The organism is Pseudoalteromonas sp. S3260 (genome assembly GCF_005886925.1).
GTDB lineage: Bacteria > Pseudomonadota > Gammaproteobacteria > Enterobacterales > Alteromonadaceae > Pseudoalteromonas > Pseudoalteromonas tetraodonis.
The window spans coordinates 1-98,911 of the sequence record NZ_PNCV01000036.1 but is presented as its reverse complement, the minus strand read 5'-3'; the positions used below and the strand labels follow the sequence as shown (position 1 = coordinate 98,911).

The window sequence follows — 98,911 nt, the reverse complement described above, 5'->3', positions numbered from 1 at the left end:
TAGTTTGAACAAATTTTAATCTACAAAGGTCATCAGACCCTTGTTAATGCACTTTTTATTACTAATTTAAAGACGATCGGTCTAAAAGGAAATCTAATGAGCAATTCTATCAAAGCTATTGTTATAGATAAGCAAGACGACAACTACACTGCAGTCCTAAGCACCATAAACAGTGACGATCTACCAAACGAAAATGTATTAATTGATGTGCTTTACAGTACCTTAAATTATAAAGATGGCTTAGCCATCACGGGTAAAGGGCCTGTTGTACGTAGCTTTCCTATGGTGCCGGGGATTGATTTAGTGGGTACAGTGACTAGCAGCGACAGTGCTGAATTTAAAAGTGGCGACCACGTTATTTTAAATGGTTTTGGTGTTGGCGAAAAGCACTGGGGTGGCTTATCTCAAAAAGCGGCACTGAGCAGTGATTGGTTAATTCCCCTACCCGCTAACTTATCACCTAAACAAGCTATGCAAATTGGTACTGCCGGTTATACGGCAATGCTCAGTGTTATTGCACTAGAAAAGCAAGGCGTTACTCCCGAGTCAGGTGAAATTTTAGTGACCGGTGCTAATGGTGGCGTAGGCAGTTTTGCTATTTATTTACTAAGCCAGCTAGGTTATCAAGTAACCGCAGCAACAGGTCGCATGGAACAAGCTGACTATTTAAAATCATTAGGTGCAACTAATGTAATTGATAGGAACGAGTTTTCAAACCCAGGTAAACCACTGCAAAAAGAACGCTTTGCTGCAGCAATTGATTCGGTAGGTAGTCACACACTTGCTAATATTTGTGCCTCACTTAAATACGGTGGCGTAGTAACAGCTTGTGGGCTTGCACAAGGTATGGATTTGCCAGCGTCTGTTGCGCCATTTATTTTACGTGGTATTTCTTTAATGGGTATTGATAGCGTTATGCGCCCTAAAGCGGACCGTGTTGGAGCATGGGATCGTTTAGCATCCCTAGTTAGTAGCGATTACTTAGATAAAATTTCGACCGAAATCACACTTGATCAGGTTATTGAAAATGCTGAACAGCTCATGCAGGGCCAAATTCGTGGTCGTGTTGTGGTTAATTGTCAAAGTTAAGCATTTTTGCTATTAAACTCTCGTTATTAAATTTATAATACTAGCCGTATTTTTAATAACGAGAGAACACCTATGAGCAACCAAGAACTTTTCAGTAATAACCCACTGCAAGGCGTTAAATTAGAGCAAGTGGTTGAAGAACTGGTTGAGCAATATGGGTGGGAACTCCTGCATGCCTACTTACAACTCAACTGCTTTAAAAATAATCCTGACATTAAGTCAGCAGTTAAATTTTTACGTAAAACCGAGTGGGCACAACAAAAAGTAGATAATTTCTATTTGTACCGCCTTAAAAACTTACCACGCCCAGATGACGTGCAATACGAATTGCCACCCCGCGACCGTATTATCCCTGAAGGTGATAAACCAGGTGAACCATGCGAGTTAAGCTTTTCTGATGCTAAGCGTATTCAAGAGAAAAAAGCAGCCAAGCAACGTGCCCGTACTCGTAAACAACGTTCAAATTCAAGTAACCCTTGGGGTAACTAAGCTAATTTCATAAAAGAGCTAACTTTATTGTTAGCTTTTTTTGTTTATTGAGGAAATTAATAGCCTCGGTGTTTCCAAAAATCATCTTCTGTTTTGGTCTGTTCATTAGTTAGATTAAATGTTTTATCCGCAATGACTTTTCCTGCTAATGATAAGGTCATACGCCAGTTACCTATTTTATCTTCTATAGGCTCCCACACGGTGTCGCCTAAATAAAACGACCAATCGTTATCTTTAACATATACATTCCCCTCAAAAGGCTGCATCACTTCGCCATCGGCATCTATAATACCGGGGTGATAAATACAATAATGTAGCTTTTCGCCTTTGGCTTTTTTGATATTTACTATAAGGCCAAATTCCACATCAATACACGCGGTTACCTTTGTGGTGAATTGCGTGATTTGTGGTAACGCTTTGTCAGCTTTGTCCCAGTTGGAATATATACCGTAACTTTCTAATGTAATTTGTGGTTTAGATTTTTGCCATTTAACTTTCTATTTTTTCTTTCTATTGTTAAGCCACCAGCCTCAGCGAGCGGTTTATTAATTAAGTAGTTGTTTTGGATTTTTAGGATAATAATTGCTGGGTTGCTGCTCGCATAAACTAAACTCGCGAGTATTTTTATACGGCAACTTCATAAAACCAGCGACCCCAACATCAGTAATATTAACCGCGTACTGCATGAGTTTATTTAGCAATCGTTTAAATTCAACTTCTTTACTAGCATCGAGTAATCGATAGTAATGGTGAATCTTCATCCTATCTGGTAGTGCTTCAAAAATAATACAACCCGTATGATGTATCTGGTTTAGCTCAAATACACATTTAATCACCTTTTTAGGCAGTTGCAGTTGCTCATCGGGATCTTTACCATCTTCAAAATATGAGTGCGGACGGGTTACATCGCTGGCTTTTACATTAACCACTTCATAGTCAAGCTCAGGTAACTGGTTAAATTTAAACGCACCGGTGCCATCGCGTTCTAGCTGAATCGTTTTACGGGCATCAAATAAACAACACTTAAATAAGCCTTTTTGACTAATCGCTTGTGCCAGCATTACAGTATTATTTACCGCATCAGTAAACGCGGTGGCTGAAGCTTCATCGTGCATAATAAGTGATGACTCAACATACAAAGAATCATCTTTCCAATGAAAACTCAGCCCCCCTACTACAGGGTATTTCGCTAAGCGACTAATTGAGGCTAAAAACGCTTTTTCGGTATCCCCAGTATCAAACAAAAATTCTTTGTAATACCTATCTAACTGAGCATCGTTTACATCGAGTAGTTGTTGTTTATGATCAGCTTGGCGTAAAAACTGTTTTCTAGAGCTATAAACTACGGTTTCTGGTTCGGGGTCTTGGCTAAACCAAAACGGAATTGCCGCTTTAGTTTCTGTTTTTGGTAGTTGTGGTAAATACGCTTTTGCCATGGTTTCTATGTTACGCATAAAATAGTCACCCGCTTTGTCCCTTACACTACGCTCTTTTGAAAGCATGCCATCAATAACGTTTGCCAGCTCCTTAGGTAACATTAAACTACTGGCCGGTATAGCCTGAGCACCAAATCGGCAAGACTGCGCTGAGGCAAGTGCATATAGCGTTGATGCAACCCCCTGCTCATCAAAACGAGGGGATGACTTTTCACCCGACATTTGCGCATCACCTATAAAATAAACATCACCCATTCGTGCGTTAGTGGTACTTAAATCGCCGGACATTAAATCCATAAAATTACTGGCAATTGGGTTCCCTTGTTCATCTACTTGGGCATATACCGAACTCCCCCAGTCAACCAATGAAAGCTGCTTTTCATTTTCATCCCACACCAAGTTAGAGGGTTTAATATCACCATGTACAATAGGCTGCGGGCTTAAACCATTTTTATGACGACGTAAATCAAGCAACACATTTCTTAATTTAACCGCTAAGCTCATTATTTTGGCGGCCGGTAAGCGCCCTTGCTTTAGTGATACTTTTTCAAGGTCTTCACCAATGGCGCGCGCCATCATCAAAATACCTTGTTTTTTTATTCGCTCAAAGCCATAAAATGTTGGCACTAAGGGATTTTTGATTTGCGAAAGCATATACGCTTCATCTTCAAGACGATCACGTACACTTTGCGCGAGCGTAATTCTAGAAAACTTAAACACCCAAGGCAGGCCATGTTCATCATCCCCTGCAAATACAAACCCAAATGCCCCTGAGCCAATCATTTCTACCTTTTTATACCCAAGCAAAGTGAGCTGTTTAATACAAATATTAAGCCACTGACGATGTTTTTTTGCATCACGGTGTGACAGCAAATAAACCGACTGTTCTTCGTTAATATAAAAGTTGCGAATTTCTTTTGCTTTCAATGCAGAATCTCTAGGTTGGTGGTTAAAAGCTGCGTAATGCCTTTATGTTTGATAGTAACGCGGCCGTTATTTTTATTAAACCTTTAAGGTCACTTCCATTAGTCAAAGTTATATTATTTACTAATGATTTTGACGTATATCGCTGATATTTGCGGTTTCACCGTATCCTACTTACCCATAACAGCCTAAATAGGGTAAAACACCCCTTTAAATTATTCTTGGGTTAAAAAATGAAACGTATTATAAAAGCCTCTTCAATCGCGCTTGCACTGAGTATGTGTATTAATGCACAAGCTGCAGACTTTAACTTTTCTACAAAAGTAGACAGCGACGCAAATACGCTGGTTGTATTTTATAGCCAAGATGGCAGCAACAGCCAATTTAAAACACTTGATAAACAATTTGATGGCCAATTACAACGTGTTATCGATATAGAAAACTTCACTGGCGATTACGCAAAAGTCGCGCAACTTGTCGCGCCTAGTAAAAGTAACTACAGCCGTATTTTGGTTGTAGGTACAGGTAAAGCAGACGAATTAAATAAAGCAAAAGCGGCTAAGTTAGGCGGTAATATTCATGCTCGCCTAGTTAAAGCTAAAGTAGGCACTGCCAGCGTTATTTTTGATGATGTAACTGGCGCAAACGATAATGCTGCACTTGCTGCTAATTTTGCCCACGGTGCAAACCTACGCGATCACCGTTTTGAAAACTACAAAAAAGAACCAAGCACTGAAACAGTTAGCTATACGTTTGATGTTGATAACACCAAGCAAACTCGCAAGCTTTACAGCCAATTAGAGAGTATTCAAGCCGGTGTATTTTTAGCACGCGATTTAACCTCAGAAGTGGCTACAGAAATGACACCGGTTGATTTTGCCAATGCAGCAAAAGAATTAGCGTCGTTAGGCGTTACTATCAAAGTGTTAGAGCCAAAAGAGCTAAAAGAGCTAGGCATGGGCGCATTAGAAGCAGTAGGTAGAGGAAGCCAGCAAGGTGCACGTTTAGTAGTTGCTCATTATAAAGGCTCTGACGATGCCCCTATTGCCCTTGTTGGTAAAGGCATTACGTTTGATTCAGGTGGTTACAGCATTAAAACTGGTGCTTCTATTGCACGTATGAAGTCAGACATGGCTGGTGCTGCTGCAGTGCTTGGGACTGTAAAAGCAATGGCGTTAGCTAAAGCAGATAAAAACGTAGTAGCTGTTATGGGCATGGCAGCTAATATGGTATCGCAGTTTGCTGTTGCTCCAGGTGATGTTGTTCGCACTGCTGAAGGCTTAAGTGTAGAAATTTTAAATACCGATGCTGAAGGTCGTTTAGTACTAAGTGATGCAATGTGGTATGCACGTGAGCACTACAAGCCAGAGATCATGATTGATGTTGCAACACTTACCGGTTCAAAAATCCGTGCTGTAGGCAATGAATATGCGGCTGTGTTCTCAGATGACGATACGCTAGTATCGCAACTTACCCTTGCAGGTAAACAAGTAAACGAAAACCTATGGCGCTTACCATTAGGTTATAAAGATATGTTGAAGTCTGACATTGCTGATATAACAAATGTAGGTTCAGGTGGCCCTGGTGCAACCACAGCCGCTACTTTCTTAGAGCATTTTGCTGGCGACACCCGTTGGGTGCATATTGATATCGCTGGTAATGCATTAGTGAAAAAAGGCAAAGATGAGCTTTCACCAGGGGGAACGGGGTTTGGTGTTCGCTTATTAAGCGAATGGTTATTAGCTAACTAATTGTTTATTAATATTAATAAAAGCGCCAAAGTAGGTTTACTACTTTGGCGATTTTTGTACGAAAACAGTTTTATAGAGCTCAATACATCACTATTAATAAATCCTTAAAAGTGTGTTTATTATTTGATTTTGTTTGATTTATAATCAAAGATAGAAGGAACAATTAGTAACGAGGTCAAAGGAATGAAAATAACCTACCTGCTCTACAGCATTTTTTATTTAAGCATTTGTTTTCTTTTCTATTTTGAACAGCTCTCCACCATTGCTGCAGCAATTATAGTGCTGTTATCTGCAATTTTTTATATAAAACCAGCGAAATCTGAATCAGCAAATAACAATTCGTCACTAGGTGCCGTGCAGTCGTTCAATAACAAAATTGCACAAAACATTACCAAAGCCACCTCAAAAAATGCCATAGGTGCAGCTGAAGTGTCATTTTATGTTGATAGCTTATCTAAAGAAATAGACGCTTGTTATAACGAGAGTGAAACTGTCGGGCGTGCCACACACGAGCTTTCACAAAATAGTACTGAACTCAGTGACAGCATGACCACTATTAATCAAGCAATGGTACAAACAGCGCAAGCCTCAAGCTCTGCCGATAGCCGCTTACAAACGGCCACCAGCCAAATTGATTCGTTATCAGGCTCTATAGATAAAGTCGCCCAGCAATTAGATTTATTATTAAAAAGTGCCAGTGATATACAAAGCATTACCCAAGTTATTCAAAACATTGCAGAGCAAACCAACCTACTTGCTTTAAATGCAGCCATAGAGGCCGCTCGTGCAGGTGAGCAAGGTCGTGGTTTTGCGGTTGTTGCCGACGAAGTGCGTAACCTTGCAAATAAAACCAATGAAGCAACCAAACAAATTGCAGACATGCTTACAGACATTAACGCCAACAGTATAAAAACCAATGAAGATATGAAGCAGGTTTCACAGCAAAGTATTTCTGTAAAATCAGAGCTAGAAAACGTGACTCAATCCTTTTTAACAATTAACCAAGATATTGGTGCCTCATCTACCGCGCTTGATAGTATGCATCAGTCTGTTTCGGCATTTCAGCATGCAACCACACAAATAAATAGTTCAGTCACTAGCATCAGTAGTTTATTGGGCGAAGTTACTAAAAAAGGCAGTACAATTTCTCAGCAAGCGTCTTCTTTATCGCTGGGATCAGAATCAATATTTAGAGAGCTTGAAAACATAGAGTATGACGCATTCTTTAAACCAATCCTGACATCGGCTAAACACGCCAGTAAAGCAATTGGCGAATGTTTTGAGGGTTGGATCCAAAGCGGAAAAATAACCCAGCAACAACTTTTTTCGCAAAACTATAAACCCATCGAGAATACTAATCCAACCAAGTACACAACCGATTACGATAAACTTACAGATCAATCACTGCCGGCTATACAAGAACCAATACTGGAAAATAAAGACATTATTTTTGCAGGAGCCGTTGATACTAAGGGCTACTTTCCTACTCATAACAAACGCTTTAGCCAAACCCTAACCGGCAACTTTGAAAAAGATTTAGTAAACAACCGCACTAAACGTATTTTTAATGACCCGACAGGAATTCGCTGTGGTAGCCACACCGAAAGCTTTTTATTACAAACCTATAAACGTGATACCGGTGAAATACTGCATGACCTCTCGGTGCCAATTTATGTAAACGGTAAACATTGGGGCGGGTTTAGAATAGGGTTTAAGAGTACTAAACATTAAAAAAGGGAGACACATGGTCTCCCTTTTTATAGGTGATGCGTTTATTTTTTAGAAAACAGCATACGTTTAAAGGTGTTATCAGCCAAAATGTAATGATGAAATAATGCAGCCGCCGCATGTAAGCCTATTACGTAATAACCAACTTCGCCCGCTGTTTCGTGTATTTCTTTAATGGTTTTACCCAGCTCTTTGTTTTCACTTGCCAATGGAGGCAGCTCTAAACCAAAAAATGGCACAGGTTTACCTGCCATACTTAATATTAACCAACCCGCAATTGGCATAGCAAACATAAACACATACAGCGCAAGGTGTACAAATTTAGCTAATTTATTTTGCCATTTTGCAGGCTCAGGGTGTATAGCTGGTACCGAGCCCCCCACTACACGCGCAACTACCCTCACGCTTACTAAAGCTAAAACCGATAAACCCAACATAAAATGCCACATTTTAAAGGCATCACGGGTTTCAGTGCCTTTATCAAATAATTCGCGAAGTTCAATACTACCGTACACAGTCACAATTAAAATAAACATCAACCAATGCAAAGCAACAGAGAGTGTATTGTAATGAGTATCTGTATTTTTAAAATTCATAATACCTCCTAATAAACGCATTAAAGTTAAAAGCTCACTTATGCATATGAGTACATGTATACAGGCTAACCTTTACTCACTCACTGCTTAATGATCTGAAACATAGAATGAGTTAATAAGTCAGTTCAATAGTTTAATGATTCTGGAATTTAAGTATTAGTTATAATAACTGAGCAAGCTTAAAATAAACTTAAATAATAGGCATAAAAAAACGGCAACCTTAAGTTACCGTTTTAAAAATCAACGTGTTTTAGAAATAATAAATCGCTAAAATTGAATGAATTTCTAGGTCGTCAGTCTTTGTGTGCTAACCAATATTTGTACAGTTCGCTCTTTGATGTCTGAAGTCAAGATTTGACCCCTTTGGTTTGTAGATACTGAGGCAATCCCTTTATTTGCTAAGTTATCACGCCCCTCAGTAACATAGCGGTTTTCCCAGTAGGGATGAATGTGCCAGTCGTAGCTGTTATTAGGTTCAATGTTAGTTAACGTCTCAACTTTTATATGACCCGCCGCATCTACTGAAACATTTTGCACAGCACTATACTCTTGCGTAGTTTGCGCTAAAGCAAAGAAACTAAAACAAGCACTAAACGCAAATAAAAAACCGAAAATACATAACTTCATTAATAACCTAAACTTTCATAGTAGTATTAGCTTGGCTTTTCAAATTTAAACACTGCTAATCCTAAAAGCGCTATTACTATTGCAAAAGCTAACCAAGATGATAAAAGCTGTGCTGCAAAAAACCAACCCACTGCAGCGGCAATAACACTAAGAACAAGCTGAACCATAAGCGGAACTTTACCTTTGATACCGTAAGTAAGTTTATAAGCTTTAACTAATTCATCAGCCACAAAAAATTCACAAAGTGTTACGCTTTTAGTTAAACCGTGGGCATTTAACCTAATTTTAGCTGGGATGCCATTTACTTCAAACTCATGAGTAGAGCTAAACTTAAAGTTTTGTGCTTCAAACTATCTCACCGTTAACTTTTACAACTTCTTTTCCCGATACGGGCGAGCAGTAATAAGTAACTTCTACGTCATCACTGTAAAACTTAAAATGCATTCCACTTTTGGCCGAAACCTCTACTTTATTTGTCATCATCATCCTTATTGATATTAACTTTATTATATCGTTTCCAAAACAAGTTAACAGTATGTTTACAACAATAAATTACTAACTCACTAATAAAAATCTATACCTCATATAAAAACAAACTGTAGGACTAAAATCAAACTCGTTAACATTGCTGATCAGAACTAAACTTTTGTTAATCGGAAGTTAATTGATCTGCATCAATTCATTTTTGCACTTAAGTGCTATGCTAAGTTAATCGTCATTTATAATGGAAAATATAAAATGAAAATACAACCTAGTAAGCACACCCTATGGCTCCCTCTATTAGCTATTTTATTTAGTGGTAACCTACTTGCTGCCAGTAATTTAAAAACTGAACAAGCAATACTAACGCCTCCCCCTATGGTGCCACCCGCCATTAATAGAGATCACAGTGCAAAAGTAGTTATCAATCTAGAAACCAGAGAACAAGTAGGTAGAATTGCTGATGGCGTTGAATATGTATTTTGGTCATTTGGTGAAACCGTACCAGGGAGCTTTATTCGAGTTAGAGAAGGTGATGAAATTGAGTTTAATCTCTCAAATCATCCTAGCTCAAAAATGCCGCACAATATTGACCTACATGCCGTAACAGGCCCTGGTGGTGGCGCGGAGTCGTCATTTACAGCCCCAGGGCACACTTCTACATTTAATTTTAAAGCACTTAACCCAGGGCTTTATATTTACCATTGCGCCACGGCTCCTGTTGGTATGCATATAGCCAATGGTATGTATGGCTTAATTTTAGTTGAACCAAAAGAAGGCCTTGCGCCCGTAGACCGAGAGTATTATTTAGTACAAGGGGATTTTTATACTAAGGGCGAATTTGGTGAAGCTGGCTTGCAACCTTTTGATATGGCAAAGGCAATTGATGAAAACGCAGACTACGTAGTATTTAATGGCTCAGTAGGCAGCACCACAGATGAAAACTCTTTAACCGCTAAAGTAGGTGAAACAGTTCGATTATATATTGGTAATGGTGGCCCTAATTTGGTTTCTTCTTTTCATGTAATAGGCGAAATTTTTGATACCGTTTATGTAGAAGGCGGCAGTTTAAAAAATCACAACGTACAAACCACATTGATCCCCGCTGGCGGCGCTGCCATTGTTGAATTTAAAGTAGAAGTACCGGGCACCTTTATTTTGGTCGATCATTCTATTTTTAGAGCATTTAACAAAGGCGCACTCGCAATGCTAAAAGTAGAAGGCCCAGACGACCATTCTATTTTTACAGGCAAAACAGCTGATAACGTATATTTACCAGAAGGCTCAGCAGTACAGTCGTTAGATAATACATTTACTAAAATAACAGCCAACAATAAAGATGACCAAATACGATTCGGCCAACGTGTTTATGAGGCTAACTGTATGGCTTGCCATCAAGCTAATGGCGAAGGTATTCCCGGAGCATTCCCACCTTTAGCAAAGTCTGATTATTTGAACAACAACCCACTTTTAGGTGTTAATGCGATTATTAAGGGCTTATCGGGTCCGATTACAGTTAATAACGTTAACTACAACGGCGTAATGCCAGCAATGAACCTAAATGACGAAGATATTGCCAATGTTATTACCTTTGTACTAAATAACTGGGATAACGCCGGCGGAAAAATCTCTGCTGAACAAGTTGCTAAGCAGCGCAAGTAACATGATTTTTTCTTTATTAACGATGACACTTGCATTGGCAGAGCCACCTAAAATGGTAGCCCTGCCCGCAGGTAACTACAGGCCGCTTTATATGAATAAAAACAGCCCACAAACATTTGTGGGCGCTTTTAGCATAGATATTACGCCTGTGACTAACGCGCAATATTTAAAGTTTGTAACAAACAATCCACGTTGGCAGCCACAGCAAATACCTAGTATATTTGCAGAAGCTCAATATTTACAACATTGGCAACAAAATCAAACAGCAAAGCAGCCATCACAGGGGCAATTAAACAGCCCTGTAGTTAACGTGTCGTGGTTTGCAGCCCAAGCTTATTGCCATTCACTTAATAAAAGCTTACCCACGGTTGCTCAGTGGGAACGTGTTGCCAGTGCCAGTGCAACCCAGCCCAATGGCAGTCTAGAAAAAAGCTATAACCAACGTATTTTACAATGGTATAGCCGCCCTAGTAGCAAACAACTCCCTGAGGTTGGTACTAACCCTGCAAACTATTGGGGGGCACAAGACTTACACGGCTTAATTTGGGAATGGACAGAGGATTTTAACTCCGCTTTAGTCAGCGGCGAATCTCGTGGTGATAGTGATATAAATCAAAAGCTATTTTGCGCCGCAGGAGCGCAAGGAGCAGCTGATCCCAGTGATTATGCCGCATTTATGCGCTTTGGCTTTCGCTCTAGTTTGCAGGCCAAATATACTTTACCTAATTTAGGGTTTCGCTGTGCGAAATCAAAGGAGTAAAAAATGATAAAATATAACCCAGCTATAATTTCTAATAATATAACACTTAAAATATTAGGGCTGATATGCATGCTTGCCAGCTCATACGCTTACTCGCAAAACATACCACAAGACTCTGTTTATCAACTTAACAGTACATGGTTAGATCAAGACGCTAATAAACGTACTTTAAGTAGCTTTAGCGGTAAAAAACAAGTCATAAGCCTTATTTACACACACTGCTTACATACTTGCCCTACTATTGTTTCTACCATGCAAGCCATTGAAAATAAGCTGAGTGAGACTGAAAAACAAGACGTAGGTTTTATTTTAGTATCGTTAACGCCCGACACAGATACACCTGCAGTACTAAAAGAATTTGCACAAAGCCGAAAGTTAAATTTACAAAACTGGAGTTTATTAACCGGCACACCACAAGACGTTCGTAGTTTAGCTATGGTATTAAATATAAAGTTTCAAAACATAGACAACAATGAAGTTAATCACTCCAACTTAATGACAGGTTTAGATGAGCAAGGACGCATTAAATTTCAAGAGCTTGGAGTAATAAATAACGCAGCAATAGCCGCTGAAAAGCTCGCAAATCTTTAAAGCACGCTACCCTTAACTAAGCTATACAATGAATAAACACTCGCACAAAGCAGAGTGTTTATTTAATTTCAAAAATTTTATTATGGGACAGGCATTTAATTTTTATTAAAAAGCAAATGCGCAGTTTATTTATTATTTACTCCAGTGTATGGCTTTCATTGAATCACAACAGTTAAAGCTTATTCGATTTTAGGGAGATTTTAACGAGAGTTAGAGGCTTACACTTCATATGATGGATATTTGCTAACTTAAGCTGACACAGAGCTATGAACGACCTCAAATCATTGTTGTTTTATTGTTTTAATTAATCACACCAACTGCTTACTTCCGCCAAAACAATAAGAGTAAATTTTACTGGTTAGAACATAAAAACAGCGGATGATCGTATTTACTCTGCATTAAATAACTTACAGATTAACCAACACCTTTGTACCACTTAGCTTGGTTCTGCGCAGCTAAATTCATTAACCTTACTTTACTCCCCGCAAAGTTTGCATATTGCCTACGAAAATGCTGAATTGCGTTTAGCCAGTGTTATTTAAACACTGTATTACAAAGCATTATTTAGCGTGTGCACTACTTTATGGTAGCGGTATGCGGTTAATGGAGGTACTACGTTTGCGGATACAAGATATTGACTTTGATTATAACTGTGTTCGAATTTGGGATGGTAAAGGGGGGCAAAAATCGTGTTGTAACGCTTGCAGGAGAACTGATACCACAAATACGAACACAAATTCAATTAGTCGATAATTATTTACAATTAGACCTAAATAACTCGCTGTTTTGTGGCGTGTATATGCCGCATTTATTACGTAAAAAATATCCAAATCATAACAAACAGCTGGGTTGGCAATATTTATTTCCATCTTATAAACTCAGTATTGATCCTGAGAGTAAACAGCTAAGGCGCCATCATATTGATGAAAAGCAATTACAGCGCGATGTAAAAAAAGCGGCTTTTAATGCACACATTAATAAACACGTTACGCCACATACTTTGCGCAACTCATTCGCTACGCACTTACTGCAAAGCGGCGCTGATATACGCACAGTACAAACACAACTTGGGCACAGCGATATTCGTACAACACAAATTTATACCCATGTTTTACAGCAAAGTGCTAATGGGGTTATTAGGCCTTTTTCAAGATTATAAACTTCTCTATTTAAAACAAAAAAGCATAACCCACACGAGTTATGCTTTTTTAATTAATCTTAAACCAATTCATTTTACAAACGAATGCCGCCGTCTATTTCTACTACGCGACCGGTAAAAAAGTCGTTTTCGATAATATACTGGGCGGTATGAGCTATTTCAGCGGTTTCACCTAAGCGCCCTACTGGTGTTACAGCAAGCATGCGCTGTTTGGCTTCTGGCTTCATTACATCGGTCATCGCGGTGCTAATAACACCTGGGGCAATGGCGCCAACGCGAATACCAAAGCGGCCAAGCTCTTTAGCCCATGTAGTGGTTAGTGCCACAACACCCGCTTTTGAAGCAGCATAGTTAGTTTGGCCAATATTACCAGCACGCGCTACGCTCGACATGTTTACAATTACGCCGCCTTTGCCTGATTCAATCATGTGGCTAGCCGCTTCGCGCCCTGCTAAAAATACACCTGTTAGGTTAACGTCAATCACTGATTGAAATTGATCAAGCGACATCTTCCTTACCACTTTGCCGTCTTTGGCTTTTATAAACATACCATCGCGTAAAATTCCGGCGTTATTAATTAATACCCCAATATGACCAAAGTCATTGTTAATGGTGGTAAATACGTCTTCAACTTCGCTCTCAATGGTTACATTAGCGCTGTAGCCTTTAATAGTGCCTGTTACGCCTGCTAATCCAGATAGTTGCTCGGTTGCTTCATTTAATTGGGCTTGCGCCATATCAATTAAGGCAATATTAGCGCCCATTAAGGCAAACTTTTGCGCCATTGCAAAACCTAAGCCTTGTGCGCCACCGGTAATAACTACGGTATTATTTTTTATTTCCACGATACTTTCCTACTTCGAAAACAATTTAAAAATGGCACTAAAATCATCACTGCCTGCACCTTGGTGCTGCATCATAGTGTATAAATTTTTAGCCATTGAGCCCATTGGCGTCAGTGAATTACTTTGTTGCGCTGCTTCCATAGCAAGGCCTAAGTCTTTAGCCATTAAATCGACCATAAAGCCAGGTTTATAGTCGTTACTAGCTGGTGCGGTTTCCATAACGCCTGGGCAGGGGTTATAAAGTTCTAACGTCCAGTTACGACCCGAGCTTGCGCTCATTATGTCGCTGAGTACTTTTGCGTCGAGGCCGTTATTAATGCCCATTTGAATGGCTTCACTGGTGCCTGCCATTAAAATACTCAACAGCATATTGTTACATATTTTAGCAACTTGCCCTGCGCCAATAGCACCGGCATGGAAAATGTTTTTACCCATATCGACCAATACAGTATTGGCTTTATCAAATGCAGCTTGCTCACCACCCACAATAAAGGTCAGCGTACCCGCTGTTGCCCCTGCTACACCACCCGATACCGGTGCATCAACAAACGCAATACCTTGCTTGCTTAGGGCATGGCCTACATCACGAGCCGATTGTGCATCTATGGTTGAACAATCAATCACTAAGGTACTTTTACTTAGTACTTTAATTAAACCCGGTTGCTCGTCTGTGCCTAAATAAAGTGATTTAACATGTTTGCTTGCCGGTAGCATGCTAATTAGCACATCAGCCTCGTGCGCACAGTCACTAGCGCTTTGCGCCGCACTAGCCCCATGATTCACAAGCTCTTTAACGGCCTCTGCACTTAAGTCAAAAACGCGCACACTGTGGCCTGCTTTAACTAAGTTTGCTGCCATTGGGCCGCCCATGTTTCCTAAACCAATAAATCCTATATTAAGTTTACTCATCGCTTTACCCTTGTAAATTTAGTTGTGAAAAGTACGGCTCTAGCGGATGTTGCTCGCCAAAGCGATTTGCAAAAAAGCTCTCTACTACTTCGCTTGGCACATTATCTAAGGTTTTAAACTGCCACTGTGGCGTACCGTCTTTATCGATTAGTAAGGCTCGTACACCTTCTTGAAACTCGCCCACTTCGCCAGCACGAACCGACATACCTAATTCCATTTTAAAACAGTCAGCTAAGTTTTTGCCTTTGCTGTGTTTAAGCTGCTCACTCACTAAAGCACAACTTAATGGACAACCATGCGCCAACGATTTTTGTGCACGTTGTAGCCATTTGTCATCTGTGGTTAGATTTAAAATGTAATCGACCTGCTGCTGTAACGTGTCAAAGTCGCCTAACTTTTGAATTAGCGATAAGTTAGCTTTTAAATTGCCTTTGGGCATACGGCTAGAGTTGTTATCTAACTCAATAAGCAAGTTACTTAGCTTGTCGTGGTTTAAACTTGCTGTTTTACCCCATTTAGTATTGAGTAACGTTTCAACAAGCTCTGGGTATTTATCGGCATTTACAAAGTGATCGGCAAGCGATACAAGCTTAGCGTCTTCACAATTTATAGATGCCGAGGTAAGCCCTAAAAACAAACCAACATGGGCGGGCATTTTATGTAAAAAATAACTGCCGCCTACATCAGGGTAAAGCCCAATGGTTTGCTCTGGCATGGCAATGCGTGATGTTTCAGTCACTACGCGATGACTGGCACCGGCCATTAAACCTAAACCGCCGCCCATTACAATACCGTTACCCCAGACTAAAATGGGTTTGTTGTAGCAGTGAATTAGGTAATCGAGCTGATACTCTTGAGTAAAAAACTCTTCAACCAGTGAGTTCGGTTTACCTTCACTCATTGCTTTGTACAAGCTCACTACATCGCCACCGGCGCAAAATGCTTTTTCACCTGCGCCTTTAAGAACCACTAATGCAATGTCATCGTCTTTGTCCCATTGCTGTAGTTGCGGCTCGAGTAAGCTGATCATTTCAAAATTAAGGGCATTTAACGATTTAGGCGCATTTAAGGTTGCAAAACCAATGAGTCGGCCATTGTCTGTGGTTGCCGTTTCAAATACCACGGCAGCATCAGCTGAATTTAAACGAGTAAGTTCTGTCATTAGCCATTCACCCAAATAGCTTTACGTTTTTCTAAAAAAGCGTTCACGCCCTCTTGCTGATCTTCGGTATCAAATAAACCAACAAACAGTTCACGCTCCAGTGGCAATGTATTCGCCATTGGTTGATGACGCCCTTTTTGAATCAAGGTTTTACATGCAGCAACCGACGATGGACTTTGCTCTGCTACTTGGTTTGCCAGTTTTAATGCTGCGGCAAAGCTTTCACCTTGTGCAACCACTTCTTCTACTAAACCAATTTGCAGGGCTTTATTGGCTTTTAAGCGCTCACCGCATAAAATCATGCGTTTTGCCCAGCCCTCGCCAACAAGCCATGCTAAGTTTTGCGTTCCACCAGCACACGGTAATAAACCCACTTTTGCTTCAGGCAATGCCATTTGTGCTTGTTCTTCTGCAATACGAATGTCGCAAGCAAGCGCTACTTCAAGGCCGCCACCCATTGCATAACCATTAATGGCTGCAACCGACACACCTCTAAAATTAGTTAGCGCTTCGAATGCTTCACCAAATACACATGACATATCTGCAGCTACACCTTTATCGCCACTGGCAAATACATTGAGGTCGGCACCGGCGCTAAAAAACTTCTCGCCTTCACCAGTCAGTACTAACGCATAAATATTTTTATTGGTGTTGAGTTGATTTACTGTGTCTTTAAGCGCCACTAAAGTGTCTTTCGTCCAGGTATTCGCTGGCGGATTCGACATAGTTAAAATGGCAACATGACCTTCAATAGTTAATTCAATGCTAGGATTTGACATACTAATCTCCTTATAAAACTTCGCTGGCTGATTCGGCTAAGATACGACGTGCAATAATCACGCGCATAATTTCGTTAGTACCTTCTAGAATTTGATGAACACGTACGTCACGTACATGGCGTTCAAGTGGATATTCTTTTATGTAACCGTAGCCACCATGAATTTGTAGCGCGTCATTACACACGGTAAAACCAACATCGGTGGCAAAACGTTTAGCCATGGCGCAATAAGTGGTTTTTTCACTGTCGTTAGTATCGAGTTTAAACGCCGCTAAGCGCACCATTTGGCGTGCTGCTACAAGCTCGGTATTCATATCGGCAATTTTAAACTGTAGCGCTTGAAACGCAGCCAATGGCTTACCAAACTGGGTACGCTCTTTTAAATACTCACGTGCGGTATTAAGTGCCGCTTGTGCTGTACCAATAGAGCAAGTGGCAATATTAATACGGCCGCCGTCTAAACCTTGCATTGCAAATTTAAAGCCTTCACCTTCTTGGCCTAATAAGTTTGCGGCTGGAATACGCACATCTTCAAAGCTAATTAAACGTGTGGGCTGTGCATTCCACCCCATTTTTTCTTCTGCTTTGCCGTACTCAATACCTTTGGCATCTGCTGGTACAACAAACGCTGAAATGCCACTTGGGCCGTCGGCTCCCGTACGCGCCATTACCACTAATATTTCGGTTTCACCAGCGCCTGAAATAAACATTTTTGAGCCGTTAATAACATACTCATCACCGTCACGCACTGCTTTAGTTTTTAATGAAGCAGCATCAGAACCCGAGCCTGGCTCAGTTAAACAGTACGATGCCAGTAATTCACCCATTACTAATTGTTCAACGTATTGCTCTTTTACGATATCGGTCGCAAAACTGGCTATCATCCAGGTTGCCATATTATGAATAGTTAACATGGCCGTTGTTGCGGTACAGCCCATCGCCAGCTGTTCAAAAATAATGCTTGAATCTAAACGAGATAAACCTAAGCCACCGGCTTCTTCTGGGGTGTATAAACCACAAAAACCTAGCTCACCAGCGGCTTTTATTGTGTCTTTAGGAAAAATATGTTCGCGATCCCACTTAGCAGCGTGTGGTGCTAGTTCAGACTCTGCAAATTGGCGAGCGGTTTGCGCAAAGGCTTGTTGATCTTCAGATAAGTTAAAGTCCATGGTAGACCTCTTGTTGTGTTTTGTTTGTTGTCGGTGCATCCCATAACGGGAGTAATTAGTGAGGAGCGACAACACTGTGTGTTGTGCCCCTCTTTTTTATTAATTATTCAGTGCAATATTATTTAAGATTAATACTCATGTTTGGACCTGAGGCAATGTCATCCTCAAACCAACGAGAGGTAATCGTTTTAGTTTCTGTGTAAAAACGAATACCTTGTTTACCATAGGTGTGAGTATCGCCGTAGAATGAGCCTTTCCAACCCGTGAACGAGAAAAATGGTAAAGGCACAGGAATTGGCACATTAATACCCACTTGGCCTACTTCAATTTCGTGTTGGAATTTACGCGCAGCCGCACCACTTGAAGTGAATAATGAAGTACCGTTGCCGTAAGGGCTCTCGTTAATGAGCGCAATAGCTTCTTCAAGGGTATCAACAAACATACACGCCAGTACTGGGCCAAAAATCTCTTCTTTGTACAAGTTCATCTCTTTGGTTACATCAGTAAATAACGTTGGACCTACCCAGTTACCTTGCTCAAACCCTTCAACAGTAAAATCAGAGCCATCAATTAAACAGGTTGCGCCTTGTGCTTTACCATCGGCAATCAATGATAAAATACGCGCTTTTGCAGCTGGTGATGTTTGCGGACCATAAGCGGCGTCTGCATCATCCCATACACCTGGGCGTACACCTTCAAATCCGGCTTTAATTTCATCAACCCAGTCTTTTGCTTGGCCAACAAATACCGCCACTGAAATACCCATACAACGCTGACCTGCCGCACCTACAGAGGCCCCCACAAGGTTATTAACAACATGCGATTTGCTTGCATCAGGCATAATTACCATGTGGTTTTTAGCGCCCACACAGGCTTGCACACGTTTTAGATGTTGTGTGCCTTTAGAATAAATGTATGCACCCACACCACACGAGCCAACAAACGAAATAGCGCGAACCGCTTTGTCTTCTAATAAACGGTCTACTTGTGGTTTTGTACCGTGCACAACTTGTAAAACACCCTTTGGTGCACCCGCTTCAATAAATAGCTCAGCTAAACGCATTGGCGTAAGTGGGTCTTGCTCAGAGGGTTTTAAAATAAAGGTGTTACCGCACACAATTGCCAGTGGGAACATCCAAAGTGGGATCATCGCCGGAAAATTAAATGGCGTAATACCTGCACATACACCCAATGGTTGCATGTATGAATAGGTATCAATTTTACGCGCTACGTTTTCCATCGTCTCGCCCATCATTAATGATGGCGCATTAGCAGCTTGCTCGACTACTTCAATACCACGCCACACATCACCTTTGGCATCTTCAAATGTTTTACCTAATTCATGACAAATAATAGTGGCTAATTCATCATGGTTTTCTTTTAACAGCGCCGCGTATTTCATCATAATGCGCGCACGTTCTGTAATTGGTACGTCTTTCCACGTTTTAAACGTTTCGCTGGCAGAGGCAATAGCCGCGTTCATTTCAGCGTCTGTAGCACAAGGTACTTGCGCTAACACTTCTTGATTAGCAGGATTTACAACATCAATTAATTCATTTGAAGTTGATTGAATAAATTCGCCGTTAATGAGTAAGGGTACTTGGTGCATAATTAAAATCCTATTGATTAAATTGGGTACCGCAGCGTTTTTGTTATAGTTGCTGCGGCTTTATTATTAGTTAAAGTGCTTCTACGGCCATGGCAACGGCTTCACCGCCACCAATACATAAAGAGGCTACGCCCTTTTTAAGACCCCGGTTTTTAAGTGCATGGATAAGTGTTACTAAAATACGCGCACCGCTAGCACCAATAGGATGACCCAATGCACAGGCACCACCGTTAACATTAACTTTGTTCTCATCAAGCTTTAACTCGTTAATGGCTAGCATGGTAACCATGGCAAACGCTTCGTTAATTTCCCATAAATCAACATCGGCGGTTGTCCAACCTGCTTTTTCAAGCACACTGTTCATTGCACCAACAGGCGCTACGGTAAATTCACTGGGTTTTTGAGAGTGCGTGCTGTGAGCCACAATTTTGCACAGTGGTGTTAAACCCTCTGCTTTTGCTTTTGATTCGCTCATTAAAATCAGTGCTGCGCCACCATCTGAAATAGACGATGAGTTTGCCGCAGTAATGGTGCCGTCTTTTTTAAATGCTGCACGTAAACTTGGGATTTTTTCAGGGCGAGCATTACCAGGTTGTTCATCAATTGAAACTGTTACATCGCCTTTGCGGGTTTTAATAGTATGAGGGACGATTTCGTTGTCAAAGCTACCGTTTTCTATGGCTGCGTTTGCTTTACTTAACGAACCCAGTGCAAACGCGTCCATTTGCTCACGGCCAATGCCGTATTCATCAGCCGTGTCTTGAGCAAAACAACCCATTGCTTTATTGTCGTAAGCATCTTCAAGGCCATCGCTCATCATATGATCTTTTATTTCACCGTGGCCCATACGCATGCCGCCACGTGCTTTTGGAATAAAATACGGCGCATTAGTCATACTTTCCATACCACCGGCAATGGCTGATTCAATAGAACCTGCTTTAATAAGGTCATTCGCTAACATGGCCGCTTTTAAACCCGAGCCACATACTTTATTAATTGTGGTAGCGCCGGTGCTTAGTGCAAGCCCCGCTTTAAGCATTGCTTGACGCGCAGGTGCTTGGCCTAAACCGGCTGGCAATACGCAGCCCATAATCACTTCATCAATTGCATCATTGCTTAAACCCGTTTGAGCAAGTGCACCTGCAATGGCCGTAGCACCTAATTCGGTAGACTGCGCATCGCTTAGTGCGCCCATAAATCCACCCATTGGGGTGCGTTTTGCTGCTACAATTACAACGCTTTCGAAAGACATAAAAGGCTCCATTTTCAATTAACGCAAACATGTTTTATTATGTTTAGCTTAATGTTTAAACTAATCTGATAAATACGAGCATACATAAAATTTACGTTTACGCCAACGTAAATCTAAAATCAACTTTCTAATTAGTGTAAAAACTGTAAAGTTAGCTTGCTAAAAATTTATTACATACTGTCTAACTGGCTTATAACGTTTATAAACACTCAACTTCTGCTGTATTTCCGCTTTTATTTTATACGTCTAAACTATAACAACCAGATCGCACTTTACCTTTACGTAAACTTCACTTATATTGGAGTTATTCGAATGAGGTAAACATTACAATGAAATCAGATAATCAAACAAACTTTGCAAATTCAGCCAACGAGCCGGCTAAAAACGAACAAACTTTTAGCATTAGTGAATTGGCTAAAGAATTTGATATTACCACCCGCTCTATCCGTTTCTACGAAGACCAAGGGTTAATATCGCCAGAGCGCAATGGTCAAACACGTATTTACTCAAAGCGCGACAAGGTACGCCTTAAGCTAATACTGCGCGGTAAACGTTTAGGTTTCACCTTAGCTGAAACAGGTCGTTTGTTTGAACTGTATGATGCTGATAAATCAAGTGCAAAACAGTTAGTTACTATGCTTGACCTTATCAGTGAAAAAAAAGCCGATCTTTCACAACAGATGGATGACATTAAAGTGGTTCTTATGGAACTGGTCACCGCTGAACGTCGCTGTCGCGACACGCTTAGCAAAATAGATGAATAAAATATAATAAACATCATCAAACACACAGGAATGAATCATGAGCACTATTTCACTATATAAAGAAATGAATTTTGGCCTTGGCGAAACAGCGGACATGATCCGCAGTCATGTTAATAGCTTCGCAAGTCAAGAAATTGCCCCACTAGCTGAAAAAACAGACCTTGATAATGCGTTTCCCAATCAACTTTGGCCGCAAATGGGTGAAATGGGCGTTTTAGGCATGACCGTCGATGAAGAATTTGGTGGTGCGGGTTTAGGTTATTTAGAGCACGTTATTGCCATGGAAGAAATTAGCCGTGCAAGTGCCTCTATTGGCTTAAGCTATGGTGCGCATTCAAACCTGTGTGTTAATCAAATAAACCGTAATGGCTCACAAGCACAAAAAGAAAAATATTTACCTAAACTTATTAGCGGTGAACACATTGGTGCCTTGGCCATGAGTGAGCCTAACGCAGGCTCTGATGTTGTTTCTATGAAACTTAAAGCAGAGAAAAAAGGCGATAAATACATTTTAAACGGTAATAAAATGTGGATCACTAATGGTCCTGACGCTGATACGTTGGTAATTTATGCAAAAACAGATTTAAACGCCGGTGCTAAAGGGATTACGGCCTTTATTGTAGAAAAAACTTTCCCTGGTTTTTCAACCGCACAAAAGCTCGACAAACTCGGCATGCGTGGCTCAAATACCTGTGAATTGGTATTTGAAAACTGTGAAGTACCCGAAGAAAATATTTTAGGTAACTTAAACGAAGGCGTTAAGGTACTTATGAGCGGCCTTGATTACGAGCGAGTTGTTTTAGCTGCAGGCCCGTTAGGAATTATGCAAGCATGTATGGACATTGTGGTGCCTTACATTCATGAGCGTAAGCAGTTTGACAGCCCGATTGGTCAATTTCAGTTAATTCAAGGCAAAATTGCCGATATGTATACACAAATGAATGCTGCTCGCTCATATGTGTACACAGTAGCAAAAGCCTGTGATCGCGGCGAAACCACCCGTAAAGACGCAGCTGGCGCAATTTTATACGCTGCAGAGCTTGCAACTAAAATGGCCCTTGATGCAATCCAAATTTTAGGCGGCAATGGCTACATAAACGAATACGCAACAGGGCGTTTACTGCGTGATGCTAAGCTATACGAAATTGGCGCAGGTACCTCAGAAATACGCCGCATGTTGATTGGCCGTGAATTATTTACTGAAAGCCGTTAAGGATTAATTTATGACGATTTTAAAATCGAGCGTTAATCCCCACGATCCTAGTTTTGTGCAAAACCACAAAAATATGTCGGCGCTGGTGGATGATTTACGCGATAAAGTTGCCAATATTAGCTTAGGTGGTGGCGCTGCACTTAAAGAGCGCCATGAAAGCAGAGGAAAGCTGTTTGTTCGTGACCGTATCAGTACTTTATTAGATGAAGGCTCACCCTTTTTAGAAATATCGCAATTTGCTGCATTTGGTGTGTATGAACAAGAGATACCTTGTGCCGGTGTGGTTGCAGGTATTGGTCGCGTAAAAGGCGTTGAATGTATGGTGATTGCAAACGACGCGACAGTTAAAGGTGGCACCTATTTCCCGCTTACTGTTAAAAAGCATTTACGCGCACAAGATATTGCTGAGCGTTGCCACTTACCGTGTATTTACTTAGTTGATTCTGGCGGTGCCAACCTGCCAGAGCAAGACGATGTATTTCCAGATAAACTGCACTTTGGGCGTATTTTTTACAATCAAGCACGTATGTCGGGTAAAGGCATTCCACAAATTGCAGTGGTTATGGGCTTATGTACCGCAGGTGGTGCTTATGTGCCCGCTATGGCCGATGAAAGTATTATTGTAAAAGAGCAAGGCACTATATTTTTAGCAGGCCCACCACTGGTAAAAGCGGCAACCGGTGAAGAAGTTACCGCAGAAGAACTTGGTGGCGCCGATGTTCATTGTAAAACATCGGGTGTGGCCGATCATTACGCAGAAAATGATGCGCATGCATTATCAATTGCACGCCAATGTATAGAGCGAATTAATTACACACGCCCTACCTCCCCATTATTAGATGATGTAAAAGCTCCCCGTTACGATATTAACGAGCTTTACGGCATTGTTGGTACTGATCTTAAAAAGCCATTTGATGTGCGTGAAGTAATAGCCCGCACTGTCGATGACTCGTCTTTTGATGAATTTAAACGTTACTTTGGCGAAACACTGGTGACAGGCTTTGCCAGCATTTATGGCAACCCTGTGGGCATAGTGGCTAACAACGGTATTTTATTTAGTGAGTCGGCGCAAAAAGGCGCGCACTTTATTCAGCTGTGTGCTCAGCGCAACATTCCATTGGTATTTTTACAAAATATTACTGGCTTTATGGTCGGTAAAAAATACGAAGCCGAAGGCATTGCTAAACATGGCGCTAAAATGGTGATGGCGGTGTCGTGTGCTGATGTACCAAAATTCACCGTGCTTATTGGTGGCTCTTATGGCGCCGGCAATTATGGAATGTGTGGCCGTGCATTTGAACCGACCATGATGTGGATGTGGCCAAATGCCCGTATTTCAGTCATGGGTGGTGAGCAAGCTGCAGGTGTTATGGCACAAGTTAAACAAGATGGATTAGCCCGTAAAGGCGAAAGCATGAACGAGCAAGAAGTTAGCGATTTTAAAAAGCCAATTATTAGTCAATACGAACAACAAGGTCATCCTTATTATGCCAGTGCCCGCTTATGGGACGATGGCATTATAGACCCTGTCGATACACGTAATGTGTTGGGGCTTGCATTAACTGCAGCTAAAAATGCACCACAGCGTGAGTCTAAGTTTGGCGTATTTAGAATGTAACCGGAGCGCACAATGTCAGTAACACTACAAATAACAAAATCTAATGTGGCTGTACTCGTTTTAAGCCGCCCAGAAAAACGTAATGCGTTTAATAGCGACGTTATCCATGAGCTTATTCAATGTATTGAACATGCTAATACGCTCGATATTCGTGCCTTAGTACTCAAAACCGAAGGTAAACATTTTTCAGCCGGTGCCGACTTAGCCTGGATGAAATCGATGGCAGATAATAACTATAACGATAACCTAGCTGATTCAATGCAACTGGCTAAACTTATGCAAGTATTAGCACAGAGCCCGCATCCTACAATTTGTGCGGTACAAGGTGCCGCCTTTGGTGGGGCATTAGGCTTAATTGCCTGCTGTGATATTGCGCTTAGTAAAGACGATGCACAATTTTGTTTAAGTGAAGTTAAACTTGGGCTAATACCTGCCGTGATCAGCCCTTATGTGATTAAGGCCATTGGTGAGCGTGCTGCACGCAGATACTTTTTAACTGCAGAAGTGTTTGATGCCCACACAGCAAAGCAACTAGGTTTAGTGCATCAAATTACTGGGAACTTAGAGACAGCCCTCGATAATTTGCTGCAAACCTTGATTGATAACGGCCCTATTGCCGTTAAAGCCGCAAAAGCACTTATTAACGATGTTGCCAATAAAGAGATAAACGAGGAGCTAATTACACTGACTGCAGAGCGTATAGCTAAAATTCGTGTATCAACTGAAGGCCAAGAAGGACTGAGCGCCTTTTTTGATAAACGCCCTCCCCAATGGCAACTCTAGGACGCATTATGAACACAGTACAATTACAAAAAATTCTGATTGCTAACCGTGGCGAAATTGCCTGTCGTATTATGCGCACCGCAAAGCAAATGGGCTTAACCACGGTTGCGGTGTATTCAGATGCAGATAAAAACGCGCAACATGTAAAAATGGCCGACGAAGCCCACCATATTGGTGTTGCGCCAAGTAAAGATTCATACCTAGTCGCAGATAAAATTTTGCAGGTTGCTAAAGCCAGTGGTGCTGATTGCATTCATCCAGGCTACGGCTTTTTATCAGAAAACAGTGAATTTGCTAAAGCCTGTGAAGCCCATAACATTGCTTTTATTGGCCCACCAGCAACGAGTATTGAAGCAATGGGCTCAAAAACCCGTGCTAAAGAAATAATGGCCGCGGCAAACGTTCCTTTAGTCCCTGGTTACTATGGTGATAAACAAGACCCTGCTTTTTTGCAATCTGAGGCTGAAAAAATTGGTTACCCTGTTCTTATCAAAGCGGCCTTTGGCGGTGGCGGTAAAGGGATGCGAGTGGTAGAAAAGCCGAAAGACTTTATAACTGCACTTGAAGGCGCACAACGTGAAGCCATTGCCGGTTTTGGTAACGATTTAGTGCTATTAGAGCGCTACGTTAATCAACCTCGCCATGTTGAAGTACAAGTATTTGCAGATAATCACGGTAACTGTGTTTATTTGGGTGATCGTGACTGTTCGTTACAACGTCGACACCAAAAGGTGATTGAAGAAGCCCCTGCTCCAGGTTTATCTGACGCGCTGCGTAAAGAAATGGGCGAAGCAGCTGTTCGCTGTGCATTAGCCATTAATTACCGTGGTGCGGGTACTGTTGAGTTTTTACTTTGCGGTAATGAATTTTTCTTTATGGAAATGAACACTCGCCTGCAAGTAGAGCACCCAGTGACCGAAATGGTAACCGGCGTTGATTTAGTGAACTGGCAAATTAATATAGCGGGCGGGCAAACACTGCCGTTAAAGCAATCTGATATTCAACTGCAAGGCCATAGCTTTGAAGCGCGTATTTACGCCGAAGACCCTGCAAATGACTTTATTCCGTGCTCAGGCACCATTGAAGCGCTACATGTCCCCGTTAATAGTGAATTTGTACGCATAGATACCGGGATTGCCCAAGGTGATGAAATAAGCCCCTACTACGACCCAATGATTGCAAAGTTAATTGTTCATGATGATAATCGCGAACAAGCGCTTTCTCGTTTGCAACAGGCGCTTGAGCAATTTCATTTAGCAGGCTTTAGTACCAATATTGGCTTTTTACATAACTTAGCTTGCCACGCAAGTTTTAAACAAGGCGCGCCAAGTACACACTTTATTGCTGAGCAAGGTGATTCACTCGCTGCAGTTGATGAGTCATTATTGCTATCAAGCCAGCTTATTGCCGCTTTTGCCTATTTAGAGTCGTTAAACACGCACCAAGCACAAAACAATAGTGCCAGCCCTTGGCAACAACTGAGTGGGTTTACTTTAAATGCACCGCAGGCAATTAAAATCCCATTTGTAGCTTTACCGCTAAGCGCCGTCAAAACAGCGCAGGGTTACAATGTGACACACAGCGCGGGCGTATACAGTGTACAAGGGAAGCTAAATAATGGTGTGTGCAACGTATTTATTAACGGTGAAAAGCACAGTGCGCATGTCAACATAACTGACAATGAAATTACTGTAATGAATAAAGCACTGCAAACTAAGTTTGAATGTGTTGATAAACATTATATTAGTTCACACGAAAATGACGCGCTGCCGCTCGCTGCGCCACTCAATGGCACGGTAGTAAAACATTTAATTGAAGTAGGTAGCACTATCACCAAAGGTGATGCCGTTGTTATTATTGAAGCCATGAAAATGGAATATACACTTAATGCACCACATGACGGCATATTACAGAGTTACTGCTTTGGTGAAGGTGAACTAGTTTCACACGGCGCACTGTTAGCCATTGTTGAAGATACGACTGTGCAGGAAGGTGCTTAATGAGTGCCTTTGCAAACAAAGTTCGTATTGTTGAAGTGGGTGCACGTGATGGTTTACAAAATGAAAAAACCGTCAGCACAGAAGATAAAGTAACACTTATTAATGCCCTCGCCGCCGCGGGATTAAAAGATATAGAAGCTGGTGCATTTGTATCTCCCAAATGGGTGCCACAAATGGCAGACTCAAGCGAAGTGATCAGTGCCCTTAATCTTCCAGAGATTAATTTAAGTGCCTTAACGCCAAATTTAAAAGGCGCACAAGCTGCGCATGCTGTTGGTATTAAAGAATTTGCTATATTTACGGCGGCCAGCGAAGCGTTTTGTCAAAAAAATATAAATTGTTCAATAGCGCAAAGTATTGATCGTTTTAGCGAGGTAATGACTTTTGCTAAAGCCAATAATATACGCGTTCGTGGTTATGTAAGCTGTGTTTTAGGCTGCCCTTATGAGGGAGACGTTGACCCTCAGGTTGTTTTAAACGTGGCACAAAAGTTATTAGCACTTGGCTGCTATGAAGTGAGCCTTGGCGATACTATTGGTGTCGGTACCGCAGGTAAAGTGACTGAGCTGCTTACATTGCTGCTCAAGCATATTGATAAAAGTAAGCTTGCAGTACACTTTCATGATACCTATGGACAGGCGCTCACAAATATTTACGCAGCCTTAAGCCTAGGTATTTCAACGGTTGACGCTGCCGTTGCTGGCCTTGGTGGCTGCCCTTACGCTAAGGGTGCGTCAGGAAATGTTGCCACCGAAGATGTTGTTTACTTACTGCAAGGGCTTGGCATTGAACATGGAATTGATTTAAAAAGGCTTGCACAAGCAGGTTGGCAAATTACTAATGCGCTTAATAAACAGCCTGTTAGTAAAGTTTCAGTGGCATTACACACACAATAATTGCAATAGCATAGAATGAGGAGTCACTCATGGCCGGTTTTGATAAAGTAGTTTCGAGTTACGAAGCTGCAATGGAAGGTTTAAAAGACGGCGATACTATCATCGCTGGTGGTTTTGGTTTATGCGGTATTCCCGAGGGATTAATAGCCCAAATTAAAAAAATGCAAACCAAAGAGTTAACGGTCGTATCGAACAATTGCGGCGTTGATGACTTTGGTTTAGGGCTTTTATTACAAGACAAACAAATTAAAAAAGTGGTTGCCTCTTATGTGGGCGAAAACGCTCTTTTTGAACAACAACTACTTAATGGCGAAATTGATGTAGAGCTAACACCGCAAGGGACTCTAGCAGAAAAAATGCGTGCTGGTGGTGCCGGTATTCCTGCTTTTTATACCGCCACGGGTTACGGTACGCCAGTAGCTGAGGGTAAAGAAGTAAAAGAATTTAATGGTCGCCCTTATATTTTAGAAGAGTCAATTACCGGTGAATTTGCCATTGTAAAAGCATGGAAAGCAGACCGTTACGGTAATTTAGTATTTCGCCATACCGCAATGAACTTTAACCCAATGGCCGCAACCGCAGGTAAAATTACCGTTGCCGAAGTGGAGGAGATTGTTGAACCCGGTGAGCTAGAGCCAAGTCAAATTCATACCCCTGGCATTTTTGTAAATCGCGTGATCAAGGGCAACTTTGAAAAACGCATTGAACGTGTTACCACACGAGATTAAGCAGGAGCACTTAAAATGGCATTATCACGTGAACAAGTCGCAATGCGCGTCGCTCAAGAGCTACAAGATGGGTACTATGTTAATTTAGGCATAGGTATTCCGACACTCGTCGCAAACTATGTACCCGATGGCATAGAAGTTATGCTACAGTCCGAAAATGGCCTATTAGGTATGGGTGAATACCCAACCAAAGACACTGTAGATGCAGATATGATCAACGCGGGTAAAGAAACCGTGACGGCAGCTACCGGTGCAGCTATATTTAATAGTGCAGATAGTTTTGCCATGATACGGGGTGGTCATGTAGACTTAACGGTTCTGGGCGCATTTGAGGTAGACCAAAACGGGTCTATAGCCTCATGGATGATCCCTAAAAAATTAATAAAAGGCATGGGCGGAGCAATGGATTTAGTTGCTGGTGCAAAAAACATTATTGTTACTATGACCCATGCCAGTAAACACGGCGATTCTAAATTATTAGAAAGCTGTACGTTACCGCTGACGGGCGTTAACTGTGTTAAAAAAATAGTAACCGATTTAGCCGTATTAGAAGTTAAAGACGGCGCATTTCATTTGCTAGAACGCGCACCAGGCGTATCAGTTGATGAAATTATTAGTAAAACGGCAGGTAAATTGCTTGTTGACGGTGATATTCCTGAGATGGTGTTTTAAACTACTCACAATTTCACCCTGTACCGACCTCATTCCCAGTGCCAATGGCGCTGAGTTACCCAAAATCCCTCGCAAGAGGGATTTTTTTTGCCTTTGTTTTAGTTTTTGCACTATAGTGACAATTTAACGCACCACTTAGGTGAATTCGCCCTAATAAAAAAATTAAATAACTGATATAGTTAACTTTTATTTTTGGTTTAATAATTGCCTGTAATAAGGTGATTGAAATAACTTTATATTGGATACCATGCAAACACCTATTCGCGGCCTTCGCTCTTTTTGTTTTGCCGCAAAAAGCTTAAGTTTTAAACATGCCGCCAAAGAGCTGTATTTAACGCCATCGGCGGTCAGCCATCAAATAAAGCAGCTAGAAGAGCAGCTGGGCATTGATTTATTTCAAAGGCAAACCCGTTCCATAAGCTTAACGCCAGCTGGAAAAAACTTTTTTGAAGCGATTTACCCCATTATAAATATGCTGGAAAGTACCATTACCGAATTTAGTCAGTTACAACAAAATGTGAATTTGACGATTACCCTGCCCGAGTTTTTTGCCAGTGAATTGCTAATGCCAAAACTCAGTGAGTGGACGAGTGAGCATCCTAATATTAATTTACACATGGACACCCTTAAAACACGCAAAGAGTTGACACGCCAAAGTGATTTATCAATCATTTTATCTTCGAGTAAACCGCTTGATGGGCTGGCTACTGAGTTATTTAATTTAGAATATATTCCAGCGTGTAATAAAAAGCTGCTCGATCAGTGGCAAAACGATCACTGCCAGGCGCTCAATCAAGTGCCGCTTATTGTTCATAAAGCCCGGCCTTGGGCATGGCACCAATGGGCTGAAAAAGTCGGTATTGATGACTTTTCCCCTGCACAAATTATTCAAATAGACAGTATGTTTGGCGTTGCACGCGCTGCACAGCAAGGTATGGGCATTGCACTTATTCCTTTGCCAATAAGTCAAAGCTGGCTGGATGAGCAATGGCTTTACAAACTGTTTGAGCAACCACTAACAACAAAAGACAAATACTATTTAGTTCAGCATGGCTCAAGTACCGCTAATCACCCTCTCGATTTGTTTGCAAAATGGGTGATTACCACCTTTAGGCAAACTAAATAGCACATTCAATTAAGCGCTCCTTGTTGAGCGCTTATTAGCTAATTTTAAAGTGTGCAATTTTTATTTTTTAAAATCCCCCCTATCGGAAATACAACAAAACTCTTATTTATCAGTGCTTTATTTATTGGAAAAATCTAAAGCCCCATAAGTTAGTTTTTTTCACTTATTAGTTTTGTTTTTATCGCTTGTCGAAATTGAGTAAAAGCTCTAAAGTTAACTCAACCAAACGGCAACACGCTAAAAAATATAAAACGTGTTACCAAAATCAGATTTCATTAGTTTGTAACAACGAGCTAGTAAAAAAGAATCTTTATTGTGTGTGAAGATGTTGTCAGTGTAAAAAACAGCTCAAGTTCGGTGGTGACTTAGCTTGAGTTGTTTTTATTTTTACCCTTACACCCGCCAATAAACTTAAGAATCTTTATTGTGTGTGAAGATGTTGTCAGTGTAAAAAACAACTCAAGTCCGGTGGTGACTGAGCTTGGGTTGTTTTTATTTTCATTCTCATCAACAACAATAAGCCAGAGTTAGTTTTGTACTAATACAACCCCCCCGAATCTTTATTGTGTGTGAAGATGTTGTTAATTGAAATGCAGCGACCGTTAAGTATCTACTTAATCATCGCTGCTTTTTTTTGCTTAAAATTTACTGTTTTCTGGCTACAAATTCTAAAACAGTCGCATTAATACAATATCTATCTTGCCCTCTTGGCCCCTCACCCGGAAATAAATGCCCTAAGTGAATACCGGTACTTTTAGACTTAAGCTCAATGCGCTGCATTCCCCAGCTATTATCTTCATGTTGGGTTACACTGTCTTTTATTGGGTGAGTAAATGAAAGCCAACCGGTGCCTGAGTTAAATCTATCGCGGGTATCAAATAATGGCTCACCGCTTAGTTTATCAATAAAGATGCCATCGGGCGTGTTTTTAAAAATAGCATATTCTTTGCAGTAAGGGCTGTCGGTTTTAGCATTAAACGCCACCCTATAAGCTTCACTGTTGCCAAGCTTAAACGCACCTAATGCTTTATAAAATTGCTCTGGGTTCATGTAGCCTTGGCGAGAATATACTTCAACCCCATTTTCTAAAAATAATATGGTAGGCGTAGCCCATGTCGCCGATTTAATCGTTAACCCATCAAGCTGATCAGCATGGCGGAAAGTCATTGGAATTGTGCCTTTATAATCATTGGCAACGGCCGCTTTAAACTTTTCGCAGTAAGGGCAATAACTTTGCGAGTCTAAAATGACAATCTGTTTGCCATTTAATAGTGCAGTGTTATCTATCTTAGGTTTATTACTTTGGGTAAATACAACGCCGGTTGAATGATCAGGGCAATAGCCGTTTGGATTTTTTTCAAGGTAATTTTGATGATACTCTTCAGCCGAATAAAAGCGCTCAAGTGGCTTTATTTGCGTCACTATTTTTCCATAATCGGCTTTACTTAATAATTGCTGATACTCACTCGTGACCGCTTTTGCGATGCTCGCTTGCTGATCGGTAGTGGTTAAAATAATAGAGCGATATTGCGTGCCTACATCATTACCTTGACGATTCTTTTGCGTTGGATCGTGGCTCTCGTAGTAATTTTGCAACAGCTCTCTTGCCGAAATAATATTACTATTAAAGGTAACCTGCACCACTTCGGCGTAATTATCTTCATCAAAGCGACGGGATAACTTAGTGATATTTCTATAGGTTGGCTTAAACCCCCGACCATCGGCGTAACCCGATTCAGCGTCTAACACACCATTAAGTGCTTCGTAGCGTTTTTCTGCCCCCCAAAAACAGCCTGAACCCAGCACTATTTTTTCAACATGCATGGTTGCATCTAAATCAGTTGGTTTGATTATTTCATCTGACGATATAGCACTCATTGCACTTAGTAAGCCCACAATGGCAAACGCCGATAGTATTACCCGCTTAAACATACGATGACCTCTTAGTTTTAGTTACAGCAGACCTTTAAACGCAAGAATAAATTTCACACGCAATAAAACTTTACGAAGACGGGAATTTAATCGATCCGAGTTTGTCTATTAATATCGTAATAGCACAACGACTGTGATAGCTTAAATACAAACAATATTAATAAGTTATCTGTATGAGCACTTTGCCAAGTATAAAAATATTAACAAATTCTAGTCTGCTTTTTGATGTTTCTCACTACAGCGAACAACACATACTTGCGACGCAAAAAAAACTCTGGGCGCTGTCACAGTATTGTAAAAACACCAATGAGTTTATAGATTTAGTCCCCGGAATGAACTCATTAACCTTGTATTTAAAATCAGCCAGTAATTTACATCAATGGCAAAACACCTTAACCAAACTATGGGATGAGGTTGATGATTACGCCTTTGAAAGTCAGCATCATAAAATAGACACCTATTACCAAGGTGAGGATTTAAACTATGTGGCTAATTATCACAAGCTAACAATAGATGAGATAATTAATTTACACAGTAAAGAAATTTACCATGTGTTGTTTTTAGGTTTTGTGCCCGGTTTTCCTTATTTACATGGGCTCAATTCTCAACTGTTTACCCCAAGGCGTGATAACCCACGAGTCAGTGTTCCTAAAGGCGCGATTGCGATTGGGGCAGACCAAACAGGCATTTATCCTGAAAACTCACCTGGTGGCTGGCATATTATTGCTCATACTGATGCCTGTTTATTTGATGCAACCGCCTCAAACCCTTGTTTATTTAAACCCGGTGACACCCTTGAATTTGTGCCTGTTAAAAGGAGTAAACAATGATTAAAATAATCAAACCCGGTATACAGCTTACAATCCAAGATTTAGGCCGTGTGGGTTTTCGTCATTTAGGGGTTAGCCGCTCGGGTAGCTTAGACGCCTATGCGCACATTATTGCCAATCGCTTAGTAAATAATCACGATAACGATGCCGTACTTGAACTCACCGTTGGGTTATGTGAATTGCAATTTCAGTGTGATACCGTTATTGCCCTTCATGGAGCCGACTTAAACGCTAAAATTGACACTCAAGCCGTTTACCCCGGGTGGAGTTATCCGGTAAAAGCAAAACAAACACTTAAATTTGATACAGGACACGGTGGCTCCAGAGCTTACATTGCCGTAAAAGGTGGAATTGAATGCCCTGAAGTTATGGGTTCTAAATCAACCGACTTAGGGGCAGCCATTGGTGGTTTTAATGGCCGAGCATTACAAAGCGACGATATTATAAAAATAACCCCATATACTCAGCCTTGGCTATGCAATAAAGGTGCATTAACACCGCCTAAACGAAAAGTTATTCGGCTACATCAAGGCCCACATCATGAACTACTTACACCTGAGTGTATAAACGCTTTCTGTACCACCTCATTTACTATTAACCCGAATAGTAATCGAATGGGAGTACGCTTAGATCATAATAATAGCCAAATAATGCAACACTCGCTCTCACTGCACTCACTCGCAGTAGCACCCGGAAGCGTGCAACTCCCACCTGATGGCAACCCAATTGTGCTGTTAAATGATGCACAAACAACGGGGGGCTACCCATTGATAGGCCATGTAATAGAGGCGGATTTACATCAGTTTGCTCAGTTTAGAACCGCCGATTCTATTACTTTTGAGTTTGTAACGCTTGAACAAGCAACCGCGGCAAAAAGTAAACTCGATGCGCATCTATCTCAGCTTAAATTGAGTTTAAATCGCTATTGGACTAATTAACTTAAAGCTATTTTCTTAACGATTATATTTGCACCCACTTGGTGCAAATATAATTTTACATGAGCATTAAATGCTTATCCCTGCCTGTTTTAAATTAAAAATTGTACAATTCGTTGCTATCACACTATCGACCTCACCATGTTGGTGCACCAGTAACTTGTTTGGTGCATAAATTATTCTTATTAATTTAAAAAAGCCGTGTGACTTAGTTATTTATTTCTGATAAAACAAGGTTAGTCTTTAGCAAACTCGCTATCGTAGGCACTTAATAGGAATGAGGAAAAATTATGTGTTCAATTTTTGGTGTACTCGATATTAAATCGGATCCCAGCCAGTTACGCACTCAGGCAATCGAAATGTCTAAACTGTTACGTCATCGTGGGCCAGATTGGTCTGGTGTGTATTCATCTGATAAAGCAATTTTAGTGCATGAGCGCTTAGCCATTGTTGGCGTATCAAGCGGTGCTCAACCCCTTTACAACCCAGAAAAAACCCATATTTTAGCGGTTAATGGCGAAATTTATAACCACAAAGAGCTGGCCGCTAATTTAGAGGTCGACTTTGATTTTCAAACCCAGTCAGATTGTGAAGTGATTTTAGCCCTGTATAAACAAAAAGGGCCGGCATTTTTAGATGACTTAAATGGTATTTTTGCTTTTTGTTTATATGACGAAGAGCAAGACGCGTACTTAATTGGTCGCGATCACATTGGTATTATTCCACTGTACACAGGTCACGATGAGCACGGTAACTTTTATGTAGCGTCAGAGCTCAAAGCGCTCTCACCTATTTGTAAGCACATTGAAGAGTTTCCGCCGGGGCATTACCTGTACAGCAAAGACGGCAAATTAACCCCATACTATCAACGTGATTGGCAACGCTATGACGCCGTTAAAAACAACGATGCTAAAGCAGAAGATGTAAAAGATGCATTGGAAGCGGCGGTTAAGCGCCAGCTTATGTGTGACGTACCCTATGGGGTATTGCTATCGGGTGGCTTAGATTCATCAGTTATTTCCGCTATTACCCAGCGCTTTGCTGCAAAACGTATTGAAGATAACGATGAAAGCGATGCTTGGTGGCCTAAACTGCATTCCTTTTCGGTGGGTTTAGAAGGCTCCCCTGATTTAGCCGCAGCGCAAAAAGTAGCTGATATGATAGGGACTATTCACCACCCTATTATCTTTACTATTCAACAAGGTATTGATGCACTTAAAGAAGTGATTTACCACATTGAAACTTACGATGTAACCACCATTCGTGCATCAACCCCAATGTACTTAATGGCCCGTCAAATTAAAGCCATGGGTATAAAAATGGTGCTCTCAGGTGAAGGTGCAGATGAATTATTTGGCGGTTATTTATATTTTCATAAAGCACCCAATGCACAAGAGTTTCATGAAGAGCTGAACCGTAAAGTTTCAAAGCTCCATATGTTTGACTGTTTACGTGCCAATAAATCAATGGCGGCTTGGGGTGTTGAAGCACGCGTACCATTTTTAGATAAAGAATTTGTTGATGTGGCAATGCGCATTAACCCTGAAGCTAAAATGTGTAAAGACGGCAAAATTGAAAAACACATTTTACGTGCAGGCTTTGACGGTTACCTCCCAGATGAAGTGTTATGGCGTCAAAAAGAGCAATTCTCTGATGGCGTTGGCTACAGCTGGATAGATACCTTAAAAGAGTTTGTTAATGAGCAAGTAACGGATCAAGAATTGGCGAATGCCAAATTTAAATACCCAATTAACACGCCAGACTCTAAAGAAGCATATTTTTACCGCAGTATTTTTGAGTCGCACTTCCCAGGCGATGCCTCGGCTAAGTGTGTACCACATGGTAAATCAGTTGCGTGTTCAACCCCAGAAGCACTCGCATGGGATGCATCATTTCAAAATAATGCCGACCCATCAGGGCGCGCCGCGGGCGTTCATAACGAAGCGTACAAATGAAAATTTAACCATCCTAAGCTGCAGTGTTAAAGCTGCAGCTTTTTTTGGTGTCTTTGTGCGTAATTTTCTTAAAATGCTTATTGCACTGAGAGAAGTGAATGAGAAGAAAATGAGAAAGTAAAAGCCATTCTGCCTCATCATTTTTGTTTAATTATGTGGCTTTGTTACTTCTCTAAAAGCGCAGCGTCACTTTATCCTCTTTGTGAGTTAAGCTGTTAAGACTCAAAATAAATGAGAAAGCAAATTAGTTTAAACTGCAAAATAAGTATGCCACCTTTTTATAAAAACTACTTTAACATTGCTATTTTCATTGCTGATTCTATTAACCTCCCCTTGGCTAAAAATCCAAAGCTATAAAAATGTAATTAAAAAGTCATAAAAAAGCCCATTTAACAAATTACTCTTAGTTTTAAAAATCAGAGTACGCTTTTAGCGTATCCAATTAAGTGATTTATCTGTTTATACGCCCTATTAATATGAATATTCATTAACTTAGCTTTGCATTCATTGCCATTTACGACTATAAAATAAAGTACTAACGCGTTAGTTTACATTTTCTTAGCGACCAGACATCTACAATAAAAAGACAAAGTCAGCTCAAAATTTTAGCAAAGTGTTAATTCTTTCGTATTTAATATTTAACTCCCCTAGCAGTAAAGGTATGATGGGCAATTAAATTAGTTAGTCTTCTAATTATTCGTGTTGTTAGCTTTGGCAAAGAATCTAATAAGACGAATACAGTGAACTATAAAAAACTGGCATTAAGCCAGCCTGTTTCATTAACCAAAGAGGTATTGCATGAGCGAGAATCATGACAAGTACAGTATTGACAATACGGACTACACCGTAGGTCAAGACAACGTGCAAAAATGGGGGTTTGATATACATAACCCTGTATTCGGAATAAGTGCAGGGTTAATAGCGCTGTTTTTAATTGCCGTATTAGTATCTGATGCCGAAGTTGCTAAAACGACGCTAGATGGTATTAAAACCGATATTATTAATAATTTTGACGGCCTGTTTATGTGGGCTGCTAACTTCTTTGTTATTTTTTGTTTAGTTTTAATTTTTTCGCCTTACGGCAATATCCGTTTAGGCGGCGACGATGCTAAACCATCTCACTCTCGTATTTCTTGGCTGGCAATGTTATTTGCAGCAGGTATGGGTATTGGCTTAATGTTTTGGGGAGTTGCTGAACCGGTGGCTTATTACACCGGCTGGTATGAAACACCGCTTAATGTGGCTGCCAACACCCCAGAAGCAGCAAAGCTTGCAATGGGCGCAACTATGTACCACTGGGGTCTTCATCCTTGGGCCATTTATGCGGTTGTCGCGCTTTCTTTAGCGTTTTTCACATACAATAAAGGCTTACCGCTTTCTATACGCTCAATTTTTTACCCTATTTTAGGTGATAAAGCATGGGGCTGGCCGGGGCATATAATCGATATTTTAGCTGTGCTTGCGACCTTATTTGGTTTGGCAACATCTTTAGGATTAGGTGCTCAACAAGCTTCAGCGGGTATTAACCACGTATTTGGCCTTGAAGGTGGCGTAGGTTCACAAATTCTGGTTATTACAGGGGTGACGTTATTAGCCATTGTCTCAGTTATTCGAGGCATTGATGGTGGCGTTAAGCTACTAAGTAACGTCAATATGCTTATTGCTTTAGTGCTACTGGTATTTGTATGTTTAGTTGGTTTTGCTGTATCTATGGGTAATATACCAAACACAGTAATGGGCTATGTAGAAAACATTATTCCGTTAAGTAACCCACATGGTCGTGAAGATGAAACATGGATGCATGGATGGACAGTATTTTATTGGGCTTGGTGGATTTCGTGGTCACCGTTTGTAGGTATGTTTATTGCCCGTGTTTCACGTGGTCGTACAATTCGTGAGTTTTTAACCGCTGTACTACTTATCCCTACAACAGTCACTATCTTATGGATGTCTATTTATGGCGGCATCGCAATTGACCAAGTAGTTAATGGAATTGGTGCCCTAGGAACTGACGGTTTAACAAGTGTGCCTATGGCGATGTTCCAAATGCTTGATGAAATGCCAATGGCGAACGTTTTATCTTTCATTGCTATTGTTTTAGTACTGGTATTCTTTATTACTTCTTCTGATTCAGGGTCACTTGTAATCGATTCAATCACAGCAGGTGGTAAGATTGATGCGCCGGTACCACAGCGTATTTTTTGGGCGTCTGTTGAGGGTGCTATCGCTGCTGCATTACTTTGGATTGGTGGCACTCAAGCGATTGAAGCACTGCAAGCGGGGGCTATATCAACCGGTCTGCCATTTACCATTGTATTGTTATTGATGTGTGTAAGCTTAATTTTAGGTTTACGAACTGAGCCTCGCCCAGTTAAATAACACAACACATTCCATAATAAAAAAGCCGCAAATTGCGGCTTTTTTTGTGCTCTATTTTTAACAGTAATGCTTCAATAGCTAAAGCCAAATTTCACTCAGTGGCGTATCTGATCTATAGTGGTAACTCAGCTGCGCTTGCAGCAGCTCGGCAGTGGCTAGTGCATCAGTAAGCGCGTTATGGTTTTGATACAGTGGCAATGAATAACGCTCCCGTGTATCACTTAACCTAAGTGATCCTAGCTTTGAATTAAACAGCCTGCCTAATAACCCCTGCCGCGCTTTAAGCGCCCGCCTTTCTATTTCCATCGTATCAACTAGTGCAAACTCAATGCCCTCTTTTATACGCATAAGTAGCGCGTTATAAAAAAAATGACGTTCTATTGCAGCATAATGTACCACCACCACTTTGCCTTTAAGGGCATCAAGCAGTGGCGCTAAAATTCGATTAAGATCAGGGGCTTCATCCACTTCTGAATGAGTAATTCCATGAATAACAATTGACTCTTCACTTAAATCTCGTCGTGGTTGCACCACCCAGTGACGGCTCTCTTTACAATAAATACGATTTACATTAAAAGGCACCAGCCCCACACTAACAATATCATCGCTATTCGCATCAAGGCCGGTTGTTTCAAAGTCGAGTGCCACAAAAGGGACATCTTTAAGTGGAGCAGCCTGATTGGTAAACGCTTGTTGATAAAAGTCTTTAAGTAACGGGTTTTGCGCAGTTTGCAATAACTGCTCGTAGCGCTGTGACCAATCTAACGGTGATTTAGCCATAACTTATTTCACACCCGGGTGCGCAGAATAGCTAAATTTTAAAAAGCTTTGCGCTTTTTCTAAAATAGCAAAGGCTTCTTTTAAATTACTTTGCTCAAAGGGTGAAAGTAAATGGGGGTCTAGATCGTTATCTGGGGCTTCACCTTGCTCTATTTGCCACGCCTGATGACGAATACGTACTGTGGCAATATACTCAAACGCATCACGTAAATCTTGTGCTTTACCTTTAGGCAGTAAATTTGCCTCTATAATATCTTCTAAGCGCTCAAACGAATTTTGTTTACGTGAGCCAACCGCTAACGCATGAACGCGCACCACATCAGATAGCGGCGCCGTACCACGGCGTTTTAAGTTCATTGACCGCTTATGCTGGCCATTATGCTCAAGCACAAAGCCATTAAAAAACCCTAGTGGCGGCGTTCTATTGCGGGCATTGGCAGCAAGGTTCGCTAAAAAGCGTTTGTTTACTTTGCTTTCTTTGGCCACCAGCGTTTTAAGCTCATCGGCCCATTTTAGCTTACCCCATACACCATCTAAGTCAAAAAATATCGAGCTATTAAGCAGGGCTTGCGGTTTCGGCTCGGCCATCCAGCTAGCAAATTTTTCTTTCCATTGTGTACGGGTCATACGCCATTTTTTAAACGACGCCATAATTTCACCGTCACAATAGGTATAGCCACATTTAGCTAAACCATCACACACAAAATCTGATAGGTTTTGAAAATACTCATCGTGCAGTGCCTCATCAAAACTATTATCCAAAATGAGAGCATTATCTTGATCGGTCACAATTAGCTGCTCGTCGCGGGCCATTGAGCCTAAGGCTATAAAACAATAAGGAATAGGCGGCTCGCCAAATTTTTCTTCGGCCAATGCTAATAAACGCTGTTTAAAGGTACGCCCTATGACCGCCATAGCGGTTCCGATCATATGCGAATTTGCATCTTCATTAACCATACGTACAAATACATTAGGTAATTGGCGTGCGTAATGAACTAAGTCATCAACTGATTGCTGCGCTAAAATACCGCGTACTAACAGTAAGCTACTTTGTGATTCATAACGTAAAATATCAGACAGCGATATTACCCCAATAGGCCGTTTTTTATGTACCACAGGTAAATGATGTAAGTTATCTCTTAGCATGGCTAATACGGCTTCAAACACATAGGCGTTACTATCAAGTAGTACTAAGCTTGATGTCATTACTTCTTTGGCGGGTGTATCATATGTTAACCCTTGGGCAACCACCTTAGTGCGAATATCTCTGTCGGTTATGATCCCAACAACTTGACCGTCGTCTTCTTCTGGGTCATCGCTTATTTGTTTTTCTATGTCGGTAACTAACACTGAAGAGACCGATTCTTGCGTCATTAAAAATGCGACGTCTTGAATAGCAGTTTGCATTGTTACTGTGACCACATCACGGTGTAATAATGACTTTACTTTCGCGGTGGTTAAATCATTGCTGTCGGCTTGCTCTACAATGGCTTGGTGCAAACGTACGTTACCATCCACTTCAAAAAAATCGGCAAAGGTTTCGTATTTATCACAATATTCGTTGAAGGTATTAACGTTAATACAATAGGTTAAGGTGTCTTCAAGCGCACGAGCCGGAAAGCGCACTTTGCGGTTCATTAATAGGCCCATTTGGCCAAAAATACCGCCTGTGGCTAAACGATTATAGAGCTCGCCATTACGGCGTGAAATTTCAACCGAGCCACTGCGAATAATATATAAGTCACTAATATCTTGGCCTAAATGTAAAATATCAGTTTGCGCACGAAAATAAGCAACTTCAATTTGCATTGCTAGTTCGTTTAGTGCCTCGCTCTCAAGCGTATCAAAGGGGGGGTGTTCAACTAAAAATTGGGCTATTTCAACTTGCTCGGCCTGCATGGGTGATCCTTGTGGCTTTAATCTAGTTGAATTGTGGGCTTAATTGGCTATTTTTTCAAAGAAAAATAGCCAATTAGCGTAATTAATTAGTCAAGTTGCTCCAGCTCTTGGGCTAATTGCTTTGACTCATCGCCACGAGGACTGGTAAAGCGGGCTAATCCTAAATAAATCACCGGTGTTAGGTAAAGCGTAAACAATACCGCTAACGCAAGTCCACCAAATACCACCCAGCCAATGGCATTACGTGCTTCTGCTCCGGCACCTGTTGACATAATTAGGGGTAACGCACCGAGTAAGGTCGATATTAAGGTCATGGTGATTGGTCTTAAACGTACCAATGCAGCTTGTTCAACCGCTTTTCGAACACTCAGCCCCTGATCTCTTAATTGATCAGCAAACTCGACCAATAAAATTGCATTTTTAGCGATTAACCCAATTAACATCACTAGGCCTATTTGCGAGTAAATATTCAGTGAGGTACCGGTTAAATACAGCGCTAGAATGGCCGATGTAATCCCAAATGGTACAGTGATCATTACCACGATTGCACTGTTAACATTTTCAAATTGCGCCGCAAGTACTAAAAACACAATTAAAAATGCCAATACGTAGGTCATTAATACTTCGTTGGAGGTTTCTTCAAATGTCAGTGCTTCCCCTTTAAATGCAAGAGTAATACCTGCTGGTAATGATTGCTCAGACACTTGCTTTATTTGCTCCACTAAGGTGGCAATTGTTAAGCCTTCAGGCAGCTCCATACTGAGCTCTATGGCACGGCGCTGAGCATGACGTTCAAGCTCTGCGGCAACCCCTTCCTCTGAAATGTTAGCGACACTACTGAGTGGCACCAATTGATTATTACGGGCTCTAATAAACAAGTTTGCTAAATCACTCGGGTCGTTAATAGTTTGATTTTGTGCCTGTAGCATAATAGGAATAGATTGATCGCCAATGTTTAAATCAGCGATATCGTCACCATTAATAGCGGCTCTTAATGTAATTGCGATATCACTTAAAGACACGCCAAGTTCTTCTGCGCGTCGTCTGTCAATATTAACACGCAATTGCGGCTGCGATGGCTGATACGATACTCTTACCGGCGCAACCTCTGGCACGGCCTTTTCAAGATCAGCTGAGAACTGCTGTGCAGCCTTAAATATTTCAAGGTAATCTTGTCCCAGTAAAGCGATTTCTATGCCGCCACCTTGGCCACGTAAATTTAAGCTATTTGCACCACCAGGGTAAGCAGGTGCACCAGGGATGTTGCCTAAAGGCTGGCGAATTTTATTAATAATTTCTTGTTGGCTAAAGTTACGTTCATCCCAATGCTTTAATGGCACAGTAATAAACACAATATTGGGATCCCATTGCCCAACCACAGTGTAAATAGACTCAATTTCACCACTTTCAACGAAAGGCAGTAAGGTATCTTCCATTTTAATGGCTTGTCTATCCATAAAATTTAACCCTACGCCATCAGGTCCGCGGGCAAATATTCTAATTTTACCGCGATCTTCAGTAGGGAGCAGTTCGTTATCTAAACTCATATACAAAGCACCCGAACCGCCTGCAACTAATAAACAAACAATAAAGGTAACCCACGCATGATCCAGTACTTTATGGATTGTTTTGGTATAAATATTGGCAAGCACGTTACCAAATTTCGCAAAGGGGTGAAAACCACCTTGCTTAAGCTTTAGTTTTGAGGTGAGCGCCGGTACTAACGATAAAGCAACAAAGCTAGATATAATTACCGCACCAGCTAGTACGCCACCAAACTCCCTAAATAAACGCCCTGCTGTAGAGGGTAAAAATGCGATGGGTACAAACACAGCCGCTAATACTGCAGTGGTGGCAATAACGGCAAAAAATACTTCGCGGGTACCAACAACCGCTGCGGCACGCCTTCCAAGACCTAATCCTCGCTGGCGTTGAATATTTTCACTCACTACAATTGCATCATCAACAATTAATCCTGTCGCTAATACCAGTGCTAATAAGGTTAAAATATTAATTGAAAACCCAAGTGCCCATATCAGTGCTAATGAACCTATAAGCGCAACAGGAATGGCAAATGCTGGGACTAATGTTGCACGCCATGAACCAATAAACACCCATAAGGTGATGATCACTAGCAATACCGTTAGAACCAATGAGTTAATCACTTCATCTACTGAGCTTCTAATAAACTGCGCGTCATCTGATGTTAGCGTAAACTCCATCTCAGGAAAGCGCTCACGCATCCCCTCTATAAGGTTGAGTACTTCATCAGAAATTTCGATAGTGTTGGACTGTGCTTGGCGAATAATTTCCATACCAATAACAGGTTTACCATTAAGTCTTACCATAGAGCGCGGATCGGCAGGACCAAAGTACACGGCAGCAATATCGCTAATACGAGTATCGCCCTGAATTATAATGTCGCCCACCTGTGCGGGGGTAACAGACGTTGCATCAGCGCGCACTATTATTTGCTGATCGTTTGATTTTAAACTCCCTGCAGGCACATCAAAGGGGGCTTGCCTAAGTACATCGGCAACATCTGGAATCGTTAAGTTAAAACTGCTGAGCTTTAATGGATCAATGCGAACCCTGAGCACACGTTCTCTATCGCCGTTTAATCGTACGTCGGCAACACCAGGAATAGTTAAAAACTGCGGCGCTAAATCAACATCAACCCGCTCTGTTAATGCCTCTAACGATAAGCTTTCACTTGATACTGTTAATGAAACCACCGCTTCAGCGTCGTTATCAGCCTTAATAATAGAAACGCGCTCTACCTCTTCAGGGAGCTCTCTTTGCACTCGAGCAACTGACTCACGCGTTTCATTCGCAGCGTCGTCAAGGTTAACACCCGGTCTAAATTCAACCACAATACGTGAATTACCTTCTTCACTTTGTGCACTAATCGATTTAACACCGCTCACGCGGGCCACGGCACCTTCAAGTTTACTGGTAACTTCGGTATCAACGGTTTCAGGTGAACCACCAGGGAACGAGGCTGATACAGTAATACGGGGTCTGTCTACATCTGGAAGCTCTCGAACTTCTACGCCTGCTATGGCGGCAATTCCGGCAATAATAATCAGTAAATTCAGTACCACAATAAGCACTGGGCGGCGAATAGCCATTGATGGCAAGTCTTGCATCATAGGTTGCTGTTTCATGGCTACTCCTGCGTATTAGCGATTGGCGCTGAGAAGCTTAGCTCTTGGTTAGCTCGTAAGCGCTGTACGCCCTCTACCACTAAGTTATCTTGTTCTTTTAAAGCCCCCGAAACTAATAAACGACCTGCAAGGCGCTGTTCAATTTTAACATCAATTCGAGTGGCTTTTTTATCAACACTTGTCCATACGTAAGGGCCTGTTGCTCCCCACAGTAATGCCGCCTCAGGTACAGCAGCAAAACGTTGCCCTTCTACTTCAATATGAACACGAAAACTCATGCCGGGTAAGAACTTTTGCTGCGGGTTTTCAAGCTGCGCTTTTACACGTAAGGTGCGGGTTTGTGGGTCTATTCGTGAATCTAGATAAGCAATTTTTGCGTTTACAGCATTTTGTGACTGCCAAGGGAATACTTTTACATTGCCTTTATTGCGCAGCATATAAACGGCCGATTCTGGGGCGTTAAAGTTTATATATAAAGCACGCGTATCATCAATACTTGCAATCGCCGTTTGGGGAGTAATTCTGTCACCCACTTCAACGTCGGTAAGTCCCATAGTGCCGTTAAAAGGCGCACGAACTTGGCGGTCTTCAAATTCTGTTTCTGCTTGGGTAAGGGTCACTTTTGCTAATTCAACAACTGTTTTTGCATCATCCACATCACTCTGTGGCACAGCCCCTTTTGCTTGGCTTTGCTTTAAACGTGCGAGGGTTCTTTGGGTGTCAGCAAGTTTTATTTTTGCCTCTTCAAGTGCCGCTTTTTGTCTGCGTGAATCAAGTTCGAGTAACACATCACCGGCCTTTACCCTATCACCCGGTTTAAAATGCACCGCCGTTACTTTATCGCCCACAGCCGGATATAAAATAACCGAATGAATTGCTTCGGCGTTACCGACAGCCTGAACTTGCTCTTTAGCACGTTCCATCGCTACCTGCTCCACCACGACATTGGCACTCTTTACAGATAAACTTAACGACATTAAAGAAAAAAACACGCTGGTAAAAAGAATTCGCGATTTCAAAGGATCACCCTAATTAATTATTATTTGCATTATGTTACGCAGTTTAACAGCTCTATGATCAATAAATAGCTAAGTACGACAAATTAGCAAAACAATAAGCTGAAATTAAGCATGCTAGCCACTCTACATATTTTTACAGCAGCATACAAAATCCACACATATTTAAATTACATTTATGACTATGATTTAGCACATCAATATTTTTAATAAAGGCAACATTTATGAAAAAGAGTTTAATTATGGTGATCTTGCTATCAGGCTGTGCATCACCAGGGATTGATCGGGCAGATCAAAATCAAGTTGTTAAACGTTATTATGCGTCTGTTGAATCAATGCAAAAAGTAACACTCTCCTCAGAAGTGGGAACTGGAATAGCTGCTGGTGCGGGGTTTGGCTTTGTAGATAGCTTAGATGGCAATAAAGAAGAAATGATTGGCGGCGCGATTGTTGGTGGACTAGCCGGTGGATTATTAACTGCTTTATTTGAAGGGGGGAATACCGCGTATCAGTATAATTTATATGCTGCTGATGAAGGTGAATTTACCGTTATTCAAAAGAAAAAGCTCGATAAAAACACAAAATGTGTGCTCGTCAATGCTGCCAACAAGGTCACGCTCTCTACTACAGATACAAGCATTTGTGAAAAGAGTATAAAATAAAAAACCTCAGTTAAAACTGAGGTTTTTTTTAATAACGTACAAACTAAATGTACCGCTTATTTATTTCGCTGTGCGTCTTTTTGCGCTTTTTTAGCTTCTTTACGTTGTTGTAAAACAGCTTGTGCTTCGTTACCAATGTGGCCTTCACCGCGCGCTTGAGCAAGCTCTATTTGCCTTTGGCGCTCTGCAAAGCGAGCGCGTTGTTCATCGGTTACATTGTCAATACAGTGGTGACACGACACCCCTTCCATGTATTCTGGTTTTTGCTTTTCTTCTTCTGTGATAGGCATGCGACATGCGTGACACTGATCGTATGAGCCTTTTTGTAAGTCATGATTTACCGCTACACGGTTATCAAATACAAAACACTCGCCTTCCCACATGGTTTCTTCTTTTGGCACTTCTTCTAGGTATTTTAATATGCCGCCTTCAAGGTGGTATACCTCATCAAAACCTTGCTCTTTCATATAGGCTGTTGATTTTTCACAGCGAATACCACCAGTACAAAACATGGCTACTTTTTTATGTTTTGATGGGTCTAAGTTTTCTTTGGCCCACTGAGGAAATTCACGGAACGTTTTAGTGTTTGGGTCTACTGCGTTTTGAAACGTACCAATTTCAATTTCGTAATCATTACGGGTATCAACAAGGATCACCTCAGGATCAGAAATAAGGGCATTCCATTCATTTGGCTTAACATAACTGCCCACTACTTTTAATGGGTCTACGCCTTCAACACCCATAGTCACAATTTCTTTTTTTAGCTTAACTTTTGTGCGGTAAAACGGGCATTCGTCATCAAATGATTCTTTGGTAACAATGTTGTCTAAATTTGGTTGGGTGTCTAACCACGCAAGTAAATTATCTATGCCTTCACGTTTTGCAGAGACAGTACCGTTAATCCCCTCTGCGGCAATTAATAAAGTGCCTCGTACTTCGTTTTGCTCCATTACATTAAGTAAAGGTTGGCGAAGTGCTTCAAAATCCGGTAGAGAAACAAATTTATACAGAGCGCATACAACAAAGTGTTCGCTGGTTACATTATCTTTATGGACAGCAGTCATGGTATTCCTATTTTGCTTTTAAAACCCGCAAGGGGCGTTTACCGAATCGTAAATCCGGCGCATATGGGGCGCGTATTTTACGCTTTTTTTATTTAAATGCAAAAAAATGGATGATAATGCGCTTTTTACTGTTAGCGCAGTAGCTCAGTGGGCTATAATGCGCGGATAAATTTATACAGACTTGCTCATATTGGAGAAACATACATTGCACTTTACTGAACTTGGGATTGATACTCGCCTAGAAACACAATTAGCGCACCAAGGGATCACCCAGCCTACCGATATTCAAGCCCATGCTGTGCCAACGGCACTGGCGGGACATGACATTTTCGCTCAGTCAAAAACTGGGTCAGGCAAAACTTTAGCGTTTTTATTACCGGCTGTGCAGCGTGTAATGAAACAAAAAGCACTCAGTAAACGTGATCCTCGTGTACTTATTGTTGCTCCAACTCGTGAGCTTGCGACCCAAGTTTTTACTCAACTTCGATTACTTATTGCCGGTACCAACATAAAGGCCGTTAAAATCCTCGGTGGCGAAAATTTTAACGACCAAATTAAAGCACTGCGTAACGACCCTCACTTTGTGGTCGCCACACCTGGGCGTTTAGCCGATCATTTAAAGCAACGTTCATTACAATTAAGTGGCCTAGAGTTACTTATATTTGATGAAGCTGACCGTATTTTAGATTTAGGTTTTACCGATCAACTTAAATTAATTAATGAACTGGCCGATCATCGTCTTCGTCAAACTTTATTGTTTTCGGCGACATTAGATCATGCTCAAGTTGATGCGTTATCGCGTAATTTATTAAAAAAACCAAAACAAATTATGCTCAGTGCAGCCAATGAGCAACACAGTGATATTAAACAAACATTGTACTTAGCTGACCATCTTGATCATAAAGAAGCACTGCTTGAGCACTTTTTAAATCAAGATAACGTTGGCCAGTGCATTATATTTACTGCTACACGAGCTGATACCAGCCGTTTAAGTGAATCATTAAATAGTAAAGGCTTTAAATCTGTCGCATTAGCTGGGGATTTAACTCAAAGTAAGCGCCTTGATATTATGGATGCGTTTAGCCGTGAAAACTTTAAAATATTAATTACTACAGATGTTGCTTCGCGCGGTTTAGATTTACTCAGTGTTACCCATGTTATTAACTTTGATTTACCAAAACACGCAGAAGAATACGTTCATCGTATTGGTAGAACTGGTCGTGCTGGTTTTAAAGGTAACGCATTATCACTTGTGGGCCCTAAAGATTGGGCAAGTTACTTGGCAATAAAATCATTTTTAAATGATGAATTATCGTTTGCTGCTGTTGAGGGTTTAAAAGCGAAATTTAAAGGTATTAAAGAGAAAAAAGTAGCGCCAATTAAACCGACTAAAAAAGCAGTGACCGCGAATAAGCCACAGCCAAAACGAAAAGCAAAACCGAAAAAGCCAGCGGCCCCAATTAAAGCACCTCTTAATATTGATGGTGATACCCCGATGCGTCGTAAAAAAAAGCCTGAGCAGGAATAATTATGAGTTACCTAGGAACCACCCAAACCCTTTTTGTTAAAGAAGTCAGCAACGAAGGTGCCTATTTAGATGGGCATGACTTAGGTGAAGTTTTTTTACCTAAACATGAAATAAAACATGAGCTTGAAGCCGGCGATAGCATCAGTGTATTCACATTTTTAGATAATGCAAACCTGCCAACAGCCACAACTAAAAAGCCGCATGCTCAAGTGGGTGAATATGCCCTACTGCGTGTAAAAGAAATAAACAGCATAGGCGCGTTTTTAGATTGGGGCTTAGAAAAAGACGTACTCGCACCGTTTAATGAACAAAAACCACGTATGCAAGAAGGCTACTCATATTTAGTGCGTTTATATCTTGATAACGCCAGTCAGCGTATTTGTGCCTCAACTAACTTTAACCGTTTTTTATCAAAAGATGAGCCTCAGTATAGTCACTTACAAGAAGTTGACTTAATTGTTGCAGGCAAAACTGATATTGGTTACAAGGTGCTTATTGAAGAATCCCATTTTGGCGTCGTGTTTTACAACATGGTGTTTAAAAACCTGTTTGTTGGTCAAAAGCTAAAAGGATTTATTCAAAAAGTACGTGAAGACGGAAAAATTGACGTCATACTTGAAAAACCAGGCATGGGTAAAGTAAGCGAGCTTGGTGAAAAAATAATGGAAAAACTAAAGGATGAGGGTGGCATATTAGCCATAGGCGATAAGTCTGAACCTGAATTAATTAAAAAAGTGTTTTCGACCAGCAAAGCAAATTACAAAAAAGCCATTGGCGGTTTATTTAAACAAGGCTTAATTGATATTGAAGCTAAGTCTATTCGTTTAAAATAATTAAATAAAAAGCCACTTAAGTTTTATACCTAAGTGGCTTTTTAGTATCTGAAATTTATAACCTAATATTTTTATAAGGTAAGGTACAGCGAGAATATTCATTTGAGTATTCAATTAATTCTTTTTTAGAATCTAGATTTAACGGCGCTAGCCTAAAAACTTTTTCTGTACACTCATTTTGCATTTCATGATGTGTCGCAACACAGTCTCTGCTGCTAACATCTATTCCTGCTAACACACCTTCATTGGTGTAACACAGATGCTGGGCATAATAAACTTGAATAAATCAACGGGGTAACCAGATACCAAGTCAGTTACGTTTGAAACATCATCATACATTTTAGTTGAAAAAACATATTTATTTACAGCAAAGCCACTAATGATAATTACAACTAAAAATATTATTATACGCAAAGCAAATCTCTCACTGCACACCCATAATTTAAATGTAGTACAAAGAAAAGCAGTTGTAAGGAACTGCTCTCAATTATGCTAATTTTTAATTTAAGCTATTGATTCATTTACATCATTTAGTACTTTTACAGGGTTTTGTGCCTGAGTGATCGGACGCCCAATCACTAAATAGTCACTACCCGCTTCAATTGCTTCTTTAGGTGTCATAATACGTTTTTGATCGCCTGCATCACTGCCCGCTGGGCGAATACCTGGCGTAACTAATTTAAACTCTTTCCCTAAAGCAGCCTTTAAACTTTGCGCTTCTTGCGCGGAACAAACAACACCGTCAAGTCCTGCTTGCTTTGTTAATTTAGCTAAATGCATAACTTGCTCTTGGGGTGATTTAGTTATACCTAAACGCTCAAGTTCAGCTTCGTCCATGCTGGTTAATACAGTTACCGCAATCAGTAATGGCGCTTTGTCGCCAAACTGCTCGAGTGCTTGTTTAGCTTTATGCATCATTTCATAACCGCCCGATGCATGCACATTGACCATCCATACACCCATTTTAGCCGCAGCAGTCACCGCTTTAGCAACGGTGTTTGGAATATCGTGAAACTTTAAATCTAAAAATACATCAAAACCTAAATCGACCAATTCTTTAACAAATGCAGGACCAAAATAAGTAAACATTTCTTTGCCCACTTTTAATCGACAGGTATCTGGTGATAACTGTTTTACAAATGCTAAAGCAGTTTGCTGATCATCATAATCAAGCGCGATAAGAATTTTTTTTGATTTTTCGAAAGACATAACTATCCTACTAGTGAGCGAAAAGTATAAAGATTAAAATCCGTCTAAGCCTCTGCTAGGCACAATGGTTTCCCAGTGTTTACATGAAGGGCAATTCCAATAAATGGTGTAGCTAGTAAAGCCACAATGCTGACATTGAAAGTCAGGTTTAGTGGCAATGTAAGAAGTAACAAGTTTATCGATTTGATTAAGTACATCTTTTGTATTTTTATTTTCTGTACTCATTAACTGTAATAAAAAACTAAAGCCACGAATAGTGGGCTGACGTTTTAAATTATCAGTTAAAAATTCAAAGGCTTGTTCAGTGTGTCCTTGCTCAAGCAAGGCTTGGCAATGCTGTATTTTTATCATCACTCCACCCTTTTCTAGTAACTCAGTAATGAGTTCATGAAATTGGTGAGTTAATTTTAATTGCTTATAGCTGTGAGCTAACTTTTCAATAAACAATGGCGCAAAAAAAGTAAATTGGCAGATTAATTCTCGCCAATAGTAAATTGCTTTGACGTAATCTTCTTTGGTATAAGCTGACAGTCCAAGCTCATATAAAGGCCTAATTGTTTTAAAGTTTAAGCTAATGGCTTTGCGCATAAGTTGTGGGTTATTACTGGCAATGGCATGCTCACAGTAAAAATTAGCGATGGCTTTAAAGTGTTGTTCTTTTGAAAAAAGCTCAATATGCGCTTCAAACATATTAATGCCTTTTTGCCATTCACGGGTTTGTGAATATAAAGAAATAATAGGATCGAGTGCATCTGCATGGCTATTTTTTACCAGCCATATTAAATGTTCTTCTGCGCAGTCTAATAAGCCAGCCATAATATAATCTTCGGCTAGTTCTAAACGGCTATTAGCGGCTTGTTTTTCGTTAAGACTTGGGTGTTTTAGCAGTAGTTCGTGAATTTTTATTGCGCGGTCAAGCTCACCACGGCGGCGAAACATGGTGGCTAAAGTAGAATAATGTTCAACAGAGTCAGCAGCTACTTCGAGCAAATTAATTAAGTGCTCAAGCCCCTGATCTTCTTCTCTGTCCAGTAAAAACTTTAAGCCTTTACTGTATTCAGAAGTAATTTGACGATTAAACTGATGAGCCTGATTTTTTGCACTGTTTTTCCCCATGATCCAACCATAACCGGCAGCAACGGGAAGCAGTAAAAACAACAGCTCAATCATAATTAGGTGTCTTTGTTGGCAATACGCTTTTTATTATCTTTTTCAGGCGTTAATTGCTTTTTTAAACGGTAATTTTGCCACTTTAATTGCGTGAACAATTTAAAACTCACAAAACAACCCACTACAACACCTAGCAAAAAGCAGATACTTATTATAACGGCTAAAGGTAATGTATTACTGGCTATTATGTAGTTAATTTGTGTTAATTGTGGGTTTTGAGAACCCAATACAAATGCACCAATTAAAAAAAGTGCCGCCAGAATAATTTTTAATACCTTGAACAAGTAACTACTCCAATAAGTTTACTAAGCAATGCTCTCGTTTACACGGTCACGTAGTTCTTTGCCTGGTTTAAAATGAGGTACATGCTTACCATCTAACTCTACAGTTTCACCTGTTTTAGGGTTACGGCCTGTACGAGGCGCACGGTAATGCAAAGAGAAACTTCCAAAACCTCGGATCTCAATACGATCTGAAGAAGATAATGAGCCGGCCATTTGTTCAAGAATTTCTTTAACAGCGTTCTCAACATCTTTCACAGGAATATGTGAATGTTGTTCAGCAAGTGTTTCTATCAGTTCTGACTTAGTCATAGCGTTTCCTTAAAAAGAAATAGTGGAAGGGCATAAACTGCCCTTCCAATTAAAAGACTATAATTAATTAGTCTTTTTGTGCATTTGCGAAAGCAGCTGCCATTGCGTTTTCAAACACTGGCTCTTCTTTCTTAAGCTTCTCTAGTACTTCTTTCTCTTCTGCTTCGAAAAGAGCTTTAACAGATAAGCTTAAAGTGCGGTTCTTACGATCAACACCAACGTATTTAACTTCAATCTCGTCGCCTACAGAAACAACAGTAGTTGCATCTTCAACGCGCTCTTGAGCGATATCAGCTACACGGATGTAACCTTCAACGCCTTCGATAAGTTCAACAGTTGCGCCTTTCGCATCAACTTCAGTCACTTTACCTTTAACAATAGCACCTTTTTTGTTTGCATCAAGGTAGTTATTGAATGGGTCAGCTTCGATTTGCTTAACACCTAGAGAGATACGTTCACGCTCTGGGTCAACTTGCAATACGATAGCAGTGATTTCGTCGCCTTTCTTGAATTCACGTACAGCTTCTTCGCCAGGTGTATTCCAAGAAATGTCTGAAAGGTGTACAAGACCATCAATACCACCGTCAAGACCGATAAAGATACCGAAGTCAGTGATTGATTTGATCTTACCAGTAACTTGGTCGCCTTTGTTTTGTAGACGAGCAAATTCCTGCCAAGGATTAGCAATACATTGCTTAAGACCAAGAGAAATACGACGACGTTCTTCGTCGATTTCAAGAACCATAACTTCAACAGTGTCGCCTAAGCTAACAACTTTAGAAGGGTGGATATTCTTGTTAGTCCAATCCATTTCAGAAACGTGTACTAGACCTTCAACGCCTTCTTCGATTTCTACGAAGCAACCGTAATCAGTAAGGTTAGTTACACGGCCAGAAAGTTTAGAACCTTCTGGGTAACGACCAGCGATAGCTGCCCATGGATCTTCGCCAAGCTGTTTAAGGCCTAGAGATACACGAGTTTTATCTTTGTCGAATTTAAGAACTTTAACTGCGATTTCGTCGCCAACATTAACGATTTCTGAAGGGTGCTTAACACGCTTCCACGCCATATCAGTAATGTGTAGTAGACCATCAACACCACCAAGGTCAACGAATGCACCGTAGTCAGTAAGGTTCTTAACGATACCTTTAACTTCTTGACCTTCAACAAGGTTAGCAAGAAGCTCTTCACGTTCTTGTGAGTTTTCTGATTCGATAACTGCACGACGTGAAACAACAACGTTATTACGTTTTTGATCAAGCTTGATCACTTTAAATTCAAGCTCTTTGCCTTCAAGGTGAGTTGTGTCACGTACTGGACGAACATCAACAAGTGAACCAGGTAGGAAAGCACGGATTGAATCAACTTCAACTGTGAAACCGCCTTTAACTTTACCGTTGATAACACCAGTAACAGTCTCTTGCTCTTCACATGCTTTCTCAAGACGGATCCACGCTTCGTGACGCTTCGCTTTCTCACGAGAAAGGATAGTTTCACCGAAACCGTCTTCGATTGCATCTAGTGCAACATCTACTTCGTCGCCAACAGCAACTTCTAGTTCACCAGCAGCATTTTTGAACTGCTCTGCAGGGATAGCACTTTCTGATTTAAGACCAGCATCTACAAGTACAATGTTGTTCTCGATTGAGATTACTGTACCTTTAACGATAGAGCCTTGCTCTGCTTCAAAACCCTTTAAGCTTTCTTCAAATAACTGCGCAAAATTTTCTGACATACGAATATACGTCTCATATATTAATACCAATAAGCAACCATGCTGCATGGGGTTGTTAAAATAGCACTGGCATCCTGCTGGTGCATAAAATGTATTTAGCTTCGTTTAGGAAGCTTACCTTCTGAGATGCTCGCATCTAATAAAGTTATAACTTTATCAAAGACTTGCTGCGCGTTGAGTTCGCTAGTATCAAGCTCAATCGCATCCTCTGCAGGTACAAGCGGCGCAACGGCACGATTCATATCGCGATCATCACGTGCTTGAATGTCCTGTAATAGACCACTTAGTGTAACATCAAGCCCGCGCTCATTCAACTCAACAAAACGTCTGCGAGCACGTTCTTCTGCACTTGCGGTTAGAAATATCTTTAATGGCGCATCTGGAAATACCACAGTGCCCATATCGCGGCCATCGGCAATTAAACCGTTTTCTGTTCTAAACGCACGCTGGCGGCGAAGCAACGCTTCTCGAACACGCGGTAATGCGGCCACTTTAGACGCTGCAGCACCCACTTCTTCATTTCGAATAGTGGTTGTGACATCTTCGCCTTCTAAAATAATCTTTCCTGCATTAGTGTCACTGTCTATCAAAAACTGCACATCAAGATTTGCAGCTAATGGGACGAGTGCTTCTTCGTTATCTAACGCAATTTGGTGATGAAGTGCTGCAAGTGATAGTACGCGATAAATTGCTCCGCTATCTAACACATCCCAGCCTAATTTTTCAGCCAATAGGCGACAAACAGTTCCTTTACCAGAACCACTTGGGCCATCTACGGTGATTACGGGCATTAATAACGCCGGCATTTAAAACCTCCTTCAATGCACACCAAAATAAACCGCCACATTATACGCCAATTAATAAAGATTATCCGCTTTTAGTATGTAACTTTTTATAAATACTTATAAATAGCCTATTTACTGACAGATGCTAACACTTTGAAAAATGTTGGGAATGTCTTATAAGTACAGGCCGGATCGTTAATCGTTATGGGCTTACCCCCTACTGCCACCATTGCAAAGCACATGGCAATACGGTGATCGTCGTAGGTATCTACAGCCACATTATTAAAATGTTTTGGCGGTGTGATCTCAATAAAGTCGTGCCCTTCAACCACGTCAGCCCCTACTTTTTTAAGCTCGGTGGCCATTGCATGTAAACGGTCAGTTTCTTTTACCCGCCAGTTATAAATATTACGAATAGCGCTTGGCCCTTTAGCAAACAAGGCAACAGTCGCCAAGGTCATGGCAGCATCAGGTATCGCATTAGCATCTATATCGATACCGTTAAGCTCGCCTTTACGAACAACTAAACGCTCGTCATACCAATCAATTTTGGCACCCACTTGCTCCATCACTTTAGCAAAACCAATATCACCTTGAACTGATTTAGCGCCGACGCCTTTAATTTCTATTTCGCCACCGGCAATTGCTGCAGCAGCAATAAAATAAGACGCCGATGAAGCATCACCTTCAACCATTATGCGCTCAACAGCTTGGTATTGCTGTGCACCTTTAACGAAGAATGTAGTGTAATTATCATGCTCAACAGTTACACCAAAACGCGCCATTACATCCAGCGTAATATCAATATAAGGCTTAGAGACTAAGGTACCTTTAATTTTAATGTGTGTATCGCCTTTAAATAACGGCGCAGCCATGAGCAGTGCCGTTAAAAATTGACTTGAAATACTGCCGTCAATTTCGACTTCACCACCAGCTATTTGCCCACCGATAATTTTAAGTGGTGGGTAATCTTTATTTTTTAAATAACTTACATTACCACCCAAGGCTTGTAATGCATCAACTAAATGCCCTATAGGGCGCTCTTCCATGCGCGGCTCACCAATTAACTCATACTCACCAGCAATCGCACTCAGTACTGCCGTTAATGGCCGATACGCTGTACCTGCATTACCTAAAAACAACGGCTCAGTTGGCGTATTAAACACGCCACTCACGCCCTCTACGGTTGCTACGGTGCGCTCAGTATTAAGCGTTACATTAACGCCTAAGTGCTTTAACGCACCCAACATATGGCGAATATCGTCGCTGTCGAGTAAGTTTTCAACAACCGTGGTGCCGTTAGATAATGCTGCTAATAATAAAATTCGGTTTGATAAACTCTTTGAGCCCGGTAATGTCACACTGCCATTCACTTGTGAAATAGGGGCTAAGAAAAGTTGCTCCATTAACTATTCTCCTTGGCGAAGTTAGCCATAAAGTCAACTAAGGCTTGTACACCTTCCAATGGCATCGCGTTATAAATACTGGCGCGCATACCGCCAACAATACGATGACCTTCAAGCGCTAACAAGCCCGCTTCTTTTGACTCTTTAACAAACTTATCATTTAAGCTTTCATCAACCAGCCAAAAAGGCACATTCATACGTGAACGGTAATGCTTCACTACTTTATTGGTATAAAAATCTGAACCATCAATAAAATCATAAAGCAGCTGCGCTTTGGCAATATTATGAGCTTCCATGGCTTTTACACCCCCGGTTTGCTCAAGCCATGCAAATACTTCTGCCGCTAAATACCAAGCAAAAGTCGGTGGGGTGTTAAACATGCTGCCTTGTTTTGCTTCAAGGGCGTAATCTAAAATACCCGGCTTGGCGAGCCCTTCACGCTCAAGTAGCGTTTTGCGAACAATCACAATAGCAATGCCCGATGGACCGATATTTTTTTGTGCACCCGCGTAGATTAAATCAAATTTATTAACGTCAATTTCGCGCGATAAAATAGTCGACGACATATCGGCCACAATCGGCGCTGTTGGGTGACTGGGTACATCAAAAATCTCTAGACCATCTACAGTTTCATTTGGGCAGTAATGAATATATGCAGCATCGGCTGGTAAAACCCAATCGGCTACCTGCTTAATAGAAAATAAACCGTTATCATCATTACGTACGTCAATTGTGTGAGTTTGAGTAAACTTATCGGCTTCGCTGGTTGCACTTTTTGACCAAACGCCATTTTCACAATAAACTGCTTTTTTACCGTTAACATGAAGGTTTAAAGGTACGGCACTGAATTGACCTCGACCACCACCGTGCATAAATAGCACTTCAAACTCGTCACTTATATTCATTAAACGACGCAGGCTGGCTTCACATTTAGCGGTTAATGCTAAAAATTCATGACTACGATGACTTATTTCCATCACCGATACACCAAGACCTTGCCAGTTTAAAAACTCTTTTTGTGCCTTTTGCATAACAGCCGGTGGTAACATTGCAGGGCCTGCACAAAAATTATATATACTCATTACCTTTTCCTCATTCCAGTAATTTAACTTGAATTAAACTAATTTAATTTTTTTCAACCACATAAAAAAAGCGGCCAAGGCCGCTTTTTTCAATCTAATTATTCTGAAGGAGGATTGTCATCCGCCACTTCATCAATAACTGTATCTACTGTTTCAACGTCTTCGATATCAACCAAGTCACTTTCAGTCACTTCAATCTCTTCTATACGTTGTAAACCAACTACTTGCTCTTCGTCAATAGTTCTGATCAAAATAACACCTTGGGTGTTACGTCCAACCGTAGAAACTTCATTAACGCGAGTACGTACTAAGGTACCACGATTCGAAATAATCATTATTTCGTCGTTGTCATCAACTTGTACAGCACCAACAACGGCACCATTACGCTCACTCACCTTAATTGATACAACACCTTGTGTTGCACGACTCTTAGATGGGTAGTCTTCAAGTTGAGTACGCTTACCGTAACCATTTTCTGTCACTGTTAATATTGCACCGTCATTCTTTGGTACAATCAGTGATACAACACGTTGATCGTCTGGCATCTTAATACCACGAACACCCGTTGCAGTACGACCCATAGGACGTACACCTTTGAAGCGAATCTCAGGCTTACCTTCTTCATCAAAAACAGGGTTACCATTTTCATCAACTACTGTGGTTTCTTCAGCTTCTTTAAAGCGTACAACTTTACCGGCATCAGTGAACAACATAATTTCGTTGCTACCATCGGTAATATCAACACCAATTAAGCTATCACCTTCGTTTAAGTTAACGGCAATAATACCGCTAGCACGTTGACGACTGTATGCAGTCAATGGTGTTTTCTTAACCGTACCAAATGCTGTCGCCATAAAGATGTATTTATCATCTTCATAATCGCGTACTGGCAAGATTGCAGTAATACGTTCATCTGCTTCAAGTGGTAATAAGTTAACAATTGGCTTACCGCGCGCTGCGCGACTTGCAAGTGGTAACTGATACACTTTAAGCCAATATAATCGACCCGCTGTAGAGAAACAAAGAATAGTATCGTGCGTATTGGCAACCAATAAACGTTCAATGAAATCTTCATCTTTCATCTTAGTTGCTGACTTGCCTTTACCACCACGACGCTGCGCTTCGTAATCAGTTAATGCTTGATACTTAACGTACCCTTCATGTGAAAGCGTAACAACTACGTTTTCTTCGTTAATTAGGTCTTCAAGGCTTATATCGTGTGCTGCAGCATTTATTTCAGTGCGGCGCTCATCACCATATTGCTCTTTAATTTCAACGAGCTCATCACGAATAACTTCCATTAAACGCTCTGGATTTGCCAAAATGAATAATAACTCGGCAATCAACTCAAGTAATGATTGATATTCGGTAAGAATTTTTTCGTGTTCAAGACCAGTAAGTTTGTGTAAACGTAAGTCTAATATTGCTTGAGCTTGTTGCTCAGAAATATAGTACTGACCATCACGAATACCAAGCTCGCTTGCTAACCAATCTGGGCGTGCTACGTTGTCTTCGCCTGCTTTATCAAGCATGGCTTTAACATTACCTAATTCCCATGGACGCGCTGTTAATGCAACTTTTGCTTCAGCAGGTGTTGGCGACTTACGAATAAGTTCGATAATTGGGTCAATGTTAGCCAGTGCGATCGCTAAACCTTCTAGCGTATGCGCACGGTCGCGGGCTTTGCGTAAATCAAATACCGTACGACGGGTAACAACTTCACGACGGTGAATAATAAATTCTTCAAGCATTTCTTTTAAGTTGAAACACTTAGGTTGGTTATTAATTAACGCAACCATATTCATACCAAACACAGTTTGTAACTGAGTTTGTGAATAAAGGTTGTTTAAAATAACTTCACCTACGTCACCACGTTTGATCTCGATAACGATACGCATACCGTCTTTATCTGATTCATCACGTAATGCGCTGATCCCTTCAATTTTTTTATCTTTAACTAGCTCGGCGATTTTTTCAATCAAACGTGCTTTGTTAACTTGGTAAGGGATTTCATGAACAATAATGGTTTCGCGACCCGTCTTTTCATCGGTTTCGATGTCAGCACGCGCACGCATGTACACTTTACCACGACCGGTTTGATAAGCTTGTTCAATGCCTTTTTTACCGTTAATAATCGCCGCAGTTGGGAAATCAGGCCCAGGAATATAATCCATTAACTCAGTAATGGTCAATTCAGGGTTTTGAATAAGCGCTAAACAACCATTCACTACTTCTGTTAAGTTATGTGGCGGAATATTTGTTGCCATACCAACCGCAATACCCGATGAACCATTAACTAATAGGTTAGGTATTTTAGTGGGTAACACATCAGGAATTTGCTCTGTGCCATCGTAGTTAGGCACAAAATCAACCGTTTCTTTTTCAAGATCGGCTAATAATTCGTGCGACATTTTTGCCATACGTACTTCTGTATAACGCATTGCCGCTGCTGAATCACCATCAACCGAACCAAAGTTACCCTGACCATCTACTAGCATGTAACGCAGTGAGAATGGCTGAGCCATACGTACGATGGTGTCATAAACTGCACTGTCGCCGTGTGGGTGGTATTTACCGATTACGTCACCGACCACACGGGCCGATTTTTTGTAAGGCTTGTTCCAGTCATTACTAAGCTCGTTCATTGCAAACAAAACGCGGCGGTGAACAGGTTTTAAACCGTCACGTACGTCTGGTAATGCACGTCCTACAATTACACTCATGGCGTAATCTAAGTAGGAGTTTTTTAACTCGTCTTCAATATTGACTGGCAGAATTTCATTGGCGAGATCAGTCATTTGATATCACATTCCTTCAGTATCAGCTCTTAACAACCCAGTATTAGGTATTAAGAGTGTTTGTTATTATTTCTAAGTAACCATGCTATCACAATTAATTTTAATTTACAGGCGCAAAACTTTGCGATTTATCAATTTAGGCCTATATAATGGCCTCAGATTGACGAGGAAGTATTTTATGACCGAACATCAAAATGTAGATAACGCAGAAATAGCAAAGTTTGAAGCCATCGCAGAACGTTGGTGGGATTTAGAAGGCGAATTTAAGCCGCTTCACGAAATTAATCCATTACGATTAGATTTCATCGCAGACAAAACCAAAGGATTATTTGATAAAGAAACCCTCGATGTAGGATGTGGTGGTGGCATTTTAAGTCACAGCATGGCGCGAATGGGCGCTAAAGTAACTGGCATTGATATGGGCCAAGAGCCTTTAACTGTCGCCAAGTTACACAGCTTAGAAACAAGTGTCCCCGTTGAGTATATAAAAGTACCTGCAGAGCAGTTTGCAGATGAGCACCCTGAGCGCTTTGATGTGATCACTTGTATGGAAATGTTAGAGCACGTCCCCGACCCTGCTTCTATTATTCATGCGGTGGCTAAATTAGCAAAACCTGGGGCCGATGTTTTTTTCTCTACTCTTAATAAAACCCCAAAAGCTTATTTATACGCTATTGTCGGTGCAGAAAAACTATTAAAAATGGTTCCCGAAGGTACGCACGACCATAAAAAATTTATTAAACCTGCACAATTAATTGCATGGGCAGAGCAAGCTGGCTTAAAAGTACGTGCCAGTGCTGGTTTAAGTTACAACCCGCTTTCTAAGCAATACACAATGAATGATGATGTGAGCGTAAATTATATGCTGCATTTTGAGAAGTTAGCGTAATGGCAAGCTCTCAAATCCCCATTGCCCCAATGGAATATCAAGCATTGCTGTTTGACTTAGATGGCACTTTACTCGATACCGCCGATGATTTAGGCGCCGCACTCAACACTGTGCTGCGTAATCATCAGCATCCTGAAGTGAGTCGTGATATATATCGACCCGCAGCTTCAAATGGTGCTGCCGCTTTATTGGCTGCTGGTTTTAAAGAAAGCTGGGCGCAACAACCGCAAGAGCAACTTTTACAAGAGCTAGTTACGCAATACGCTGCCAACATTGCCACCCATACCCAATGTTTTGTAGGAATAGAGCAATTACTAATCGCACTTGATAACAAAGCAATCCCTTGGGGAATTATGACCAATAAGCCCGGATTTTTAACTGATCCTTTAGTCAAGGCGATTCCTGCGTTAAAAAATGCACGTATTGTGATAAGCGGTGATACCTTAGCTGAATCTAAGCCCTCACCCCTTCCTTTACTGTATTGCGCTGAGCAAATGAGTGTAGATCCTTCACGTTGCTTATATATAGGTGATGCGCAGCGTGACATTCAAGCAGGTAAAGCAGCCAATATGCACACCGCAACCGCACTATGGGGATATGTACCGAGTGTTGACGAGGCATTGGCTTGGAATGCGGATTTTAATTGGCACAGTCCTATAGATGCATTTAACCACATATAGTGCCATGTTAATTAATAAACACTACATATTGTGATTGTGTTAGTTTTTACGCAAAGCTTGATGATAAAAAAAGCAGACAAAATTTATTTTAAAAAAGCGTAAATTTAATCTTTCCTTAGTTGATTTTTACAAATTTCAACTTAACCGAATGATCAAAGGTTAATGTCTACTAACACAATTACGTTATCCCAACGTTATCCACAATGAGAGCGGTTTCTGTCCCTTGCAAAAGATACCAGACCACACTATCTTGTGATCTCTAATTTGAACAACACCAGATATTGTGGCTAAATGTTATTCAATTAAATTCACCAAACCGGTGAAAATAACAATAAACGAATAGGCACTGCGCTTTTTTAGGTGCACGCATTGGTCAAAAATATTTAATTCCCAAGGAATACAGGCAAAGCTATGAACCAACAGTTATCTGTAAGCAAACGTGACGGTCGTAAAGAGCCACTCGATCTTGATAAGATCCATCGCGTTATTGAATGGGCCGCCGAAGGTTTAAATAACGTTTCGGTTTCACAAGTTGAACTTAAATCGCATATTCAATTTTATGACGGTATTCGTACTAAAGACATCCACGAAACGATTATTAAAGCTGCTGCGGATCAGATTTCTAAAGAATCGCCTGATTATCAGTACCTTGCTGCTCGTTTAGCTGTATTCCATTTACGTAAAAAAGCCTATGGCCAGTTTGAGCCACCGCGTCTTTTTGACCATGTTACTAACATGGTTGAACAAAAACGTTACGATGCACATTTACTCGTTGATTACACAGAGCAAGAATTAGATGAGCTAGATGCGTACTTAGATCATTCTCGCGATCTTAACTTTAGCTACGCAGCAGTAAAACAGCTTGAAGGTAAATACCTAGTTCAAAACCGTGTAACGGGTGAGATTTATGAAAGCGCGCAGTTTTTATATATCTTAGTGGCTGCAAGCTTATTCTCTGATTACCCTCGTGATACACGTATTGATTACATCAAACGTTTTTATGATGCGGTTTCATTATTTAAAATTTCTTTACCTACGCCAATTATGTCGGGCGTACGTACACCAACACGCCAGTTTAGCTCATGTGTACTTATTGAGTGTGGCGATAGCCTAGACTCAATTAATGCTACATCATCAGCAATTGTTAAATACGTTTCTCAACGTGCTGGTATTGGTATTAATGCAGGTCGTATTCGTGCATTAGGTAGCCCTATTCGTAACGGTGAAGCGTATCACACTGGCTGTATTCCGTTTTATAAGCACTTTCAAACAGCGGTTAAAAGCTGTTCGCAAGGCGGTGTACGTGGTGGCGCAGCAACCCTTTTCTACCCGCTTTGGCATTTAGAAGTTGAAAACTTATTAGTACTTAAAAACAACCGTGGTGTTGATGATAACCGCGTACGTCACTTAGATTACGGCGTACAGTTTAATAAACTCATGTACTCACGTTTAATTAAAGATGATTACATTACGTTATTCAGCCCCTCTGATGTGCCTGGCCTTTACGATGCATTTTTTGAAGATCAAGACGAGTTTGACGCGCTATATGTAAAATATGAGCAAGACGAGTCAATTCGTAAAAAACGAATTAAAGCAATTGAGCTGTTCTCTATGTTTGCTCAAGAACGTGCTAGCACGGGTCGTATTTACTTACAAAACGTTGACCACTGTAATACACACAGTCCGTTTATCTCAAAAGTGGCTCCGATCCGTCAATCTAACTTATGTTTAGAAATTGCGTTACCAACTAAGCCTCTTAGCAACGTGAATGATGAAGAAGGTGAAATTGCACTTTGTACATTATCTGCGTTTAACTTAGGTGCCATTGAGTCTTTAGATGAACTAGAAGAGTTAGCTGAGCTTGCGGTACGCGCACTTGATAACCTACTTGATTTCCAAGACTACCCAGTACCTGCAGCTAAAAATGCAACTATGGGACGTCGTACGCTAGGCATAGGCGTTATTAACTACGCATACTACCTAGCTAAAAACGGTAAGCGTTATTCAGATGGCAGCGCAAATGCGCTTACGCACAGAACATTTGAAGCGATTCAGTACTACCTAATGAAAGCGTCTAATGAGCTGGCAAAAGAACGTGGTGCCTGTCCTAAATTTAACGAAACAACGTACTCACAAGGTATTATGCCAACCGATACGTACAAACGTGATTTAGATAAAATTTGTGATGAACCACTTCACCTTGATTGGGACGCGTTACGTGCCAGTATTAAAGAGCACGGTATGCGTAACTCAACACTGAGCGCATTAATGCCCTCAGAAACATCATCGCAAATATCTAATGCAACCAATGGCATTGAGCCACCGCGTGGCCACATTAGTGTTAAAGCAAGTAAAGACGGTATTTTAAAGCAAGTTGTCCCTGAGTACGAACGCCTTAAAGATAGCTATGAGTTACTGTGGGATATCCCATCTAACGATGGTTACTTACAATTAGTAGGCATAATGCAGAAATTTATCGACCAAACGATTTCAGCAAATACTAATTATGATCCAAATAAATACGAAGGCGGTAGAGTACCTATGAAAGTCTTATTAAAAGACTTACTTGGTGCCTACAAGCTAGGTGTTAAAACACTGTACTACCATAACACCCGTGATGGCGCATCAGATGCACAAGAAGACGCTCCAGAAGTGGAAGATGATGATTGTGCAGGCGGCGCGTGTAAAATTTAATAGTTAAACTTAAAGCGGGCGCCTTGCCCGCTTTGTCCTGATAGTTTTAGTGATAGTTTTTTGAGTGATAAACATGTCTTATACTACTTTTAGCAGAAATCATAATAACCAAATGCAAGAGCCAATGTTTTTTGGTCAAACCGTTAACGTGTCACGTTACGATCAACAAAAATACCCTATTTTTGAAAAGCTGATTGAAAAACAATTGTCTTTCTTTTGGCGTCCTGAAGAAGTTGACGTAAGTAAAGACCGTTTAGACTTTCAAGCGCTTCCTGATCACGAAAAACATATCTTTTTAAGTAACTTAAAATACCAAACTTTACTTGATAGTGTTCAAGGCCGTTCGCCTAACGTTGCACTATTGCCAATTGTGTCAATTCCTGAGCTTGAAACATGGATTGAAACATGGGCGTTTAGTGAAACCATTCACAGCCGTTCATACACACATATTATTCGTAATGTAACTCAAGCGCCTGAACTCATCTTTGACGACATTGTTAGCAATGACAAAATTAGTGAACGTGCCGATGCCGTAACCACTTATTACGACGATTTAATTAACTCAGTGTCGCTTTACAATCTGTACGGTGAAGGCAAACATGACATTAATGGTGAAACCGTGGTGGTTAACTTATTCGAGCTGAAAAAGAAATTGTATCTGGCGATGATGTCAGTGAACATTCTTGAAGCTATTCGCTTTTATGTCAGCTTTGCGTGTTCATTTGCGTTTGCAGAGCGTGAGCTAATGGAAGGCAATGCTAAAATTATTAAGCTTATTGCCCGTGATGAAGCGCTTCACCTTTCAGGCACTCAGCATATTTTAAATATTATGCAAGATGGCAAAGACGACCCTGAAATGGCAATTGTTGCTGCACAGTGCCGTGAAGAAGCAATCAAAATGTTTGTTGACGCTGCAGAGCAAGAAAAAGAATGGGCAGAGTACCTGTTTAAAGATGGCTCGATGATTGGTTTAAATAAACACATTCTATGTCAATATGTTGAGTACATTACCAATGCGCGTATGACCGCGATTGGTCTACCTGCACAGTTTGAAAACAACAGTAACCCTATTCCGTGGATCAACTCATGGTTAGTGTCTGACAATGTGCAAGTTGCTCCTCAAGAGGCCGAAATAAGCTCATACTTAGTTGGTCAGATTGATTCACAAGTAGATGCCGATGAATTTGGTGACTTTGATTTATAATGACTGATAGAACCACTGCAAGTATCACGCTTGCAGATAACAGCCAGCGCATTGATTTTGCCGCTGGCTGCCCTTCTCTTTTGCATTGCCTAGAATCGAATAAGATTGATGCCGCTTACCAATGCCGTGAGGGATATTGCGGTGCGTGTCGAGCAACACTTGTCTCTGGTGAAGTTAATTACAATGAAGAGCCGTTAGCGTTTGTTCGCGATGGTGAAATACTTCTGTGTTGCTGCAAACCAAATGGTGATATCAGTATTAATTTAAAGTAACTAACTCACATTAAGCGTATTTAACAGCACAAGAATAATATATAACAGCTAGGTTTGTACCAAACCTGTTTGCCGTGTTTTTAAACTCAAACACGCCTACTAGTACAGTGTTATTTACTCTGAATATTTTGCAGGCACAAATCGGTAATGACCCGTAATTGTATAAGCAAAAAGCATATCGCTCATTTCAGGTCCGCGACCAATATTGTGCACAATAAGCGGGTGACCACTGTCCTGCGCTATTTGATTAACGACCATACCTATGTGCGGTAAATTGCCTGGCAGCATCCAAGTGACTATGTCACCGGTTTTATAATCTGCTGCATTAGGCGATTTAGTTAACACTTGAGCATGGCGCTCAAAGTAAACCCCTAAGTTAGGTACACGTCGATGATCAATGTTTTTATCTGGCTTGGTTAATCCCCAAATACGCTTAGAAGGATATGCGCGAAAATTGGCCTGCATGTCTTCATGTACTAACTTTTGTAAATCTATACCAAGCTGTCGATACGATCTAATTATAACATCAGTACACACACCAATATTAGCGGGCACATCGCCACCTGGGTATTCAAGCCTATAATAGGCGCCATCGTAAGTTACTTGTTGCGTTGTTCTGTGTATCAATGCGTTGACAATATCATGATTGAAATCGGCTGCCTTTACATCAAGGGCAAATAAAGCTAGTAAATAGAGCACAAAGCGCGACATATAAATTCCTTTTATAATATTTATTAACTAAAACTGTTGAGTAATATAGTCAGAAATATTAAATTTATTTCCATTGCTGGTAAAGTGCGCATCAAGTGCATAGGCCATTATTTCAAGCGGAGCATCATTGTAACCACAGGTTTGGATTTCATTGATGTAGCGCATAATAAAAGCGTGAGCACCGAGCTCGCGCCATTGAACTACATGAGCCAGCTCATGAAAATGCACTCTTAAATTCCGCGCAACATGAGGTAATATGTAATAAGTGTTTTTATAGGTGATCCCTGCTACATCCATGTCAATAAAATCGCTTAAACCAATTTCACGTAAACCAGCAAAGTCAGGCTTGGGAATGTGTTCAACAACCACATAAAATGCAGTTTTCAAAAATTCATGCGGGTAAAAAGTCAGCAAATTCGCTAACAAATGTATCACAGCATATTCTTTGATGAACATACAATCCATTGTTCTATTTGCGCTAGCATGTTTTCTCCAAAAAATTTGCTTAGTGACTTAACTTAAGCATAAATATTTAATGACGAAGAATTTGCTTTTATCAATAAAAAAGCGCCGATGGTATTATTAGTGACGCTGATTATTAATAATGGCTATAAAATTGCCTAGCCTTCTTCTTCAACCAAAGATTCTAATAACTCATGGATCTCTGATTTTAATTCTTTGTCTTCAATTTTATTCGCACTGATTTTAGCATCTTGCAGATTTTTAATTGCCGCTTCTTTATCACCCAGCTCAAGCTGTAAAGTAGCCATAGAAAAGGCAACAGACGACATATGATCTTTGTTATTAATTTCTATCGACTTCTGTAACGCTTTTTCGTAAGTCTCAATAGCTTCTTCTAGCTCTTCGGTGAAATCAGCCAATGTTTCCCACTGAACAGGGTGATCTTTCGCTGTATTTTCGTTTTCAATACAAATAGCTTTTAGCTCAGCATATAAAGATTCAAACTGTTTAGTATCATTTTTATTAGCCGCTGCCATCAGCTTTTCCGCCAAATCGTGAACCGCTTTGTATACTTTAGTATTCATAATTAATTGCTACCTTATTAACGCGCCTTTTTTGATTTATTAAAGGCATCGTATTGGAAATATATTCCCTAATAGTACATTATTATTAAGCGCTGCGTTGTTACAAAAGTATTATAAGCGATAAAAACAGAGGTTTAATTTAAAAAACTGGATATTACAGTGCTACACTTAACGCTTAATTTAAGTCGCAATAGTAAATACCTACCCTATGCAAAATTGCAATCAATGCGGTAAATGCTGCACTAAATATGGTGCGGCAGATTTAGATACAAATCAGGATGAAATTGAAATGTGGGCGTTATTCAACCCAGAAATATTTCAATATGTTAAAAACGATCAGTTATGGTTTGATCCCAAAACAGGCGAGCAATTAACGCAATGCCCATTTTTAGTACTTAGCAGTAAAAAATATCCACAAGAAAAAGATAAATATACATGCAGTATTTACCATGACCGTCCTCAAGATTGCCGACACTACCCAAGCTTAATTTCAGAAATGATAAACGATGACTGTGAAATGCTTGAACCAATCGATAAACAAAATCCTTTCAAAGCACAAAAAAAGTTAGACATACTGATGATAGACAGCCGCTCCTAAATTTAACTGTAATAATACCGTGCTAAATTAAATTTATCGCTCTCTTGTGTTATTCAACGCAAAATTAAAAGTTATAGTATAACATTGTTGATGATGCCATTTTGTAGTGTTATATTATATCACAACATAACAACCACGATTCGAAGTAATTATGACAAAGTTAACACTCATATCCTCAGCGCTACTGTCTGTTTTGTGTTCTAACTCTGCCCTAGCAGCAACGATTAACGGCACAGTAACAGATTCAAAAAAACAACCTATTGCTAATGCAACTATTCATGTTCACGGAAAATCACAAAGCGTGAAAAGCAATGAACAAGGTCAATTTAGTATCGACATAGATGCTAAAAGCCAATTACACATTAGTAAAGATAACTACATCGATTCACGTATATCGCTTGAGAATGTAGACGATACAATTACTGTTACATTAAAGCCGTCTTCGGTTGAAACTGTCGTTGTGTATGCCTCGGCCCTGCATAAAAATAGTTTAGAAATGATTTCACCTGTGAGCGTACTATCAGGGGATGAACTAAAAAATAAAGCTAAGCCGACGCTAGGTGAGACACTTAAAGGCATACCTGGCGTTAATGCTAGTTATTTTGGCCCTGTTTCATCAAGTCCGATTATTCGCGGCCTAGGTGGTCCTCGAGTTAAAATTACTCAAAATGGTTTGGATAGCAGCGATGCGTCTCGCATTGGACCTGATCACGCTACATCAAGTGACAGCCTAGCGGCAGAGCAAATTGAAGTGTTACGTGGCCCAAGCACCCTACTTTATGGCTCTGGTGCTATTGGCGGTGTAGTGAATGTGGTTGATAACCGTATTCCAACCAATAACATTGACTCTTTATCTGGGGCAGCACAATACACACACGATACAGTTTCAAATGCGAATACATTCGCAGCAAAACTAGAAACTGGCAGCGATAACTTTAATTTCCATTTTGATGGTACTAAACGCAGCGGTGATGATTACCAAACACCTCGTTTTAATTTACCAGATGAACATGAAGAAGGTGAAGTACATGTTGAAGGCGATGAAGAAACAGCTACTTCAGTTGAAAATACCTTTATAGACAGTGAAACAGTTAATTTTGGTACTAGCTATGTGGGTGAGCATTTAACCGTTGGATTTTCATACGGTAATATCGAAACAGACTATGGTATTCCAGGCCATTCACATGCTCATCATGAACACGATCATGCACATGAAGAAGCAGGCGAGCATGAAGAACACGAAGGTGAAGAACATGCAGAAACACCTGTTTATGCTCATTTAGAACAAGACCGTTGGCAGGGGCTGGTAAGTTATGCATTTCATGATAACTGGATTGAGTCAATCAACCTACGTCTTGGTTACACAGACTATACCCATAGTGAAATTGAAGACGGCGCTATTGGCACCACTTTTAGTAATGAAACCACTGAAGCACGTTTAAACGTAGAGCATCAATTAGGCCAATGGCATGGCATGATTGGCTATCACTATAGTGAGTCTGATTATGACGCGATTGGCGAAGAAGCCTTTACACCTGCAAGTATCACTACCACTCATGCGCTATATTTACTTGAAGAACGCAAGTTTGGTGACGTCACCGTAGAACTTGGCGCCCGTTTAGAAGATTATGAGATAAAAAGTGATGTAGATACGCATCAGCATAGCCATGATGACGAACCTGCATCAGCAGATGAAACTGTTAACTACACCCAAAGCTTTACTAATCTAAGTGCCTCAGCAGGTGCGATTTGGGAGTATATGCCAAGTCACAACCTAGCCGTTAGTTTGTCACATTCAGAGCGTGCACCACTTTCAGCGGAGCTACTCTCTAATGGTGTGCATATTGCTACCGGGACTTACGAACTTGGTTTGGGTTACCATATTGAAGGTAACGAAGCGCATTTTGAGCCTGAAGAAATTAAACAAGAAACATCAACTAATCTAGATATTAGTTTACGTCGCTTTAGTGGAGACTTTGGTTACACTGTCAACTTCTTCTATAACGACATTAAAAACTTTTATTATCAGCAAAACACAGGATTAGTGTTTGATGAAATGGATGGTTTTGAACCTGCTGCCATTGGTCACAGTGACGCAATTGATGTTTATCAGTTCACAAGTAAAGATGCTGAGCTGTATGGTTTTGAATTTGATGTACATTATCAAATAAACCCCAGCGCCATGGTAAAAGTATTTGGTGATTCTACTCGCGCCAAACTAAAAGATAATGAAGGAAATTTACCACGCATTCCTGCTAATAAATTGGGTTCAGAACTGCAATACACCCTAGGTAGCGCACAATTTACCTTAACAGGAACACATTATTTTGAGCAAAATGATATTAGTGCAAACGAAACAGCAACAGATGGCTATACATTGATTGATTTACAAGCCAATTATCAGCTTGATTTAGGTGCCGTTGACACACAGCTTTACCTAAGTGTTGATAACATTACTGATGAACTTGGTTTTGTACACAGCTCGTTTATTAAAGACACCGCGCCACTTCCTGGTCGTAACTTCCAATTTGGAGTAAGAGGCTACTTTTAAACAAAGATCAGTTTAATGAGCCAATAAAAAACCGCATTCATATTAATGAATGCGGTTTTTTCATAACTAAAATGTTATGTACGTTCTAATTAAAGAATTGCGTGTAACTCAACGTCGAATACAAGTGTTGAGTAAGGTGCGATTGCTGCACCGGCACCACGTTCACCATAAGCAAGCTCATGAGGAACGTATAAACGCCACTTAGTACCTACTGGCATCATTTGTAATGCTTCAGTCCAACCTTTGATCACGCCGCCCACTGGGAATTCAGCAGGTTGACCGCGCTCGTATGAGCTGTCAAAAACAGTACCGTTTACTAAAGTACCGTGGTAATCAACACGTACTGTAGACTCAGCAGTTGGCTTCTCGCCTTCACCTGTTGCAAGTACTTCGTACTGAAGACCTGACTCAGTTACTGTAATTTCAGGACGTTTTGCGTTTTCTTCTAAAAATGCAATGCCTTCAGCAGCGAGTACTTTAGCTTCTTCTTCACGACGAGCTTGGATCTCTTCGTTAATTTTTTCAAATGCAGCTTGGATCTCAGGGATCTCAACTTGAAAAGCACTGCCTGCATACGCATCTTTCATGCCTTCAAATACTGAATTTAAGTTTAAACCTTCAAAAGGATTAGCCTTAAGTTGCTCACCCATTTGTAAGCCAATACCGTAACTTGCTTTTTCAGCATCTGTAGTAAAATTATCTGACATAATGTGTTATTCACGTTTTGTTAGTTAAAAGACCCGTATATGCTATCACAAAATAAAAGCCGTTTGGTGCTAGTTTTTATTGAGTTTTTCTTTAATTAAACCAATAGCAAAGGTACACACAGGCAAACTGAGCAAAATTCCAACAAGTAAGCTCATCGACAATAATCCAGCCACACCGACCAGTAAAAGAGGCACAGCTACTAAACCGATAATGCCAATATAAAACGCGCCCCATACAGGCCAATAATTATCGTATTTTGTGATTAAATGCCCGGATAAAATATTAAACCCGATGCCATATAAGAAAGTCATCATCAGCGCATTATTTGGGTATGCATCAATGGCCATTTTTTGTAATAACGATATGGCACTTTGGTAACAATAACCAAACACAGTCCATAGCAGGATGTGCTTGAGTAAACGTTTAGAAAAGGATAACTCCGGGGACTGTGACATAATAAAGCTCCAGATAGCAAAAAACCGCCAATAAGGCGGTTTTTTAAATAATGGTGGAGAGATAGGGATTTGAACCCTAGAGGGGCTATAAACCCCTGCCGGTTTTCAAGACCGGTGCATTCGACCACTCTGCCATCTCTCCGTACGGCGCGCATAATAAGATCATACGCTTAGCTTGTAAAGCCCTATTTTAATAAAACCGGCTAAATAAATCAGGATAGTCATAAACCCTAGTAATATTGTTTAGGTCTGCGGGCAATCCAAGAACATACTAAACACACCAGTAAGCTGGCAGTTAAAAATGCAATACTTTGAAATATTAAATCGAAGCGGTTTAAATCATCACTTGGGATCACAACTAACACAAACGAAGGTAGGACGGTGAATAATAGAACATAGCAGCATATTTTAAAGGCTCTGCCAAAATCAAATCGTCGAGACTGTTGCATCCACCATGTTAGCAGTACTAGGACACCCATCGCAGTTGCAGCAATAAAGTGAGCTGCTTGTGTATTCATTGCAACATAAAATGTCGCAAGCGCGCCAACAACACCCCAGATTGACCAAGCAAACCAGTTTTCTTTTTCACGTAAAAATAAATTTCCCATCATTTTCGTCTTCTTTATCGTTATTATTGGTAAGACTTTCCATACATTAACAAAAAACAACCGATTAAAAAACAAACTGAAGAAGATTTATTGCGTATGGTGCTTCCGTGCGCTTCTCGCAGCTACAATATTAACCGCGGTAGTGTAACACGATTAACTTAATGAATTATGACTATATTGAATATAAAAAGTTCATCCTATTGCTACAAAAAACTAAAAAAGTTTTCTGGTTTATGGCGCGGTGACTTTTTACACTCAACTGCTGGCGTCCCTAAGTACAAATAACCCACTATTTCATCATCATCATTTAAGTTAAGCGCGTGTTTAACACTGGGGCTTTGTGCAAAGTAACCTGTGCGCCAAATACCGCCAAGCCCTTGTGCAAATGCGGCTTGTTGCATAGCCAGCACGCCACAGCCTGCACTTTGAACTTGTTCTATTCTTGGTACTTTTGGATGTTGTTGATATTTTGCAATGGCAATAATAATCATGGGTGCTCTAAGGGGTAACTCTTTAGCACGATTAATTACTTTTTCAGCTTGCTGCTCGGCCAAAGCGCTTTGATAATAAATTTCACCTAACTTATGACGTGCATCCCCTTGAACAATAATATATTGCCAAGGCGCAATACAGCCATGATCAGGAACTCTGAGCCCAGCCTGCTGAATAATGTTTAGTTGTTCTTCATTAGGGCCTGGCTCTGTCAGTTTTGCATCTGACTGGCGGGTTAATAAAAGCTCAATAGCATCCATTATAATTACTCAAAAGACAAAACAATAGCATACCATTGAAACCCTTAGGTTAAAATATAATGGGCACCCCGCTGTTATTATTTGCTTATCAAGAAAGTACCTAGGTTAAAAAAGTACACAAATAATATCGCAACCCAAATAGCCGTGTATTTGTACCATTACAAAGTGACGCTCGCCTTTTGCATGTAAATAATTAGGTCGAACTAATGAGAGGCTTTATCGATTTAATTTTGCCAGTTAAGCGTTGTAGCCGAGGCACCATTGAAAATCGCAATAGCGTATTTATTAGCTATACAAGGAATGGGGTAAGGTAAAAAACAACAATATAAGGGTCTGATTAAAAGTTAACTATCTTTAAAAAATAATCAGACCCGTGTACTTACTTAAATTGCATATTAAATACTGCGTGCAACTTGTAAAGCTTCAAATATAGCGCGCTTGGCATCAATAGCAGCAGCGAGTTTAGCGCCACCAATAACATGAACCTTGGCGTCCTCTGCTTGTGCCTTAAATAACTCGTCGTTAGACACTTGACCAATACAGGCAATAACCGTATCGACTGGCAGTACTTGAGTTTCACCAGCAACACTAATGGTTAGGCCGTTTTTATCAAAACGATGGTATTGGCAATTGGCAATTTGTTTCACACCATGTTGTTTGGCAACTTGACGATGGATCCAACCAGTAGTTTTACCTAAGTCACCACCAAAGCGCCCTGCACTGCGTTTTAGCATATAGAGTTGACGTTCATCTTTATGCGGCTGAGGTTCACACTCTATGCCCCACTGGGTTTTAAAGTCGCTGATGCTTTGTGATTTATGTTCGCTTAAAAATGCCACCATATCAAAACCTATACCGCCTGCGCCTAAAATCGCAATCGAATTACCCAGCTCTACTTCACCGCGTATAACTTCATCGTAAGCAAATACACGCTTATTATCGCTGCATTTAATCGTAGCTTCACGTGGTCTTACACCCGTGGCAAATACCACATCATCAAACTCAGCTAGCATACTGTCACTAAATGCTTTACCTAATTCAATGGTGACGTTTAAACGCTTAAGTTCATTACTAAAGTAAGCTAATGTATGATTGAAGTCTTCTTTACCAGGTATTTGCATAGCTAAATTGAATTGCCCACCCATATGTTGCTTTTGGTCAATAAGCGTTACATTGTGACCTTTTTGCGCTAAGTAGCAACTTGAAGAAAGCCCAGCAGGACCCGCTCCAACCACTAAAACATTTTTAGCTATTGCGGCTTTTTCTAGAGGGTAATCAAGTTCAAAACCCGCTTGTGGGTTAACTAAGCACGTGGCACGTTTACCTTTAAATACATGATCTAAACAACCCTGATTACAACCAATACAAATATTAATATGCTCAGATTGCTTAGCCGCGTATTTATTAAAAAATTCAGGATCAGCTAATAATGGACGCGCCATAGAGATTAAATCAGCCTCACCCGCCGTTAAAATATCATTGGCAATCTCTGGTGTATTAATGCGGTTTACCGCAATAACAGGCACGCTAATGACATCTTTCAACCTCTTTGACGCTTCTTTAAATGCGCCTGGGGGTACCATGCTTGCAATTGTCGGTACCCGTGCTTCATGCCAACCAATGCCAGTATTGAAAATATCAACACCTGCTTTTTCAAGTGCAATAGCTTGTTGTGTTACTTCCTCAGGAGTTGAGCCATTCGGAATTAAATCGATAACAGACAGTCTAAAAATAATTAGAAATTTATCTGAAACTTTAGCTCTTACTGCTTTTACAATCTCAACAGCTAAACGCATTCTGTTTTCAAGACTGCCACCAAACTCATCGTCTCGTTTGTTTGTATGCGGTGCCATAAATTCATTAATTAAGTAACCTTCAGAGCCCATCACCTCTACGCCGTCGTAACCTGCTTTTTCTGCTAAATATGCAGAGTGAGCAAAATCTTTAATGGTTTTTTTAATTGAACTTAAAGACATAGCCTTAGGTTTATAAGGGTTGATCGGTGCTTTTATCGCACTTGGGGCTTGATTGAATGGATGATAGGCATAGCGCCCAGCATGCAATAACTGCAGGCAAATTTTACCACCATGTTGATGAACAGCTTGCGTATAAGCACGGTGTTTAAAAACATCATAATAACTATTAAATGATGATGAAATAGGCGTTAACTTGCCGCGAAGATTAGGGCTATATCCCCCCGTAATGAGCATTGCTGTGCCACCTTTAGCACGTGCTTCATAAAAAGCACGTAGGCGTTTACGATTATGCCATCCCTCTTCGAGGCCGGTATGCATTGATCCCATTACTAAACGGTTGCGTAATTGTGTGTGTTTTAGTTCTAATTTTTGTTCTAACATCCTGTGCCCCAATAACTGGTCTAACCTGTGTGCATTTAGTCAATTCTGCTTTAATGACCAACAATAAGCAATATATGAGCAGATTAAACTTAATAATTTTTTAACTTAAAACCTGTTGACTGCGTTTATCTTGACCAATAGCGTGAGTTAAAAGTAGTGACTACAGCCATAATTTCAATAATTATTTATTAAATAAACACGTGTTTAATCTCAAGTGTAATTGAATTTATAAATGTTTCGTTACGATTTAGCAGTTAAATTTATTTATATTCTACGCTAAGATGGCAATAACGTTTTAGCTGTACCAATTTAAGGAGCTATTTTGATAGCAAAGGTATTTAAAGGTATATGGACGGGGATCAACTTCTCACGTCGTTTAATACTCAACGTATTGTTTTTATTTTTGGTCGTCATTTTTATCGTATCGGTATCAAGTGACGGTGATAAAATTATTGTCGAAGAGGGCTCTGTTCTTAGACTTAACCTTAATGGCCCTATTGTCGAAGAAAAAACCTATATAGACCCTGTTGAAGCCGCTATTAATGATGCAACGGCCAGTGCTGACTCACCCAGTGAAATATTGCTCGACGATGTAGTTGAAGTAATTAATGAAGCAGCACAAGACTCGCGTATAAGCGCTATTTTGCTTGATTTACAAGAAATGCCAAAAGCACATTTAAATAAGCTCAAACAAATTACGCAGGCACTTGAAACATTTAAAGCAACTGGTAAAAAAGTGATTGCCTCAGGGTATTACTACACCCAAGCACAATATTACATTGCCGCGCATGCAGACGAAATTGCGATGCATCCTTATGGTAGTGTGCTTATTGAAGGCTACGGTATGTATCCGCTTTACTTCAAAGACGCATTAGAAAAGTTAGAAGTCACTCAGCATATATTCCGTGTAGGTACCTTTAAATCGGCCGTTGAACCGTTTATCAGAAACGATATGTCAGAGGCAGCTAAAGAAGCAAACCGCGTATGGCTTGGTGCTTTATGGAATGAATATAAGCAAGACGTTAGTGCTGTGCGTCCTTTTGATGAGTCAAACTTTGATGAAACAATGGATGTTTATTTAGCTAAAATGCAAGCCGCTAATGGTGATGCCGGTAAGTATGCTCTGGATAACCAATGGGTTGATTCATTAAAAACCAATCAGCAAATTCGCCAACAATTAATTGAATTGGTTGGAGAAAATGAAGATGGAAAAACATTCAAACAAGTCTCTTTTGGTGAATACTTAAGTTTAGTAAAACCGCCTATTGAGTTTGATAACCCTATGACTGAAAAAGTCGCTGTTGTGGTTGCTAAAGGCACTATTGTTGATGGTGAACGCCGTGCTGGTGAAATTGGTGGTGATTCAACTGCAGCCCTACTTCGCAAAGCGCGACTTGATGACAAGGTTAAAGCGGTGGTTTTACGTATAGATTCAGGCGGTGGCAGCATGTTTGCCTCAGAAGTAATTCGTGCTGAAGTACTTGCACTTAAAGCTGCTGGTAAACCCGTTATTGCATCAATGAGCTCAGTAGCTGCATCAGGCGGTTATTGGATTGCATCGGCGGCCAATGAAATTTGGGCAGCGCCGAGTACAATTACCGGTTCAATTGGCGTATTTGGTACCTTTATGACATTTGAAGATACCTTAGCTAAAATAGGCGTGTATTCAGATGGCGTAGCGACCACCGAATTGGCAGGTTTTTCAATCACTCGCCCACTTAACGAGAAAATGGCTAAAGTTATTCAAATGAGTGTTGAAGAAGCGTATGGACGTTTTTTAGATGTGGTTGCTGAGGCACGTAATATGACCCCAGAGCAAGTTGATAAAATTGCCCAAGGTCGGGTATGGATTGCCTCTCAAGCTCAAGAGCTTGGTTTAGTTGATAAACTTGGTAATAAACAAGATGCGATTAAAGCAGCTGCAGAGCTTGCAAAGCTTAACTACTATGACGTTAAAACAATTAAGCAATCGCTTAGCCCACAAGAAAAAATGCTTCAAGATATTTTCGGCAGTGCCGCCGTTAAATCAGTACTTGGGCTTGAAACACAAAAAACAGCAGTATTAGCCAGCCAAGCTAATCTGCAAAGTGTTATTAAACAATTAAGCAGTGAAGTAGAAAACCTAAAAGATTATAACGATCCACAAGGTGTTTATGCCCGCTGTTTAGAGTGTACAGTTGCACAATAGTGCCTTAACAGGCTGTATTGATTAGCAGTTAGCGTTATACTAAGCCCAGTTTTTTTACTGGGCTTTTTTTATGAAACGTAAACGCATTTATATCGCTTACACTGGCGGTACCATAGGAATGAAAAAATCAATTCGCGGCTATATTCCTGCTGAAGGGTTTTTAACCGAAACCGTGGTTAATAACGCAGAGTTTAATCGTGAAGAAATGCCATTATTTGATATTCATGAATACTGCCCACTTATAGATTCTTCAGATATGTCACCGGCTCATTGGCAACTCATCGCCGATGACATAAAAAGTAAATACCAAGATTACGATGGCTTTGTGGTACTGCATGGCACCGATACTATGGCCTATACTGCATCAGCTCTATCGTTTATGTTTGAAAACTTAACTAAACCTATTATTGTGACCGGCTCACAAATTCCGCTGTCTCAATTACGCTCAGATGGTCAAGTTAACCTCCTTAATGCCATGTATTTAGCGGCTAACTACCCCATTGCAGAAGTCAGCTTATTTTTTAATAATCAGTTGTTCAGAGGCAATCGTGCAACTAAAGCCCATGCAGATGGGTTTGATGCATTCGCCTCACCTAACTTAGAGCCGCTTGCGCTTTCAGGTATTAATATTCAGCTGATCAAAGGGCAATTAAGCCCGTATGTAGAAAATGAACTCCAAGTTACCCCTATTACACCGCAAGCAATTGGCGTGCTGTATTTATACCCAGGGATCAGCAAAGAAGTAGTAAAAAGCTTAGTTAATGGCAATATTAAAGCCCTCGTACTGCTAAGCTTTGGCGTAGGCAATGCGCCACAAGACCCTGAGTTTTTAGATATTCTGGATGAAGCAAGTAAACGGGGTGTTATCATTACTAATTTAACCCAATGTTTAAAAGGCCAAGTGAACATGGGCGGTTATGCCACGGGTAATGCGCTGTTAAACATAGGCGTGATCAGCGGTTACGATATGACCTTAGAAGCATGCTTAACTAAGCTGCATTACTTGTTTAGTCAAAACCTAGAAATTGAAACAATTCGCCATTTAATGCAAGATAACCTACGTGGTGAGCTGACCCGTTAAGTAATCAGTTAGGCGAATAACAAAAAAGGACGCTACTTAGCGTCCTTTTTGATTACTTAGATTTTATTAACGAACTTTTGCGTCAATATCAACTAAGTCAGTTAAATGACACGTTTCACCACTGTGGGTTTTAATGCCATGCTCACCAAAGTAATCACGCTGGGCTTGAACTAAGTGCCCATTACTTGGTGTTGTTAGCGTTGCTAAGTAGGTTTGTGTTGCACTAAGCACAGGAAACGCCAGACCCGTCATAACGGCTTGGCCAGTCACTTTACGCATCGCTAATGACTCTTTTTCAAGCGTGTCAATAAACTCAACGCCTTGCGCTACACTATCAAGGTAATCAGCACGGATAATACACCCTGCACGCCATGTTTGTAGCGTTTTCGCTAAATCAACTTTCCATTGATGAGTTCGTGAAGCGCCTTTAATTAATGCAAGTCCTTGACGATAAGCCAACAGGCTCGCAAGGGTAAACGCATCTTTTAATTCATCTAAATCAATATCAACTTGCGTGGTATTTTGTGCGCTGTATGTCATTTCTTGTGCGGCAGTGGTATTACACGCATTGGTTAAATGACGAGCTTGTACAGCAGCTACTAGCGACGGTACCGCAATACCTAATTCAAGGGCGTTTTGTGCTGTCCATAAACCGGTGCCTTTTGCGCCTACTTTATTGTCAATTAAATCTACAAGCGGCACATTATGCGAATTTTCAAGTGATAAAATATGGCTTGAGATTGACAGTAAATAGCTATTTAGCTGCCCTTGAGACCATTCGTTAAATATCTCTGCAATTTCTTTAGGTGACCGATTAGTGCCGTGACGCAATAGCTGATACATTTCTGCAATCAGTTGCATGAGTGCGTATTCAATTCCATTGTGAACCATTTTTACAAAATGGCCGCTAGCTGACTGGCCTACACGCGCAAAACACGACTCGCCTTTATAGCTTGCAGCAACCTTTGTAAACCATGGCTCGACACGCTCCCAGCCGCCTTCAGAACCACTGGCCATCATAGCTGGACCGTGACGTGCACCCTCAGCACCGCCTGAAATACCCATAGTGGCAAATTCAAACTTATCTTGGTATTTGAGCTTACGGTTAATACCGTCTTTATAATTACTGTTACCACAATCAACAATAATATCACTACACTGAACACCCGCTTCAATAAGCTCGTTGCAAACCGCATCAACTAACTCACCTGCAGGCACAAGTAATAAAATAGAACGCGGTGCTTCTAAACGCCTAACCATATCCCCTAGATCAGAGACAATGTGAAGTTTATCAGCCATGCCTTGTGATTTAGCACAACTTAGTAATTCTTCACCCGCATTTGGGTTTTTGTCATAAGCGACAAGCGTTATCCCTTTTTCAATCAAGTTCAGGGCAAGATTTTTCCCCATAACGCCTAACCCTACTAATGCAACTTGCATTTAGTGCCCTCCTCGGTAACAACTATTTGGTTAGTAAATTAAAATAATACCGCGTGCATTATACTCAGACCGCAGCCATGAGCAAAGCTACATGCATTTATTACAGTTAAAATAAACGCCGCAATTATATCAAACAACCGCCCTCTGAGGGGAAGAAATAGCAGTGCTATTTAAATTTTTAGATCATTGACGCCCTTTGACACCGGTGTCATAATGATGACATATTCATTTTGTATATAATAGTCGCAATGTTATAAAAATTGCATAAAACTAAAGATTGCTCTTTATTAGTAATCGCTAAAAACAAAATAACCGTCAACTTGCTTAAAAAAAGCACACAGGAGAATTTAATGTTAAGACGTACAAAAATAGTCGCGACACTTGGACCTGCAACAGATAGAGATAATAACTTAGAAAAAATTATTCGTGCAGGCGCAAATGTCGTTCGATTAAATTTCTCACACGGTGTTGCACAAGATCATAAAGACCGTGCACAAGCTGTTCGAGATATTGCAACTAAACTTGGTAAGCACATCGCGATTCTCGCTGACTTACAAGGCCCAAAAATTCGCGTTTCAACCTTCAAAGAAGGCAAAGTGACCTTATCTGTTGGTGCAAAATTTATTCTTGATGCCAAAATGGAAAAAGGCCAAGGCGATATTAACGCCGTCGGTATTGACTACAAAGAGCTACCACAAGATGTTGCCCCTGGTGATTTATTGCTTTTAAACGATGGCTTAATTCAACTCACCGTAGAAAGTGTTGAAGGTCACTTAGTTCATACCATTGTGACTGTTGGCGGCGTACTTTCTAATAATAAAGGGATTAACCGTTTAGGTGGAGGCTTAACGGCACCTGCATTTACGGAAAAAGATAAGGAAGATTTAATCACTGCTGCTGAAATTGGCGTTGATTACATTGCGGTTTCTTTTCCTCGCAGTGGCGATGATATGCGTTATGTGCGTTCACTTGCGGAGGCTGCAGGCTCTAATGCACAGCTTTTAGCTAAAATTGAGCGTGCTGAAGCAGTAGAAACACAAGAAGCAGTTGATGACATTATTTTAGCGTCTGACGCTGTTATGGTTGCCCGTGGCGACTTAGGTGTTGAAATTGGTGATGCTGCACTAATGGGTAAACAAAAACTCATTATTCGTCGCGCCCGTTCATTGAACCGTACCGTTGTAACCGCTACGCAAATGATGGAATCGATGATCGATAACCCTATGCCAACACGTGCAGAAGTTATGGATGTTGCCAATGCAGTACTTGATGGCACAGATGCAGTGATGCTTTCTGCTGAAACAGCCGCTGGTGATTACCCGGAAGAAACCGTTGCTACTATGGCGCGTGTTTGTTTAGGTGCTGAATCCCAAAAAGAAACACACGTTTCTAAACATCGTTTAGACAGCCGTTTTTCTTCTAATGCCGAATCAATTGCCTTATCAGCTATGTATGCAGCTAACCACTTAGACTCTGTTAAAGCGATTATTACCCTTACTGAGTCAGGTAGTACGGCAAAATTGATGTCGCGTATTAGCTCTGGACTGCCTATTTATTCACTTTCACGTCATGCAAGTACATTAGGTCAAACAGCACTGTATCGTGGTGTTTACCCTGTATTTTTTGACTCTACAAAATGTGAAAAAGATAGCATGGTTAAAGATGCATTAAGCACACTTGTAGCCGCAGGCTCTTTACAAGCAGGCGATACCGTGATTATTACCCACGGTGATGCGATGGAAACGATTGGTGCAACCAACACGATGAAAATAGTCACGGTTTCGTAACTGTAACGCACATAAAAAAACGCGAGCTAAAAGCTCGCGTTTTTTTATGTTATTTATTAAAGTTAGCTAGCCAGTGCTGCTTTTACTTTATCACGGTAACTTCTACTTACTTTAAGCTCTTGTCCGTTATCTAACACTAATAAATATTCACCACTAACCTGAGTTACCAGCTTGCTAATTTGTTTGGTGTTAACAATCGCGCTGCGATGAACACGTACAAATAAGCTTGGATCTAATTCTTGTTCAAGCTCTTTCATAGTTTTACGTAATATATGCGTTTGCCCATCTTGGCAATGCAGACACATGTAATCACCTGCCGCATCTACCCACTGTATAGTAGCAACGGGTACTCTGACAATTTCGCCCTGCTCTTTTACGGCCAATGACTCAGGATAACGACGATCTGTAAGGGTATCGCCTGTGGCTAATTTCTTTAAAATTTCTTCGCAGTTATTGCCTGTTATCCCTGCTACGAAGCTCGCTAGTTTTTTCTTATGGGCGTTATCCTGCTGAGTTTTTAAATAGGTATGCACTTTTTCTACCGCCTGTTTTAATCTGTTATCATCAACGGGTTTTAAAATGTAATCTAAAGCATGAATTTCAAATGCTTTAACAGCAAAGTGATCAAACGCCGTAACAAACACAATGGCAGGTAAATCTTTACTGCTTTCACTTAAAGCACGTGCGACTTCAAAACCGTTCATACCAGGCATTTGAATATCAAGAAAGACAAGATCAATTTTTTCGTTTTTACAACTTTCAATCGCATCAAAACCTGAGCTACACAGTTTGATCACTTCAATATCAGAAAACTCTTCAAGCCTGACGGCTAAACCTTTACGTGCTAATGGTTCATCATCAACAATAAGCGTTTTTATTCTTGTCATTTTTTCACAGCCTTCTCAAACGGGACTCGCAGATTAACTTTTAATCCACTTGGCGTATTATGTGATAATACAAACGAGTAATTATTTTCGTAGAGCGTTTTTAATCTGTCTCGGGTGTTTGCCACACCTACGCCTTGTGCATTAACTAACTGACCATTTTCAATATCAGTGCCAGGCCCATTATCGCCCACTTCAAGTAATAATTCATTAGCAAAAACTTGCGCTTTTATATCAATAACACCACCTTCTGACATATGGGCAATGGCGTACTTAATGGCATTTTCGATGATCGGTTGTAATATTAAGCTTGGCACTAATGCTTGTTTGGCCTGCTCACTCACGTCCACATTAACTTGTAAGCGCTCATCAAAACGTACACGTTCAATTTCTAAATAGAGCATTAATGCATGTAACTCTTGCTCCAGCGGCACTTTTTTAATTGGATCAGTATTAAGCGTATAGCGTAAAAAGTCACTCAATTTAGATACCATCAAGTTAGCATCTTTATTTTCTTTTACCAAAACTAAGGTTGATATTGCATTGAGCGTATTAAACAAAAAATGAGGATTTAGCTGGTATCTAAGCATTTTTAACTGCGCTTCGTGCGCCATTGTGGTCGCTTTTAAGGCTTTTTGACGTTCACTTTGTAATAACTGGTAATACTTAACCCCAAAGTACAAACCACTCCAACACAAAATAATATAAACAGAATCAAGTCCTTGTTGTAAATAATAAAACCATTCTTCAGGACGGTATCCGTGGCGATAAATTTCCCACAGGTTAAACTTTTGCACCACGGCCCATAATGTACCGGTTATATAAGAGGCGCCAAATACAACAATAATTAATACCCAAGGTGAGGCATTCCAAATTTTGCGATAAATATAACGCAGAGGCACAGTCATTAAACAGCCCGCATAGGCGTTTAGTAAAATAACGAATACGTAAATATCACGCATTTCGAATACTTTAGAACCAATATAGTTAACTAACGCATAACCTATCCAGCCTGCAATTTGCAAAAGCCAGAAAAAACGTTGTCTGTTATCAATTAAAGACTGCCAATTCAAAATTAATTATTACCTTGTAAATTTATCACTATTATATCGATTTATCGTCAGGTATAGCACTACCAACTGTCTTACTTTTTAATAGCCCTATCGCAAACAATAAATTAAATAAATACAGGATGGATGTTCAGTTCTGGTTTAGTGGTTACGTTAAACAAACTAAAACTCGTGTTGCAATTACCCCTTGCGCGGATGATTTAAAACGCATAAAAAAAGCGAAAGGCATCCACCTTTCGCTTATCAATGTTTACTTTTCTTTTTTAAGCAAGTTTATCTGAAACAACTTTATAAGTCGGATCTTCAATTACGTTCACTTCAACTAAGTCACGTGCTTTATGAAGTAGTTCTGTACAGTCTTTACTTAAGTGACGCAAGTGCAGCTTTTTACCCGCTTTATTGTATTTGTCAGCTAAGCTGTCGATGGCCTCAATCGCACTATGATCCGCAACGCGACTGTATTTAAACTCAACAATCACATCTTTAGGGTCATTCTTAACATCAAATAAATCAGCAAAGTTTTTAACCGAACCAAAAAATAAAGGCCCATGTAGCTCGTACACTTTTGAACCTTCTTTATCAATATAGTTAGTTGTGTAAATATGTTTTGCATGCTGCCATGCAAACACTAACGCAGAGACAATAACACCTACACACACCGCAATCGCAAGGTCGGTAATAACCGTTACACCCGAAACTAATACAATCACAAAAGCATCAGATAAAGGCACGCGTTTCATCATTTTGAAACTCGCCCATTCAAACGTACCCAGCACCACCATAAACATAACCCCAACTAATGCGGCCAGTGGGATCATTTCGATTAAGCTTGAAGCGAAGATAATAAATGCAAGTAACATCAATGCGGCACTAATACCTGATAAACGCGAACGTCCACCTGAATTAATGTTGATCATAGATTGGCCAATCATGGCACAGCCACCCATTGCACCAAAGAAACCACATGTGACATTGGCCGCACCTTGGCCAATACATTCTTTATTAGAATGGCCACGGGTTTCTGTAATTTCGTCAATCAAGCTTAGCGTTAACAGCGATTCAATTAAGCCAATTGCTGCAAGAATAAGCGCATATGGAAAGATAATTTGTAGTGTTTCTAGGTTAAAAGGGACCATAGGAATATGAAACTGTGGTAAGCCACCGGCAATGGTTGCAGCTTCATTTCCTGTCATGCCTTTTAAGAAATCAAGTACCGTACGTGCTTCTAAATCAAGACCAATCACTAAACCCGTTACAGTAACAATAGCAACCAGTGATGAAGGCACCGCGGTAGTTAATTTTGGTAAAAAGTGAATAATTGCCATCGTTAGCGCCACTAAACCTAACATGATGTAAAGCGCAGTGCCCGTCATCCACATTTGGCCGCCAGCACCATCAGGCACTTTAAACTGTCCAAGCTGGGCTAAAAATATAACAATCGCTAAACCGTTAACGAAACCGAGCATAACAGGATGCGGAACCATACGAATAAATTTACCGAGCTTAAATACCCCAGCCAATATTTGTAGTAGTCCCATCAGCAACACAGTAGCAAATAGGTATTCCACTCCGTGATCAACTACTAAACTTACCATCACAACCGCTAATGCACCGGTTGCACCCGAAATCATACCCGGACGACCACCAAAAATAGCCGTAATTAAGCCCACAATAAATGCGGCGTATAAACCAACAAGAGGTTCTACATTTGCAACAAAGGCAAATGCAACAGCTTCTGGGATCAAGGCAAGTGCCACTGTCAATCCAGAGAGAATATCGTTTTTAGCAGAGCTTGGCGCTCTGCTGAGTAAGTTAAACATTGAGTTCCTCAGTTTTATTTCGCTAACAAAAAAAGCGCTAGATTTTATCAAATTAGCGCTCATTTCACAATTATAGTTAATTCAGCCTGTGTGCTTTTAGCTGCTTAGTAAAGTTTAAAGTGGCAGCGCCGTGCTTCGTTTAACACACGTCATGGTCACATTAGAATGAACCTCTTGTACATATTCTAAGCTAAGCAAGTTATCGCGTACAAAGTGCTCATAACCTTCTATGCCTTGAGAAATAATACGCAACATAAAGTCCATAGTGCCAGCCATGGTGTAACATTCAGTCACTTCATCATAGCTAAGTATTAATTTTTCAAACTCAGCTAAATTCTTTTTACCATGGTTTGATAAACGTACATGGGCGTATACCAACATATCAAAGCCCAGCTTTTTTTCATCAAGCAATGCGACTTTACTTTTGATGTAGCCATCTTGTTCTAATTTAGCAATACGACGCCAACAAGGAGACTGAGAAAGTCCGACTTTGTCTGCAATCTCAGCAGTTGATAAACTTGCATCTTGTTGTAAAAGTGCCAATATTTGGCGATCTACGTGATTTAGAGACATTTTATTTCTTATTTATCTAATAAATTGGTTAAATTATACAGCCTTTTTAAAAAGCAGTCTGCTTATTTTTAACAAATATGCACATCAACCAAACTGGCCACTTACAAATGGGTTAGTAGCCTGTTCATGAGCAACATGGGTGTTGTCACCATGGCCACTTAAAATTGCAGTGTTCGGTGGTAATGTCATGATATGTTGCATTATAGAGCCGATTAGCTGCTTGCTGTCGCCTTTAGGAAAGTCGGTACGCCCTATTGAACCTTTGAAAATAACATCCCCGACGATAACCGTATTGTGTGCTTGTTGATAAAACACAACATGCCCTGGCGTATGGCCTGGGCAATGAAGTACTTTAAATTCAAGCTGCCCAACCTTGATACTATCACCATGGGCTAACCATTCATCAGGATAGAAGGAGTTGATCGGTTTAAAGCCAAACATAGTGGCTTGCATCGGTAAATTGTCGAACCAAAAACGTTCATCCTCATGAGGCCCAATCATCTTTACCTTGTGTTGCTCGCGTAAATTATGCGCAGCGCCTACATGATCTAAATGCCCATGGGTTAACCAAATCGCTGCCAATGATAAATTATGCTGCTTAAGTGATGCATTAATTTTGTCAGCATCACCGCCAGGGTCAACCACGACAGCTTGCTGGGTTTGTTCACATACTATAATTCGGCAATTTTGCATAAACGGGGTTACGGGAATAGTGATTATTTTCATCTTATATTTCTTTATCTTTTTGTGCTGGAATAACTATATTCTCTTCGTATGACATTAAAACTGGGTATTTCAAATAAGCTTGATCATAAAATGGGCTATGCTCATATAACCAATTTAAACGTGCATCAGCGTTCTTAGCAAAGTCTTTATCCTGGTTTACTTTTTTATCAAATTCTTGGGCTAATTTGGGGTCATCAGCAAGCATTTTTTCAGCAAACGGTATCAAAGCATAATTTTCCATATATTCAGTGCGCTGAAAAATAGTATTAAACTCCCCCCAAGCAAAAAATGAATCTGGTGCTTCAGGATGTAGCAAGTGGACAGCTAACTCTCCTGCCTTTTGCTGCGTACTCACTTCAAACCAACCATCTAAATCCACATTTGTAGCTGGTACATAATCAAAACTAGCCGACACTCTAAAACGCCCTTCAAATGGCGCTTTATCAAAACTATATTGCGCTACTTTTGCCATTTTTAATGGCTGAGTGTTGGCACCACTGAGCTTATTAACTGACACCCCATGCAGGGCTAATTTCTCAATAATATCGGTGTAAACAGGTGGAATAAAAAATGATTTTGGTACTTCAACCGTGTGCTGCACCTCTTTTTGCCAAAAAATAGGCAGCTTGTCATAATCCTGTTTTTTACCCAAATAGCTTACTTCTTGTTGATTTGACAATGGGCTCAGGCTTTTAGAATAAGCAATACCTTTAAACGCGATATGATCAGGCTGCTCAGAATAACCACGCTTAACAATTAATTGCTTAGGAACAAATTCTTGTTCTTTTTTTACTGCATTAGCGAGTTTATCTTTATGCGCTGATAATGCTTCAATAGCACCATCTATAAACACATAAGTCCCTAACACGCGTTGTTTGTATGGCTTTAAAGAATGGTTTTCAACTAAAATGGTAGGCAATGACTTTAAATCACCCCACCCGTTTGAAAACCGCGGTGTGGCAACCCAACCGGCCAGCCCAGATTTAAATTCTTGCTTATCCATAACAAACACTAAAGGGCCCGGAATATGGCCTTGCTCAGTGAGGGTTTGATCAATCATTGGTTTAAAATAACGGTTAAGCGCATCTGAAATGGCAGGCGACTCGCTAGAAAATACTGGGTTATAGCCATAGGTTACATCGTATTGGTAATCAGCCCCATCAGTCACGTGTACGTCAATATACAAATTCGGATTATAATCATTAATTACTTGAAGGACGCTTTTAACCTCTGGCGTATCAAGCTTAGTATAATCACGATTTAAATTAAGATTATTTGCGTTTGTTCTAAAACCCATTTTGACAGGGCCACGCTGATTAATACGATTAAACGCACTACTACGCTCGTGACCATCAACGTTTAATATTGGGATAAATAAAATGTTTACCTTTTTTAATATATCGCGTCGTTTACCCGTAGCAATATCTCTAAGCAGCATAAACATCGCATCTTTACCATCAATCTCACCAGCGTGAATACCAGCCTGAATAAGCACGGTTGGTTTGGTGCTATTGGCCATTTGCCCCGCATTAAAAAAACCTTGTTCGCTGGCAATCAACATTTTTATTGCTCGTTTACTATTACTATAGCCAATCGTTTTTGATTTAAATTGAGTGGGATTCGCAGCCACTAATCTATCAACAAATGCCATGGTATTAGCATAATTGGGAGACGAGACTCCTGCAGAAATTTCAAAGTCTGTGGTTAAGGGTCCCTGTTGTTGCAATAGTGAGGTACTACTACCTTCCCATGGTAATAATGGCGGTAAATGATTGCTATTTGCCATACTTGCAGATAAAACCAATAAACTTATAAACATATACTTCTCTAACAAACCCATTAATTAAGAAAAATTATAGCAATTAAACTTTTCTAGTTGCCAAAACTGCGGTGGTTCAACAAAAAAATACAGCCAACGGCATTTTTAGTTGCAGCCCAGCCACGCTATCAACATCTACTGAATAAAAAGGGCTAATAAGTACCTAAAAAAACGAACACACAACGGTAATAAATAAAGGAAAAAGCCTACAAGCGCATAAAAAAGATAATAAATTACAGGCACAAAAAAAGGAGCCATAGGCTCCTTTTTAATACTTATACAAAAACTTAAGCTGCCGCTAGGCCTTCTTTTGCTTTTGCTACAAGCGCTGCGAATGCAACTTGGTCGTAAACAGCGATATCTGCAAGGATCTTACGATCGATTTCTACAGATGTCTTTTTAAGACCATTGATAAAACGGCTGTAAGACAGACCATTTTGACGTGAAGCAGCATTGATACGTGCAATCCATAGTTGACGGAAAGTACGTTTCTTAGCACGGCGGTCACGGTAAGCGTATTGACCCGCTTTAGTAACAGCCTGGAAAGCTACGCGGTAAACACGTGAACGTGCTCCGTAGTAACCTTTCGCTTGTTTTAAAACTTTTTTGTGACGTGCACGTGCGACAACGCCGCGTTTAACTCTTGCCATTTCTAAAAACCCCTATTAAGCGAATGGTAACATACGTGAAACTAGACCATGGTCATTTTTATGAACCATCATCTTAGGACGTAGGTGTAACTTACGCTTAGAAGTTTTCTTAGTCAGAATGTGACGAAGATGCGCTTGTTTACGCTTGAAACCGCCAGAAGCAGTCTTTTTGAAACGCTTAGCAGCGCCACTGTGACTTTTTAGCTTGTAAGCCATTGCAATAACTCCAAATGTATTGCTTTAAAATTAGTAAGCAGGCGTGAGATATATTTCTATAGCTCCACTTTTAGGCCTAACTTACTGCCATATTCCGGTGAAAACCCAGCATAAATGCCGCAATTTTACTTTAAAACCGGTTAGCACAGGTGAATATTTGCATATTACTTGGGTACCTGAACTAAATTCGGTGCGTATTATCGCCTAAAAATTATTTTTTAGCAACAGGCGCCATCATCATAACCATTTGGCGGCCTTCAACACGATTGGGGAAAGACTCAACTACTGCTAACTCTTCTAAATCGGTTTTGATACGGTTTAATAATTCTATACCAATTTCTTGGTGAGCCATTTCGCGACCACGGAAGCGGATCGTAATTTTAGCTTTATCGCCAGCTTCTAAGAACTTACGTAAGTTGCGAAGCTTAACCTGATAGTCACCTTCATCCGTGCCAGGACGGAATTTGATTTCTTTAATCTGGATTTGCTTTTGCTTCTTCTTCTGCTCTTTTAGTTCTTTGCTTTTTTCAAAGATGAACTTACCGTAGTCCATAACCTTACAAACAGGCGGCTCAGCATTTGGGCTAATCTCTACGAGATCAACACCCGCTGCATCAGCCATAGCTTGTGCGTCTTTTAATGACTGAATTCCAGCTTGTTCGCCGTCGATGTCGATTAAACGAACTTCTTGAGCTGTAATTTCTTCGTTAATACGATTTTTTTGAGCTGTTTGTTGCCCTTTCTTGCCGCCTCTAATAGTACGTTCCTCCAAGAATATCAATAATATAAGTGTGTAGTTTGGCTGTTTGTATATGCCCTACACACTCGATTTTTTTTACTGTCGACTTTTAATTTCTTCGCTAATTTTAGCTACAAAATCATCAACATTAAATTTGCCTAGGTCTTCACCTGTGCGAGTACGTACTGCTACTTCTTGTTGTTCAACTTCTTTATCGCCAACAACCAGTAAGTAAGGAATACGCTTAAGTGTATGCTCACGGATTTTAAAGCCAATCTTCTCATTTCTCAAGTCAGCAGCGGCTCTAATTCCAAGTTTATTTAATTTTTGTACAATTTCCTGAACATACGGTGCTTGTTTATCGGTGATATTCATAATCACCACTTGCTTAGGCGCAAGCCACGTTGGGAATAAACCAGCATACTCTTCTGTTAAAATACCGATAAAGCGCTCAATAGACCCTAATATAGCGCGGTGTATCATAACAGGTGTACGTCGTTCGTTATTTTCAGCCACATATGTTGCGCCTAAACGACCAGGTAATGCAAAGTCTAGTTGCACTGTACCACACTGCCACGCTCTGTCTAAGCAATCGTACAAAGTAAATTCAATTTTAGGTCCGTAAAAGGCACCTTCACCTGGTAGGTAATCAAATTCAATGTCATTTGCTTTAAGGGCATCAGCAAGTGCAAGCTCAGCTTTGTCCCACATTTCATCTTCGCCGATACGTTGTTCTGGACGAGTTGAAAGTTTAACTACAATTTTTTCAAAGCCGAATGTTTCATACGTATCGTAAACCATTTTAATACAGGCCGATACTTCATCCATGATTTGTTCTTCAGTACAGAATACATGCGCATCATCTTGGGTAAAGCCACGCACACGCATTAAGCCATGAAGCGCGCCTGATGGCTCGTTACGGTGACAACAGCCAAATTCAGCCATACGAAGCGGTAAGTCACGGTACGATTTTAAACCTTGGTTAAAAATTTGTACGTGGCCTGGGCAGTTCATTGGTTTAATCGCATATTCGCGCTTTTCAGACTCAGTGGTAAACATTGCGTCTGAATATTTTTCCCAGTGACCTGATTTTTCCCATAATGAACGATCCATCATCATTGGACCTTTTACTTCTTCGTAGCTGTATTCACGTAGTTTTTCACGAACAAACTCTTCAAGCTCACGGTAAATGCTCCAACCATCGTTGTGCCAAAATACCATGCCTGGCGCTTCTTCTTGCCAATGCCACAAATCAAGGGCTTTACCAATACGACGGTGATCGCGTTTTTCAGCTTCTTCTAAACGCTTTAAGTACGCTTTAAGTTGCTTTTTATCGCCCCACGCTGTGCCATAAATACGTTGTAGCATTTTGTTTTCAGAATCACCACGCCAGTATGCACCTGCTACCTTCATTATTTTAAAGTTTTGGCAGAATTTCATGTTTGGTACGTGAGGACCACGACACATGTCTACATATTCTTCGTGATGATATAATCCTGGACGGTCATCTTTTGCGATGTTCTCGTCCAAAATTTCAATTTTGTATATTTCGCCACGCGCTTCAAACGTATCGCGTGCTTCTTGCCAGCTTACTGTTTTTTTCACTACGTCGTAGTTTGTTTTTGCAAGTTGCAGCATACGCTTTTCAATGGCGTCTAAGTCATCTTGTGACAAAGAATGTTCCATATCGATATCGTAGTAAAAACCGTTATCAATAGTTGGACCAATAGCCATTTTAGCTTCAGGGAAAAGTTGCTTAACTGCATGTCCAATCAAGTGAGCACAAGAGTGACGAATAATTTCTAAGCCGTCGTCATCTTTAGCGGTGATGATTTCAAGACGAGAATCTTCACTAATAAGATCACACGCATCAACACGATCGCCATTAACACGACCTGCAATGGTTGCCTTAGCAAGACCAGGGCCAATATCGTTTGCTACATCAAGAGTACTTACAGGGTTTTCGAAACTACGCTGACTTCCGTCAGGGAGAGTAATAACTGGCATTATAAATCCTTACATACAGTGGTGACACCTACAATGTATCACGTGTATTTTCTAATAAAATTAAATGAGAATGACTCGACAACGCTCTTACGAATAAGCATTGACTATTTTTCGCCTTAGTTGGCTAATGTAGATGCTGAGTCTGCTCAACTACAAAAAAGATATTGTCGCGTGCTGCAGCGTTAATTACAAGTTTTAAGCTATTAAAAACCACGCAAATTTAGCATAAATGTGCAATTAATAACTTTTCTTCAGTCAGGTAATCTCAAATTAACGTTAAACACGATATTAAAGCAGCACGTAAACTGCTTAAACTCGCATTTTAATGCGTGTTGCGTATAATAACCGGTAATTAAGTTATAGTAGAGATTAACAATGAGAACATGTGGTGTAGAAATTACCGGTAGTGATGTACTACTTTGTATTTTAAGTAAAGATAACGACGTTTTTGATATTCGTGACGTGCGCCAAACACGCTTTACCTTAGGTAACGGTAACGACACTGAAGTAATGCGTAAATTTCAATTTGATTTTGCAAAACTAATGCAAGATTATCAAATTGATTCTGTTGCCATTCGCGAACGCCAGCCTAAAGGTAAATTTGCAGGCAGCGCTAAAGGGTTTAAAATGGAAACAGCTATCCAATTAATCGACAACCTCGATGTTCGCGTGTTTTCAACTACTGAAATAAAAGAGCAAGTAAAACGTAACCCGATCCCTATCGCGTTCGAAGACACCGGTCTTAAAAAATATCAAGAAAATGCATTCGTTAATGCTTACGTTTATATCATGAAAAAAACCTACCGCAGCGACGAAATGTAAATTAATTCCCCTTTTTGTAGAAACGCGTAATAGCTCAATATTACGCGTTTTTTTATGCTTAAATTTTCCAAATACAAGTGTAAGACATTAGTCTAACCCCCTTCCCTTTGTCGACAATTCGTGTTTATTTAATCAACAGGCTTTAGATGGATAAAAACATGGAGAATGTCATGAAAGCGACACAAACAGTGCTCAAAGAAGTAGAACAAATAAACACTATACCGCTATCAAATAGTTATTTTAAGGGGAGTCAAAGCACACCACTGGTAGAGCAAACTATTGGAGAATACCTTAACTCAATTGTCGACAATAACCCTGAAGCACTCGCAGTTGTTGTTGCTCATCAAAATATTCGCTTAAGCTATAAAGAATTTCAGCAACAGATTGATCAGCTGGCTATGGGCCTGTTGGCATTAGGGGTAAAGCCCGGTGACAGGGTCGGTATTTGGTCACCCAATAATATACAATGGTGCTTAACTCAATTTGCCACGGCCAAAATCGGCGCAATCATGGTGTGTATTAACCCCGCTTACCGCCCAAATGAACTGCAATATGCCCTTAATAGTGTTGAATGCTCTACACTTATTACTGCCACAGCGTTTAAGAGCAGTCACTATATTAATATGCTACAAAGTTTAGCCCCAGAGCTAAATAGTTGCCAAAAAGGGGAATTAAAAGCCGCTCAGCTTCCTTCATTAAAAAATGTAATTTGCATAGGTGATGAGCCAGTAAATGGCATGTTTTCATTTAATGAAATTCTCGCTTTACCCTCAGAAGCCCACCAGTTAGAACTTCAAGCGGTGGCTAAAACCCTCAATTGCAATCAAGACATTAATATTCAGTTTACCTCTGGCACCACAGGAAACCCTAAAGGGGCAACGCTAACGCATAAAAATATTCTTAATAATGCACTGCTTGTTGCCCAAGCAATGCATTTTACTGAACATGATAAGCTGTGTATCCCTGTACCACTTTATCATTGCTTTGGCATGGTTTTAGGCAGCTTATTGTGCGTAAGTAAAGGCGCTGCAGCTATTTATCCAAGTGATTCTTTCGATCCAAAAACCACATTAGAGGTGGTACAACAAGAAAAGTGCACCGGACTTCATGGCGTGCCTACCATGTTTATAAGCGAGTTAGAGCTTAATAACTTTAACGAGTATGACTTAAGTACACTGCGAACGGGTGTTATGGCAGGCTCAACCTGTCCTGAACAGGTGATGCGTAAAGTACAAACACTCATGAATATGAATCAGGTGGTAATTGCCTATGGGCAAACAGAATGCAGCCCAATTAATAACATTACCGAAACCGACTCTTCTATTGAGCGTCAAGTCACTACGGTTGGCCGAGCGCTTGCACACACCGAAGTAAAAATTATTGATGAGGTTGGTGAAATTCAAAAAATCGGGCAGCCTGGTGAAGTATGTAGTCGTGGGGCCGGCATTATGCGTTGCTACTGGAATGATGAAGAGAAAACCAAAGCCACTATCGACAATGAAGGCTGGCTGCACTCGGGCGATTTAGGGGTAATGGACAGTGAGGGCTTTGTCAGCATTGTTGGCAGAATTAAAGACATGATCATTCGTGGCGGAGAGAACATTTATCCACGCGAAATTGAAGAAGTGCTTTACACCTTCCCCGGTATACAAGATGCCGCTATTTTTGGTATTAGTGATGAAAAATTCGGTGAAGAAGTATGTGCTTGGATCCAACCCAAAGAAGGTGAAGTACTAGATGAGCATGCAATTCGATTATTTTTAAAGGACAAACTCGCCTACTTTAAACAACCTAAATACATTCGCTTTGTTGAAAATTACCCGATGACGGTAACCGGCAAATTGCAAAAATTTAAAATGCGTGAACAAATGCAAGAAGAGCTCGCCGAATCTGCATTTTCGTAATCCGATTCAATGCGAAGCACTATCAGCTTAGTGCTTTGCATTGTCTTACTCAATTTCAGGTTGTTTAGGGTCAACAAAGTCAGTAATACTTATATTTCGTCCTGCATTTTTAGCTTTATAAACCCCTACATCAGCTGTTGCCAACAATGATTTAATTGAAGGTCTATATGTCGTGTATTTATCAATTGCAATACCAGCAGAGACAGTAATACGGTTAAAGGGTGAATACTGATGTGCAATCGGGTCGGCTGCAAAGCGTTTAGGTAAGTCACTCAACCAATCTAACTCATTTGCCTGTAATATTTTTACCAATATAAATTCTTCACCACCAAAACGCACCACAATATCAGCGTCACAATGTTTTAGTCGGTTTGCGACTGCTATTAGTACGTTGTCTCCCTCTAAGTGGCCGTAGTTATCGTTATAATTTTTAAAATAGTCGACATCAATCATGGCTAACCCTAAATATTGTGATGGCGCTAACTTGTTAATTAATGCTTTACAGCGTCTATCAAAACTATGCCGATTATGCATACCTGTTAATTGATCGGTATTGGCTTTTTCAGTTTCAAATAATTCCGCTTTATATTGCTTTCTTAATAGGATATCTAGTTGATATTGCACTATGGCCAGTACAATAACTATGCTGAAATAAAAATAAAGTGTCCACGCAATCGAAGTAGAAGAAAAAAGCTCAATAAATATCAGGGCAATGCCAATTATTGACCATAAAACCAGTTTATGTCCTAAGTGCAGCATCGGTATGGCTATAAATGCAGCAGCGACAAGCATAGGTCCACCCTCTTTTAATTCACTATAGCGTTGCACATATACCCAGAAGAAATAACTAAATAAAAAACAAAATAAAACCGCATAACTGAAAAAGCGCGAATGCAAGTACTCTGAACTTAGTGTTTTATTTATAATAATGAGGACTATCGATAACAACACCATAGTTACGCGTAAAATTGTTATGGTTGAATTGGCAGGCTCTTGTTGATTAAGCCAAGACATAAAAATAAAAGACAATAAAAACAGTGTTACTAGATAGAGTGATGCATCAGCAAGACGCATTGAGCTTTTATTGAGTTGATTTTGGAAGTTGTGCTCTGTTGCACTTGAAAAATAAAAAATTGAGGGAATAAGACGCACCTGCACTCTCCTGAATAAGCTCACTTATCCTTATCCACACTATAGTTTATTGTTATTAATTAGCGAGTTAAATTTACCTTATTAAATAATATTATACATTACTTTTGCTATATCCTGAACAATCCCTATTCAGGGTATAACGAATAAAAGTAGAGAGTTAATTAAATAGCCGAGGCGCTACTATACAACGCCTTGTTCAATCATTGCATCGGCTACACGTCTAAATCCAGCGATATTAGCGCCTAGTAGTAGGTTGCCGGGTTGATCAAACTCTTTTGCGGTATCGCTTGCTGTTGTGAAAATATCTTTCATTATTTGTTTGAGCTTTTCATCTACTTGCTCAAATGTCCAGCTTTGCATACTGGCATTTTGTGCCATTTCTAATTGGCTCGTTGCCACCCCACCTGCATTTGCTGCTTTGCCAGGTCCATAAGCAATTTTTGCTTCTATGAAACAATCAATCGCTTCTTTGGTTGAAGGCATATTTGCTCCTTCACTGACTAAAGTACAGCCATTTTCAAGTAGTGCTTTTGCATCCGCTTGGGTTAATTCATTTTGTGTAGCACAAGGAAAAGCCGCATCCGCACTGTAACGCCATACAGCATGACCATCCTGAGGGTACTCATCGCGAGGCGTATACTTTGCCTGAGGGTGAGTATCTAGGTAGTCACTCAAACACCCTCGTGATTGCTCTTTTAATTGCTTAATGAGTTTTAAGTCAATGCCACTCTCATCGTACAAAGTGCCTTTTGAGTCACTACAGGTGATAGGCGTAGCCCCTAATTGATATAATTTTTCCATGGCATAAATTGCCACATTGCCAGAGCCTGAAATTAAACAGCGTTTTCCTGATAAGCTGTCATCACGATCTTCAAGCATATAGTTAGCAAAATACACTGCGCCATAACCCGTTGCTTCTTTGCGAGCAAGCGATCCGCCCCAAAGTAAACTTTTACCGGTTAGTACGCCTTCATAGCGCCCTGTTAAGCGTTTGTATTGGCCAAACATATAACCAATTTCTCGTGCCCCCACACCAATATCCCCTGCAGGTACATCGGTAGTCGGGCCAATATGACGATATAACTCGGTCATAAACGATTGGCAAAAACGCATTATCTCGCCATCAGAGCGTCCTTTAGGATCAAAATTAGCGCCTCCTTTGCCGCCGCCTATAGGCAAACCAGTCAGTGCATTTTTAAAAATTTGTTCAAAGCCTAAAAATTTTATGATGCTGGCATTTACACTTGGATGAAAACGTAAGCCGCCTTTGTAAGGGCCAAGCGCCGAATTAAATTCGATTCGGTAGCCTTTATTCACTTGAATATTGCCCTCGTCATCAACCCAAGGCACGCGAAACATTAACTGGCGCTCTGGCTCTACCATTCTTTGAATAATTGCTTGTTGTTGGTAATGACTGGTTTGCGCAAATATAGGCTCTAGCGAGTCTAGCACTTCTTCTACTGCCTGATAAAACTCACATTGCGCAGGGCTCGTCTGCTTTAATTGCGCAATGGTTCTGTGTATATAATTCATATTTATTCTTCCATGTAGGTATTTTTTAATTTGAAATAGGAAAAATGATCAATGCTATTGCTAGTGAAGAAATTAATTATCCGATCATTATTTTTACACTTTAACATCATAGATAAACTGGATGCACGTGTTTGATGTTGAATTAAATTGTTGTTTCTTTTTGTATAAAAACTCATTAAAAAAGAATTTATATGCTAAAAATAGCCGTTTGAATGAATAACATGTTAAAAGTATTAAAAAAATAGTAAAACAAAATACGACTCTACAGTTTTACGAGAGCGACAAAATAAAATGCTTTATGAGACTGAAGTTGTAGAAGAATAGACTGATAATTGAGTAAATGTGGAGAGGTCAAAATGGAGGTTGTATTCAACCTCCATAAAATAGGCTCTATTAGCGTT

83 protein-coding genes, 1 tRNA gene and 2 pseudogenes are annotated in these 98,911 nt (G+C 40.4%); 36 read left to right on the top strand and 50 right to left on the bottom strand.

Annotated elements, in window-relative coordinates; all coding sequences use genetic code 11:
- Positions 1 to 96 precede the first annotated feature (96 nt).
- Positions 97 to 1,089, top strand: a complete 993-nt coding sequence (acuI, locus tag CWC14_RS07255) for an acrylyl-CoA reductase (NADPH) (RefSeq protein ID WP_138562120.1) — start codon at positions 97 to 99, stop codon at positions 1,087 to 1,089.
- A gap of 72 nt (positions 1,090 to 1,161) precedes the next feature.
- A complete protein-coding gene (locus tag CWC14_RS07250; RefSeq protein WP_008114664.1) occupies positions 1,162 to 1,578 on the top strand; it encodes a VF530 family protein in 417 nt (138 codons plus the stop codon).
- A 56-nt stretch (positions 1,579 to 1,634) separates the two neighbouring features.
- On the opposite strand, the gene CWC14_RS07245 is transcribed toward CWC14_RS07250, so the two are convergent.
- A complete protein-coding gene (locus CWC14_RS07245; RefSeq protein ID WP_138562118.1) occupies positions 1,635 to 2,045 on the bottom strand; it encodes a DUF3859 domain-containing protein in 411 nt (136 codons plus the stop codon).
- A 78-nt stretch (positions 2,046 to 2,123) separates the two neighbouring features.
- Positions 2,124 to 3,941 carry a protein kinase domain-containing protein gene (locus CWC14_RS07240; protein ID WP_138562116.1) on the bottom strand — a complete coding sequence of 606 codons (1,818 nt, stop codon included), beginning with the start codon at positions 3,939 to 3,941 and terminating at the stop codon, positions 2,124 to 2,126.
- Positions 3,942 to 4,171: 230 nt separating this feature from the next.
- Between CWC14_RS07240 and CWC14_RS07235 the strand changes: the two genes are divergently transcribed.
- Positions 4,172 to 5,689, top strand: a complete 1,518-nt coding sequence (locus tag CWC14_RS07235) for a leucyl aminopeptidase (RefSeq protein ID WP_138562114.1) — start codon at positions 4,172 to 4,174, stop codon at positions 5,687 to 5,689.
- 183 nt (positions 5,690 to 5,872) lie between these two features.
- Positions 5,873 to 7,420 (top strand): methyl-accepting chemotaxis protein, encoded by a 1,548-nt coding sequence (locus CWC14_RS07230; RefSeq protein ID WP_138562112.1) that lies wholly within the window; start codon positions 5,873 to 5,875, stop codon positions 7,418 to 7,420.
- 41 nt (positions 7,421 to 7,461) lie between these two features.
- On the opposite strand, the gene CWC14_RS07225 is transcribed toward CWC14_RS07230, so the two are convergent.
- The 3 genes from CWC14_RS07225 to CWC14_RS19735 all read right to left on the bottom strand — a co-directional run bounded on the left by CWC14_RS07225 (position 7,462) and on the right by CWC14_RS19735 (position 8,870).
- Positions 7,462 to 8,013, bottom strand: coding sequence for a cytochrome b (locus CWC14_RS07225; protein WP_138562110.1), 552 nt, complete (start codon positions 8,011 to 8,013; stop codon positions 7,462 to 7,464).
- Between the two features lie 285 nt (positions 8,014 to 8,298).
- Complete coding sequence (locus CWC14_RS07220; RefSeq protein ID WP_212746547.1) at positions 8,299 to 8,640, bottom strand: hypothetical protein; 342 nt, start codon at positions 8,638 to 8,640, stop codon at positions 8,299 to 8,301.
- Between the two features lie 26 nt (positions 8,641 to 8,666).
- Positions 8,667 to 8,870, bottom strand: coding sequence for a hypothetical protein (locus CWC14_RS19735; protein WP_249928717.1), 204 nt, complete (start codon positions 8,868 to 8,870; stop codon positions 8,667 to 8,669).
- Between the two features lie 508 nt (positions 8,871 to 9,378).
- On the opposite strand from CWC14_RS19735, the gene nirK reads away from it, so the two are divergent.
- From nirK to CWC14_RS07190, 4 genes and pseudogenes are all read left to right on the top strand, one after another.
- Entirely contained in the window at positions 9,379 to 10,782 is a 1,404-nt protein-coding gene (gene nirK, locus CWC14_RS07210; protein WP_138562108.1) for a copper-containing nitrite reductase, read from the top strand.
- A gap of 1 nt (position 10,783) precedes the next feature.
- A complete protein-coding gene (locus CWC14_RS07205; protein ID WP_089368260.1) occupies positions 10,784 to 11,542 on the top strand; it encodes a formylglycine-generating enzyme family protein in 759 nt (252 codons plus the stop codon).
- A gap of 3 nt (positions 11,543 to 11,545) precedes the next feature.
- Positions 11,546 to 12,133: an SCO family protein gene (locus CWC14_RS07200; RefSeq protein ID WP_138562106.1), complete on the top strand. Its 588-nt coding sequence runs from the start codon at positions 11,546 to 11,548 to the stop codon at positions 12,131 to 12,133.
- Between the two features lie 537 nt (positions 12,134 to 12,670).
- A pseudogene (locus CWC14_RS07190) lies at positions 12,671 to 13,292 on the top strand (integron integrase); the annotation flags it as partial.
- 74 nt (positions 13,293 to 13,366) lie between these two features.
- On the opposite strand, the gene CWC14_RS07185 reads toward CWC14_RS07190, so the two are convergent.
- The 7 genes from CWC14_RS07185 to CWC14_RS07155 form a co-directional block, all read right to left on the bottom strand.
- Positions 13,367 to 14,137 carry an SDR family oxidoreductase gene (locus CWC14_RS07185; protein ID WP_138562104.1) on the bottom strand — a complete coding sequence of 257 codons (771 nt, stop codon included), beginning with the start codon at positions 14,135 to 14,137 and terminating at the stop codon, positions 13,367 to 13,369.
- A gap of 9 nt (positions 14,138 to 14,146) precedes the next feature.
- Positions 14,147 to 15,046, bottom strand: a complete 900-nt coding sequence (mmsB, locus tag CWC14_RS07180) for a 3-hydroxyisobutyrate dehydrogenase (protein WP_138562102.1) — start codon at positions 15,044 to 15,046, stop codon at positions 14,147 to 14,149.
- Between the two features lie 4 nt (positions 15,047 to 15,050).
- Positions 15,051 to 16,208, bottom strand: coding sequence for an enoyl-CoA hydratase/isomerase family protein (locus CWC14_RS07175; protein WP_138562100.1), 1,158 nt, complete (start codon positions 16,206 to 16,208; stop codon positions 15,051 to 15,053).
- The gene (locus tag CWC14_RS07170) at positions 16,208 to 16,987 is read right to left on the bottom strand and encodes an enoyl-CoA hydratase (protein ID WP_138562097.1); all 780 of its coding nucleotides are present in this window, start codon (positions 16,985 to 16,987) and stop codon (positions 16,208 to 16,210) included. Before CWC14_RS07170 ends, CWC14_RS07175 begins: the two co-directional genes overlap by 1 nt.
- 10 nt (positions 16,988 to 16,997) lie before the next feature.
- Positions 16,998 to 18,155 carry an acyl-CoA dehydrogenase family protein gene (locus tag CWC14_RS07165; protein WP_138562095.1) on the bottom strand — a complete coding sequence of 386 codons (1,158 nt, stop codon included), beginning with the start codon at positions 18,153 to 18,155 and terminating at the stop codon, positions 16,998 to 17,000.
- Positions 18,156 to 18,273: 118 nt separating this feature from the next.
- Positions 18,274 to 19,764 carry a CoA-acylating methylmalonate-semialdehyde dehydrogenase gene (locus CWC14_RS07160; RefSeq protein WP_138562093.1) on the bottom strand — a complete coding sequence of 497 codons (1,491 nt, stop codon included), beginning with the start codon at positions 19,762 to 19,764 and terminating at the stop codon, positions 18,274 to 18,276.
- Positions 19,765 to 19,834: 70 nt separating this feature from the next.
- Entirely contained in the window at positions 19,835 to 21,016 is a 1,182-nt protein-coding gene (locus CWC14_RS07155; RefSeq protein WP_138562091.1) for a thiolase family protein, read from the bottom strand.
- 329 nt (positions 21,017 to 21,345) lie between these two features.
- Here CWC14_RS07155 and CWC14_RS07150 point away from each other — a divergent pair, with 329 nt between their 5' ends.
- The 9 genes from CWC14_RS07150 (at position 21,346) to CWC14_RS07105 (ending at position 30,816) form a co-directional block, all read left to right on the top strand.
- Positions 21,346 to 21,780, top strand: a complete 435-nt coding sequence (locus CWC14_RS07150) for a MerR family transcriptional regulator (RefSeq protein WP_008114692.1) — start codon at positions 21,346 to 21,348, stop codon at positions 21,778 to 21,780.
- Between the two features lie 37 nt (positions 21,781 to 21,817).
- Positions 21,818 to 22,993 carry an isovaleryl-CoA dehydrogenase gene (locus tag CWC14_RS07145; RefSeq protein WP_138562089.1) on the top strand — a complete coding sequence of 392 codons (1,176 nt, stop codon included), beginning with the start codon at positions 21,818 to 21,820 and terminating at the stop codon, positions 22,991 to 22,993.
- A gap of 10 nt (positions 22,994 to 23,003) precedes the next feature.
- Complete coding sequence (locus CWC14_RS07140) at positions 23,004 to 24,611, top strand: carboxyl transferase domain-containing protein (RefSeq protein ID WP_138562087.1); 1,608 nt, start codon at positions 23,004 to 23,006, stop codon at positions 24,609 to 24,611.
- 12 nt (positions 24,612 to 24,623) lie between these two features.
- On the top strand, positions 24,624 to 25,394 hold the full coding sequence (locus CWC14_RS07135) for an enoyl-CoA hydratase/isomerase family protein (RefSeq protein WP_138562085.1): 771 nt from the start codon (positions 24,624 to 24,626) through the stop codon (positions 25,392 to 25,394).
- Between the two features lie 8 nt (positions 25,395 to 25,402).
- A complete protein-coding gene (locus tag CWC14_RS07130) occupies positions 25,403 to 27,394 on the top strand; it encodes an acetyl/propionyl/methylcrotonyl-CoA carboxylase subunit alpha (protein ID WP_138562083.1) in 1,992 nt (663 codons plus the stop codon).
- Complete coding sequence (locus CWC14_RS07125) at positions 27,394 to 28,290, top strand: hydroxymethylglutaryl-CoA lyase (protein ID WP_138562081.1); 897 nt, start codon at positions 27,394 to 27,396, stop codon at positions 28,288 to 28,290. The genes CWC14_RS07130 and CWC14_RS07125 overlap by 1 nt, the downstream gene beginning before the upstream one ends.
- A gap of 29 nt (positions 28,291 to 28,319) precedes the next feature.
- On the top strand, positions 28,320 to 29,018 hold the full coding sequence (locus CWC14_RS07120; protein WP_013464896.1) for a CoA transferase subunit A: 699 nt from the start codon (positions 28,320 to 28,322) through the stop codon (positions 29,016 to 29,018).
- 15 nt (positions 29,019 to 29,033) lie between these two features.
- Entirely contained in the window at positions 29,034 to 29,690 is a 657-nt protein-coding gene (locus tag CWC14_RS07115; RefSeq protein ID WP_013464895.1) for a 3-oxoacid CoA-transferase subunit B, read from the top strand.
- Between the two features lie 247 nt (positions 29,691 to 29,937).
- Positions 29,938 to 30,816, top strand: a complete 879-nt coding sequence (locus tag CWC14_RS07105; protein WP_028835269.1) for a LysR family transcriptional regulator — start codon at positions 29,938 to 29,940, stop codon at positions 30,814 to 30,816.
- A gap of 645 nt (positions 30,817 to 31,461) precedes the next feature.
- On the opposite strand, the gene msrA is transcribed toward CWC14_RS07105, so the two are convergent.
- The gene (msrA, locus tag CWC14_RS07100; RefSeq protein ID WP_138562076.1) at positions 31,462 to 32,748 is read right to left on the bottom strand and encodes a peptide-methionine (S)-S-oxide reductase MsrA; all 1,287 of its coding nucleotides are present in this window, start codon (positions 32,746 to 32,748) and stop codon (positions 31,462 to 31,464) included.
- A gap of 173 nt (positions 32,749 to 32,921) precedes the next feature.
- Between msrA and pxpB the strand changes: the two genes are divergently transcribed.
- The 4 genes from pxpB to CWC14_RS07080 all read left to right on the top strand — a co-directional run bounded on the left by pxpB (position 32,922) and on the right by CWC14_RS07080 (position 38,847).
- Positions 32,922 to 33,578 carry a 5-oxoprolinase subunit PxpB gene (pxpB, locus tag CWC14_RS07095; RefSeq protein WP_138562074.1) on the top strand — a complete coding sequence of 219 codons (657 nt, stop codon included), beginning with the start codon at positions 32,922 to 32,924 and terminating at the stop codon, positions 33,576 to 33,578.
- Positions 33,575 to 34,516: a 5-oxoprolinase subunit C family protein gene (locus CWC14_RS07090; RefSeq protein ID WP_138562072.1), complete on the top strand. Its 942-nt coding sequence runs from the start codon at positions 33,575 to 33,577 to the stop codon at positions 34,514 to 34,516. The genes pxpB and CWC14_RS07090 overlap by 4 nt, the downstream gene beginning before the upstream one ends.
- 287 nt (positions 34,517 to 34,803) lie before the next feature.
- Positions 34,804 to 36,468, top strand: a complete 1,665-nt coding sequence (asnB, locus tag CWC14_RS07085; RefSeq protein WP_138562070.1) for an asparagine synthase B — start codon at positions 34,804 to 34,806, stop codon at positions 36,466 to 36,468.
- 798 nt (positions 36,469 to 37,266) lie between these two features.
- On the top strand, positions 37,267 to 38,847 hold the full coding sequence (locus tag CWC14_RS07080) for a BCCT family transporter (RefSeq protein WP_138562068.1): 1,581 nt from the start codon (positions 37,267 to 37,269) through the stop codon (positions 38,845 to 38,847).
- A 78-nt stretch (positions 38,848 to 38,925) separates the two neighbouring features.
- Here CWC14_RS07080 and CWC14_RS07075 read toward each other — a convergent pair whose 3' ends face one another.
- The 4 genes from CWC14_RS07075 to CWC14_RS07060 all read right to left on the bottom strand — a co-directional run bounded on the left by CWC14_RS07075 (position 38,926) and on the right by CWC14_RS07060 (position 45,712).
- On the bottom strand, positions 38,926 to 39,627 hold the full coding sequence (locus tag CWC14_RS07075) for a 3'-5' exonuclease (RefSeq protein ID WP_008114720.1): 702 nt from the start codon (positions 39,625 to 39,627) through the stop codon (positions 38,926 to 38,928).
- Between the two features lie 3 nt (positions 39,628 to 39,630).
- Positions 39,631 to 41,526: a putative nucleotidyltransferase substrate binding domain-containing protein gene (locus CWC14_RS07070; protein WP_016899937.1), complete on the bottom strand. Its 1,896-nt coding sequence runs from the start codon at positions 41,524 to 41,526 to the stop codon at positions 39,631 to 39,633.
- A gap of 86 nt (positions 41,527 to 41,612) precedes the next feature.
- On the bottom strand, positions 41,613 to 44,693 hold the full coding sequence (locus CWC14_RS07065) for an efflux RND transporter permease subunit (protein ID WP_138562066.1): 3,081 nt from the start codon (positions 44,691 to 44,693) through the stop codon (positions 41,613 to 41,615).
- A gap of 2 nt (positions 44,694 to 44,695) precedes the next feature.
- Complete coding sequence (locus CWC14_RS07060; protein ID WP_033103482.1) at positions 44,696 to 45,712, bottom strand: efflux RND transporter periplasmic adaptor subunit; 1,017 nt, start codon at positions 45,710 to 45,712, stop codon at positions 44,696 to 44,698.
- 221 nt (positions 45,713 to 45,933) lie between these two features.
- Here CWC14_RS07060 and CWC14_RS07055 point away from each other — a divergent pair, with 221 nt between their 5' ends.
- A complete protein-coding gene (locus CWC14_RS07055) occupies positions 45,934 to 46,371 on the top strand; it encodes a hypothetical protein (RefSeq protein WP_138562064.1) in 438 nt (145 codons plus the stop codon).
- A 56-nt stretch (positions 46,372 to 46,427) separates the two neighbouring features.
- Here the strand turns inward: CWC14_RS07055 and trhO are convergent, their stop codons facing one another.
- Positions 46,428 to 47,435, bottom strand: coding sequence for an oxygen-dependent tRNA uridine(34) hydroxylase TrhO (gene trhO, locus CWC14_RS07050; protein WP_138562062.1), 1,008 nt, complete (start codon positions 47,433 to 47,435; stop codon positions 46,428 to 46,430).
- 205 nt (positions 47,436 to 47,640) lie between these two features.
- Here trhO and CWC14_RS07045 point away from each other — a divergent pair, with 205 nt between their 5' ends.
- A complete protein-coding gene (locus tag CWC14_RS07045; RefSeq protein ID WP_138562060.1) occupies positions 47,641 to 48,963 on the top strand; it encodes a DEAD/DEAH box helicase in 1,323 nt (440 codons plus the stop codon).
- 2 nt (positions 48,964 to 48,965) lie between these two features.
- Positions 48,966 to 49,796, top strand: a complete 831-nt coding sequence (locus CWC14_RS07040; protein WP_010389931.1) for a CvfB family protein — start codon at positions 48,966 to 48,968, stop codon at positions 49,794 to 49,796.
- 55 nt (positions 49,797 to 49,851) lie between these two features.
- Here CWC14_RS07040 and CWC14_RS19725 read toward each other — a convergent pair.
- The 10 genes and pseudogenes from CWC14_RS19725 to gyrA all read right to left on the bottom strand — a co-directional run bounded on the left by CWC14_RS19725 (position 49,852) and on the right by gyrA (position 60,574).
- Positions 49,852 to 50,210 (bottom strand): annotated as a pseudogene (locus CWC14_RS19725) (hypothetical protein).
- Positions 50,211 to 50,300: 90 nt separating this feature from the next.
- A complete protein-coding gene (pyrF, locus tag CWC14_RS07030; protein ID WP_016899932.1) occupies positions 50,301 to 51,005 on the bottom strand; it encodes an orotidine-5'-phosphate decarboxylase in 705 nt (234 codons plus the stop codon).
- 33 nt (positions 51,006 to 51,038) lie between these two features.
- Positions 51,039 to 52,175 carry a lipopolysaccharide assembly protein LapB gene (gene lapB, locus CWC14_RS07025; RefSeq protein ID WP_138562058.1) on the bottom strand — a complete coding sequence of 379 codons (1,137 nt, stop codon included), beginning with the start codon at positions 52,173 to 52,175 and terminating at the stop codon, positions 51,039 to 51,041.
- A 2-nt stretch (positions 52,176 to 52,177) separates the two neighbouring features.
- The gene (locus CWC14_RS07020; RefSeq protein WP_008114742.1) at positions 52,178 to 52,459 is read right to left on the bottom strand and encodes a lipopolysaccharide assembly protein LapA domain-containing protein; all 282 of its coding nucleotides are present in this window, start codon (positions 52,457 to 52,459) and stop codon (positions 52,178 to 52,180) included.
- A gap of 21 nt (positions 52,460 to 52,480) precedes the next feature.
- Complete coding sequence (ihfB, locus tag CWC14_RS07015) at positions 52,481 to 52,768, bottom strand: integration host factor subunit beta (protein WP_008114744.1); 288 nt, start codon at positions 52,766 to 52,768, stop codon at positions 52,481 to 52,483.
- 67 nt (positions 52,769 to 52,835) lie between these two features.
- Positions 52,836 to 54,503: a 30S ribosomal protein S1 gene (rpsA, locus tag CWC14_RS07010; RefSeq protein WP_002961176.1), complete on the bottom strand. Its 1,668-nt coding sequence runs from the start codon at positions 54,501 to 54,503 to the stop codon at positions 52,836 to 52,838.
- Between the two features lie 95 nt (positions 54,504 to 54,598).
- Positions 54,599 to 55,309, bottom strand: a complete 711-nt coding sequence (cmk, locus tag CWC14_RS07005; protein WP_016899929.1) for a (d)CMP kinase — start codon at positions 55,307 to 55,309, stop codon at positions 54,599 to 54,601.
- Between the two features lie 107 nt (positions 55,310 to 55,416).
- On the bottom strand, positions 55,417 to 56,694 hold the full coding sequence (gene aroA / locus CWC14_RS07000; protein ID WP_138562056.1) for a 3-phosphoshikimate 1-carboxyvinyltransferase: 1,278 nt from the start codon (positions 56,692 to 56,694) through the stop codon (positions 55,417 to 55,419).
- Complete coding sequence (gene serC / locus CWC14_RS06995; protein ID WP_138562054.1) at positions 56,694 to 57,776, bottom strand: 3-phosphoserine/phosphohydroxythreonine transaminase; 1,083 nt, start codon at positions 57,774 to 57,776, stop codon at positions 56,694 to 56,696. Before serC ends, aroA begins: the two co-directional genes overlap by 1 nt.
- A gap of 98 nt (positions 57,777 to 57,874) precedes the next feature.
- The gene (gene gyrA / locus CWC14_RS06990) at positions 57,875 to 60,574 is read right to left on the bottom strand and encodes a DNA topoisomerase (ATP-hydrolyzing) subunit A (RefSeq protein WP_138562052.1); all 2,700 of its coding nucleotides are present in this window, start codon (positions 60,572 to 60,574) and stop codon (positions 57,875 to 57,877) included.
- A gap of 178 nt (positions 60,575 to 60,752) precedes the next feature.
- Here gyrA and ubiG point away from each other — a divergent pair, with 178 nt between their 5' ends.
- The 5 genes from ubiG to yfaE all read left to right on the top strand — a co-directional run bounded on the left by ubiG (position 60,753) and on the right by yfaE (position 66,313).
- On the top strand, positions 60,753 to 61,463 hold the full coding sequence (gene ubiG, locus CWC14_RS06985) for a bifunctional 2-polyprenyl-6-hydroxyphenol methylase/3-demethylubiquinol 3-O-methyltransferase UbiG (protein ID WP_138562050.1): 711 nt from the start codon (positions 60,753 to 60,755) through the stop codon (positions 61,461 to 61,463).
- Positions 61,463 to 62,143 (top strand): HAD family hydrolase, encoded by a 681-nt coding sequence (locus tag CWC14_RS06980; protein WP_008110153.1) that lies wholly within the window; start codon positions 61,463 to 61,465, stop codon positions 62,141 to 62,143. The genes ubiG and CWC14_RS06980 overlap by 1 nt, the downstream gene beginning before the upstream one ends.
- Positions 62,144 to 62,554: 411 nt before the next feature.
- Complete coding sequence (gene nrdA, locus CWC14_RS06975) at positions 62,555 to 64,837, top strand: class 1a ribonucleoside-diphosphate reductase subunit alpha (protein ID WP_013464874.1); 2,283 nt, start codon at positions 62,555 to 62,557, stop codon at positions 64,835 to 64,837.
- Between the two features lie 73 nt (positions 64,838 to 64,910).
- Positions 64,911 to 66,041, top strand: coding sequence for a class Ia ribonucleoside-diphosphate reductase subunit beta (nrdB, locus tag CWC14_RS06970; protein ID WP_138562048.1), 1,131 nt, complete (start codon positions 64,911 to 64,913; stop codon positions 66,039 to 66,041).
- The gene (gene yfaE / locus CWC14_RS06965; protein WP_076919572.1) at positions 66,041 to 66,313 is read left to right on the top strand and encodes a class I ribonucleotide reductase maintenance protein YfaE; all 273 of its coding nucleotides are present in this window, start codon (positions 66,041 to 66,043) and stop codon (positions 66,311 to 66,313) included. The genes nrdB and yfaE overlap by 1 nt, the downstream gene beginning before the upstream one ends.
- Positions 66,314 to 66,427: 114 nt before the next feature.
- Here yfaE and CWC14_RS06960 read toward each other — a convergent pair whose 3' ends face one another.
- From CWC14_RS06960 to CWC14_RS06950, 3 genes are all read right to left on the bottom strand, one after another.
- Positions 66,428 to 67,024, bottom strand: a complete 597-nt coding sequence (locus tag CWC14_RS06960; protein ID WP_138562046.1) for a DUF1287 domain-containing protein — start codon at positions 67,022 to 67,024, stop codon at positions 66,428 to 66,430.
- Between the two features lie 27 nt (positions 67,025 to 67,051).
- Positions 67,052 to 67,480 (bottom strand): hypothetical protein, encoded by a 429-nt coding sequence (locus CWC14_RS06955; RefSeq protein WP_008112473.1) that lies wholly within the window; start codon positions 67,478 to 67,480, stop codon positions 67,052 to 67,054.
- A gap of 164 nt (positions 67,481 to 67,644) precedes the next feature.
- Complete coding sequence (locus CWC14_RS06950) at positions 67,645 to 68,070, bottom strand: tetratricopeptide repeat protein (RefSeq protein ID WP_008112472.1); 426 nt, start codon at positions 68,068 to 68,070, stop codon at positions 67,645 to 67,647.
- A gap of 208 nt (positions 68,071 to 68,278) precedes the next feature.
- On the opposite strand from CWC14_RS06950, the gene CWC14_RS06945 reads away from it, so the two are divergent.
- Positions 68,279 to 68,668, top strand: a complete 390-nt coding sequence (locus CWC14_RS06945; protein ID WP_008465669.1) for a YkgJ family cysteine cluster protein — start codon at positions 68,279 to 68,281, stop codon at positions 68,666 to 68,668.
- 151 nt (positions 68,669 to 68,819) lie between these two features.
- Entirely contained in the window at positions 68,820 to 71,219 is a 2,400-nt protein-coding gene (locus CWC14_RS06940; RefSeq protein ID WP_138562044.1) for a TonB-dependent receptor, read from the top strand.
- Positions 71,220 to 71,308: 89 nt separating this feature from the next.
- Here the strand turns inward: CWC14_RS06940 and bamJ are convergent, their stop codons facing one another.
- The 6 genes from bamJ to CWC14_RS06910 all read right to left on the bottom strand — a co-directional run bounded on the left by bamJ (position 71,309) and on the right by CWC14_RS06910 (position 76,099).
- Positions 71,309 to 71,926, bottom strand: coding sequence for a BamJ family beta-barrel-assembly machinery protein (bamJ, locus tag CWC14_RS06935; RefSeq protein WP_008112467.1), 618 nt, complete (start codon positions 71,924 to 71,926; stop codon positions 71,309 to 71,311).
- Between the two features lie 69 nt (positions 71,927 to 71,995).
- Complete coding sequence (locus CWC14_RS06930; RefSeq protein WP_138562122.1) at positions 71,996 to 72,319, bottom strand: hypothetical protein; 324 nt, start codon at positions 72,317 to 72,319, stop codon at positions 71,996 to 71,998.
- 114 nt (positions 72,320 to 72,433) lie between these two features.
- Positions 72,434 to 72,524 (bottom strand) — tRNA-Ser (locus CWC14_RS06925).
- A gap of 88 nt (positions 72,525 to 72,612) precedes the next feature.
- On the bottom strand, positions 72,613 to 72,990 hold the full coding sequence (locus CWC14_RS06920; protein ID WP_024601029.1) for a hypothetical protein: 378 nt from the start codon (positions 72,988 to 72,990) through the stop codon (positions 72,613 to 72,615).
- Between the two features lie 203 nt (positions 72,991 to 73,193).
- Positions 73,194 to 73,742 (bottom strand): NAD(P)H nitroreductase, encoded by a 549-nt coding sequence (locus tag CWC14_RS06915; protein WP_138562042.1) that lies wholly within the window; start codon positions 73,740 to 73,742, stop codon positions 73,194 to 73,196.
- Positions 73,743 to 74,137: 395 nt separating this feature from the next.
- Positions 74,138 to 76,099 carry an oxidoreductase gene (locus CWC14_RS06910; RefSeq protein WP_138562040.1) on the bottom strand — a complete coding sequence of 654 codons (1,962 nt, stop codon included), beginning with the start codon at positions 76,097 to 76,099 and terminating at the stop codon, positions 74,138 to 74,140.
- Positions 76,100 to 76,421: 322 nt separating this feature from the next.
- Between CWC14_RS06910 and sppA the strand changes: the two genes are divergently transcribed.
- Both sppA and ansA read left to right on the top strand, forming a co-directional pair.
- The gene (gene sppA, locus CWC14_RS06905) at positions 76,422 to 78,287 is read left to right on the top strand and encodes a signal peptide peptidase SppA (RefSeq protein ID WP_008112457.1); all 1,866 of its coding nucleotides are present in this window, start codon (positions 76,422 to 76,424) and stop codon (positions 78,285 to 78,287) included.
- A 70-nt stretch (positions 78,288 to 78,357) separates the two neighbouring features.
- Positions 78,358 to 79,368: an asparaginase gene (gene ansA / locus CWC14_RS06900; protein WP_008112456.1), complete on the top strand. Its 1,011-nt coding sequence runs from the start codon at positions 78,358 to 78,360 to the stop codon at positions 79,366 to 79,368.
- Positions 79,369 to 79,434: 66 nt separating this feature from the next.
- Here the strand turns inward: ansA and gnd are convergent, their stop codons facing one another.
- On the bottom strand, positions 79,435 to 80,808 hold the full coding sequence (gene gnd / locus CWC14_RS06895) for an NADP-dependent phosphogluconate dehydrogenase (protein ID WP_013464864.1): 1,374 nt from the start codon (positions 80,806 to 80,808) through the stop codon (positions 79,435 to 79,437).
- Positions 80,809 to 81,158: 350 nt separating this feature from the next.
- Here gnd and pyk point away from each other — a divergent pair, with 350 nt between their 5' ends.
- Positions 81,159 to 82,595, top strand: coding sequence for a pyruvate kinase (gene pyk / locus CWC14_RS06890; protein ID WP_008112452.1), 1,437 nt, complete (start codon positions 81,159 to 81,161; stop codon positions 82,593 to 82,595).
- Positions 82,596 to 82,657: 62 nt separating this feature from the next.
- On the opposite strand, the gene CWC14_RS06885 is transcribed toward pyk, so the two are convergent.
- The 10 genes from CWC14_RS06885 to thrS all read right to left on the bottom strand — a co-directional run bounded on the left by CWC14_RS06885 (position 82,658) and on the right by thrS (position 93,099).
- Positions 82,658 to 83,482, bottom strand: a complete 825-nt coding sequence (locus CWC14_RS06885; RefSeq protein ID WP_008110464.1) for a LytR/AlgR family response regulator transcription factor — start codon at positions 83,480 to 83,482, stop codon at positions 82,658 to 82,660.
- Positions 83,479 to 84,552 (bottom strand): sensor histidine kinase, encoded by a 1,074-nt coding sequence (locus CWC14_RS06880; RefSeq protein WP_008110465.1) that lies wholly within the window; start codon positions 84,550 to 84,552, stop codon positions 83,479 to 83,481. Before CWC14_RS06880 ends, CWC14_RS06885 begins: the two co-directional genes overlap by 4 nt.
- 260 nt (positions 84,553 to 84,812) lie before the next feature.
- Positions 84,813 to 86,369: a SulP family inorganic anion transporter gene (locus CWC14_RS06875; RefSeq protein WP_138562038.1), complete on the bottom strand. Its 1,557-nt coding sequence runs from the start codon at positions 86,367 to 86,369 to the stop codon at positions 84,813 to 84,815.
- 114 nt (positions 86,370 to 86,483) lie between these two features.
- Positions 86,484 to 86,942: an Lrp/AsnC family transcriptional regulator gene (locus tag CWC14_RS06870; RefSeq protein WP_008110469.1), complete on the bottom strand. Its 459-nt coding sequence runs from the start codon at positions 86,940 to 86,942 to the stop codon at positions 86,484 to 86,486.
- An 84-nt stretch (positions 86,943 to 87,026) separates the two neighbouring features.
- Positions 87,027 to 87,668, bottom strand: a complete 642-nt coding sequence (locus tag CWC14_RS06865) for an MBL fold metallo-hydrolase (protein WP_138562036.1) — start codon at positions 87,666 to 87,668, stop codon at positions 87,027 to 87,029.
- 1 nt (position 87,669) lies between these two features.
- Complete coding sequence (locus tag CWC14_RS06860) at positions 87,670 to 89,487, bottom strand: M14 family metallopeptidase (protein ID WP_138562034.1); 1,818 nt, start codon at positions 89,485 to 89,487, stop codon at positions 87,670 to 87,672.
- Between the two features lie 287 nt (positions 89,488 to 89,774).
- Positions 89,775 to 90,137: a 50S ribosomal protein L20 gene (rplT, locus tag CWC14_RS06855; protein ID WP_008110477.1), complete on the bottom strand. Its 363-nt coding sequence runs from the start codon at positions 90,135 to 90,137 to the stop codon at positions 89,775 to 89,777.
- Between the two features lie 15 nt (positions 90,138 to 90,152).
- Entirely contained in the window at positions 90,153 to 90,353 is a 201-nt protein-coding gene (gene rpmI / locus CWC14_RS06850; RefSeq protein WP_002960713.1) for a 50S ribosomal protein L35, read from the bottom strand.
- Positions 90,354 to 90,564: 211 nt separating this feature from the next.
- A complete protein-coding gene (infC, locus tag CWC14_RS06845; protein ID WP_008466946.1) occupies positions 90,565 to 91,125 on the bottom strand; it encodes a translation initiation factor IF-3 in 561 nt (186 codons plus the stop codon).
- A gap of 63 nt (positions 91,126 to 91,188) precedes the next feature.
- On the bottom strand, positions 91,189 to 93,099 hold the full coding sequence (thrS, locus tag CWC14_RS06840; RefSeq protein WP_138562032.1) for a threonine--tRNA ligase: 1,911 nt from the start codon (positions 93,097 to 93,099) through the stop codon (positions 91,189 to 91,191).
- A gap of 375 nt (positions 93,100 to 93,474) precedes the next feature.
- Here thrS and CWC14_RS06835 point away from each other — a divergent pair, with 375 nt between their 5' ends.
- Positions 93,475 to 93,921, top strand: coding sequence for a DUF3010 family protein (locus CWC14_RS06835; RefSeq protein WP_008110482.1), 447 nt, complete (start codon positions 93,475 to 93,477; stop codon positions 93,919 to 93,921).
- 170 nt (positions 93,922 to 94,091) lie between these two features.
- Positions 94,092 to 95,825 carry an AMP-binding protein gene (locus tag CWC14_RS06830; RefSeq protein ID WP_138562030.1) on the top strand — a complete coding sequence of 578 codons (1,734 nt, stop codon included), beginning with the start codon at positions 94,092 to 94,094 and terminating at the stop codon, positions 95,823 to 95,825.
- A gap of 45 nt (positions 95,826 to 95,870) precedes the next feature.
- Here the strand turns inward: CWC14_RS06830 and CWC14_RS06825 are convergent, their stop codons facing one another.
- Together CWC14_RS06825 and gdhA are read right to left on the bottom strand one after the other, a co-directional pair.
- The gene (locus tag CWC14_RS06825) at positions 95,871 to 96,977 is read right to left on the bottom strand and encodes a GGDEF domain-containing protein (protein WP_076921080.1); all 1,107 of its coding nucleotides are present in this window, start codon (positions 96,975 to 96,977) and stop codon (positions 95,871 to 95,873) included.
- A 180-nt stretch (positions 96,978 to 97,157) separates the two neighbouring features.
- On the bottom strand, positions 97,158 to 98,510 hold the full coding sequence (gene gdhA / locus CWC14_RS06820; RefSeq protein ID WP_138562028.1) for an NADP-specific glutamate dehydrogenase: 1,353 nt from the start codon (positions 98,508 to 98,510) through the stop codon (positions 97,158 to 97,160).
- Between the last annotated feature and the right edge of the window lie 401 nt (positions 98,511 to 98,911).

Excerpts from the sequence above, each read along its gene's own strand:
- CWC14_RS07230 (WP_138562112.1), top strand. The coding sequence starts at position 5,873 with ATGAAAATAACCTACCTGCTCTACAGCATTTTTTATTTAAGCATTTGT.
- ubiG (WP_138562050.1), top strand. The coding sequence starts at position 60,753 with ATGACCGAACATCAAAATGTAGATAACGCAGAAATAGCAAAGTTTGAA.
- CWC14_RS07070 (WP_016899937.1), bottom strand. The coding sequence starts at position 41,526 with ATGCAGGCCGAGCAAGTTGAAATAGCCCAATTTTTAGTTGAACACCCC.
- CWC14_RS07090 (WP_138562072.1), top strand. The coding sequence starts at position 33,575 with ATGATTAAAATAATCAAACCCGGTATACAGCTTACAATCCAAGATTTA.
- CWC14_RS06915 (WP_138562042.1), bottom strand. The coding sequence starts at position 73,742 with ATGGATGCTATTGAGCTTTTATTAACCCGCCAGTCAGATGCAAAACTG.
- CWC14_RS07105 (WP_028835269.1), top strand. The coding sequence starts at position 29,938 with ATGCAAACACCTATTCGCGGCCTTCGCTCTTTTTGTTTTGCCGCAAAA.
- CWC14_RS07200 (WP_138562106.1), top strand. The coding sequence starts at position 11,546 with ATGATAAAATATAACCCAGCTATAATTTCTAATAATATAACACTTAAA.
- nrdB (WP_138562048.1), top strand. The coding sequence starts at position 64,911 with ATGTCTTATACTACTTTTAGCAGAAATCATAATAACCAAATGCAAGAG.
- nrdA (WP_013464874.1), top strand. The coding sequence starts at position 62,555 with ATGAACCAACAGTTATCTGTAAGCAAACGTGACGGTCGTAAAGAGCCA.
- CWC14_RS06875 (WP_138562038.1), bottom strand. The coding sequence starts at position 86,369 with ATGTTTAACTTACTCAGCAGAGCGCCAAGCTCTGCTAAAAACGATATT.
- CWC14_RS06860 (WP_138562034.1), bottom strand. The coding sequence starts at position 89,487 with ATGTTTATAAGTTTATTGGTTTTATCTGCAAGTATGGCAAATAGCAAT.
- CWC14_RS07150 (WP_008114692.1), top strand. The coding sequence starts at position 21,346 with ATGAAATCAGATAATCAAACAAACTTTGCAAATTCAGCCAACGAGCCG.
- rpmI (WP_002960713.1), bottom strand. The coding sequence starts at position 90,353 with ATGGCTTACAAGCTAAAAAGTCACAGTGGCGCTGCTAAGCGTTTCAAA.
- CWC14_RS07135 (WP_138562085.1), top strand. The coding sequence starts at position 24,624 with ATGTCAGTAACACTACAAATAACAAAATCTAATGTGGCTGTACTCGTT.
- CWC14_RS07225 (WP_138562110.1), bottom strand. The coding sequence starts at position 8,013 with ATGAATTTTAAAAATACAGATACTCATTACAATACACTCTCTGTTGCT.
- yfaE (WP_076919572.1), top strand. The coding sequence starts at position 66,041 with ATGACTGATAGAACCACTGCAAGTATCACGCTTGCAGATAACAGCCAG.
- CWC14_RS06830 (WP_138562030.1), top strand. The coding sequence starts at position 94,092 with ATGAAAGCGACACAAACAGTGCTCAAAGAAGTAGAACAAATAAACACT.
- CWC14_RS06950 (WP_008112472.1), bottom strand. The coding sequence starts at position 68,070 with ATGAATACTAAAGTATACAAAGCGGTTCACGATTTGGCGGAAAAGCTG.
- gyrA (WP_138562052.1), bottom strand. The coding sequence starts at position 60,574 with ATGACTGATCTCGCCAATGAAATTCTGCCAGTCAATATTGAAGACGAG.
- CWC14_RS07130 (WP_138562083.1), top strand. The coding sequence starts at position 25,403 with ATGAACACAGTACAATTACAAAAAATTCTGATTGCTAACCGTGGCGAA.
- CWC14_RS07235 (WP_138562114.1), top strand. The coding sequence starts at position 4,172 with ATGAAACGTATTATAAAAGCCTCTTCAATCGCGCTTGCACTGAGTATG.
- CWC14_RS07065 (WP_138562066.1), bottom strand. The coding sequence starts at position 44,693 with ATGAAACAGCAACCTATGATGCAAGACTTGCCATCAATGGCTATTCGC.
- aroA (WP_138562056.1), bottom strand. The coding sequence starts at position 56,694 with ATGGAGCAACTTTTCTTAGCCCCTATTTCACAAGTGAATGGCAGTGTG.
- serC (WP_138562054.1), bottom strand. The coding sequence starts at position 57,776 with ATGAGTATATATAATTTTTGTGCAGGCCCTGCAATGTTACCACCGGCT.
- lapB (WP_138562058.1), bottom strand. The coding sequence starts at position 52,175 with ATGATTGAGCTGTTGTTTTTACTGCTTCCCGTTGCTGCCGGTTATGGT.
- rplT (WP_008110477.1), bottom strand. The coding sequence starts at position 90,137 with ATGGCAAGAGTTAAACGCGGCGTTGTCGCACGTGCACGTCACAAAAAA.
- pyrF (WP_016899932.1), bottom strand. The coding sequence starts at position 51,005 with ATGTCTTTCGAAAAATCAAAAAAAATTCTTATCGCGCTTGATTATGAT.
- CWC14_RS07155 (WP_138562091.1), bottom strand. The coding sequence starts at position 21,016 with ATGTCTTTCGAAAGCGTTGTAATTGTAGCAGCAAAACGCACCCCAATG.
- CWC14_RS06835 (WP_008110482.1), top strand. The coding sequence starts at position 93,475 with ATGAGAACATGTGGTGTAGAAATTACCGGTAGTGATGTACTACTTTGT.
- CWC14_RS07145 (WP_138562089.1), top strand. The coding sequence starts at position 21,818 with ATGAGCACTATTTCACTATATAAAGAAATGAATTTTGGCCTTGGCGAA.
- CWC14_RS07220 (WP_212746547.1), bottom strand. The coding sequence starts at position 8,640 with ATGAAGTTATGTATTTTCGGTTTTTTATTTGCGTTTAGTGCTTGTTTT.
- CWC14_RS07055 (WP_138562064.1), top strand. The coding sequence starts at position 45,934 with ATGAAAAAGAGTTTAATTATGGTGATCTTGCTATCAGGCTGTGCATCA.
- CWC14_RS06885 (WP_008110464.1), bottom strand. The coding sequence starts at position 83,482 with ATGACAAGAATAAAAACGCTTATTGTTGATGATGAACCATTAGCACGT.
- cmk (WP_016899929.1), bottom strand. The coding sequence starts at position 55,309 with ATGCCGGCGTTATTAATGCCCGTAATCACCGTAGATGGCCCAAGTGGT.
- CWC14_RS06920 (WP_024601029.1), bottom strand. The coding sequence starts at position 72,990 with ATGGGAAATTTATTTTTACGTGAAAAAGAAAACTGGTTTGCTTGGTCA.
- gdhA (WP_138562028.1), bottom strand. The coding sequence starts at position 98,510 with ATGAATTATATACACAGAACCATTGCGCAATTAAAGCAGACGAGCCCT.
- CWC14_RS06955 (WP_008112473.1), bottom strand. The coding sequence starts at position 67,480 with ATGTTCATCAAAGAATATGCTGTGATACATTTGTTAGCGAATTTGCTG.
- CWC14_RS06865 (WP_138562036.1), bottom strand. The coding sequence starts at position 87,668 with ATGAAAATAATCACTATTCCCGTAACCCCGTTTATGCAAAATTGCCGA.
- CWC14_RS07120 (WP_013464896.1), top strand. The coding sequence starts at position 28,320 with ATGGCCGGTTTTGATAAAGTAGTTTCGAGTTACGAAGCTGCAATGGAA.
- CWC14_RS06945 (WP_008465669.1), top strand. The coding sequence starts at position 68,279 with ATGCAAAATTGCAATCAATGCGGTAAATGCTGCACTAAATATGGTGCG.
- CWC14_RS06910 (WP_138562040.1), bottom strand. The coding sequence starts at position 76,099 with ATGTTAGAACAAAAATTAGAACTAAAACACACACAATTACGCAACCGT.
- CWC14_RS07205 (WP_089368260.1), top strand. The coding sequence starts at position 10,784 with ATGATTTTTTCTTTATTAACGATGACACTTGCATTGGCAGAGCCACCT.
- bamJ (WP_008112467.1), bottom strand. The coding sequence starts at position 71,926 with ATGTCAGATAATTTTACTACAGATGCTGAAAAAGCAAGTTACGGTATT.
- CWC14_RS07160 (WP_138562093.1), bottom strand. The coding sequence starts at position 19,764 with ATGCACCAAGTACCCTTACTCATTAACGGCGAATTTATTCAATCAACT.
- pyk (WP_008112452.1), top strand. The coding sequence starts at position 81,159 with ATGTTAAGACGTACAAAAATAGTCGCGACACTTGGACCTGCAACAGAT.
- acuI (WP_138562120.1), top strand. The coding sequence starts at position 97 with ATGAGCAATTCTATCAAAGCTATTGTTATAGATAAGCAAGACGACAAC.
- ansA (WP_008112456.1), top strand. The coding sequence starts at position 78,358 with ATGAAACGTAAACGCATTTATATCGCTTACACTGGCGGTACCATAGGA.
- CWC14_RS07080 (WP_138562068.1), top strand. The coding sequence starts at position 37,267 with ATGAGCGAGAATCATGACAAGTACAGTATTGACAATACGGACTACACC.
- rpsA (WP_002961176.1), bottom strand. The coding sequence starts at position 54,503 with ATGTCAGAAAATTTTGCGCAGTTATTTGAAGAAAGCTTAAAGGGTTTT.
- CWC14_RS06940 (WP_138562044.1), top strand. The coding sequence starts at position 68,820 with ATGACAAAGTTAACACTCATATCCTCAGCGCTACTGTCTGTTTTGTGT.
- CWC14_RS07165 (WP_138562095.1), bottom strand. The coding sequence starts at position 18,155 with ATGGACTTTAACTTATCTGAAGATCAACAAGCCTTTGCGCAAACCGCT.
- CWC14_RS07115 (WP_013464895.1), top strand. The coding sequence starts at position 29,034 with ATGGCATTATCACGTGAACAAGTCGCAATGCGCGTCGCTCAAGAGCTA.
- CWC14_RS06960 (WP_138562046.1), bottom strand. The coding sequence starts at position 67,024 with ATGTCGCGCTTTGTGCTCTATTTACTAGCTTTATTTGCCCTTGATGTA.
- mmsB (WP_138562102.1), bottom strand. The coding sequence starts at position 15,046 with ATGAGTAAACTTAATATAGGATTTATTGGTTTAGGAAACATGGGCGGC.
- CWC14_RS07250 (WP_008114664.1), top strand. The coding sequence starts at position 1,162 with ATGAGCAACCAAGAACTTTTCAGTAATAACCCACTGCAAGGCGTTAAA.
- gnd (WP_013464864.1), bottom strand. The coding sequence starts at position 80,808 with ATGCAAGTTGCATTAGTAGGGTTAGGCGTTATGGGGAAAAATCTTGCC.
- CWC14_RS06980 (WP_008110153.1), top strand. The coding sequence starts at position 61,463 with ATGGCAAGCTCTCAAATCCCCATTGCCCCAATGGAATATCAAGCATTG.
- CWC14_RS07125 (WP_138562081.1), top strand. The coding sequence starts at position 27,394 with ATGAGTGCCTTTGCAAACAAAGTTCGTATTGTTGAAGTGGGTGCACGT.
- CWC14_RS06870 (WP_008110469.1), bottom strand. The coding sequence starts at position 86,942 with ATGTCTCTAAATCACGTAGATCGCCAAATATTGGCACTTTTACAACAA.
- msrA (WP_138562076.1), bottom strand. The coding sequence starts at position 32,748 with ATGTTTAAGCGGGTAATACTATCGGCGTTTGCCATTGTGGGCTTACTA.
- CWC14_RS07075 (WP_008114720.1), bottom strand. The coding sequence starts at position 39,627 with ATGGCTAAATCACCGTTAGATTGGTCACAGCGCTACGAGCAGTTATTG.
- CWC14_RS07175 (WP_138562100.1), bottom strand. The coding sequence starts at position 16,208 with ATGACAGAACTTACTCGTTTAAATTCAGCTGATGCTGCCGTGGTATTT.
- pxpB (WP_138562074.1), top strand. The coding sequence starts at position 32,922 with ATGAGCACTTTGCCAAGTATAAAAATATTAACAAATTCTAGTCTGCTT.
- nirK (WP_138562108.1), top strand. The coding sequence starts at position 9,379 with ATGAAAATACAACCTAGTAAGCACACCCTATGGCTCCCTCTATTAGCT.
- thrS (WP_138562032.1), bottom strand. The coding sequence starts at position 93,099 with ATGCCAGTTATTACTCTCCCTGACGGAAGTCAGCGTAGTTTCGAAAAC.
- CWC14_RS07140 (WP_138562087.1), top strand. The coding sequence starts at position 23,004 with ATGACGATTTTAAAATCGAGCGTTAATCCCCACGATCCTAGTTTTGTG.
- CWC14_RS07170 (WP_138562097.1), bottom strand. The coding sequence starts at position 16,987 with ATGTCAAATCCTAGCATTGAATTAACTATTGAAGGTCATGTTGCCATT.
- ihfB (WP_008114744.1), bottom strand. The coding sequence starts at position 52,768 with ATGACTAAGTCAGAACTGATAGAAACACTTGCTGAACAACATTCACAT.
- CWC14_RS07040 (WP_010389931.1), top strand. The coding sequence starts at position 48,966 with ATGAGTTACCTAGGAACCACCCAAACCCTTTTTGTTAAAGAAGTCAGC.
- trhO (WP_138562062.1), bottom strand. The coding sequence starts at position 47,435 with ATGACTGCTGTCCATAAAGATAATGTAACCAGCGAACACTTTGTTGTA.
- asnB (WP_138562070.1), top strand. The coding sequence starts at position 34,804 with ATGTGTTCAATTTTTGGTGTACTCGATATTAAATCGGATCCCAGCCAG.